General features: G+C 53.5%; 92 protein-coding genes, 1 pseudogene and 2 riboswitches (2 of these 95 cut by a window edge). Of the genes and pseudogenes, 78 read left to right on the top strand and 15 right to left on the bottom strand.

The window, feature by feature from the left end:
* A protein-coding gene (locus tag B212_RS0118095) for an AraC family transcriptional regulator (protein WP_019912384.1) crosses the window boundary here: on the bottom strand, positions 1–567 show its 5' portion. 291 nt of this gene lie to the left of the window's left edge; the window shows 567 of its 858 coding nt (coding positions 1–567); its start codon is at positions 565–567; the stop codon falls past the left edge of the window.
* 236 nt (positions 568–803) lie between these two features.
* Here B212_RS0118095 and B212_RS0118090 point away from each other — a divergent pair, with 236 nt between their 5' ends.
* The 3 genes from B212_RS0118090 to B212_RS0118080 all read left to right on the top strand — a co-directional run bounded on the left by B212_RS0118090 (position 804) and on the right by B212_RS0118080 (position 4,617).
* A complete protein-coding gene (locus B212_RS0118090; RefSeq protein WP_019912383.1) occupies positions 804–1,982 on the top strand; it encodes a galactokinase in 1,179 nt (392 codons plus the stop codon).
* A 1-nt stretch (position 1,983) separates the two neighbouring features.
* Complete coding sequence (gene galE / locus B212_RS0118085; RefSeq protein WP_019912382.1) at positions 1,984–2,970, top strand: UDP-glucose 4-epimerase GalE; 987 nt, start codon at positions 1,984–1,986, stop codon at positions 2,968–2,970.
* 66 nt (positions 2,971–3,036) lie between these two features.
* Entirely contained in the window at positions 3,037–4,617 is a 1,581-nt protein-coding gene (locus tag B212_RS0118080; RefSeq protein ID WP_019912381.1) for a UDP-glucose--hexose-1-phosphate uridylyltransferase, read from the top strand.
* A gap of 193 nt (positions 4,618–4,810) precedes the next feature.
* On the opposite strand, the gene B212_RS33910 is transcribed toward B212_RS0118080, so the two are convergent.
* Positions 4,811–5,095, bottom strand: a complete 285-nt coding sequence (locus B212_RS33910) for a hypothetical protein (RefSeq protein WP_084673418.1) — start codon at positions 5,093–5,095, stop codon at positions 4,811–4,813.
* Between the two features lie 167 nt (positions 5,096–5,262).
* Between B212_RS33910 and B212_RS0118075 the strand changes: the two genes are divergently transcribed.
* From B212_RS0118075 to B212_RS0118065, 3 genes are all read left to right on the top strand, one after another.
* Positions 5,263–6,426 carry an iron-containing alcohol dehydrogenase gene (locus B212_RS0118075; protein ID WP_019912380.1) on the top strand — a complete coding sequence of 388 codons (1,164 nt, stop codon included), beginning with the start codon at positions 5,263–5,265 and terminating at the stop codon, positions 6,424–6,426.
* 198 nt (positions 6,427–6,624) lie between these two features.
* Positions 6,625–7,161, top strand: coding sequence for a hypothetical protein (locus tag B212_RS0118070; protein WP_019912378.1), 537 nt, complete (start codon positions 6,625–6,627; stop codon positions 7,159–7,161).
* Positions 7,161–8,690, top strand: coding sequence for a flotillin family protein (locus B212_RS0118065; RefSeq protein WP_019912376.1), 1,530 nt, complete (start codon positions 7,161–7,163; stop codon positions 8,688–8,690). Before B212_RS0118070 ends, B212_RS0118065 begins: the two co-directional genes overlap by 1 nt.
* Before the next feature lie 89 nt (positions 8,691–8,779).
* Here the strand turns inward: B212_RS0118065 and B212_RS0118060 are convergent, their stop codons facing one another.
* Complete coding sequence (locus tag B212_RS0118060) at positions 8,780–9,628, bottom strand: AraC family transcriptional regulator (RefSeq protein WP_019912375.1); 849 nt, start codon at positions 9,626–9,628, stop codon at positions 8,780–8,782.
* A gap of 206 nt (positions 9,629–9,834) precedes the next feature.
* On the opposite strand from B212_RS0118060, the gene B212_RS0118055 reads away from it, so the two are divergent.
* The 16 genes from B212_RS0118055 (at position 9,835) to pulA (ending at position 29,149) form a co-directional block, all read left to right on the top strand.
* Entirely contained in the window at positions 9,835–10,257 is a 423-nt protein-coding gene (locus tag B212_RS0118055; protein ID WP_019912374.1) for a GNAT family N-acetyltransferase, read from the top strand.
* A 45-nt stretch (positions 10,258–10,302) separates the two neighbouring features.
* Positions 10,303–11,466, top strand: a complete 1,164-nt coding sequence (locus B212_RS0118050) for a 5-methyltetrahydropteroyltriglutamate--homocysteine S-methyltransferase (protein ID WP_019912373.1) — start codon at positions 10,303–10,305, stop codon at positions 11,464–11,466.
* Positions 11,463–12,437: a glutathione S-transferase family protein gene (locus tag B212_RS0118045; protein ID WP_019912372.1), complete on the top strand. Its 975-nt coding sequence runs from the start codon at positions 11,463–11,465 to the stop codon at positions 12,435–12,437. Before B212_RS0118050 ends, B212_RS0118045 begins: the two co-directional genes overlap by 4 nt.
* Before the next feature lie 5 nt (positions 12,438–12,442).
* Complete coding sequence (locus tag B212_RS31800) at positions 12,443–13,378, top strand: glutathione S-transferase family protein (RefSeq protein WP_019912371.1); 936 nt, start codon at positions 12,443–12,445, stop codon at positions 13,376–13,378.
* Positions 13,379–13,420: 42 nt separating this feature from the next.
* Entirely contained in the window at positions 13,421–14,509 is a 1,089-nt protein-coding gene (locus tag B212_RS0118035) for an iron-containing alcohol dehydrogenase family protein (RefSeq protein ID WP_019912370.1), read from the top strand.
* 11 nt (positions 14,510–14,520) lie between these two features.
* Complete coding sequence (locus B212_RS0118030; protein ID WP_019912369.1) at positions 14,521–15,642, top strand: ABC transporter substrate-binding protein; 1,122 nt, start codon at positions 14,521–14,523, stop codon at positions 15,640–15,642.
* Between the two features lie 23 nt (positions 15,643–15,665).
* Positions 15,666–16,448, top strand: a complete 783-nt coding sequence (locus B212_RS0118025; protein ID WP_019912368.1) for an ABC transporter permease subunit — start codon at positions 15,666–15,668, stop codon at positions 16,446–16,448.
* Positions 16,449–16,464: 16 nt separating this feature from the next.
* A complete protein-coding gene (locus B212_RS0118020; RefSeq protein ID WP_019912367.1) occupies positions 16,465–17,226 on the top strand; it encodes an ATP-binding cassette domain-containing protein in 762 nt (253 codons plus the stop codon).
* 14 nt (positions 17,227–17,240) lie between these two features.
* On the top strand, positions 17,241–18,452 hold the full coding sequence (locus B212_RS31795; RefSeq protein ID WP_019912366.1) for an aminotransferase-like domain-containing protein: 1,212 nt from the start codon (positions 17,241–17,243) through the stop codon (positions 18,450–18,452).
* A gap of 174 nt (positions 18,453–18,626) precedes the next feature.
* A complete protein-coding gene (locus tag B212_RS0118010; protein WP_232231489.1) occupies positions 18,627–19,340 on the top strand; it encodes an ABC transporter ATP-binding protein in 714 nt (237 codons plus the stop codon).
* The gene (locus tag B212_RS0118005) at positions 19,333–20,949 is read left to right on the top strand and encodes a hypothetical protein (protein ID WP_019912363.1); all 1,617 of its coding nucleotides are present in this window, start codon (positions 19,333–19,335) and stop codon (positions 20,947–20,949) included. Before B212_RS0118010 ends, B212_RS0118005 begins: the two co-directional genes overlap by 8 nt.
* A gap of 150 nt (positions 20,950–21,099) precedes the next feature.
* Positions 21,100–21,969: a glucose PTS transporter transcription antiterminator GlcT gene (gene glcT / locus B212_RS0118000; protein ID WP_019912362.1), complete on the top strand. Its 870-nt coding sequence runs from the start codon at positions 21,100–21,102 to the stop codon at positions 21,967–21,969.
* A gap of 257 nt (positions 21,970–22,226) precedes the next feature.
* Positions 22,227–24,284 (top strand): glucose-specific PTS transporter subunit IIBC, encoded by a 2,058-nt coding sequence (gene ptsG, locus B212_RS0117995; RefSeq protein ID WP_019912361.1) that lies wholly within the window; start codon positions 22,227–22,229, stop codon positions 24,282–24,284.
* Positions 24,285–24,381: 97 nt separating this feature from the next.
* Positions 24,382–24,657, top strand: coding sequence for an HPr family phosphocarrier protein (locus B212_RS0117990; RefSeq protein ID WP_028530907.1), 276 nt, complete (start codon positions 24,382–24,384; stop codon positions 24,655–24,657).
* Positions 24,650–26,362 (top strand): phosphoenolpyruvate--protein phosphotransferase, encoded by a 1,713-nt coding sequence (gene ptsP, locus B212_RS0117985; protein WP_019912359.1) that lies wholly within the window; start codon positions 24,650–24,652, stop codon positions 26,360–26,362. Before B212_RS0117990 ends, ptsP begins: the two co-directional genes overlap by 8 nt.
* A 390-nt stretch (positions 26,363–26,752) precedes the next feature.
* Entirely contained in the window at positions 26,753–29,149 is a 2,397-nt protein-coding gene (gene pulA, locus B212_RS0117980) for a type I pullulanase (protein WP_019912357.1), read from the top strand.
* An 86-nt stretch (positions 29,150–29,235) separates the two neighbouring features.
* On the opposite strand, the gene B212_RS33260 is transcribed toward pulA, so the two are convergent.
* From B212_RS33260 to B212_RS31780, 5 genes are all read right to left on the bottom strand, one after another.
* Positions 29,236–30,840, bottom strand: a complete 1,605-nt coding sequence (locus B212_RS33260; RefSeq protein WP_019912356.1) for a diguanylate cyclase domain-containing protein — start codon at positions 30,838–30,840, stop codon at positions 29,236–29,238.
* 373 nt (positions 30,841–31,213) lie between these two features.
* Complete coding sequence (locus tag B212_RS0117970; protein WP_019912355.1) at positions 31,214–32,386, bottom strand: ABC transporter permease; 1,173 nt, start codon at positions 32,384–32,386, stop codon at positions 31,214–31,216.
* Positions 32,387–33,082, bottom strand: a complete 696-nt coding sequence (locus B212_RS0117965; RefSeq protein WP_019912354.1) for an ABC transporter ATP-binding protein — start codon at positions 33,080–33,082, stop codon at positions 32,387–32,389.
* The gene (locus tag B212_RS33255; RefSeq protein WP_019912353.1) at positions 33,079–34,671 is read right to left on the bottom strand and encodes an efflux RND transporter periplasmic adaptor subunit; all 1,593 of its coding nucleotides are present in this window, start codon (positions 34,669–34,671) and stop codon (positions 33,079–33,081) included. Before B212_RS33255 ends, B212_RS0117965 begins: the two co-directional genes overlap by 4 nt.
* 82 nt (positions 34,672–34,753) lie before the next feature.
* Positions 34,754–37,414, bottom strand: a complete 2,661-nt coding sequence (locus tag B212_RS31780; RefSeq protein ID WP_019912352.1) for a hypothetical protein — start codon at positions 37,412–37,414, stop codon at positions 34,754–34,756.
* A gap of 619 nt (positions 37,415–38,033) precedes the next feature.
* Here B212_RS31780 and pheS point away from each other — a divergent pair.
* The 4 genes from pheS to B212_RS33250 all read left to right on the top strand — a co-directional run bounded on the left by pheS (position 38,034) and on the right by B212_RS33250 (position 45,954).
* Entirely contained in the window at positions 38,034–39,068 is a 1,035-nt protein-coding gene (pheS, locus tag B212_RS0117950; protein ID WP_019912351.1) for a phenylalanine--tRNA ligase subunit alpha, read from the top strand.
* Between the two features lie 337 nt (positions 39,069–39,405).
* Positions 39,406–41,850, top strand: a complete 2,445-nt coding sequence (pheT, locus tag B212_RS0117945) for a phenylalanine--tRNA ligase subunit beta (protein WP_019912350.1) — start codon at positions 39,406–39,408, stop codon at positions 41,848–41,850.
* Between the two features lie 204 nt (positions 41,851–42,054).
* A complete protein-coding gene (locus B212_RS0117940; protein ID WP_442950118.1) occupies positions 42,055–44,220 on the top strand; it encodes a hypothetical protein in 2,166 nt (721 codons plus the stop codon).
* Between the two features lie 648 nt (positions 44,221–44,868).
* Positions 44,869–45,954, top strand: a complete 1,086-nt coding sequence (locus B212_RS33250; RefSeq protein ID WP_156830162.1) for a GGDEF domain-containing protein — start codon at positions 44,869–44,871, stop codon at positions 45,952–45,954.
* A gap of 72 nt (positions 45,955–46,026) precedes the next feature.
* Here B212_RS33250 and B212_RS0117925 read toward each other — a convergent pair whose 3' ends face one another.
* Entirely contained in the window at positions 46,027–46,374 is a 348-nt protein-coding gene (locus B212_RS0117925; protein WP_019912345.1) for a phage holin family protein, read from the bottom strand.
* Positions 46,375–46,528: 154 nt separating this feature from the next.
* On the opposite strand from B212_RS0117925, the gene B212_RS0117920 reads away from it, so the two are divergent.
* The 6 genes from B212_RS0117920 to B212_RS0117895 all read left to right on the top strand — a co-directional run bounded on the left by B212_RS0117920 (position 46,529) and on the right by B212_RS0117895 (position 53,587).
* Entirely contained in the window at positions 46,529–48,895 is a 2,367-nt protein-coding gene (locus B212_RS0117920) for an endonuclease MutS2 (RefSeq protein ID WP_019912344.1), read from the top strand.
* Between the two features lie 30 nt (positions 48,896–48,925).
* Positions 48,926–49,345, top strand: coding sequence for a DUF350 domain-containing protein (locus tag B212_RS0117915; RefSeq protein WP_019912342.1), 420 nt, complete (start codon positions 48,926–48,928; stop codon positions 49,343–49,345).
* Positions 49,346–49,401: 56 nt separating this feature from the next.
* Positions 49,402–49,950 (top strand): hypothetical protein, encoded by a 549-nt coding sequence (locus tag B212_RS0117910; RefSeq protein WP_019912340.1) that lies wholly within the window; start codon positions 49,402–49,404, stop codon positions 49,948–49,950.
* A gap of 74 nt (positions 49,951–50,024) precedes the next feature.
* Complete coding sequence (locus tag B212_RS0117905; RefSeq protein WP_019912339.1) at positions 50,025–51,236, top strand: MFS transporter; 1,212 nt, start codon at positions 50,025–50,027, stop codon at positions 51,234–51,236.
* Between the two features lie 34 nt (positions 51,237–51,270).
* Positions 51,271–52,881, top strand: a complete 1,611-nt coding sequence (gene dcuS, locus B212_RS0117900) for a DcuS/MalK family sensor histidine kinase (protein ID WP_019912338.1) — start codon at positions 51,271–51,273, stop codon at positions 52,879–52,881.
* Positions 52,871–53,587 carry a response regulator gene (locus B212_RS0117895; protein WP_019912337.1) on the top strand — a complete coding sequence of 239 codons (717 nt, stop codon included), beginning with the start codon at positions 52,871–52,873 and terminating at the stop codon, positions 53,585–53,587. The genes dcuS and B212_RS0117895 overlap by 11 nt, the downstream gene beginning before the upstream one ends.
* Before the next feature lie 64 nt (positions 53,588–53,651).
* Here the strand turns inward: B212_RS0117895 and B212_RS0117890 are convergent, their stop codons facing one another.
* Positions 53,652–54,113, bottom strand: a complete 462-nt coding sequence (locus tag B212_RS0117890) for a hypothetical protein (protein WP_019912336.1) — start codon at positions 54,111–54,113, stop codon at positions 53,652–53,654.
* A 196-nt stretch (positions 54,114–54,309) separates the two neighbouring features.
* Between B212_RS0117890 and B212_RS0117885 the strand changes: the two genes are divergently transcribed.
* Positions 54,310–55,845 (top strand): flavocytochrome c, encoded by a 1,536-nt coding sequence (locus B212_RS0117885; RefSeq protein WP_019912335.1) that lies wholly within the window; start codon positions 54,310–54,312, stop codon positions 55,843–55,845.
* A gap of 106 nt (positions 55,846–55,951) precedes the next feature.
* On the opposite strand, the gene B212_RS0117880 is transcribed toward B212_RS0117885, so the two are convergent.
* Positions 55,952–57,181: an NAD(P)/FAD-dependent oxidoreductase gene (locus B212_RS0117880; protein WP_019912334.1), complete on the bottom strand. Its 1,230-nt coding sequence runs from the start codon at positions 57,179–57,181 to the stop codon at positions 55,952–55,954.
* Between the two features lie 165 nt (positions 57,182–57,346).
* Between B212_RS0117880 and B212_RS0117875 the strand changes: the two genes are divergently transcribed.
* From B212_RS0117875 to B212_RS0117850, 6 genes are all read left to right on the top strand, one after another.
* The gene (locus B212_RS0117875; RefSeq protein WP_019912333.1) at positions 57,347–57,580 is read left to right on the top strand and encodes a hypothetical protein; all 234 of its coding nucleotides are present in this window, start codon (positions 57,347–57,349) and stop codon (positions 57,578–57,580) included.
* Between the two features lie 86 nt (positions 57,581–57,666).
* The gene (locus tag B212_RS0117870; RefSeq protein ID WP_019912332.1) at positions 57,667–58,053 is read left to right on the top strand and encodes a spore coat protein; all 387 of its coding nucleotides are present in this window, start codon (positions 57,667–57,669) and stop codon (positions 58,051–58,053) included.
* Between the two features lie 154 nt (positions 58,054–58,207).
* Positions 58,208–58,708: an Lrp/AsnC family transcriptional regulator gene (locus B212_RS0117865; RefSeq protein WP_019912331.1), complete on the top strand. Its 501-nt coding sequence runs from the start codon at positions 58,208–58,210 to the stop codon at positions 58,706–58,708.
* A 13-nt stretch (positions 58,709–58,721) separates the two neighbouring features.
* Positions 58,722–59,942 (top strand): aminotransferase class I/II-fold pyridoxal phosphate-dependent enzyme, encoded by a 1,221-nt coding sequence (locus tag B212_RS0117860; protein WP_019912330.1) that lies wholly within the window; start codon positions 58,722–58,724, stop codon positions 59,940–59,942.
* 134 nt (positions 59,943–60,076) lie between these two features.
* Complete coding sequence (locus B212_RS31770) at positions 60,077–60,334, top strand: aspartyl-phosphate phosphatase Spo0E family protein (RefSeq protein ID WP_019912329.1); 258 nt, start codon at positions 60,077–60,079, stop codon at positions 60,332–60,334.
* Between the two features lie 216 nt (positions 60,335–60,550).
* Positions 60,551–62,611 (top strand): methyl-accepting chemotaxis protein, encoded by a 2,061-nt coding sequence (locus B212_RS0117850; RefSeq protein WP_019912326.1) that lies wholly within the window; start codon positions 60,551–60,553, stop codon positions 62,609–62,611.
* A gap of 107 nt (positions 62,612–62,718) precedes the next feature.
* Here B212_RS0117850 and B212_RS0117845 read toward each other — a convergent pair whose 3' ends face one another.
* A complete protein-coding gene (locus B212_RS0117845; RefSeq protein WP_019912325.1) occupies positions 62,719–63,132 on the bottom strand; it encodes a GNAT family N-acetyltransferase in 414 nt (137 codons plus the stop codon).
* Between the two features lie 182 nt (positions 63,133–63,314).
* Between B212_RS0117845 and B212_RS0117840 the strand changes: the two genes are divergently transcribed.
* From B212_RS0117840 to B212_RS0117800, 8 genes are all read left to right on the top strand, one after another.
* Positions 63,315–63,878, top strand: coding sequence for a cob(I)yrinic acid a,c-diamide adenosyltransferase (locus B212_RS0117840; protein ID WP_019912324.1), 564 nt, complete (start codon positions 63,315–63,317; stop codon positions 63,876–63,878).
* Between the two features lies 1 nt (position 63,879).
* The gene (locus tag B212_RS0117835) at positions 63,880–65,019 is read left to right on the top strand and encodes an RluA family pseudouridine synthase (RefSeq protein ID WP_019912323.1); all 1,140 of its coding nucleotides are present in this window, start codon (positions 63,880–63,882) and stop codon (positions 65,017–65,019) included.
* Positions 65,020–65,304: 285 nt separating this feature from the next.
* Positions 65,305–65,670 carry an arsenate reductase family protein gene (locus B212_RS0117830; RefSeq protein WP_019912322.1) on the top strand — a complete coding sequence of 122 codons (366 nt, stop codon included), beginning with the start codon at positions 65,305–65,307 and terminating at the stop codon, positions 65,668–65,670.
* A gap of 128 nt (positions 65,671–65,798) precedes the next feature.
* Entirely contained in the window at positions 65,799–66,689 is an 891-nt protein-coding gene (locus tag B212_RS0117825) for a 5'-3' exonuclease (RefSeq protein WP_019912321.1), read from the top strand.
* Between the two features lie 371 nt (positions 66,690–67,060).
* On the top strand, positions 67,061–73,690 hold the full coding sequence (locus tag B212_RS33245; protein WP_019912320.1) for a chitobiase/beta-hexosaminidase C-terminal domain-containing protein: 6,630 nt from the start codon (positions 67,061–67,063) through the stop codon (positions 73,688–73,690).
* 17 nt (positions 73,691–73,707) lie between these two features.
* Complete coding sequence (locus B212_RS0117815; protein WP_019912319.1) at positions 73,708–75,414, top strand: S-layer homology domain-containing protein; 1,707 nt, start codon at positions 73,708–73,710, stop codon at positions 75,412–75,414.
* Positions 75,415–75,647: 233 nt separating this feature from the next.
* On the top strand, positions 75,648–77,144 hold the full coding sequence (locus B212_RS0117805) for an alpha-N-arabinofuranosidase (protein WP_019912317.1): 1,497 nt from the start codon (positions 75,648–75,650) through the stop codon (positions 77,142–77,144).
* A gap of 13 nt (positions 77,145–77,157) precedes the next feature.
* Complete coding sequence (locus B212_RS0117800; RefSeq protein ID WP_019912316.1) at positions 77,158–77,433, top strand: DUF6171 family protein; 276 nt, start codon at positions 77,158–77,160, stop codon at positions 77,431–77,433.
* A gap of 132 nt (positions 77,434–77,565) precedes the next feature.
* Here the strand turns inward: B212_RS0117800 and B212_RS0117795 are convergent, their stop codons facing one another.
* Positions 77,566–78,501: an ArsR/SmtB family transcription factor gene (locus B212_RS0117795; protein ID WP_019912315.1), complete on the bottom strand. Its 936-nt coding sequence runs from the start codon at positions 78,499–78,501 to the stop codon at positions 77,566–77,568.
* 204 nt (positions 78,502–78,705) lie between these two features.
* A riboswitch (cobalamin riboswitch) is annotated at positions 78,706–78,905 on the top strand.
* A 185-nt stretch (positions 78,906–79,090) separates the two neighbouring features.
* Here B212_RS0117795 and B212_RS0117790 point away from each other — a divergent pair.
* From B212_RS0117790 to B212_RS0117715, 19 genes and pseudogenes are all read left to right on the top strand, one after another.
* Positions 79,091–79,858 (top strand): energy-coupling factor ABC transporter permease, encoded by a 768-nt coding sequence (locus B212_RS0117790; protein WP_019912314.1) that lies wholly within the window; start codon positions 79,091–79,093, stop codon positions 79,856–79,858.
* Positions 79,855–80,139 carry an energy-coupling factor ABC transporter substrate-binding protein gene (locus B212_RS0117785; protein ID WP_019912313.1) on the top strand — a complete coding sequence of 95 codons (285 nt, stop codon included), beginning with the start codon at positions 79,855–79,857 and terminating at the stop codon, positions 80,137–80,139. Before B212_RS0117790 ends, B212_RS0117785 begins: the two co-directional genes overlap by 4 nt.
* Positions 80,136–80,801 carry a CbiQ family ECF transporter T component gene (locus tag B212_RS31760; RefSeq protein WP_051128180.1) on the top strand — a complete coding sequence of 222 codons (666 nt, stop codon included), beginning with the start codon at positions 80,136–80,138 and terminating at the stop codon, positions 80,799–80,801. Before B212_RS0117785 ends, B212_RS31760 begins: the two co-directional genes overlap by 4 nt.
* Positions 80,692–80,913 carry a hypothetical protein gene (locus tag B212_RS34595; protein ID WP_198015952.1) on the top strand — a complete coding sequence of 74 codons (222 nt, stop codon included), beginning with the start codon at positions 80,692–80,694 and terminating at the stop codon, positions 80,911–80,913. Before B212_RS31760 ends, B212_RS34595 begins: the two co-directional genes overlap by 110 nt.
* Positions 80,914–80,973: 60 nt before the next feature.
* Positions 80,974–81,840: an energy-coupling factor ABC transporter ATP-binding protein gene (locus B212_RS0117775; RefSeq protein ID WP_019912311.1), complete on the top strand. Its 867-nt coding sequence runs from the start codon at positions 80,974–80,976 to the stop codon at positions 81,838–81,840.
* A 76-nt stretch (positions 81,841–81,916) separates the two neighbouring features.
* Complete coding sequence (locus B212_RS34590) at positions 81,917–82,075, top strand: hypothetical protein (protein WP_156830160.1); 159 nt, start codon at positions 81,917–81,919, stop codon at positions 82,073–82,075.
* Between the two features lie 291 nt (positions 82,076–82,366).
* Positions 82,367–84,085: pseudogene (gene cobJ / locus B212_RS35945) on the top strand (precorrin-3B C(17)-methyltransferase); the annotation flags it as partial.
* A gap of 6 nt (positions 84,086–84,091) precedes the next feature.
* Positions 84,092–85,399: a sirohydrochlorin chelatase gene (locus B212_RS35940; RefSeq protein ID WP_198015932.1), complete on the top strand. Its 1,308-nt coding sequence runs from the start codon at positions 84,092–84,094 to the stop codon at positions 85,397–85,399.
* Between the two features lie 5 nt (positions 85,400–85,404).
* The gene (gene cobK, locus B212_RS0117765) at positions 85,405–86,181 is read left to right on the top strand and encodes a precorrin-6A reductase (RefSeq protein WP_019912309.1); all 777 of its coding nucleotides are present in this window, start codon (positions 85,405–85,407) and stop codon (positions 86,179–86,181) included.
* A 144-nt stretch (positions 86,182–86,325) separates the two neighbouring features.
* The gene (locus B212_RS0117760; protein WP_019912308.1) at positions 86,326–86,997 is read left to right on the top strand and encodes a precorrin-8X methylmutase; all 672 of its coding nucleotides are present in this window, start codon (positions 86,326–86,328) and stop codon (positions 86,995–86,997) included.
* Positions 86,998–87,044: 47 nt separating this feature from the next.
* The gene (locus tag B212_RS0117755) at positions 87,045–88,418 is read left to right on the top strand and encodes a cobalt-precorrin-5B (C(1))-methyltransferase (protein WP_019912307.1); all 1,374 of its coding nucleotides are present in this window, start codon (positions 87,045–87,047) and stop codon (positions 88,416–88,418) included.
* Positions 88,411–89,637: a precorrin-6y C5,15-methyltransferase (decarboxylating) subunit CbiE gene (gene cbiE / locus B212_RS0117750; RefSeq protein ID WP_019912306.1), complete on the top strand. Its 1,227-nt coding sequence runs from the start codon at positions 88,411–88,413 to the stop codon at positions 89,635–89,637. The genes B212_RS0117755 and cbiE overlap by 8 nt, the downstream gene beginning before the upstream one ends.
* A 281-nt stretch (positions 89,638–89,918) precedes the next feature.
* On the top strand, positions 89,919–90,794 hold the full coding sequence (gene cobI, locus B212_RS0117745) for a precorrin-2 C(20)-methyltransferase (protein WP_019912305.1): 876 nt from the start codon (positions 89,919–89,921) through the stop codon (positions 90,792–90,794).
* Positions 90,791–91,597, top strand: a complete 807-nt coding sequence (gene cobM / locus B212_RS0117740) for a precorrin-4 C(11)-methyltransferase (protein ID WP_019912304.1) — start codon at positions 90,791–90,793, stop codon at positions 91,595–91,597. Before cobI ends, cobM begins: the two co-directional genes overlap by 4 nt.
* Positions 91,590–92,705, top strand: coding sequence for a cobalt-precorrin 5A hydrolase (locus B212_RS0117735; RefSeq protein ID WP_019912303.1), 1,116 nt, complete (start codon positions 91,590–91,592; stop codon positions 92,703–92,705). The genes cobM and B212_RS0117735 overlap by 8 nt, the downstream gene beginning before the upstream one ends.
* Entirely contained in the window at positions 92,698–94,341 is a 1,644-nt protein-coding gene (locus B212_RS0117730; RefSeq protein WP_019912302.1) for a cobyrinate a,c-diamide synthase, read from the top strand. Before B212_RS0117735 ends, B212_RS0117730 begins: the two co-directional genes overlap by 8 nt.
* 170 nt (positions 94,342–94,511) lie before the next feature.
* On the top strand, positions 94,512–95,390 hold the full coding sequence (locus B212_RS0117725) for an ROK family protein (RefSeq protein WP_019912301.1): 879 nt from the start codon (positions 94,512–94,514) through the stop codon (positions 95,388–95,390).
* A gap of 245 nt (positions 95,391–95,635) precedes the next feature.
* On the top strand, positions 95,636–96,655 hold the full coding sequence (locus B212_RS0117720) for an HRDC domain-containing protein (RefSeq protein ID WP_019912300.1): 1,020 nt from the start codon (positions 95,636–95,638) through the stop codon (positions 96,653–96,655).
* Positions 96,656–96,762: 107 nt separating this feature from the next.
* The gene (locus B212_RS0117715) at positions 96,763–97,683 is read left to right on the top strand and encodes a 1-phosphofructokinase family hexose kinase (RefSeq protein ID WP_019912296.1); all 921 of its coding nucleotides are present in this window, start codon (positions 96,763–96,765) and stop codon (positions 97,681–97,683) included.
* A gap of 81 nt (positions 97,684–97,764) precedes the next feature.
* On the opposite strand, the gene corA is transcribed toward B212_RS0117715, so the two are convergent.
* Complete coding sequence (gene corA / locus B212_RS0117710; RefSeq protein WP_019912295.1) at positions 97,765–98,700, bottom strand: magnesium/cobalt transporter CorA; 936 nt, start codon at positions 98,698–98,700, stop codon at positions 97,765–97,767.
* A 425-nt stretch (positions 98,701–99,125) separates the two neighbouring features.
* Positions 99,126–99,262: riboswitch (SAM riboswitch) on the top strand.
* Between the two features lie 87 nt (positions 99,263–99,349).
* On the opposite strand from corA, the gene metA reads away from it, so the two are divergent.
* The 5 genes from metA to B212_RS35435 all read left to right on the top strand — a co-directional run bounded on the left by metA (position 99,350) and on the right by B212_RS35435 (position 108,459).
* Positions 99,350–100,279 (top strand): homoserine O-acetyltransferase MetA, encoded by a 930-nt coding sequence (gene metA / locus B212_RS0117700; protein WP_019912293.1) that lies wholly within the window; start codon positions 99,350–99,352, stop codon positions 100,277–100,279.
* Positions 100,280–100,323: 44 nt separating this feature from the next.
* Positions 100,324–101,493 carry a PLP-dependent transferase gene (locus tag B212_RS0117695; protein ID WP_019912292.1) on the top strand — a complete coding sequence of 390 codons (1,170 nt, stop codon included), beginning with the start codon at positions 100,324–100,326 and terminating at the stop codon, positions 101,491–101,493.
* A gap of 216 nt (positions 101,494–101,709) precedes the next feature.
* Positions 101,710–102,846, top strand: coding sequence for a cyclic dehypoxanthinyl futalosine synthase (mqnC, locus tag B212_RS0117690; protein WP_019912290.1), 1,137 nt, complete (start codon positions 101,710–101,712; stop codon positions 102,844–102,846).
* Between the two features lie 325 nt (positions 102,847–103,171).
* A complete protein-coding gene (locus B212_RS0117685) occupies positions 103,172–103,645 on the top strand; it encodes a hypothetical protein (RefSeq protein WP_019912288.1) in 474 nt (157 codons plus the stop codon).
* A gap of 491 nt (positions 103,646–104,136) precedes the next feature.
* A complete protein-coding gene (locus B212_RS35435) occupies positions 104,137–108,459 on the top strand; it encodes a bifunctional 2',3'-cyclic-nucleotide 2'-phosphodiesterase/3'-nucleotidase (protein ID WP_019912287.1) in 4,323 nt (1,440 codons plus the stop codon).
* A 157-nt stretch (positions 108,460–108,616) separates the two neighbouring features.
* On the opposite strand, the gene B212_RS0117675 is transcribed toward B212_RS35435, so the two are convergent.
* Positions 108,617–108,805, bottom strand: coding sequence for a hypothetical protein (locus B212_RS0117675; RefSeq protein WP_019912286.1), 189 nt, complete (start codon positions 108,803–108,805; stop codon positions 108,617–108,619).
* A 161-nt stretch (positions 108,806–108,966) separates the two neighbouring features.
* Between B212_RS0117675 and B212_RS0117670 the strand changes: the two genes are divergently transcribed.
* The 7 genes from B212_RS0117670 to B212_RS0117640 all read left to right on the top strand — a co-directional run.
* Positions 108,967–109,809, top strand: coding sequence for an SPFH domain-containing protein (locus B212_RS0117670; RefSeq protein WP_019912285.1), 843 nt, complete (start codon positions 108,967–108,969; stop codon positions 109,807–109,809).
* Positions 109,810–109,821: 12 nt separating this feature from the next.
* Positions 109,822–109,992, top strand: a complete 171-nt coding sequence (locus B212_RS33905; protein ID WP_019912284.1) for a toxin-antitoxin system HicB family antitoxin — start codon at positions 109,822–109,824, stop codon at positions 109,990–109,992.
* Between the two features lie 575 nt (positions 109,993–110,567).
* Entirely contained in the window at positions 110,568–112,505 is a 1,938-nt protein-coding gene (gene thrS / locus B212_RS0117660; protein WP_019912283.1) for a threonine--tRNA ligase, read from the top strand.
* A 347-nt stretch (positions 112,506–112,852) separates the two neighbouring features.
* The gene (locus B212_RS35740; protein ID WP_442950117.1) at positions 112,853–113,446 is read left to right on the top strand and encodes a 3D domain-containing protein; all 594 of its coding nucleotides are present in this window, start codon (positions 112,853–112,855) and stop codon (positions 113,444–113,446) included.
* Between the two features lie 135 nt (positions 113,447–113,581).
* Positions 113,582–113,722 (top strand): hypothetical protein, encoded by a 141-nt coding sequence (locus B212_RS34585; protein WP_019912280.1) that lies wholly within the window; start codon positions 113,582–113,584, stop codon positions 113,720–113,722.
* 226 nt (positions 113,723–113,948) lie between these two features.
* Positions 113,949–115,049, top strand: coding sequence for a cell wall-active antibiotics response protein LiaF (gene liaF, locus B212_RS0117645; protein ID WP_019912279.1), 1,101 nt, complete (start codon positions 113,949–113,951; stop codon positions 115,047–115,049).
* A 2-nt stretch (positions 115,050–115,051) separates the two neighbouring features.
* Positions 115,052–115,343, top strand: the 5' end (the start) of a protein-coding gene (locus B212_RS0117640; RefSeq protein WP_051128179.1) for a HAMP domain-containing sensor histidine kinase. 764 nt of this gene lie beyond the right edge of the window; the window shows 292 of its 1,056 coding nt (coding positions 1–292); its start codon is at positions 115,052–115,054; its stop codon lies beyond the right edge, outside the window.

The raw sequence follows: 115,343 nt of genomic DNA, 5'->3' as shown, positions 1-115,343 counted from the left end.
ATACTGCGCCGCCATGTAGTGGATCATTTGCTTCACGGTACGCTTGACCTGCGATTCTGCGCCGGGCAGTCTCGAGGAGGAGAGGAGCAGTTCTGCCGCTTCGCCGACGAGCAGATAGAGATAGCCCAGCGAGGTTAGATGGGCGCTTTCTTTGTTCGCGTAGAAGGCGCGCATCATCCCGGCCAGCGCGCCGGGGAAGACACTGCCTTCGGCGGTGGACAGCACCGGCTTCTGCGGAGTGAAGCCGGCCTGCAGCACGAGACCGTCCGCGTCCGTGCCGGTAAAGGCAGCCCAGCGGTAGCGCCAGGGCTGCTCCCGGTCCGAGACGTAGCTGACGAGCTGGCCGGGATGAATGAGGAAGCAGTCTCCCGGTCCAAGCTCGTACTTGTGCTGCTCGGTCCGAAAGGTTCCGCAGCCGGATTCGATGAAGTGCAGCAGGTAGTAATCGTAGATTTTGGGACCGGCCTGATGCAGCGGGAGGGTCTGGCTCTCACCGGCAAAAAGCACATGCAGATGCTGGCTATCGTAAACTACGGGATTTGATCCTACAGAATAAGTATGTTCCATACTGGGACCGCCTTTCTTTGGAGAGCGCTGCCACTCCTCTAAGGGTGGATCAATGCAGCGGACAGAGTTCTCCCTGATTATATCGCCTCCCTTTTGAAAAGTCACATTTGTCCATACATTACACACATGATTGCATTATCAGGGCAAGTCTGATTTTATTATAATGTAAGCATAACCACAGCAATACGATTTGCCAAAGTTGAAGCGACAAGCAGCGAAAGGATGGAGTGGCAATAATGAGCATACAGGATCTGAAGGTCAAATTTATCGAGAAATACGGAGAAAGCACAGAGGAGGCGCGGGTATTCTATGCTCCAGGACGGGTAAATCTCATCGGAGAGCATTTGGACTACAACGGCGGGTACGTGTTTCCGGCAGCGCTGGACTTCGGAACCACACTGATCGTGCGTCCGCGCAGCGACGGCAAGGTTCAGTTTGCATCGACGAATTTTCCATATGAAGCCTCTATTGACTACAGTGAAATCGGCAAAGCCAAAACCGGGGAATGGGTAGACTATCCGGTCGGCGTAATGGTGGAGCTGGCGAAGAAGGAACTTCCGGTATCCGCCGGTTATGACCTCCTGTTCCACGGCGAGATTCCGAACGGCTCGGGCCTGTCCTCTTCGGCTTCCATTGAAGTCGTAACCGGGTTCGCCTTCCTGACGCTGCTTGGCGGAGATACGGATACGGTGGAAATCGCCTTGCTGTCCCAGCGTGCGGAGAACCAATATGTCGGCGTGAACTCCGGGATTATGGACCAGTTCGCGGTAGCCAACGGCAAGCGCGACCAAGCAATCCTGCTGATGTGCGATACCCTGGAGTACAGCCTGATTCCGTTTGTGACCGGCTCCTATAAGCTGGTGATCGGCAACACGAACAAGAAGAGAGGCCTGGTGGATTCCAAGTACAACGAGCGCCGCAGCCAATGCGAAGAGGCTCTGGCTATTTTGAAGCGGGAGGTTCCGACCTTGTCTTACCTGGCGGAGCTGAAGCCTGAACAGTTCGAAGCGCATAAGGACAAAATCACAGACGAGACCGTTAGACGCCGTGCCCGCCACGTAGTGGAAGAGAACCAGCGCGTACTCGACTCTGTTGAAGTGCTCAAGAAGAACGACCTGAAGCAATTCGGGCAATATATGAACGACTCCCATGTGTCGCTGCGCGATCTCTATGAAGTGAGCTGCCTGGAGCTGGATGTGATGGTGGAGGAAGCGCAGAAGATTCCCGGCACACTCGGCTCACGCATGACCGGCGCGGGCTTCGGCGGCTGCACGGTATCGCTGGTGCATGAGGATGATGTAGAGCGGTTTATCCGTGAAGTAGGAGAGGCCTACACAGCCAAGACTGGCCTGGCCGGCGAGTTCTATGTATGCGGAATCGGCAATGGCGTAGAAGAACTGAAAGGGGAGAAGTAAGATGGCGATTCTGGTAACGGGTGGAGCAGGGTACATCGGTTCCCACACAGTGGCGGAGCTGCTGGAGCGGGGCGAAGAGGTTGTAGTCATCGACAATCTGCTGACAGGACACCGCGAGGCGCTGCTGGGCGGCAAGCTGTATGAAGGCGATCTGCGTGACAAGGTAACGCTGGCTAAGCTCTTCTCCGAAAATAAGATCGACGCGGTCATCCACTTTGCTGCAAGCTCCCTGGTTGGCGAGAGCATGAAGGACCCGGTTAAGTACTATGACAACAACGTGTACGGTACACAGTGTCTTCTGGAAGCGATGCAGCAGGCCGGTGTGGACAAAATTGTCTTCTCCTCCACAGCCGCAACCTACGGCGAACCGGAGAAGGTGCCGATTGAAGAAACCGACCGCACGGAGCCGGCCAATGTGTACGGTGAAACCAAGCTGACGATGGAGCGCATGATGGCCTGGTTCGACAAGGTGCTGGGCATCAAATATGTGGCATTGCGCTACTTCAATGCCGCAGGTGCACATAGCAGCGGCAAGATCGGCGAGGACCACCGTCCGGAGAGCCATCTGATTCCGCTGGTGCTCCAGACTGCGCTGAAGCAGCGCGAGAGCATTGCAGTGTTCGGTGACGATTACCCGACAGAAGACGGAACCTGTGTGCGCGACTATATCCACGTAAGCGATCTGGCCGATGCCCATGTCCGGGCAGTTAACTACCTGCGGGACGGCAATGCCAGCAACGTGTTCAACCTCGGCAACGGGCTGGGCTTTTCCGTCAAGCAGGTCATTGAAACCGCCAAGAAGGTGACCGGCCTTGACATTCCGGTGGTTATTCAAGAGCGCCGCGCGGGAGATCCGGCTGTGCTGGTGGCTTCCTCGGCCAAAGCCCGCTCGGTGCTCGGCTGGAATCCGCAGCATGCCGAAGTGGAAGGCATTATCCAGAGCGCCTGGAACTGGCATTCGGCTAACCCGCAAGGCTACGGGGAGTAAGCAGTTCCCCGGCTGACGGATACGCTGCATTAGGATTTACGCTACAGCACATGAAGGAGAATTGAAATGACTAACGACAAGAGTGCGGCCCCTGCCGCACAGAAGGCGCTGCATGCCATTGAACAGTTGGTGCTGTTCGCACAGCACCAGGGGCTGATACAACCGGCGGATATCGACTACAGCCGCAATGAGCTGCTGGACCAGTTCGGCTTCAGCGAGCCGTATGCAGAGCAATTTGCAGAAGCGGCGCTTGCGAGTCCGCAGGCTCCGCTGGATGTTCTGATCGACTACGGCTTTGAAATCGGACTGATCTCGGAGAATACGGATACGTACCGCGATCTGCTGGACGCCAAAATCATGGGTCTCCTGATGGCCCGTCCTTCCGAGGTCAATGCCGAATTCTACAGTCTTAAGACTGAGAAGGGCATTCAGGCAGCGACAGACCGCTTTTACAAGCTGAGTATAGATTCCAATTACATTCGTATGGACCGTATTTCCAAAAATGTGTTCTGGCTGCAGGAATCTCCATACGGGGACATTGAGATGACGATCAATTTGTCCAAGCCGGAGAAAAATCCGAAGGAAATTGCAATGGCCCGCCTGCTTCCGCCGCCGGTGTATCCGAAATGCCTGCTCTGCCGCGAGAATGTCGGGTATGCCGGCAGATTGAATCACCCGCCGCGCCAGAACCTGCGCATTATTCCGCTGGAGCTGAATAACGAGAAGTGGTTCTTCCAATACTCGCCTTACGTGTATTATAACGAGCACTGCATCGTGTTCCATCATGATCATGTGCCCATGAAGCTGACCAAGGATACGCTGAAGCGCCTGCTTGCCTTCGTGGAAGCCTTCCCGCATTACTTCATCGGCTCCAATGCCGATCTGCCGATTGTCGGCGGTTCGATTCTGACGCATGATCATTTCCAGGGCGGACGCCATACGTTCCCGATCCAGAAAGCGCCGAAGGAAGCTACCTTCACTCACGATTCCTATCCGGGCGTGAGCCTCAGCATCGTGAAGTGGCCGATGTCGGTACTCCGTCTGCATGGCGGAGATCCGGCGGTGCTCCTGGAATGCGGCAACACGATCTACGAAGCCTGGAAAGCCTACAGCGATCCGGAAGCCGAAGTCTATGCCTTTAGCGATGTGGATGGAGAGAAGACGCCTCATAATACGGTTACCCCGATCGTCCGCCGGGCCGAAGACGGCGGCTTCGAAATGGATCTGGTGCTGCGCAACAACCGGACCAGCGGGGAATATCCCGAAGGGATTTTCCACCCGCACCGGGAGATGCATCATATCAAGAAGGAGAACATCGGCCTGATCGAAGTGATGGGACTGGCGATTCTGCCGGGACGGCTGAAGGAAGAGCTGGATGCCATTTCCGGTATTCTGGCCGGTGATACAGCTCTGCTGGAAGCTGTACAAGCTCAGGAGGACCATGCCCTGGCTCAGCACGCTTCTTGGATTCAGGAGCTGGCAGCACGTTTTGGCACCGCCATGAACCGTGAAGAAGCGGTTAAGACGGTGCAGAATGAGGTCGGCATCAAGTTCACCCATATTTTGGAGCATGCCGGCGTTTATAAGCGGACACCGGAAGGCCAAGCGGCTTTCCGCCGCTTTGCGCACAGTCTAGGCTTCCAATAAGCCACCTTCCATGAAGCTACAGGTACAGAAATGCCCTCAGCCGTTTTCCGGTCTGGGGGCATTCTTTTGCGTGAAGGCCTTTACCCCAGGGCAATCGCCTACGGGTTTTTTTAACCCACTCAAAGTTTCAGGAATAAATGGCCCCGGACGTGTTCACCCTACTTGCCGGGTAACTGAGGTGGAATTCCCTTACTTAACTTAACAATTCACGCTCCGACAACATTTCTGCGGTTATTTCAGATCGAACTGTCCAATCACGCTCCAACAACAGCATTTCTGCTGTTATTTCAGATCGAACCGTCCAATCACGCTCCAACAACAGCATTTCTGCTGTTATTTCAGATCGAACCGTCCAATCACGCTCCAACAACGGCATTTCTGCCGTTATTTCAGATCGAACTGTCCAATCACGCTCCAACAACGGCATTTCTGCCGTTATTTCAGATCGAACCGTCCAATCACGCTCCAACAACGGCATTTCTGCCGTTATTTCAGATTGCACCAGCCTACTTACGGTTTTCCCTGTTTTTAGTTCATTTCGTAAGCGATAGCCCTGGCCTTTACCCCCTACGATTTGAATGAGGGTTACCGGAGGTTTATAATATAATATTGCACCACACTCTTGAACTAATGGAGGCCAACAATATGCGCAAGTTTGAATTTTATAATCCTACCAAGTTGATTTTTGGACAAGGTACCCTGAGCGCACTCCAGACCGAAGTGCCGAAATACGGTAAGAATGTACTGCTGATGTACGGCGGCGGCAGCATCAAACGCAGCGGCCTGTACGATAATGTAATCGCTGAGCTGAACACTGCCGGTGCTGTTGTTACTGAGCTATCCGGCGTAGAACCGAATCCGCGTCTGTCTACCGTACATAAAGGTGTGGCGCTGTGCCGTGAGAAGCATATCGACCTGATTCTCGCCGTAGGCGGAGGAAGTGTGCTGGACTGTGCCAAGGCAGTTGCGGTTGGCGCAAAGTATGATGGAGACATGTGGGATTTCGTAGAGCGCAAGGCGGCTCCGCAGGGGGCTGTACCGCTGGGTACAGTGCTCACAATGGCTGCTACAGGCTCGGAAATGAACAACGGCTCTGTAATTACGAATGAAGTCACCAAGGAAAAAATGGGCTGGGGCAGTGTTCACGCATATCCTGCCTTCTCCATTCTTGATCCTGTAAATACGTTCTCGCTGCCGCGCGACCAGACTGTCTATGGCATGGTGGACATCATGTCCCACGTGCTGGAGCATTATTTCCATACCGATGGCAATACACTTGTGCAGGATGGATTCTGTGAGACACTGCTGCGCACGGTCATTGCGACCGCGCCGAAGCTGATAGAGGATCTGAACAACTATGAGCTGCGTGAGACAATTATGTACTGCGGCACGATGGCCTTGAACGGAATGGTCAGCATGGGCTTTGCCGGAGATTGGGCTACCCACAATATCGAGCATGCCGTTTCAGCGGTCTACGATATTCCGCATGGCGGCGGACTGGCAATTCTGTTCCCGCAGTGGATGAAGTATAACCTCGCTACGAACCCTGCCCGCTTCCGCCAGCTTGCAATGAATGTGTTCGGTATTGATCCTGCCGGCAGAACCGATGAAGAGGTCGGCCTTGAAGGCATTGAAGCGCTGCGCAGCTTCTGGGATTCCATCGGCGCGCCGAAGACGCTGGGCGATTATGATATCGACGACAGCGAGATCGGCAGCATGGCGGACAAAGCTGTGCGTTTCGGACCGTTCGGCAATTTCCGCAAGCTGGACCGGGAAGATGTTGTGGAGATTTACAACATGGCATTGTAAGACAGCACACAGCTATTCCGCTGCGTACCTGGCAACAGGCAACAGGCAACAGCAATGAGCCGCTCCCATCCGGGGGCGGTTTTTTAATACCCTTTTCCATAATATTGAGATAAAAACCCAACTTTGTGAAACCAAGGACATGGTTCATGCGTTTATACTATTATGACAGTCCGGAAGTAAAGACGGGAGGAGAACAATATGCAAACGCTGTATTTGGGCTGTTTGGCGCTCGGTGTCATTTTTGCCGTAGTCAGCGTGCTGGTGGGAGATTTGATCGGCAGTGCCCTGCATGGGGTTTTTGATGTGGTTACCTTTCATTGGATTAGTCCCGCCGTGCTGGCCGGAGGCATTACCGTATTCGGCGGAGCAGGCCTTCTGCTGACCCGCTACAGCAGTCTGGAGAACGGCCCGATTCTGGCTCTGGCCCTGCTGACTGCGGCGTTTATGGCCGTCGTCATGTATTTGGGAGTGGTGAAGCCGATGAACAGGAGTGAGATGTCCAGCGGATTCTCCATGAGTGAGCTGCCCGGCAAGATAGGGGAGGTTACGGTTCCCGTTCCGGCAGAGGGCTACGGAGAGATTATGGTGAAGTTCGGTGCGGCCAACAGTCTGCATACGGCGGCGGGCTTTGATCATCATCCCCTGCCTGCGGGGTGTAAGGTTGTAGTCGTAGAGGTAAAAGAAGGTGTTGCACTTGTATCTGAATTCGAACAGCGAAGAGGAGAGGATGCGTAATGTACGGTTTGCCAGAATATTTGTTTATTCCTGCAGTGGTGGTTGCGGTGCTTTTTGTACTCGGAATAGCGTTCTGGGCAAGATATAAGACGGTTGGGCCCGATGAAGGGATGATTGTCACAGGCTCGTTCCTGGGCAGCAATCATATTTCGGATGACGGCTCCGGCCGCAAAATCAAAATTGTCCGCGGGGGCGGGGCCTTTATTCTGCCGATCTTTCAGAAGGCTGAGTTCATGTCCCTGCTCTCCCATAAGCTGGATGTGACGACCCCGGAGGTCTATACCGAGCAGGGGGTGCCGGTGATTGCCGACGGCGTGGCGATTATCAAGGTGGGCAGCTCCACTGAGGATGTCGCTACAGCAGCCGAGCAGTTCATGGGCAAGCCGATTGAAGCGCTGAAGAGCGAGGCGCAGGAGGTGCTGGAAGGCCATCTGCGGGCGATTCTCGGCTCGATGACAGTAGAAGAGGTGTACCGCAACCGGGACCGTTTCGCCCAGGAGGTCCAGGGGGTAGCGGCGCGTGATCTGAAGAAAATGGGACTCCAGATCGTCTCGTTTACGATCAAGGATGTGCGCGATAAGCACGGGTATCTGGAAGCGCTCGGGAAACCGCGGATTGCCACGGTGAAGCGGGATGCGGAAATTGCCGAAGCCGAAGCGCTGCGGGATGCCCGGATCAAAAAGGCGATTGCCGAAGAGGAAGGGCAGAAGGCAGAGCTTGTGCGCGATACGAATATTGCCGCGGCGTCCAAGGATAATCAGCTTCAGGTTGCGGCGTTCAAACGCGATCAGGATATGGCGAAGGCGGAAGCCGACCAGGCATATCACATTCAGGAGGCCCGCGCGAAGCAGACGGTGGTTGAAGAGCAGATGAAGGTCGAACTGGTCCGCAAGGAACGCGAAATCGACCTGCAGGCCAAAGAGATTCAGGTACGCGAGAAGCAGTATGACGCTGAGGTGAAAAAGAAGGCCGAAGCCGACCGCTATGCGGTAGAGCAGGCGGCAGAGGCTGACAAGGCCAAGAGAATGCGTGAAGCCGACGCCCTGCAGTACAGCATCGAAACGCAGGCGAGAGCCACATCCGAGCAGAAACGGCTGGAAGGTCAGGCTGTGGCAGATGCCGAGCTGGCCAAAGGTAAGGCGGAGTCCGAGGTTATCCGGCTGCGCGGTCTCGCGGAAGCGGAGGCCAAGGAGAAGCTGGCGGAAGCCTTCCAGAAATTCGGGGAAGCCGCTGTGCTCGACATCATCGTCAAGATGCTGCCTGATCTCGCCGGACGCATCGCCGAGCCGCTGGCCTCCATCGACAAGCTTACGGTTGTCGATACCGGCAACGGTGAAGGCGCGGCCCGGGTCAGCAATTATGTGACCCAGCTCATGTCCACCGCTCCCGAAATGCTGAAGAGCGTCTCCGGGATTGATGTGGAGGCGCTGATCAAGGGGCTGACGAAGGGCTCTGCGGGAATACCGGCGGCCAATCCGGTTCAAGCTGTGCCGCAGCCTTCAGCGGTGACACACGAGCTTAAGGAATAGATTGCTTAAGTAAAAAGCTAAAAGCCAGCACGTCCCCGTAACCTGGAGATGTGCTGGTTTGTGTTGTCAGCCGCTGGCCGCAGGCAGGCTCAGTGAGAGGGAAGCCGCGGATTGCCGGGAATCGTGCCGGCCTGTTGAATATATTTTTTAGGCGTAGTGAAGCTGAATTCCTTGAACTCCTTGATAAAATGGTTCTGGTCGAAGTAGCCCAGATCAAAGATCCGGTCCAGCGTCCGCTCATAATGCTCGGTCTCCAGTGTGCTCAGAACATGCTGGAACCGCACGATGCGGCTGAACAGCTTGGGAGATGTGCCTACATATCTTTCAAAAACCTTCAAAATATAGCGGCTGGAATAACCTGTGTCCTGTGACAAATCAGATACACCGGAAGCACCGCGGCCGTCAATGATTTTTTCGGTTAAATATTTGACCAGCTTGTGAATTTCCAGCGTTCCACTGATATAATCCCGGTAAAAGCTCTCAAAGGCGCGGACTCGCTCTGCGAAGCTGTCTTTCTCCGCCACTCTCTCCAATAACACAGCAGCATGGGGCACAATCTCCTGCACCGGAATTTCCTGCTCACTGAATTCACCGATAGGATATTTGAAGAAATGTTCAGCATAGCCCGGAAGGAACCGGATGACGAAATATTCACATTCCGGGCGTACGAAGATCCCCTGTCTTCCTCTGAAGAGACTTCCGCATATATTAGCCGACGGATGACTCCGGCAGCAGCAAATTACGAGGTTCATGCAGCCGTCAGGCAATACGAACATTTTATCTACATTCAGATTGTCCATATAAAATCCATAGAACTGCAGACCTCCGTTGAACGCGCCGGAGACAGCCGCCTGGCATTCCGTGTAGGTATCCAGCCCCTTCTCAAACGTTGGCTGAAACGGACGGTACATCAATCCCCGTTTATCGGTTATACCCACAGAAGTCCCTCCTTGCCGTCTTTAATCATACTTTGTATATAGGAATTGTATTTATTAGATTAAAGCGACTTTCTTTGTCTTTGTCAAGGAGATAGTTCTCGTTAGTGAAGTTCTGTTTTTTACTATATTTTCGAGATAATATTCCTTACAATCTGTTAAAAGTATATAAGACTACTCGGAATTATGAGGAGGCATTGGTTACCCCCATGAATCTGAAGATTCATAATGACTGCCAGGAACGGGATTGGGCACGCGTGGCCCAGCTTATGCGCCATTTCGGATTATCGGAAGCTTCGGGCGAACGCCATAGACAGGCTTTTGAGAACAGCTATGCTGTAACCTTCGTGTATGATAACCAGACGTTAATCGGGTTCGGACGGGTAATTTCAGACGGGGTCTCGCAGGCGGCGATCTACAATATTGCTGCTGATCCCGCATATCACGGACAGGGTATCGGCAGATTGATTATCGAGAACCTGCTCAGCTTTGTCCGCCACTGCAACGTTATCCTCTTTACCCATCCGGACAAAATAGACTTCTACAAGCACTTGGGATTCCGGACAATGAAGACCGGGCTGGCGCTGTATCTGGAAGAGGACAAGTTGGCGGAGATGGGATTTATTGAGTAAACCCCCGGGCTGGATGGCGGGAGGGAGAGAAAGGAAGATTGGCAAATGGGGATCAAGGAAGCGAACACCGCTCTTGAGCAAGCGGCACCGTTTCGGGCTGACCATGTAGGCAGCCTGCTGCGGCCGGAACGGCTGCGTGCCGCCCGAAGCAGATATAGTAACGGCATTATAGACAGAACACAATTGCGCCAGATTGAGAATGAAGAAATAAGGATTATCGTTCACAAGCAGGTTGAGGCAGGTCTCCGGGGTGTTACAGACGGTGAGTTCCGCCGCGCATACTGGCATTATGATTTCCTGGAGCATCTCGGCGGCTTTGAGGGCTTCTCGCCAGGAAAAGATGCGCGTTACACCTTCAAGAATGAGAAAAACAGCGTTCCCGCCTACGATATCCGCAATACCGGCCGCATATCCTTTGATCCGGCTCATCCATTCATTGAGGATTTCAGGTTTTTGAAATCGGTGGCAGATGAATATGACGGCATTGTGGCGAAGCAGACGATTCCCAGTCCTAACCAGTTGCTGCACGAACTGCTGCATGAGGAGATACGCAATAAGGAGATTTATCCCGACTTCAGGGAGTTCGCCTATGATATTGGCCTTGCCTACCAGCAGGTGATTCAGGCGTTCTATGATGCCGGCTGCCGATACTTGCAGTTGGATGATGTTCACTGGGCCTCACTGGCGGCCGTTGAGCTATGGCCGGATGGCCGCAATGCGCTGAGCGAGTTCACAAGAGATGAGATGATCCAGTTTGCCATCAATACCGTGAACAAGGCACTGGAGAAGAAGCCGTCTGACCTGATCGTGACCACTCATATCTGCCGGGGGAATTTCAAGTCCTCCTGGGCGTATTCCGGCGGATATGAGCCGGTGGCCGAGACCCTGCTCGGCAAAGAAAACATCGACGGATTCTTTCTGGAATATGACACGGAGCGGGCCGGGGATTTCAGGCCGCTTCGCCACCTGCAGCGCAAGGATGCGCGGGTGGTGCTGGGCCTGTTCACCTCCAAAACGGGCGAGCTGGAGGACCGGGGGCAAATTCTCCAAAGAATCGAAGAGGCATCAGCGTTTGTGCCGCTGGAGCAACTGGCAATCAGTCCCCAATGTGGATTCTCGTCTACAGAAGAAGGGAATCTGCTTACAGAGGAAGAGCAGTGGCGGAAACTTAAATATATCGTTGAACTTTCCAAGGAGGTGTGGAGATGAGCATAGCAGGGAGCAAGCATCCGTTATTTGCGAATGAGCTGCGGGCTGACGGTTCCTTTGTTCCGCAAGCCAATCTGTTCACCGTGCCTTTTGGTTATGGCCCGGGTGAACACAAGCCGGAAGCGGGGCGCTACCGCCTGCTGTGGATGGCGGCATGCCCATACGCCCACCGGGCTGTTATCGTGCGCAAGCTGCTGGGCCTGGACAACGTGATCAGTCTGGGAACCGCGAGCCATTTCCGTACGGAATACGGCTGGGAATTCTCGCTGGATGAAGGCGGTGTTGATCCGGTGCTCGGCATCCGGTACATCAAGGAGATTTACGACCGGGCCGATCCGGCTTACAAGGGCCGTCCGACCGTCCCAATCATTGTGGATGTGATCAGCGGGCAAGGCGTGAACAGCGACTATTTCCGGCTGACAAATTACCTGGAGACGGTATGGTCGCCGTTTCATAAGGAGGGAGCCCCGGACCTGTACCCAGAGCCGCTGCGGGCTGAGATTGATGACCTGAATGATGTTATTTTCCGGGATATTAACAGCGGTGTGTATAAAGCGGGGTTCGCGCATTCACAACAGGCCTATGAAGCAGCTTATGATGCGCTCTTCGCCCGTCTGGACGAATTGGAGCGCCATTTGGAGAACAACCGCTACCTGTTCGGCGATGTCCTTACGGATTCGGATGTGCGTCTGTACACCACTCTAGCCAGGTTCGATGCCGCATATTACTCCGTCTTTAACACGAACCGCAACCGGCTGACGGATTTCCCGAATCTATGGGGCTATGCGCGGGATCTGTACCAGACTCCAGGCTTTGGCGAAACTACGGATTTCGAAGCTATTCGCAGCAGCTACCATGCATCGCCGCATTTAAGAGGGTTCGCCAATAACTTTTATGGCATCTATCCCAAGGGCCCGGATGAACAAGTATGGCATACGGCACACGGCCGGGAAAAATTAGGAAAAGGGTGAGCAGCATGACAGAACAGTTACAGCAGGCTACGAAGGAAATTAGCGGAGACGGCGCATTTGTGCGGCAGACCAACCGGTTCAGCACGTCCTTTGGTAAGGGGCAGGGGGAGCTGCCGGTGGAAGCGGGGCGCTACCGGTTATTATGGGCGCGTGTATGCCCTTGGGCGCACCGCGCGGTGATTGTCCGCAGGGTGCTGGGCCTTGAGGATGCCATCAGTCTGGGGACGGCCGATCCCATCCGCCCGGATCTTCCCCATGTCGACTGGGCTTTTACTCTGGATGAAGGCGGAGTTGATCCGGTGCTGGGCATTCATTATATCAGCGAAGCGTACCTTGCGGCAGACCCGGCCTATAGCGGACGGCCTACAGTTCCGGCTGTGGTGGATCTGACGACAGGGGCTGTGGTGAATAACGATTATTTCCTGCTGACGAACCAATTGGAAACGGCTTGGGCTCCGCTGCACAAGGCGGGCGCGCCGGATTTGTACCCTCTGCATTTGCGGGCTGAGATTGATGCGCTCAATGATGTGATTTTCCATGATATCAACAACGGGGTGTACAAAGCTGGCTTTGCCCGGTCCCAGGCTGCCTATGAGGCGGCGTACGATGCTCTGTTTGCAAGACTGGATGAGCTTGAGGAACGGCTGTCTTCGCAGCGGTATCTGTTCGGAGACCAAATTACAGATACGGATGTGCGGCTGTATGTTACCCTTGTCCGATTTGATGCTGCTTATTATACGGCATTCAGAGCCAACCGGAACCGTATCTCCGATTACAATCATCTGTGGGGTTATGCCCGTGACTTGTACCAGACCTACGGGTTTGGGGATACGACTGATTTTGACGCCATCAAAAAGCACTACCATTTATCGGGCCATCTTTCGGCGCTCGGCGGCAATCCATATGGCATTCTGCCCAAGGGGCCGGATCTTTCCCTATAGGATACACCTCACGGCCGGGGTTAATACAGGAGGGGGTTCGTTATGCTGACGATTAAATCGCCGGAAGTATACATTCATGAGACAAATGCTCTGCAGCGGGCGGGAGAATTAGCGGTTAGGTTGGGCCGCAAGGCTTATCTCATCGGCGGAGTCACTGCGCTGAGCAAGGTGGAAAAGATCCTGCTGGAGAGTCTTGCCGCAGCCGGAATCACTGTGATTACGGAGCCGTTCCGTGGGGAAGCCTCGCGTACGAACATTGAGCTGTTCACGCAGCGGGCACGTCTTCACCGGCCGGATTTCCTGATTGGCGCAGGCGGGGGAAGGGTTCTAGACCTGGTTAAGGCCGTTGGAGAAAGGGCGAATCTTCCCGTCGTGGCTGTTCCTACGGTTGCTGCAACCTGCGCAGCCTGGTCCGCCTTGAGCATTCTGTATGACGAGGAGGGCAGATCGGACGGGGCCATAACGCTTAAAGCTTCACCGGTTATCGTGCTGGCCGATGCGGCGGTCCTTGCAGATTCTCCCAAGCGATATCTGGCTTCCGGTATTGGGGACACGCTTGTGAAATGGTACGAGGTAGCCATTAATTTGCGGGAAGGAGACGGAGCGCTGGATCTCCGTCTTGGGCTGCAGCCGGCCAAGCTGGCTCTGGAGGTTCTTGAACAATATGGGCCGGAGGTTTACCGAGGTACCTTGGATAGCGGTCCGGACAAAGCATTTCACGAAGTGGTGGACGCCATTATTGCTCTGACCGGACTTGCGGGTTCGGTAGGCGGTCCACAGGGCAGAACGATAGTTGCCCATGCGGTCCATGACAGCCTGACGTTTTTGCCGGAGACCCACGATACCCTGCATGGGGAGAAGATCGCCTTCTGCCTGCTCGTTCAATCTATTCTGGAAGGGCGCCGGGATACGGAAGATATAGCGGCGGTCCTGCATCAATACGACCTGCCGCTGACGCTGCACGGGCTGGGCATCCGGGAGAATATTGACGCGAAGATCAGCCTTATTGCTGAAGGAACCCGCATTGTTCCCCCAGCCGCAGGCTTGGCCTTCCCGGTTGATCCGCTGGCGCTGGCCAAGGCGATTGCGGCGGCTGATGTGCTCGGACAGACTTTTCTAACAACATACTAAGGGTGATGAAGGTGAGAAAGATTAACAATCGGTCTGTGTTCCATTTTGGATTAGCTGCATTATTCAGTATGGTTCTGGTGCTTGGAGCCGCAGGCTGCTCTTCTGAAACTGCCAACAACAGCGGATCTGCTAAAGCCGCCGGCACTGCTGCAAGCAGCGGGGCAGAAGCAAGCGCACCTGCGGCAACAGAGCCCTCCTCTACCAGTGCCGCGTCAGTTGATCTAAGCGGTGTGACCCTGAGAGTAGGGCAGGTTGGCTGGTCCGAATGGGAGGAGGGATTCAAGGCTGCCGGGCTGCTGGATACTCCGTATAAGCTGGAGTTCAGTGTGTTTCAAGGCGGAAACCTGGAGCTTGAAGCTATAGCTGCCGATCAGCTCGATGTGGCGGCTACCAGTGAAATTCCCCCGATCTTCGCCTCTCAGGCCGCGAATCAAGGCAATTTCAAAATTATTGCCGTGCAGCGGTGGAACACGCTTCTTCAGGAGCTGCTCATTCCCAAGGGAAGTAAGATTAAATCAGTGGCCGACCTGAAGGGCAAAAAGGTAGCTTATGTGAAGAACACCACCTCGCAGTATTTCCTGGTCAAAATGCTGGAGGCCGCCGGTCTGACCTGGAAGGAGATTGAGCCGGTACCGCTGACCACAGCCGATGGCCTGACGGCGCTTATTGGCGGCAATGTCGATGCGCTGGCAAGCTACGGAAATTCCGTTACCGCAGCCCGTCAGAATGGTGCAACAACACTGAAGGATGCGACAGACATTCTGTCGGGTAACTTCCCGGTGGTCGTCAACACAGGCGCGGTGGATGATCCCGCCAGACATGCGGCGGTAGCGGATTTCCTGGAAAGGCTGACCCGTTATTATGACTGGACCCGGGCGGATCAGGACAAGTGGGCGGGAATTACCGCCGAGAAGACCAATCAGGATAAAGCCGATGTGCTGACCACCCTGCAGAATGGTGAAGCGCAACGACCCATTTCGCTGACAACCATCTCCGATGAAGCGATTGCCTCCCAGCAGGATATTGCCGATACATTCACCTCGCTTGGGGTGCTGGAGGGCAAGGTTGACATATCCGGGGTTTGGAGCCATGCATTCGACGATGAAATCTCGCAGATCATTGCAGGAAAATAAACAGCCAAGCGAGGTGGGCTTTTTTGAATAAGCTGCAAAAGGGTGTGCGCTGGCAGGCGGGCTTGCCCTGGATTGTCCCTATTCTGGTGCTGGTCTTCTGGCAGGTGTCTACCACCACGGGCATCGTAGGCGGCAATATTCTGCCGGAACCGCTGCAGGTTGTAAGAACCTTCGTTAAGCTGCTGCGAAACGGCGAGCTGGGAAATAACATCGGAATTAGCGCGAAGAGAGCGTTCCTCGGCTTCATAATCGGCGGCGGGCTGGGATTCCTGCTCGGACTGTTCAACGGAGTATGGAGTCTGGCGGAGCGGCTGCTGGATACATCCATTCAGATGATCCGCAATATTCCCCACCTGGCGCTTATTCCGATCGTGATCCTGTGGTTCGGCATCGGTGAAGAGACGAAGCTGCTGCTGGTTTCGCTGGGCGTGTTCTTCCCTGTCTACCTGAACACTTTTCACGGCATACGCTCGGTTGATCCGAAGCTGATTGAGATGGGGCGGGTATACGGCTACAAAGGAGTTCCGCTCTATCTTAATGTTATTCTGCCAGGCGCACTCCCTTCCATCTTTGTGGGTATCCGTTTTTCACTCGGGATTATGTGGTTGACGCTGATTGTTGCCGAAACGGTGGCTGCTAATTCAGGAATCGGATATATGGCAATGAACGCCCGTGAATACATGAGGATGGATGTAATTGTGCTCAGCATCTTAATTTATGCCTTCCTTGGAAAAATGTCGGATCTCCTGGCGAAGCTGCTGGAAAAAAGATGGCTGCGCTGGCATCCGAATTTTACAAGAAACTAGCAGGAGGCTTCAAGGTATGAGCCAAAAAGGCCAAGGCGTTCCATTGAATATTCGGCGCTTGAGAAAATCGTTCGGTGAGCTTGCTGTTTTGAAGGAATTGGATCTGGTAGTGGACGCAGGAGAGTTTATAGCGGTAGTTGGCAAAAGCGGCTGCGGCAAAAGCACACTGCTCCGGCTAATTGCCGGGCTGGACGAGCCGAGTGCGGGAACAATTGATCTGGACCGGAAGACGGATTCCGATATTAGAGTGTTGTTTCAGGAGTCGCGTCTGCTCCCCTGGAAAAGGGTCGTTGATAACGTGCGTTTCGGTGCATTCAAAAGGGATAAAGCCAAGGCGCTGGAAGCGCTGCGGTTTGTCGGGCTTGAGGAGCGGGCCAATGACTGGCCCGGTATCTTGTCAGGCGGGCAGCAGCAACGGGTTGCACTTGCGCGGGCGCTTGCGGGCAGTCCCAGGCTGTTGCTGCTGGATGAGCCTCTTGGTGCACTTGATGCGCTGACCAGATTGGAGATGCAGAAGCTGATTGAACGGCTGTGGCTGGAAAAGCAGTTCACTGCCGTCCTGGTAACGCATGATGTCAGTGAAGCAGTAGCGCTTGCGGACCGAGTACTGTTGATTGAGGACGGGGAGGTTGCGCTGGATATCCATATTGCCCTTGACCGTCCGCGCATTAGAGATGCAGGCTTTGCCCATTATGAGAATATTATCCTTAACCGGGTGATGGGCACACACGAAGAGGAGGGTTATCCGCCCAAGCGCGGAGCACAATATTCAATTTAATTAGGAGGATGAAGATGAGCGGGAACCCCCGGCAATATTCATTTAATCGTGGACTGAACGTCTCCTCTATCGGAGGAACGAAGAACAACGCTCCCGGTAGCATCCATCTCTCTTTCGGATTTCCCGCTTCCGATCTGCTCCCTGTTGAAGCCGTAAACCGTGCTGCGGCCGAGGCGATCAGCAGGGAGCATGAGGACGCTTTGCACTATTCAGGCGCAGAAGGTCCGCAGCGGGTCCGGAATTGGGTATTGAAGCGGATGAAGCGCTTAGGAATACATGCAGAGCCGCAGCATTACTTGGCGACCTATGGAGCTACACAGGGAATCGACCTTGCCGCCCGCGTCCTGATCAATCCGGGGGAAGAGGTGTGGGTGGAAGCGCCGACTTTTTTCAATGCGCTGCAATCCTTCCGCTTTGCGGGCGCGGGGATTCGGGCTTTTCCTGTAGATGAGGATGGTCTAAGAGTTGATGAAGTTCAGCGCGCTTTGGAAAAGAATGTTAGCGAAGGCGGAGTGCTGCCGAAATTTATTTATGTGATGCCTAACTTTCAGAATCCTACGGGTGTGTCGCTTTCGCTTGAACGGAGAGAGAAACTTGCCCGGCTGGCGCAGGCTTACAATGTGTTCATCCTTGAGGACGATGCCTATGCGGAATTGCTTTTTGACGGCCAGGCGCTGCCCTCGATCTACTCTTTTGCCCCGGAGCATGTGGTGTATCTCAGCACTTTCTCCAAAACACTAGGCCCGGGACTCCGGCTGGGGTGGGTCATTGCACCTTCGGAAGTGATCGGATATATGAATGCTTTATCGCTCGGCAGCCAGCCGGGTCCGCTGACCCAGGAAATTCTGGGCAGTCTGCTGGAGGATTATGAGTTTGAACAGCAGGTCCGACGCTTGAACGAACGCTACAGATTCCAGCGGGATAAGATGGTAGCCTCGCTTGTGGCGGGGTTTGGGGAGAACGTTCATTTCCAGATTCCCAAGGGGGGCTTCTTCCTGTGGGTCAGCTTTCCTGAAGGGACGGATATTCAGCGTTTACAAATCCTTTCCGCAGAAGAAGGAGTCAGCTTTGTCCCAGGCAGTGCCTTTTATCCGGAAGCCGGCAGCTATCCCAGCCTGCGTTTATGCTTCAGCTATTGCAGCCATGAGCAAATTGAACAGGGAATTGATATCTTATCCAGGGCTTACGCTGTTCTGCAAAAGGAAGCTGGGGCACAACTAATCTAAATAGATTTCAGCATAATCAGGCCGCTCCGGGTGAGCGGTCTTTTGCATGCTGGAAGGAGCCTGGTTTACAGAAAACCCAAACTTTGTGAAACCAAGTTACAATCTTTGCGTTAAAAGTAATAGGACTCGAAGGAATTCGAGGGAAAAGCTGGAGGAACTGAACTGGGGGGAACCATGATGGAGCTGATCTTGGATAATATCAGAAAAAGCTACGGCGATAAACAGGTTCTAAGCGGTATTGATTTTACTTTTGAAAAGGGCAAAATCTACGGTCTGCTGGGACGCAATGGCGCCGGGAAAACATCGCTCTTCAACTGCCTGAGCGGAGAAACCGGGATGGACAGTGGCGGGGCTTTTCTGCGGAGAGGGGACGTGAGCCTGCCGCTCCGCGAGGAGGAGATCGGGTATGTTTTTTCATTGCCGATTTTGCCGGAATTTCTGACAGGCTATGAGTTTGTTAAGTTTTTTATGGACATCAACCGGGATAAAATCGACCCCGGCAGGACCATCGACCACTATTTTGACATCATCCGTTTTGAGCAGGAGGACCGCCACCGGCTGATCAAGGGGTATTCCCACGGGATGAAGAATAAAATCCAAATGCTTCTCTTCATCATCACCCGTCCGCCCCTGATCCTGCTGGATGAACCGCTGACCTCCTTTGACGTAGTGGTGGCGCTGGAAATCAAGAAGCTGCTGCGCGAGATGAAGGAGAATCATATTATTATTTTTTCCACCCATATCTTGCAGCTTGCCGCCGACCTTTGCGATGAGCTTGTGGTTCTGAACAACGGTGTGCTTCAGGAGATCCCGGCGGAGACCCTCCACAGTCCGGAATTCGAGGAGCGGATTATATCGCTGCTGAAGGATGGCAACGGCCATGATTAGCACATTGAAGACGATTATGGAGATCCGGGGAGCGTCAGGCGCGAACCGGCTGCTGTTCTACTTTGGAAGAATACCCCTGCTCGGAAAATTGATCAATGACACCATCTATTCGCGGGCAACGCTAAAAAAAACATTCACCGCGGTGGCTGTTATCCTGAGAATCATCTGGGGGTTCCTGTCTAAGTTTGCTTACTTGGGAATCATAGTGTACACGCCTATCCTGCTGACGAACAAGGAGCTGCCGGTTTCAGAGCAATATGATCTCTACCTGTATGTGCTGGTGCTGCTGAGCTTTGTTGTGGGAGCAGTCTCGAACGCCTCCATTCTGGAGCCTAAGCGGGATAAATATATCTGCGTGAAGCTGATGAGACTGCCTGCGGACAAGTATATGCATGCTACCCTGTCGCTCAGGGGCGTGACTTTTTTTATCTATTTTACGCCTGCCATGATGTTATTTGCCGGTTTATTCAAGGCACCGCTCTGGCAAGGGATGCTGCTGTCCCTGCTGCTGACGCTCTGGCGTACAGTCTGTGAAGCGCTGCATTTGCTGCTGTTCGACAAACAGGAAATTGTGCTGGTCAAAAAAACGGGCTGGGTCTGGTCCGTCATTGGAGCCGGTTATCTGCTCGCATTCGCGCCTCTGAACCTCGGAAAGGCTTGGCTGGATATGGATCACGTATTGTTCAGTCTGCCCTTGAGTCTGGCTATTGCGGCCCTGGGAGTTATTGCGGCAGTGTATATCGCCAGGTATCCGGGCTACCGGAATGCGGTGGATGCCGTAACCAAAATTGATGATCCGCTGCTCGATATGGGACGGATGATGAAGGAGTCGCGGGTGAGGGAGGTCCAGACCAAAGAGGAGGATTTCTCGGCGGAACAACTAAGCGCAGATCAATTTTCGGGGAAAAGCGGCTATGCCTATCTGAACGCGATCTTTTTCTCCCGGCACAAACGTTTCCTGACCCAGCCTATTAAACGGCGTCTTGTTATTATTGGCGTGCTGTTTGCCGCAGGTCTGCTGATGCTGCTCACCGCACCGGAGAAATTTTCGGAGCTTGCCGGATATTTGATTAATGGTCTGCCCCTGTTCGTGATCCTCATGAACTTTACCTCCATCGGAGAAAAGGTCTGCAAGGCAATGTTCTATAACTGTGACCTTAGTCTGCTGCGTTACGGGTTCTACCGCGAGCAATCGGCCATTCTGAGCAATTTCCGTACCCGTCTGCTGCGGATCACCGGCCTCAATCTGATACCGGGAGCGGCAATCTGCCTGGCGGCTAATCTTCTCATTTTGTTCTCGGGGGAAGACTGGAGGATCGCTGATGCTTTAAGTTTTTGTGGAACGGTTCTCGGGCTGTCCCTGTTTTTCTCGGTGCATCATTTATTTATGTATTATATCTTCCAGCCCTATAGCACAGAGCTTAATGTGAAGAATCCGTTCTTCACCATTGTGAACAGCATCGTTATCGCAGTAGGTGGCGCATGCACGCAGATTAAGAGCACGCCGGCCGACTTTGCCTTAATGGTGGTGCTTGCGGCGGCGGTCTACATGCTGATTGCCCTGTTCCTGGTCTACAGATATTCCGTCAGAACCTTCAGGGTGAAATGATTGCTGCATGCGGCCTCTGAGGTCTGGTACCCTTCTAAAATCACTTTCTTGATGTTATGATGGTAGCTCAAGTATAATCTTCACATGCTGCTTCGTTATGCGGGCTGCTTCAAATGAAACGGGTATTCAGAATTCAAAGAGGTGTCGGAAGTGAGCAGTATAACTGTGGCTAAGGTACTCAATAACAATGTTATTATTGCCCAGCATCCCCAGCATGCCGAAGTGGTCGTTATTGGCAAGGGAATCGGGTTTAACCGTAAAATGCACGACCAGATCAGTCTGTCTTCCGTGGAGAAGATGTTTATTCTCCGTAATCAGGAGGAGCAGGAGCAATATAAGCAGCTCGTTCCCCAGGTGGACGAGAAGCTGATTGAGGTTGTGCAGGAAATTGTCCTTCATATCATGCAGAGCAGCAGCCAGTCGGTGAATGAGCATATTCATATTGCACTTACAGATCATATTTCTTTTGCAATCCGCCGCCATGAACAGAATATACCGATACATAATCCTTTTCTCTACGAGACCAAAGAAATCTACCCGGAAGAATACCGTCTGGCAGAATATGCGGTGGAGCGGATTAACGGGGCGATGGGGGTAACCCTGCCCTCCGATGAAATCGGTTTTGTGGCCCTGCATATTGTCAGCGCACTCAGCAACCGGCATATTTCTGAGGTGAGGCAGCATTCCGTGCTGATTGGCGATATGGTGAATCTTGTAGAGGATAATCTGGATTACCGTATCCCGCGCAATTCGCTGGACTACTCCCGGCTGGTTACTCACCTGCGGTTCGTTCTGGAGAGGCTGCGGCGCGGTGAAACCGTCAGAGAGACCTCTTCACTGGACGGCCTTATGAAACGTGAATACCCGGAGATGTATATGCTGGCCTGGAAGCTGACCAAGGTGATCGAGCAAAGAGTGCACATCCCGGTGTACCCGGCAGAGGTAAGCTACCTGACAATTCACCTGCAGCGCCTCGCCCAGAAAAAAGAGGATGAAGCGGATATGCAGACTGGCAAGTGAAGCCCTCTGTTTGTGCGGATATTTTTTTCTTGCATGTTCAAATGAACGGTGCTACAATGATCCCTGTTAATAAGCACAACAGAATACAAAGCGTGTAACTGATACGATCAGGCATGAGTGATTTACAGTATTTTGGTTGTTCAGCCCCAAGTCGGGGTATTCTAACCTTATGTTAGAGGAACATCCTTTATATTGTGTTGCTCATGCCTTTTTTGGCTTCTGTTTGAGTGGAGAATAATGTTAAAGGAGTGGCTCTAATGTTCAAAAAGCTGTTTGGCGTGCTGCAGCGGGTCGGTAAAGCGCTGATGCTGCCAGTGGCCATTCTTCCCGCCGCAGGGTTGCTGCTTGGGATCGGCAACATGCTGGTTAACCCCGATTTCCTGCAATATGTCCCGGCACTGGAAAATAATGTGGTTCAAGCTATTGCCAATGTGTTAATGAATTCGGGACAAATTGTTTTTAGCAACTTATCACTGCTCTTCGCGGTAGGGGTAGCCATCGGGCTTGCCGGTGGTGAGGGGGTTGCGGGACTTGCGGCAATCATCGGGTTCCTCGTAATGAACGTAACTATGGGAACCGTGCTCGGCATCAATGAATGGGTGCTGAGCAAGCAGGATTTTGCCTATGCCAGCGTCTTGGGGATTCCCACCCTGCAGACCGGCGTATTCGGCGGTATTCTGGTCGGGATTTTGGCTGCGTCCATGTACAAAAGGTTCTTCCGCATAGAGCTGCCATCCTATCTTGGCTTCTTTGCAGGTAAACGTTTTGTTCCGATTATGACAGCAGTGACTTCCCTGATCCTTGGCCTTGTGCTGACACTTGTCTGGCCGCCGATTCAGCACGGTCTGAACTATGTATCGCAGAGTATGATTGATACGAATCTGACGCTGTCAGCCTTTATCTTCGGGGTTATAGAGCGTTCCCTGATTCCGTTCGGTCTGCATCACATCTTCTATTCCCCGTTCTGGTATGAATTCGGAAGTTATGTTGACAAAGCCGGAGACCTGGTCCGCGGGGACCAGCGGATCTTCATGCAGCAGCTTCGCGACGGTGTTACATTTACAGCGGGTACCTTCACAACCGGTAAATATCCGTTCATGATGTTCGGTCTGCCGGCAGCGGCACTGGCCATCTATCACGAAGCCAGACCTGAGAACAAACGGGTTGTCGGCAGCTTGATGATATCCGCAGCGCTTACTTCCTTCCTTACAGGGATTACTGAGCCGCTGGAATTCTCATTCCTGTTCGTGGCCCCGCTGCTGTTCGCAGTGCATGCTGTATTTGCGGGTCTGTCCTTCATGACCATGCATATCCTTAATGTCAAAATCGGGATGACCTTCTCCGGCGGGTTCATCGACTATGTGCTCTTCGGTGTAATTCCGAACCGGACAGCCTGGTGGCTGGTCATTCCGGTAGGGCTGGTGCTTGCGGTCATCTACTACTTCGGATTCCGCTTCGTTATCCGCAAGTTCAACCTTAGAACTCCGGGACGTGAAGATCCGGAGGCCGATGTGGAAGAGAGCAGCACAGAGAGTGTCTCAACAAGCGGCGACGACCTGCCGCGCAACATTCTCTCCGCGCTAGGCGGCAAAGAGAACATTGCGCATCTCGATGCTTGTATTACACGCCTTCGCGTCGAGGTTAAAGATAAAGCAGGCGTGGATAAGGGCCGCCTGAAGAAGCTGGGCGCTTCCGGCGTACTCGAAGTCGGCAACAACGTTCAAGCGATTTTCGGAACACGTTCCGATACGATTAAGTCGCAGATTCAAGATGTGATGAACGGCAGAACGCCAGCCGCCGCGCCAGTTGCCCCGCAGCCGGAGCTTGAGAAGCAATCAGGTGAACAGGGCGCGGCCATTATCGCTGAAGATATCGTCTCCCCGGTTAACGGCGAGCTGCTTGAGATCACGGAAGTACCGGATGCGGTCTTCTCGCAGAAGATGACCGGCGACGGCTTTGCCTTCCTGTCTGACGACGGCAAGATTGCTTCACCGGTATACGGTAAAGTGTTCAACGTGTTCCCAAGCAAGCATGCTGCCGGCATCATGTCGGACGGCGGCAAGGAAGTGCTGGTGCATATCGGTGTGAACACCGTTAAGCTCAAGGGGCAAGGGTTCACGGTTCTGGTCGAAGAAGGCGATCTGGTAGCCGCCGGGCAGCCGATTATGGAGGTTGATCTGGAATATGTCAAGGCCCATGCGCCTTCCGTGATTTCTCCGGTGATCTTCTCCAATCTGCCTGAAGGGTCTTCCGTTACCTTGAATAAGCCGGGGAAAGTGTCTATCGGCGACAAGGATATCATCACCATCCGCTAAATGTGCAATGGTGCAGCGCTTCCCTTATAATGAAGGGAACGCTGCCCTTTACCATAAATTACAATCCTAAATAATAGAAAGCGAGTTGGATTATATTATGCAAAAAACATTCAGAATTATTGACGAAGACGGAATTCACGCACGCCCTGCAACAGCGCTGGTAAATACAGCTACCAAATTCAAGAGCACCGAATCTTTCGCAGAAGCCAAAGGCAAAAAGGTAACTCTGAAATCCATCCTTGGCGTCTTGTCTCTGGGCCTTGAAGCTGGAGACACGCTGACTCTGATTACTGAAGGCAGTGAAGAAACTGAAGCACTGTCCGCACTGCAGGATGTGATGGTCAAAGAAGGGCTGGGAGAGCTCCATGAGTAAAATTTCAGGAATCGCGGCTTCGGCAGGTATTGCAGTAGCCCGTGCCTTTATCCTGGAACATCCGGATTATACCATTACAAAATCTGCGGTCACTGATGTGGAAGCTGAGCTTGCCAAGCTGAATGCCGCTTTGCATAAGTCCAAGGCGGAGCTGCAAAGCATCAAGGAACGCACACTGGCTGAGCTGGGCGAGAAGAAAGCGGAGATTTTTGAATCCCATCTGCTTATTCTCGAAGATCCTGAGCTGATCAGTCCCGTGATGGACAAAATCCGTGAGGAATCGGTAAATGCGGACTACGCCTTAAATGAAGTAGCGTCTCAGTTTATTGAAATGTTCGAAAATATGAAAAGCGCGTACCTGCAGGAGCGCGCAGCCGATATGCGCGATGTGACCAAACGTGTGATGAACCATCTGCTGGGCATTCATTATGTCAGTCCTGCCGAGATCAGCGAGGAAGTCATTGTCATCGCGCAGGATTTGACGCCTTCGGATACAGCACAGTTGAACCGCAACTTCGTCAAGGGCTTCACGACGAATATCGGCGGACGCACCTCACACTCGGCAATCATGGCCCGTTCGCTGGAAATTCCTGCGGTAGTCGGTACCAAGAATGTACTGTCCGAGGTCAAAGCTGGCGATCTGGTCATTGTCGACGGTCTGAGCGGCGATGTGCTGATCAGCCCCAGCGATGCGGAAGTTGCAGAGTACAAAGCCAAGCAGGAAGCGTACAATCTGCAAATCGCCGAGTGGAAAAAGCTCCGCGATGAGCCGACGGTATCCGCTGACGGCAAGCATGTAGAGCTGGCCGCCAACATCGGCACACCAAACGATGTGAACGGCGTAATTGAGAACGGCGGCGAAGCCGTAGGCCTCTACCGCACCGAGTTCCTCTATATGGGCCGCGACAAGCTGCCTTCCGAAGAAATTCAGTACAATGCGTACCGCACTGTACTGGAGAACATGAAGGGCAAGCCGGTTGTAGTGCGCACGCTGGACATCGGCGGCGACAAGGAGCTGCCATACCTGGAGCTGCCGAAGGAAATGAACCCGTTCCTGGGCTTCCGCGCGATCCGGCTGTGTCTGGATCGTCAGGATATTTTCCGTACGCAGTTGCGCGCTTTGCTGAGAGCAAGTGCGCACGGCGATCTGCGCATTATGTTCCCGATGATCGCTACGCTTGGCGAATTCCGTGCGGCGCGTGATCTGCTGCTGGAAGAGAAGGCCAAGCTCCGCGAAGAAGGCCAGGAAGTGTCGGAGAGCATTCAGCTCGGCATCATGGTGGAAATTCCATCCACGGCTGTGCTGGCAGACCAGTTCGCTAAGGAAGTCGATTTCTTCAGTATTGGAACCAATGACCTTATCCAATATACAATGGCTGCCGACCGTATGAATGAACAGGTGTCCTACCTGTATCAGCCATACAATCCGGCCATTCTGCGTCTGGTCAAAATCGTGATCGACGCTGCCCATTCGCAAGGCAAATGGACCGGCATGTGCGGCGAAATGGCTGGGGACAGCACTGCAATTCCGCTGCTGCTGGGCCTTGGCCTGGATGAATTCAGCATGAGCGCCACTTCCATTCTGCCGGCCCGCAGCCAGATTGCCAAGCTGTCTGCAGCCGAAATGAAGGAAATGGCCGCGAAGGCGCTCCAGCTCGGGACCGCCGAAGAAGTAGCTGCACTGGTGAAGAGCAGCGTGAATTAATTTTTGTACCGCCAGTTTTACTCCGCTTAAGCAAGTTTACTTTTCCAACTACTATGTTGCGGCCTCCTCCGGGGGGCTGTTTTTTTGTGCGTAAAGGTTTACAGTGGCTATCCGGTTCATAGAAGGGTATACTATACTTTCGATAGACTAGCTGCTTTCCCTTTGCAAGCTTAACTGGTGGAACCTTCCTGCCGATAAAAGAGGAGAGGACAGCAGAATCTGTTTTTGGACCCAGACATGTGAACATACGGTTACATATAATAGGGTACGTCCTTATTTATCGCTTACAAAGCTATGCAAGTATTATTTGTCTATTAAGTGGAAATAGTTGGGTATTAATAAGTGATCGTCTTCCGGCAGTCTGACGGGAGCACTAGGATGGTGAATTGAATGAGCAGCAATTATATAAATGCAGAGACAGTGATAGAGACCTATGACGGAAAAGACCTGGGCTTAACTTACACAACGGCATACAGCCTTTTTAAAGTCTGGGCGCCCACCGCATTTACCGTGTCGCTGGTATTATATGAAACCGGAGGGAACGGTGAAGCGGGAGCAGGCTCCCATTTCAGGGACAGCGGACGGATTGTAAATATGCTGCGGCAGGAAGGCGGCGTGTGGCTGGCGCGGCTCTCCGGCGATATGAAGGGCAAATACTACATGTACCGGAGTGTTTTTGCCGACGGTACGCTGGAAGAAGCTGCTGACCCTTATGCCAAAGCGGTATCGGCAAATGGCATGCGGTCCGCGATTATTGATCTGCGCGATACCGATCCTGCGGGCTGGGGCGAGGATGTTTCCCCTGTTCTGGCGCATCCCGCCGATGCTGTCATTTATGAGCTGCATGTGCGTGACTTCTCGGCAGATGAGCGCTCGGGAATGCAGCACAGAGGGAAATTCAAGGCTTTTACCGAAGACGGTCTGCGGGATTCCGCGGGGCATCTGCTAGGCATTGATCATTTGGCGGAGCTGGGAATTACCCATGTGCACCTGCTGCCGGTTTTCGATTTTCAGACTGTAGATGAATTGAGAGCGGGCGGTAAGAGCGGTGCCGGGTCCATTTTCACGGAATATAACTGGGGGTATGATCCGCAGCATTATAATGTGCCCGAAGGCTCTTACAGCACCAATCCCTCTGATCCCGGAACCCGTATCCGTGAAATGAAGGAAATGGTGCAAGCGCTGCACAGCCGGGGGATTTCGGTGATTATGGATGTGGTGTACAACCATACGTATTCCGTGGAGAAGGGGCCGTTTCAGCCTCTGGTGCCGGATTATTTCTACCGTCACGACTATCATGGAAAACTGTCCAACGGCTCGGGTGTCGGCAATGAGCTTGCCACTGAACGGCCGATGGTGCGCAAATATATTAAGGATTCCTTGGCCTACTGGGCTGCTGAATATCATATTGACGGTTTCCGGTTTGACCTTATGGGGCTTATCGACAGCGTAACGATGCGTGAAATTACCGAAGAGCTGCGTCTGGAGATTAACGGGGGCATGTTAATCTACGGTGAACCCTGGACGGGAGGAGACTCGCCGCTGGCAACCCAAACGCTCAAGGGTGTGCAGCGGGGCAAAGGATATGCGGTCTTCAACGATAACTTCCGGTCAGCAATCAAGGGCGACAGCGATGGCTGGGGCAAGGGCTTCGCAACCGGAGAATATGGCAAAGAAGGTGCGGTTGCCTCGGGAATCAAGGGTGCGATCCATGAGTTTACCGATTCACCTGTGGAGACGGTGAACTACATTACCGCCCACGATAATTTGAACCTGTGGGATAAGGTGCTTGCTACGCAAGGCCTGCTGCGGGAGGCCGGGCTGCCGGAGCTGGAGAATGGAAGGCTGAAGAACGGCGGCGATTTGGAGGCCGCGGTTGCCGCAGCCAATCCTTATGCCGCGCTTGATCCGCAGGACATTCTCAGTGATGAGACGGTGCGCCGTTCATTGCTGGCAAGCGGGATTATTTTGACCTCGCAGGGCATTCCGTTTATGCAGGCGGGGGATGAATTCCTGCGCAGCAAATATGGCGACCATAACAGCTACCGCAGCCCGGATGTGATCAACGCGATCCGCTGGGAGAATAAAAGAATGTTCAGTCCTGTTTTTCAATATTACAAGGGGCTTATTGAGCTGCGTAAGTCGCATCCGGCCTTCCGGCTGCATGGGCGCCTGGAAATTGAGCGTTCGCTGGAATTTCTCCGCTGTGACGGCGGGGTGGTCTCTTACCTGCTGAAGGATCATGCAGGCGGTGATCCGTGGAACAATATCGTGGTGATTTTTAATGCCAACCCGGGACCCGTTACACACACTCTCCCTGCAACGGGCGGCTGCTGGAACATCGTAGTTGATCACACCCGTGCCGGGACAGATGCCTTCCGTCAGGCTGAGAGTCATGAGGTGCAGGTTGAAGGCTTGTCAATGATGGTGCTGTATGATAAATACGGCGAGCCTTTGCCCAGAGCCAAGATTATTGAGATTCACTATGACCGTCCGGACGGTGATTACCGGGGCTGGAATCTTTGGGTGTGGGGTACAGGCATTCAGGACGGACAATGCGACTTCAGGCACATGGAGGATGGACATGCGGTGGCGCGGGTTGAAGTGCTTCCTGAGACAGACAAGGTCGGTTACATTTTACGGCTGGGCGACTGGGAGGAGAAGGACGGCAGCGGCGACCGTTTCATTGATTGCTCCGGCAGTGCGGAGCTTATCAGAGTGCTGGTACGCGACCGCGGGCAGGAGAACGGCGGCAATGCAGATGATCCCCTGCAGATGACTAGTTAAATAGACAAGAGGCTGTTCTGAGGGTCGCCGCTGTTGGCGTCGACCTCAATAGAACAGCCTTTTCTTGTAGCCATCCCAATGAGCGGCTATGGTCTAGGAGGCTCGGAGTATTCTTCATGTATAAGCTCACTGTACAGATTGACTTCATTGCCGCCATGTTTTTTGGAGCGGTACATCGCGAGATCGGCGGCCCGGAGCAGCTCATTGATATTGCTGCCGTGCTGCGGATACAGCGCTACACCAATGCTGGCTGTGCTGTGGAAGCTGGCTCCTTGATGAATGGACCATGATTGATTGAACAATTGCAGCAGGCGGTCCAATATTTCACTTAGCATCTGTGGAGTGGTGAAGCGGTGCAGTACCACGGCGAATTCATCCCCGCCAATGCGGAAAGCCTGGCCGAAGCCCTTCACAGTCTGCAGCAGCTCGCGGGAGAGCAATTGGAGGAATTCATCTCCTGCCAGATGACCCAGTGTGTCGTTGAGTTGCTTGAACCGGTCGCAATCGAGCAGGGCGAGCGCAATAGCTTGTCTGTGCTCCTCCGGCTGGCCGATCAGGTTCTCCATGTACATTTTGAAATGGGCCCTGTTGGGAATGGCGGTCAAGTGGTCATAAAAGGCCATCTTGTGGAGGCGCTCCTCATTCTGCTTGCGCTGTGTAATCTCGCGGGATACCAGCATAAATTGCGCCGGAACTGCCTGGCTGCCACCAATGAGGGTTATCTTCGTTTCCAGCCATACCCAGTGTCCTTCGGCCGAACGCATGCGCAGCTCGGAAATCCGCGTAGCGGCCTGTACTACATTTGTAAGCTTCATCCAAGCGATTTCCGCCTCACGGATATAGTTGGAGAGCGGAGAACCTTTGCCTGGAATATAGCCCAGCACGCTGGCATGCGAAGGTGAAGCATACATAATTACTCCGTCAGGGTCGGTCAAAATAATAAAGTCTGACATGGTCTCCCCGATCAATTGGTGCAGGGATTTCTCCTCCAGCATTTTATTTTGCAGTGAAATCAGCTTGCGGCTGAGATAAATAATGACCAAAACGAGCAGGACCAGGAATAGGGAATACAGGGCGAACATTGAGCTTTTTTGATTCCTGAACTCCAGGGTAATCTGCCGGGCATAGCTGTCAATCAACTGCTCGGCTTTGTCCAGATGCTCCCGTACCCCGTTCAGCAGGGCATTGGTTTGCAGTGCCGGGAAGGGAACCGGTCTTGAGCCGCTCTGCACCTGCTGCGAGATGAGGCTCCGGCCTGTGTCCGACCAGGTCTTGAAGGAGCCGTCAAAGCTGTCCAGCGTATTCTTCAGCTCTTCGAGCAGACGCCCGCTCTGCTTCATTCCATTAAGTGTGCTCTTTACAGAGGTAACATTGTGGCTGACCATGCCAAGCCGCTGCCTCGCCTGTGCATTGTTCTCCTCGAATTCCCGGGATAGCTGGCTGCGCTGCTCACTGGTGATCTCCCCGTCCATTGCCGTATGAAGCGCAAGTGCAGCCTGGTACAGGTCCCGGTCAGCGTTCAGGATCAGCTCGGAGTTCTGGTAGACATCGTTATATAGGGAAGCCGACAATTTGTTCATCGTATAATTTAGATAGAGCAGCGAACCGATGCTGATGCCGACGAGAAGCACGGAGCTGGCAGCGAATAAAAGAATTAATCGTGTGCTTTTGACCTCGGTAAAACCTGCCACTGTCATCCACCCCCGCATAGAACTTATAAGTGATCTCATTGCTGTATACGTAAACCTGCGGAGTCAGATCCGGGACCTACTACCTTATGAATTCCTACCCTTGAGTCCTATTACCCAACTTTTCTGTAAACGAATACCCGCCTGCAGCAATAATCCGTACATGCTAGGTCCCGGGATGCAGTTCTGCAGGAAGCAGTCATTTATGGAAGAAAATAACCCTCGGGCAGGGGTGAGCTTTGCCCGTCTATGCGGTTAGTTTGCAGGGCTATGCGAACGCTTGCCTTTGCATGTCCAAAAAGCCGCAAGCCTCCAAGTGTCAGGAGGCTTGCGGCTTAACGCTTTTAATAGTTCAAAAAGTTAGGAACTGCAGGTGTTATTCGCTTCGGAGTGCATAAATCGGCCGCATTCTTGCTGCTTTATTCGCCGGCATCATTCCAAATACAACACCGATAAACAAGGAGAACAGGAAGGAGATAATTACCATGTTCCAGGAGGTTGCCACATTCATTGAAGTATAGTTCCCAACGGCCCAACTGATTCCCAGGCCCAAGCCGACGCCAAGGAGTCCCCCGAATCCGCTTAGGACAATAGACTCGATCATGAACTGCATCAGGATATTGATTTTTTTGGCGCCGATAGCTTTGCGAATCCCGATCTCCCGCGTCCGTTCATTGACGGAGACAATCATGATGTTCATGATGCCGATGCCGCCTACAAGGAGGGAAATCCCGGCAATTCCGCCCAGTGCCATTGACAGTGTATCGCTGGTTGAGGACACGGTCTCCAGCATTTCCTGGGCATCGAAGACGGAGTAGGAGTTGTCGGCGGAGTTGAATTTTGCATCCAGCGCAGCTTCCAGCTTTGTTTTTACCACGGTCACATTATCCGCAGAGGTGGTGGTTATGGTGATGGAGCGAACGCCTTTGCTTTGCAGGAACCGTTCAGCCGTAGAGATGGGAATCAGAATTTTCTCGTCATTGGACCCTCCCAGACTGGAGCCTTTCGATTCCAGCAGCCCGACAATTTTGAAGCTTCTTCCGTTTAGCTGTACCTTTTGACCTACAGGATCATCGGTGCCGAACAACGTTTCCGCTGTGTCCGAGCCGATAAGAGCGACCTTTTGCCGGTACTCTGTGTCGATATCAAGCAGGAAGCGGCCGGACTGTACATGAAAGTCCTGCACATCCTCATAAGCGGGTGTAATTCCCTCAATGGATACAGTCGTATTCTCCGTTCCGTTCTTGGCGGTCACGTTGCCGCTGATTACAGGTGATACGCCGTCCACACCCTCAATGTCGCCCAGTGCCAAGGCTTCCTCATAGGTCAGCGAGGTGGTGGCGCCCCGGCCCATAATGTTAACCGTCAATTGATTGGTTCCGAGGGAATTCAGGGATTCGGTAATCTGTGAGGTGGTTCCTTGACCAATGGATACCAGCGCAATGACGGAGGATACGCCGATAATGATTCCAAGCATCGTAAGGAAGGCCCTTATTTTACTGCTGAGAATACTTTTGATAGCCATGTTCATGCTTTGAAAAAGCATCATTCAGACATTCCTCCGGTCCTCTACGAGATTGCCGTCCTGAATGCGGATGATCCGCTTGGCTTGCTGGGCGATCTCCAGATCATGTGTGATCAGAATAATGGTGTGGCCCTGTTCGTTAAGCTCGCGGATCATTTGGAGGACCTCCTGTCCGGTCTTGGTGTCCAGCGCTCCGGTTGGCTCGTCGGCAAGCAGAATCGGAGGGGCCCCCGCCAGCGCCCTGGCAATGGCGACCCGCTGCTGCTGCCCGCCTGACAATTCAGAGGGGCGGTGGTGCATCCGCTCTTCCAGTCCTACCCGGACCAGTGAATTCCGGGCCACCTCCCGCCGCTCCCGGTGCGGCATTTTGCGGTAGATTAGCGGAAGCTCTACATTTTCTATAGCGGACAGCTTGGGAAGCAGATTGAAGTTCTGAAAGATAAAGCCGATCTTCTCATTGCGGATCTGCGCCAGCTTATTATCCGACAGCTTGCGGATTTCCTGGCCGTCCAGGAAGTAATCCCCTTCACCCGCAACGTCCAGACAGCCCAGCATATTCATCAAGGTGGACTTGCCGGAGCCGGATGGTCCGATAATCGCTACAAATTCGCCGTAATCAATGGTAAAGGACAGCCCTTTAAGGATGGTCATTGTTTCTCCGGCCATAGTATAGCGGTGAACCATGTTCTCAACCCGGATGAGCGGATCTGCGGAACTCATCGGCCGCCACCTCCGCCTGCGGGAGCACCACCGCCGCCACCGGAAAATCCGCCGCCCCCGCCGGACATGCCGCCGCCCATACCTCCGCCGCCGAACCCGCTGCCCATGCCGCCGGCCGGAGTCTGCGTTTCAGAGGACGTTTTTGTCGAAATCACGGTAGGAATAATCACTTCATCGCCTTCGTTTAGCCCGCTGACAATTTCAATGCTGCTCTCGTCGTGGATGCCGACTTCAACCGCAACCCGCTTCTGGCCGGAGGCTGTGCCTGTAGCGCTTCTGCCGCCCGCTTGACCGAAGCCTGCACCGCTTCTGCCGCCGCCTTGGCCGTAGCCTGAAGCCATGCCACCCCGGCCGCCCGCTTCACCACCCGGGAACCCGCCGCCGGGCATCTGTCCGCCGCCAGCCGCTTGCCCGTCGGGGCCCTGGCCTGCTGCGGGCTGTCTGCCGGATGCTTGCCCATCTGCCGCCTGGCTTTGGGCAGGCGGTTCCCCGGCTTGCTGGCCTTCCGCCGACTGGCCTTCAGCACCTTGCCCCCCGGCCGCTTGGCCTTTCGCGGACTGGTCATCAGCGCTTTGTCCGCTAGGCGCTTGGCTCTCAGCCGACTTTCCGCCAGCCGCTTGCCCACTGCCCGCATTTCCTGCGGCACTGTTGTCTGCCGATGCTGCCGGCACGGCTACGAAATACTTGCCGTTCACTTCCGTGACCGCTTCGAGAGGCACGGTCAGCACATCGTTTTTCTGCTCAATGGTAATAGCAACTTCCGCTGACATGCCGACAAGCACGCCATCCGACTTACCGAGGCCCACTGTAACGTTGAACAGGGAGACCCCGTTTGAGGAGGTGCCTTCTTTGGCGATATCAATGACTTTGCCGGAGAACTCCTTATCCTCAAGGGCATCCAATGTAATGGTAGCCGCCTGATTCAGCTTGACCTTCGGAATATCCAGCTCATCGACCTGAACGGTTACACTCAGATTGACATAATCCGTCATGGTGATCAGCTCGGAGCCGTTCTGCGCCTGTTCCCCGTCGGTAATGTTCACTGCGGTAATGGTGCCGTCCATTGGAGCGGTTAACGGGTCGGGAGGAACCATATCGTCCTGGATATCCGCGATGGAATCCTGCTGGTCCTGGATATCGCTGTTTGCTTTGGCGATAGCCGTTTTTGCCGACTCCAACTCATCGTCCGTAGCATTGTTCATCGCCAGCGTTTTGTAATTTTCCTGTTTGTTTTCCAGCTCTGTCTTCAGATTTGCCAGTGCTTTATTCGCTTCTTTGAGCTTGTCGCTTAGATCTGCGGCTACAAAGGTGATGAGGACGGCCCCTTTTTTAACGACATCGCCCTTCTTAACCCTAACCTTATCGACTTCTCCGGCTTCCTTGGTACGGATGCTCTCACTGTTAATCGCTGAAACGGACCCGGAACCCGATACCCCGACCAGAATATTTCCTTTAGTCACGGTGGCCGTATTCAGCGGAGCTGCATTAACCTCTTTGCTCTGGTCAGGCCATAGGACATAGGCAAGAATACCCGCGATAGCAACGACAACGACGCTTGAGGCGATAATTATTTTGTTCTTCTTGTTCATTCTGATCCTCCATCTTGCTTCAATATAAAAGGCAGAGTGGTTCATTTATTGAGAGTTAAACTCCGCTTGCTTGAGCAACCTTTTAGCTGCCGTCAGCCCCGGCTGCCGGGGAAGCGGATGATGAAGGTGCTGGTGCTGCTGTTGCCTCTGGCGTTGCCGTTGGAGTTGGCGTAACTGTTGGAGCTGCTGGAGCTGCTGGAGTTGCCGTCGCCGTAGCTGTTGGGGTGGCCGTTGCTTTTGCCGTCACATCAATGTTATAGACCTGGCTGCCCAAGGCGATCCGCTGCCCCTGGAACTCGTCGTATAGTGTGAGGGTGTAATTGCCGCCTCCCAGGGTCTGGTACAGATTGCTGCTGAAGGTCGTGGTATACGTTGTGTAAGTTCCGGCAGTCAGGTCGGTCCCGAGGGTCAGCGATTTCTCAAAGTACTGTCCAAACGGATCGCTGATATGCAGGATGAGCTTATGCCCGTAGGTACCCATCTGATAGGACGTATCCTGGGATAAAATATAGTTGACCGCCAGCGTAAAATTGCTGCTTCCCGCAGTAATACTGCCTGTTGAATTGGAAATCGCCAGCGTGTACGGGAACATAGTGATGTTGCTGAGACTTGTCTGTGCTGCCACATCCGTGACAGCCAACGGAATAGCAGCGGTGTTCACGTACGCGGTGGCCGCCGTTCCCGCACTGGTAAGCTTGCCCTCGGCAATGCCCTGGCCTACATAGAGCTGCAGGCTGGAGGTATCGACGGTGGCCGGCACTTTGGCCCAAAAGGTGATCAGCGTCTTGCCTTTAGGACTGGTCGACAGCTCCGACTGGTTGGCTGTAGCTTCGAAATACTGTCCGTCGGCTGTTTTAAATTGGGCATACAATCGTGACAGATCCGCTTGACGCGTTTCTTCGCTGTTCATTTCAATTTCACTATAGATGAGCTTGGAGCTGCTGCCTTTATAGACGGTAGTCAGGCGCTCCTGTACACTTGCTTTTTTACCGGTCGTGGCAATACTGAAGGCTTTGCCTTCTGCAAGCGGAGCAATGCTGGTTACAGCTCCGTCAGTTGTGCCGAGTGTTAGGAATGGGGATACATTCTCACCGCTTGTCTCCTGAAGAATAATCTTGGTCTGACTGAAATCCAGAGTGTACGGAACATGGGCCAGTACAGTAACCTGAACACTCGCACCAGGCGCAAGTGTGGTCGTATCATTGTCGATGACAAGCTGTGAAGAAGAGGTCAGGTCATTCTGGTCCACCTTGAGAATTCCGCTCAGCTTGGGCAGCGTTATTGTTTTGGAGGTGGAGTTGCGGATGTTCAGCTTCGCCTGCACCAGATCCTCATTGCCCCAAGGCAGACGCAGGAGAGACTGGAGCGTGACGCCAAAGGTGCCGTAATTGTTCGTCACACTATTTTCTGAGAGCACATGAGTGTCGCTTTCCAGCGTGTAGGGGATTTTGAAATAGGCGACCGGAAGGATGAGCTTATTCGTATCGCCGCTACTGGCAGGTGCAATCATTTGCAGCTCCAGTTTATCCTGTGCGAGTGTGAGCGGAATGCTTGCGCTGAGCGTGATCAGCTTTTCCTCCAGCGGCTTCAGCGTCAGGCTGGCAAAAGCCGTTGTTGTAACAGGGAAGGCATAGCCTTCCTTCGACTTGACCGTAAGCTCATAGGCTGGCAAGGTGACCGCTTTGCTGCCGGTATTTTTAACCCGGAACTGATAGGTCCATATCCCGTTCTCATTCTCCGCGTACACATTCGCCTTGAGAAGCTGCATATCCACAATATTGCTGCTGACCGACACCTTCTTGGTGTAGCCTGCGGCTACAGTGAAATCGGCGGTTTTCGCGGCAGGAAGGGCATAGGAAGCCACCGGAAGAGTCAGCTTGAGCGTCTCATCCAGCTTGGCGATCTGCAGTGTCATGTTGGTCAAATTCATATAGGCCGGAATTTCGGTCATATAGTATAACGTTTTCTTTTCCTGCGGCTGGATCTTGTACTCCGAACTGCTCTCATCCAGTGCCAGGGTGAAGATAGACCCTCCCGAGGATTTCAGGTATAAGCTGTAGCCCGGATCAGTCAGCACCTTTGTCGCCAGATTGGTCAGGCTGATTCCCACCTTGGCGTAGACCTTGCCGTTATATTTGTATATTTGCAGGGATTCGGCTTTGGTTGTGACAGGCATGCTGCTGAGTTCCACTTTTTTGCTCTCCCCCGGAAGGGCGGAGACTGAGTAATTGCTAGGAACGGTAAACGTACCAATCCGCTGCTCGAAATTGGCTGCGCTGAAATTCCAGCCGTACATGTTGATTTTGAGCCCTTTTACCGATGTGGCGGTTCCGATATTTGCATAATATGTAATGCTGGTGCTCTCGCCTGCGGCGATTTTTTTCTTCGGGGCATCGGCGCTTACGGCAACTCCTTTGATGAGGTTTCCCCCGGGAGCCGCCACTTTGGAGAAGTAATTGACCATGTTGACGCTGCTATTCGCCGTGTTGGCATAGGTCAGCGTATAAGTAAGGATATTTCCGCCCGATTGGCTGAAAATCCCCACATTGCTCAGCTTCACGCTAAGTGTGGTTCCGAGTTTGATAGCGCTGAGCTTGGCGAGTGTTGAGGTCTCCGTTACAGCAGCAGTTGTTGTGGCCGTGGATGCAGCAGCCGTTGCGGTATAAACCGCAGGCCCGGCAATCGGACTGACGGCAAATGTGCTGAGCAATAGCAGAACATAGGCCTTGCTTCGTTTGTGCATGAATTTCCCTCCCTGTATAAAAGCCTTTGCCATCAGGAGAGCTGCCGCAGGAACTGGGGACAGCCAGGCTTTACTAATAAGGAAAAATATCAAATTCCGCTGAGCGTTAGCTGAAAAAACCTCCTGAAAAGCGCTGTGAAGCTTAAAGGAAGCTTAAAGGAAGATAAAAATTGGCCTAAATTTAGCCCGGCTTGTCAAAACGGATGATTTTGCATATAATAAATTGACATATCTTCTTAAGCAGAAGATACAGGTTATCCAGCAGCATCCAGTGAAATGCAGTGATGGAGAAAAGTACGCAGTGCCTGGCCTACAGGGAGGAGACGCCGCAGATTGAGAGCGTTTCTGGGAGAGCAGAGCTGCCGAAGTTCACTCCGGAGCAGTTCCCTGAAGTTCGTTCAAGATTTCCTTGAAGGGGCGCGTAGGGGAAACCGGCCGCAGACCGTTATTTCTGTTAAAGTGAGACGGGTCTTCGTCATGCCATAAGGGGAATAATGCGCTTAAGGGATGCGGCACAGGGCTTGTCTAACAAGGGTGGTACCACGGTCTTTTCGTCCCTTACCGGGAGGAAAGGCCTTTTTTTGTTGCACATGACATGATAAGGGGGCAGTACACGACCATGAAAGAAAAGCTTGAAGCACTGAAGGTCGAAGCGTTGGCGAAGCTGCAGGAGGTTAGTGATCCGCAGGTTCTGAATGATTTGCGTGTAAAGTACTTAGGTAAAAAAGGCGAGCTTACAGAGGTTCTGCGCGGAATGGGCGGACTCAGTGCAGAGGAGCGCCCGGTGATCGGCCAGGTGGCGAATCTGGTGCGGAGCGCTATTGAGGAGATTATCGGCGCGAAGCAGGAGGTGTTCCAGCAGCAGGAGACACTAAACCGCCTGAACGCGGAAAAAGTAGACGTAACCCTGCCGGGCCGCGGTCTGGCGCAAGGGGGAATTCACCCTCTGAGCCGGGTCGTGCAGGAGATTGAGGATATTTTCATCGGCATGGGCTACCGGGTGGCGGAAGGCCCTGAAGTCGAAACGGATTATTATAACTTCGAAGCGCTCAATCTGCCGAAGAACCATCCGGCCCGCGATATGCAGGATTCCTTCTATATAACGGAGGATATCCTGATGCGCACACAGACCTCTCCGGTGCAGATCCGCACCATGCAGGCGATGGAGGGCGAAACGCCGGTTAAAATCATCTGCCCGGGCAAGGTGTTCCGCCGCGATGATGACGATGCAACCCACTCGTTCCAATTCCATCAGATTGAAGGTCTGGTGATTGGACGTAATATCCGTATGAGCGACCTGAAGGGTACACTGCAGCAGTTCGTCAAAGAAATGTTCGGACCAAAGACAGGCATCCGCCTGCGTCCAAGCTTCTTCCCGTTCACTGAGCCGAGCGTGGAGGTGGACGTGAGCTGCTTCAAATGCGGCGGGGACGGCTGCCGTCTGTGCAAGCAGAGCGGCTGGCTGGAAATCCTCGGCGCCGGCATGGTTCACCCGAACGTGCTGAAGATGGGCGGCTACGATCCTGCTGAATACAGCGGCTTCGCATTCGGTATGGGTGTCGAGCGGATAGCGATGCTGAAATACGGCATCGACGACATCCGCCATTTCTACACGAATGATATGGCTTTTGTGAAGCAGTTCAAGGGGATATAGATTTTTGGCGGGTTGCGGGCTGGGCGGGCAGACGCGGCTACCCGAGGAACTTTGATTATGTTTTAACAATCTGTTAATAAATGGACCGGAGGGGAAGTTTGGAACTGGAGGAGCGAACGCGTCCGCCTTTGTCTCCGGATTTCCACCGCTTCAAGCGGTATAAATCAAGAAATCTGGAGACAACAGCGGCCGGAAGTCCAAACATTCCCCGCAGGGACCCTATTAACAGAGACTTTTTAAAATAGAATTAAAAATTACTCGCTGCGTTCTCTCTCCGTACAGCAAGCAAACCCGGCACGTAGATAAATACATCTGAAACAAAAGGAAGTGTGCGAACATGAAAGTATCAACCTCCTGGCTCTCTGACTATATATCGCTTGAGGGTGTAGCCGCAGAAGAGCTGGCAGACAAAATCACCAGCGCCGGCATCGAGATCGACAGTGTGGAGCGCCGCAATAAAGGCCTTTCCGGGATTGTCGTCGGCTACGTGAAATCGAAAGAAAAACATCCTGACGCAGATAAGCTGAATGTCTGCATCGTTGACGCCGGTCAAGGAGAGGAACTGCAGATTGTCTGCGGAGCCAAAAATGTGGCGGCAGGACAGAAGGTTCCAGTAGCCTTGGTGGGCGCAAAGCTGCCGGGTCTGGAGATCAAGAAAGCCAAGCTGCGCGGCGTATTGTCGCAGGGCATGATCTGCTCGGCCAAAGAGCTGGGACTGAACGACAAGCTGTTGCCGAAGGAACTGCAAGAAGGCATCCTCGTCCTGCCCGAGAACACGGAAATCGGCCAGAGCATTCTGGAGGTGCTGGGCCTGAATGATGCGGTTCTTGATTTCGATCTGACGCCGAACCGTTCCGACTGTCTCAGCATGATCGGGGCCGCTTATGAAGTCAGTGCGATTCTTGGCCGTGAGCTGGAGCTGCCGAATCCGGCGGCAGATATTGTGGAGACGGGCGGTTCAGCCAAAGGCTCCATCTCCGTCAAGATTGAGAACGAAGAATACTGCAAGCATTATGCGGTGCGTTACATTGCCGGAGTGAAGCCTGCCCCATCCCCGCTCTGGATTCAGAACCGTCTGATGGCGGCGGGCATCCGCCCGATCAGCAACATCGTTGACATTACCAACTACGTAATGCTGGAATACGGACAGCCGCTGCACGCCTTCGACGGCAACAAAGTGGAAGGAAGTACGCTGGGTGTGCGTTTTGCACGGGAAGGCGAGCTGCTGACCACGCTTGACGGTCAGGAGCGGAAGCTTGAGCCGCAAATGCTGGTCATTGCCGACGGAGCAAAGGCCGTTGCGCTCGCAGGCGTGATGGGCGGACTGGACACCGAAGTAACCGGGGAAACCGTGAATATTGTCTTGGAATCCGCCAAATTCGACGGAGGAACGGTCCGCAAAACCTCGCGGCAACTGGGCCTGCGCTCCGAAGCGTCCCTGCGCTTCGAGAAGGAAGTTGATCCGAATTCCGTAATTCCGGCGTTGAACCGTGCGGCAGCCCTGATTGCCAAGTATGCCGGAGGCACGGTGTACGAAGGGGTTGTGGAAGCGGGCAGCGGAGCTGCTAAGGAGAAAGTACTGACCTTGTCCCTGGAGAAGCTGAACCGTTACCTGGGCACGGATCTCTCCCTGCTGGAAGTGAAAACCCTGTTCAGCCGTCTGCACTTCAAGTGCGGAGACGCCGCACAGGGACTTATCGAGGTGCAGGTGCCGACCAGACGGGGCGATATCAGCTATGATGTGGATCTGATTGAGGAAGTTGCCCGTTTGTACGGATACGACAACATCCCGACCACCCTGATCGAGGGTGTCACCACCCCGGGAGCGCTAACAAGACAGCAAGCCCTCCGCCGCGAGCTGCGGCGTCTGCTGGCGCATGGAGGTTACCAGGAGGTTATGGGGTATTCCTTCATCCAGCCGGAGCAAAGCAAGCTGTTCCCGGCACTTGCCGATGGCAAGCTTGCCGTGAAGCTGGCGATGCCGATGAGCGAGGAGCGCAGCGTGCTCCGCACCACCCTTATTCCTCAACTGCTGGATATTGCCCGTTATAACACGAACCGCCGCCAAAGCGATCTGGCGCTGTTCGAAGTGGGCAATGTGTTCTTCACGGAAGAAGAGCAGCTTACCCGCCAGCCGCGCGAATTGCCGGTGCTTGGTCTGCTGCTTAGCGGAAGCCGCGCGTCCAAGCAGTGGAATGTAGCGGAACAGCCGGTGGATTTCTTCGACCTGAAGGGTGCACTTGAGACTGTATTTGCCTACCTTGGACTTACGGACAGCATAGTCTATGAAGGAGACGCGCCGGAGAACTACCATCCGGGCCGTTCCGCTTCCGTATATTTGCTGGCCGAAGAAGGCCGCGTGAAGCTTGGAACTATGGGCCAGTTGCATCCTGAATTGCAGCGGGACCTGGATCTTGAGGACACTTATGTAGCCGAGCTGCTGCTGGAGCCGCTCTATAATGCTGCCCGCAGCAGTCTGCAGTACACCGAGCTCCAGCGCTTCCCGGGAATGGAACGGGATATCGCGGTTGTCGTGGATTCCGCCGTGCCTGCCGGTCATCTGCTGGCCTCCATTCGTGAGAACGGCGGCACTTTGCTGCAGAATGTACAGGTGTTCGACGTGTATACGGGCGGCAAGATGGAGAGCGGCAAAAAGAGCGTAGCTATCTCGCTGTTATACCGCCATACGGACCATACGCTGACCGATGAGGAAGTTGTAGAGGTGCATGACAAGGTCGTTTCCGCACTTCAGCAAACTTTTGGCGCGGAATTGAGAAAATAGCAGGAATTGTACAAAGCCGCAGCGAATCCATTTAGAAACGGATTCTGCTGCGGCTTTTTTCACATCTTCCTGTGGTGCGGCGGATATCGGCAGAATGGATTCAAATGAAGACGCTTTTTGGCAAAACACAAGAAATAACGCTACAATAGGAGCAGGAAACCAACTAGAATCCGCACACATACAAAGGAGGGCACAACTGTGGCTATGGACCGGACCCGTGTCGCCGTGGAGATATACGGCACTTCCTATAAACTTGTTGGAAGCAGCACTGAATATATGAAGCAGGTCGCCCGTTATGTTGACGAGCACATGCGTGCAATATCCAAATCCCATTCCAGACTGGACACCCCCCGGATCGCGGTGCTTGCAGCCGTACATATGGCGGAGCAGGCCATTCAGGTCCAGGATTTTAAGAATGAGCTGAATATGCTCACCGGAGAGCGCACGGAGCTGCGTGTGGAGGTGTCGCGCCTCCTGGAGGTGCAGCGGGAGCGGCAGGAAGAATATGAACGGCTGGATGCAGCAGCCAAGGAAGAAGCGGCGCGGCTGCTTGCCGCCGCCGAAGAGGAGCGCAGGCTCCATCTGGAGATGCAGGAGCAGGAACGCAAGCTCCGCACCGAGGCGCTGCTGGAGGCAGAGCAGGCAGCGGCGGCTGCCCGTGAGCAGCTTGGCGGAGAGCTGAAGGCGCGTGAAGAGGAGCTGCTATTGCTGCGGGAGACCAGCGAGCAGGAGCAGACCGCCGCACGTGACAGCCATCAGCAGGAGCTGGCGAACGCTGAGGCAGCTCGGGTGAAGGAGCTTGAAGAGCTGAAGGCGGCCCATCAGCAGGAGCTGGCAGCCCTCCGTGACACACTTGCAACGGAGAAGGCGGAAGCGTTGTCCCGGCTGGAGCAGGAGCTGTCGGAAACCCGGGAATCGCTGGGAGGCGAGCTGGCCGAGGTCCGCTCTGTGCTCGGCAAGGAGCTGACGGATACGAAGTCCCGGCTGGAGCAGGAGCTGACTGAGGAGCGTGAGACGCTGCAAAAGGAGCAGACGAAGAACAAGGAGCTGCGGCAATCGCTGGGTACGCAGGAGCATCGGCATAAGCAGCAGGTGCAGGAGATGGAGAAGCAGCTTGGCGAGCTGCGCGGCGGAACCGGGCAGCTTCAGTCCAGGCTGCGTGCGGCGGAAGCCGGGCTTAAGGGCGAACGGGATGCCCGTCTGACGCTGCTCGCGCAGTACGAAGCGGTACTGAAGCGTGAGGAGCAGCTCACGGAAGAGCTTCGTTCCGCTGCGGAGCAGGGAACGAAGCTGACGGAGGAGCTGGAGGGGGTGCGCCAGCGTTATGAGCTGGCGCAGAAAGAATCGTCTGCGCTGAGTGATTCGCTTCAGGCAGCGAAGGGCAGCCTGACCCGCGTCCAGGAAGAGCTTCAATCTGCCAGCGAGCTGGGAGCGCTGCTCAGCGACGAGCTGGAAGGGCTGCGTCAGCGCTATGAGCTGACGCAGGAGGAAGCTGACGCGCTCCGCAAGTCGCTGCAGGAAACCAAGGGCAGCCTGGCTGCTGCGCAGAGTGAGCTTGCCCAGTCGGCGGAAGAAGCGGCGAACTGGCAGGAGCTCGCGGGCAGGCACATGGAAGATATCGGCGAGCTGGAGACGAAGCTGCTGGAAGCCGAAGAGCAATCCTATGCGACGCAGCGTGAGATCGAGGCGCTGCGCGGCCAGGCGGACGGAATGGTGCAGCAGCTTGACCGCGAGGCCGGATTGCGGGCTGAAGCGGAGCTTGAGTGCCAGCGGCAGCGCGAAGAGGCTGAGGCCTCCCGCCGGGAGCTTGCGGCACTGCGCGGGCGTTACGAGGAGCTTATCGCGCAGTATGACGAGGTGCTGCAGGAAGGCGAGCAGTTGAAGGAAAGATACGAGCTGCTGGAGGCCGAAGGCGAGGAAGCCGCACGGCGTCTGGAGGAGCTGTACGAGGCTGGCCGTGAAGCGGCTGCTGCTGCGGCGGAGCAGCAGGAAGTGCTGCGCGAGACACGCGAGGTTGAAGCGTCCTGGAAGATCAAGGCTGAGGAGCTGCAGCAGCTCCAGCAGCAATGGAGCGGCACGGAAGCGCAGTTGCGCGAGGAAATTGAGGTCTGGCAGCAGGAAGCCGGCAAGGCCGAAGCCGAGGCCGACGCAATGACCCGCGAGCATAGCGAGGTAAGGGAGCAGCTTGCGGAAATCGGCGAGAGCTACGAGCTGGCGCGGGGCCAACTGCGGCTGGTGCAGGCGCAGTTTGAAATGCAGCAGGGAGAGCTGGACAAGCTGTCCCAGGAGCATCGCAGCCTTCAGGCGGAATATGCCAAGCTGCAGAGTGAATATAATGAATGGATTCAACTGATCGAACAGGACAGTTGAATGACGGACGCAATACAAGGCTGGCCCCAGGCAGCGATAACTGTCTGGGGCCAGCCTTATATTTTGGAAGAAATGGGGCCAAAGGGATTAATCCTATCCATCCTCCAGATCCTTACGGACCTTATAACCTTTATTAACCCGAAAGGGATACACCCAGCCGGGCTAACGGACCGTAACGCGCTTATCGCCACTTCGGCAGGTACATTTGGGGGGGATGTCCGCCCATAAAGGCGCCGGAGTCCGTTCGCTCGCGGAAAAATGACTTCCAGTTGAAATAAGAGCGGCCCGGTCCGCTGCAAGCGGGGGAGATTCGAGACTCTTCCGATCAGGAGATGATTATATACGTGGGGGCTGACACGTCTGCGGCGTGATCTCCACTAGGTTTTTCAATAGTAGATTCCTTTCGCCTAGTAGTGGTAAAATCATAACTCAGCAGGCAACCGGTGGATCATTTCCGTCTAGTGAGATGGGGAACGAGAGGTGATTGTAAAATCCACTCCAAACTTTGTCGAAAATTGCAAAAATATGATGCAAAAAACATTAAAATTCATTATAATTAGAACTATTATATTATCGGTTAAGAAGTAGGGGATCTACATTATTATAGCAAATGACTCGCTGAATTCGGATAAATGGCACCGTAAAATATTGACTGGTTACTGGGTCATCGTTTTTTTTATGCTGGCGGTCCAGCTTCTTTTTGTGCTGTCGGATCATTCTCCTGAAGCCAAGGCCAGCCTTATTCCCAGTAAAGGACACTTATTTATAGGCTGCAATATCATGATTATGGTTGCCATGGTGACGGCTGAAATGTGGCTGCGTTCCGCCAGTCAGTATCATAAGCAGGCCGTAGTAGTCAGCGGGTTTGTTGTCTCATACCTGTTGTATTTTGTACTAGAGCCGTTCGTTGACGGTGCCCAGATGACGCTTATGATGCCGATTATGACTGCGCTGATTTATTATGACCAGAAGCTGCTGGGTTACCTGGGCGTCTTCAGTCTGGTGTTCTATGGCGGTGTTTATTTCGGCCTGGAACGGATACTGCTGAACAAGCCGCTGCTGGAGTTTTTGATGGTTGAGTGCGTGTTTATTGTCTTTGTTGTAATGGCAATGGCAGTGATTACACGGGGCCGTGAAGTGCGCGAGCAAATGGAGCAGTTGACCAAGTCGGAGCAGGGGCTAATGGTCGAGCGGGCCATTTCCGACAAGCTGCTGAAGATAGATGCGCTGACCGGGCTGTACAATCACAAGACCTTTCATGAATACTTAGATTCGCTGCTGGAGCAATGTGAGAGCAATGGCCTGCGGCTGCAGTTGGCGCTGTTCGATATTGATAATTTCAAGCGTGTAAACGATATATACGGACATTGGGTAGGCGACCTGGTGCTGAAGGAGGTTGCAGCAAAGGTGGGAGGCATGATTGGTCTGAATGATTTTGCGGCCAGATATGGCGGCGAAGAATTCGCGGTTATTTTTACGGATAAAAGCTTTCATGAAGCCTACTCGGCTGCCGAACAGCTTCGGCTGTCTATTTCAGCCATGGAGCATCCCTATGCCGGCGGCAAGCCCATTACGGTAAGCATCGGATTATGCGATTATCAGCATGGCTACGGGAAGGAAATGCTGTTCCGCAAAACGGACCATGCGCTGTACACCGCCAAGCGGAGCGGAAAAAACACCGTAGTGACTGCTTCCACCACGTTCGGCGATGATAATGTCCGTTCATTTGCTTAAGTAAATACAATAAACCCCCTGTTTCCGCTATAATTCGGAGTAGGGGGTTTTGTTTCTGCCTCCGCAGTAATTTTATTTTGCTGCTTCAAACGGAGTGGATACCGGCAGGAACAGGTCGATAATCCCTATGACCAGAGCTGCCAGCAGGGCTCCCAGGATGGAGACGCTGACACCGCTCACAATGAACTGGGCGATCCAGATGACCAGCGCGCTGACCAGAAAACCGACGATGCCGCGGCCGAAGGGTGTTACTTTTTTGCCAAAGATACCTTCAACGACCCAGCCGATCAGCGCGATAACTAGAGCCAGAATCAGAGCGCTCCAGAAGCCGCCAATCGAGAACTGCGGAACGATCCAGCCGACAATGAGCAGAACAATCGCTGAAACCACAAAACGGACCACATGACCTAAAAATCTCACTTTAGTTCTAACCTCCTTTGGCGTGTGCGTAAGGATATGTGCAGTTCTTATTGTGACCCGAATCTTTATTTCTATGCCTCAGACATCCCCAAATAGCGAAAATGGGCTGAATTAGGTATAATGGAACCATCTATGAAGGGAGCTGTGACTGTAATTGGACGACAAAATTTTGCATACGCTTGAATATCGCAAGATTTTAAATAAATTGCTGCAATATACGCAGACCCCGATGGGACGAGTGCTTGCGGAGGCCCTCAGACCCTCCGGCGATTTTGAAGGCGTAAAGCTGCTGCTGCAGGCAACTGACGAGGCAGCCAATGTGGACCGGCTGAAGGGGATTCCTTCCTTCGGCGGCGTGACGGATATCAAGATGGCGCTGAAGCGCGCTTCCATTGGAGGAATGCTGAACACAGGCGAGCTGCTCTCCGTGGGCAACACGATTGGCGGTGCGCGCAGAGTCAAGCGTTTCCTGGCGGCAATGCATGAGGATACGCCGATCCGTTTCCTGTTCGCACAGAGCGATCTGCTGTCGGAGCAAAAGCATGTGGAGGACGCCATCCGTGCCTGCATCGACGAGAATGCCGAGGTGCTGGACACTGCAAGCTCCGAGCTTGCCACAATCCGCCGCGAGCTGCGCGGGGGCGAAGCGAGAATCCGCGAGAAGCTGGATTCCATGATCCGTTCCTCCTCTGTAGCTAAGATGCTGCAGGACCAGCTTGTGACGATTCGCGGCGACCGGTTTGTGATTCCGGTTAAGGCGGAATACCGCGCCCATTTCGGCGGAATTGTGCATGACCAGTCCGGCTCCGGGGCGACGTTGTTCATTGAGCCGGAATCCATTGTGGCGATGAACAACAAGCTGCGTGAGACACGGCTGCGCGAGGAACGCGAAATCGAAATCATCCTGCACCGTCTGACGGCGCTTGTCGGCGATATTGCCGAGGAAATGGCCTACGATGTGGATATTCTGGGCGAGCTTGATTTCATCTTCGCCAAAGCGCGGCTGGCCCGCGATATGAAGGCGATTCAGCCGCGGATGAATGACCGCGGTTATCTCAAGCTGCGCAAGGGACGGCATCCGCTAATCCCTGCGGAGCAGGTCGTCCCGCTTGATGTGGAGCTTGGCAACCAGTACAGTTCCATCATCGTGACCGGACCCAATACCGGCGGTAAGACGGTCACGCTGAAGACGATCGGTCTCCTCAGTCTGATGTCAATGTCGGGATTATTTATCCCCGCTGAGGAAGGCAGCCAGATGTGTGTATTCGATGCGATTTATGCCGATATTGGCGACGAGCAGAGCATTGAGCAGAGTCTCAGTACCTTCTCCAGCCATATGACCAATATTATTTCCATCCTGCGGAAAATGACTCCGAAGAGCCTGATTCTTCTGGATGAGGTAGGCGCGGGAACCGACCCGGCCGAAGGCTCCGCTCTGGCGATTGCCATCCTTGAGCATATTCACCGGACCGAGTGCCGGATGGTGGCGACCACGCACTACAGTGAGCTGAAAGCCTATGCTTACGAACGCAAGGGCGTTATCAATGCCAGTATGGAATTTGATGTGCAGAGTCTTAGCCCCACCTACCGGCTGCTTATTGGTGTGCCCGGACGAAGCAACGCATTCGCAATTGCCGAACGTCTCGGTCTGCCGAATGCTATTCTGGAGCATGCCCGCGGCGAGGTCAAAGAAGAGGACCTGCGCGTGGAGCACATGATTGCATCACTGGAAGAGAACCGTCTTGGAGCGGAGAACGAACGTGAACGCGCCGAGGTGATCCGCCGTGAAGCGGAGGACTTCCGCAAGCGGCAGCAGCAGGAGCTGGAGAAGCTGGAGAGCCAGCGCGACAAGCGGCTGGAGAAGGCGGAGAAGGATGCCAGCGCCATCCTCGACAAAGCGCGTAAGGAAGCCGAGGAGATTATCAGCGATTTGCGCCGTCTGGCGATGGAGGAAGGGGCCTCGGTCAAGGAGCATAAGCTGATTGAAGCCCGCCGCCGCCTCGATGAAGCGGAACCGGCGCCGCGCAAGAAGACGGCCTCCCGCAGCAGCGTTAAGGCGCCGCGCAAGATTCAGCCCGGTGATGAGGTAAAAGTGCAAAATGTGAATCAAAAGGGTTTTGTTGTGGAACTGAGCGGTCCTAAAGAAGCCATTGTCCAGTTCGGCATCATGAAGATGAAGGTTAATCTTGAGGACTTGGAATTTCTGGCCTCGGCCCCTGATTCTCCGCCTCCGGCCCTTCGCCGTGCAACGACGGTTAAGCGTACCCGCGATGAGAACATCCGCAGTGAGCTGGACCTGCGGGGCGCGAATCTGGAAGAGGCGATTATGGAGACAGACCGCTTTATTGACGAGGCCTTTTTGGGCAATCTGGGACAAATCTCGATTATTCACGGCAAGGGAACCGGCGTGCTGCGCACAGGCATTCAGGAATACCTGCGCAAGCATAAGCATGTAAAGAGCTACCGGCTCGGGAACTATAATGAAGGCGGCGCGGGCGTAACCGTGGCTGAACTGCAATAGCGGCTGGAGTCCGGCAGAAAGAGGGGGAGCATGCAAGAAAATATTGATCTTTTGCTGGATCATCCGCTGGGTGCGCTGCTTGGCTACTTCGCTGTGGCGATACTTGGCCTGGTGGTGTTTCTGTCCTTCTTTGAGATGGTGACCAAATATAATTGCTGGGAAGAAATCCGTAAAGGGAATGTGGCGGTAGCCATGGCGACCGGCGGCAAAATCTTCGGCATCTGCAACATCCTGCGCTTCAGCATTGATTCGGGAGCATCAATCTACGATACGATGAAATGGGCGGTAGTCGGATTTCTGCTGCTGATTTTGGCCTACTTTCTATTCGAGTTTCTGACCCCGGTATTTTCCATTGATGATGAAATTGCTGCGGACAACAGGGCTGTTGGCTTGACTGCCATGCTGATCTCCATATCCCTGTCCTATGTGATTGGTGCTGCTATTTTCTAAATATTCTTTATCTGAGGATCAACTAATTCAATTGTGAGGTAAGAAGGAGATATTTTATGGTGGAAACAACAGTTTGCCCTTGGTGTCATACGGAGATTGTATGGGACGAGGAATTCGGCCCGGAGGATACCTGTCCCCATTGCAACAATGAGCTTAGCGGCTACCGCACGGTTACGCTGGGCGTTGATGACCTGGAGGATGAGGACGAGCCGGAAGTGGCTGATGAGAGTGATGACGAGGCTGTAAGCGACGATAACCTGTGGGATGACGAAGATAAGGACAGTGTGGTCCCGATCTTCAATACACTGGTCCAGTTCGGCGATGACTATGATCTGAAGCGCTACGAGGCTAGTGTAGCAGCAATCCTGGCAGCGCAGTTAGAGGCGCCGGAATGCCCGCAGTGCCATGAGCTTATGCTGTTGTCCGGTAAGCAGCAGGTAGCCGGCTTTGAGCCATCCTCGCCGGAAGCGTTGGGCGGACCTGTGCTGAAGCCGCCGTTTGCGCTCAATGTCTTCGTCTGCCCTTCGTGCTTCCACGTGCAGCACAGCCTGGCACAGGAGGACCGCATTCAGCTTGTGCGTAATTTGAGTACTGGCGCCAAGTAAAGGCCCACTCATGGTTTCCCTTTGTTCTGGACATGTTAAAGCAAGAATTGTTCAGTAGGCAGGAGGGTTGCCCCATGAAAAGTTTATTGCGGAATCAGGCGGTGCTGCTGCTTGCTGTAGGCGGAATGTATCTGCTGGCAAGCATGCTGGCTGGCACTTTCCTGAACGTGTATTTGTGGAAGAGCCGCCAGGATTTTGCCATGATCGGCTGGTTTGCGGTTGCCCAGCAAGTATCGCTCGGCCTAAGCTTCTGGCTGGGCGGTAAATGGGTGAAGGAACAGAATAAGATGAATGCCCTGCGGCTGGGAATTGCCGTTTCGGGCTTTTTTTATTTACTGGTGCTGCGTTTAGGCGGGGAATCTGTCTATTATATCTGGCCGCTGGGTTTGATACTGGGGCTGGCAATCGGCTTCTACTGGCTGGCCTTCAATATTGTGTTTTTTGAAATTACAGAGGCGGAGAACCGCGATTTTTTTAATGGCTGGATGGGGCTGCTCGGCTCCTGTACCGGCATCATCGGACCGTGGGTTTCCGGCTGGCTTATTTCGCTTTGGCCGGGAGAGCGGGGCTACCGGGTGGTATTTATCCTCTCCCTTTGCACTTACAGTGTGGCGGCGCTGCTTAGCTTTCTGTTGAAGAAACGCAAGAGCGAGGGAACGTATTTGTGGCTGGAGCCGTGGAAAGAGCTGTCCCGTGCGGAAAGTCCGTGGAGATTTGCCTCAGGAGCATTGCTGTTTCAAGGTTTGCGGGAGGGCGTGTTTTCGTTTCTGATCGGACTTCTGGTGTACATCGCAGCCAAAGAGGAGAGCAAGCTCGGACAATTTGCCTTTATTACCTCGGCTGTCTCACTGGTCAGCTATTATGCTGCGGGAAAATGGTTCAAGCCCAAATACCGGCTCACGGGAATGCTGGCCGGAGGTCTGCTGCTGGTGGCGGTCATCGTACCGCTGCTATGGAAGATCAGCTATGGCACATTGCTGATTATGGGCATTGGGACCTCGCTTTGCCTTCCGCTCTACATGCTGCCTATGACCTCGACCAGCTTTGATCTGATGGGGCTGTCGGCAGAAAGCGCAGGCAAGCGGGTGGAGCTTGTGGTTCTGCGCGAGCTTAGCTTGATGAGCGGGCGGCTGCTGGGAATGTTCGTGTTCATCGCTGTGCTGTCCGTGACCAGCTCGCCGCAGGTCATTACCGTGCTGATGCTGCTGCTGGGCTCGGCTCCGCTGGGGAGCTGGCTGGTGCTGCACCGTTTGCTGAAGCGAAGCCGTAAATGGAATCCATCTTGAAGTCAGGGATTACTGAAGAGGGGGATACTTTGTATTGGCAAAGAAAGAAAAATACGGGCTGAGGACAAGGGTTACAATGATGGTATCCACCGTGGTGCTGGTGGTGCTGCTGGTTTTGTACTTTATTTTCCGAAATCAGATCATTCCGCAGACCAGGCATGCCCTGGAGGATAAGGCAATTACAATCGCGCGCACGATTGCATTAATGCCGCTTGTGTCGGAGGGGCTCCGGGAAGGGAACAGTAAGGAGATTCAGGCCTATACCTCCAAAATCACCCGCCGCAATGATATTATGTTTGTAGTTGTCATTGATATGAAAAGCATCCGCTATTCACATCCCGATGCTTCCAAGATCGGCAAGCCCTTTGTCGGCGGGGGCCAGAAGGAGGCGCTGCGTGGTGAAGAGAGCATCTCTGAAGGCGAGGGGCTGCTCGGCAAGTCGCTCCGCGCCTTTGTGCCTGTATACAGCGGTCAGGGATACCAGCTTGGGGTAGTTGTAGTGGGTCTTTCGCTGGACCGGGTTCACCGACTGGTGAGACAAAACGAATGGACGATTATTGCCATTCTGCTGTCCGGCGCTCTGCTCGGAGCCGGGGGAGCTGTCGTTCTGGCGAGGAAAATCAAAAAAATGATGTTCGGCATGGAGCCTGCGGATATTTCCAAGCTGCTGGAGGAGCGCAGTGCCATGCTGCAGTCTACGCGCGAGGGTATTATTGCAATAGATCATGAGGCACGGATTACAATGATCAATGTGGAAGCTGAACGGCTTCTGAGAGGGACGGGCATCACCGGGGAAGCAATGAACCGGCATATCGCCGACTACTGTCCGGCGCTCCGGCTTGAGCTTGTTTTGACAACGGGGGAAGTGAAGCAGGATCAGGATGTTGAGCTTGGCGGTATTGCGCTTCTGGTGAACACTCTTCCGATTCGGGTGAACGGCCAGATTGCCGGTGCTATTGCCACGTTCCGGGACAAAACCGAGCTTGCCGTGCTGGCGGAACGGCTGTCCGGTATTTCCGTATACGCCGATGCCCTGCGGGCAGGGGCGCATGAATTCATGAATAAGCTTCATGTCATTATGGGCATGACGCATATGGGCTTGTACGATGAGCTGCAGCAGTACATTTCGGGAACGGTCAGCAACTACCAGAAGGAAATCGGTTCGATTACGAGGCAGATCAAGGACCCGGTGATGGCGGGATTCCTTCTGGGGAAGCTCAGCCGGGCCCGTGAAGCAGGCATTGAGCTGCAACTGACGGAGGACAGCTACCTGCCGGAGTCGGCGGACGCGCACAGCATTCATGAGCTGATCACGATTGCCGGCAACCTGCTTGATAATGCGATGGAAGTGCTTGAAGGGCAGAGCGTCAAGGAAATTGAGCTTGCGTTTCATTATGACCGGGGCCGTTTGCACTGCATCGTGGGAGACAGCGGCCCGGGAATTCCGGAAGCGCTGCGGGAGCAGGTATTTGTTCAAGGCTTCTCCACCAAGGGAGAACAGAGGGGGATCGGCCTGTACCTGGTACGCAAAAGTGTTGATAAGCTGCAGGGCGACCTGCGGATTATAGACGGCGCTAAGCCGGGAACAACGTTCCTGGCCGATGTGCCGTATGCTGTAAAGGGTGATGTGATGAATGAACATTAAGGTGCTGATTGTTGAAGATGATCCCATGGTGGCGAAGCTCAACCGCCATTATCTGGAGCAGGTGCAGGGCTTCGTGTTCGCGGGCTGGGCTGCTTCGGGAGACGAGGCAGCGCGGATGCTGGCGGAGCTTGAAGTGGACCTGATTCTGCTTGATATCTACATGCCGCATACCAGCGGGCTGCAACTGCTGTCAACCTTGCGGGAGCAGGGAAGTATGGCTGACATTATCGTGATTTCTGCGGCCAGCGACAATGGAAGTATTCGTAAAGCGCTGCAGTACGGGGCTGTCGATTATTTAATCAAGCCCTTCGAGTTCGCGCGCTTTCAGGCGGCATTATCGGCCTACCGTGAGGATTATTCGCTGATGAAGCATAGAGAGCATCTGAGCCAGGAGCAGCTCGACAAGCTGCTGCGGCATTCTCTGGGGCCGGAGGAGGACAAGACCGGAACGTTGCCCAAGGGACTTACGGAAGGAACGCTGGAGAGTATATGGAATACGATAAGGGGGCTGCAGAAGCAGGTGTTTTCCACCGAGGAGATCACTTCAAATGCCCCGATTTCGCGGATATCCGTACGCAAATATTTGGCTTTTCTCACGGAGGCCGGCGTGCTGGAGATGGAGATCAGCTATGGGGCGGTGGGCAGACCGGTGTACATGTACACGGTTACTCCTGACGGGCATGAGCTGATCACCAAATACATTTAAATGGAAGCTGGCGAGGGACCTGCGGGTTCCTTTTCTTGTTAGATGGATTTAAGCAGAGGCTCCATCAGCAATCAAAGGCCTGTTTCAATGCTTGCGGATAGAATGGGCTCATAATCTTGTAAGTATGTAAATGCGGATGGTTCATATTGTTATCATAAATAATCATATGCTGTTTGTCCTTCAAAATAATATCGAAACGTTGCGTCCGGTCAGCTTGTACGATAGTAATATAATAGCTGTATTTGTCGCCTGCGCTTACATTCCTTGCACATTTCTTTAACCGGATATCAGAGAAATCATCACAGATTTGTTTGATGGCCTCAGGCTCAGTAACCACAATATTCTTTTGTTCACCGGGAACAGAAGACAAGCGGGTAATTTCAAGTGAGGCGATATCTTCCAAACGGATCATTCTGGAAACCACTCTCTTAAAGGAGGTATAGCGGCTTGCAGTATAGGTTATTAGAGAAATACCTGCTGCCGTCAGAACTGCACTGACAAGCATATATTTGTCGCTTTTCTTCATAGTTTCTAGCCTCCTTGCAATATGTTTCTGTAAGTCCCAATTATAAAACTATAAGCATATCCACGCAAATCACCGGCTGCTTTATCCCTTCAGTTACTTTAGTTACTAAACGATTTCTTTAATTACGTAAGCTTCCAAGGGTGGCCCCTTTACCGCTATGATAGTTGTGAAAATATGCACAAGGGGGCAACATCACATGAAAAAGAAATCAGCCGCGGCTCTTATTCTCATTCTCTCTGTCATGCTGGTTATCGCAGGATGCGGCAACAATAACAGCAACAGCGCCAGCAGCGAGAACAAGGGTAAGACCAATGAGACCAAAGAAAAAGCTGAAGCCGTATCGGGAGCATCTGAAGCAAGCTATACACCTTACGATCAATTAAAGGATAAATATGATATCATCATTGTCGGTGCAGGCGGTGCAGGGATGTCCGCTGCGCTTGAGGCCAAGGCCAAAGGCTTGAACCCGGTTATTTTGGAGAAAATGCCGGTTGCCGGCGGGAATACCACCAAATCCTCTTCGGGGATGAATGCTTCCCAGACGAAATTCCAGAAAGAGCAGGGCATTGAAGACAGCAATGATTTATTTTATGAAGAGACCTTAAAGGGCGGCCATGAGACCAACGACAAAGAGATGCTTCGTTTCTTCGTTGACAATTCCGCAAGCGCGATTGATTGGCTCGATTCGATCGGCATTCGTTTGAACAATATTACGATTACCGGCGGAATGAAGGAAAAGCGCACACACCGTCCTGAAGACGGCTCTGCGGTGGGCCAATACCTCGTCAAGGGTTTGGTGAAAAACGTTCAAGAGAAAGGCATCCCATTGTTTGTAAACGCCGACGTGAAGGAAATTACGCAAGAGGGCGGTAAAGTAAACGGCGTCAAGGTCCTCTTCAACCAGGCTGATGAAAAGATGATAGCAGCGTCTGCTGTCGTTGTAACAACCGGCGGTTTCGGTGCCAACAAGGAAATGATCGAACAGGTTAGACCTGATCTGAAGGGGTATGTAACCACCAACCAGGTCGGCAGCACAGGCGACGGTATCAAAATGATCGAGCAGCTCGGCGGCTACACCGTCGATATGGATCAAATCCAGGTTCACCCGACGGTTCAACAGGAGAAATCCTATCTGATCGGGGAAGCGGTTCGCGGAGAAGGCGCTCTGCTTGTTTCGAGTGAAGGCAAACGGTTCACGAACGAAATGGATACCCGGGATAATGTGACGGCTGCAATCAATAAGCTTCCTGAAAAATCAGCATACCTTGTCTTTGACTCCGGGGTTAAAACCCGTGTCAAAGCGATTGAGCAATATGAAAAAATGGGTTTTGTAAAATCAGCGGATACGATCGAGGCTTTGGCCAAAGAAATGGGTGTTCCGGCAGATCAGCTCCAAAAGACACTGGAAACATGGAACAGCGCTGTGAAGAATAAAAACGATGCCGAATTCGGCAGAACAACAGGAATGGACAATGACTTGTCCGCTGCGCCATACTCTGCAATAAAAATCGGCCCCGGGATTCACTACACTATGGGCGGCGTAAAAATTAACACCAACACTGAAGTTCTGAAGAAAGACGGCAGCGCGGTTCCGGGATTGTTTGCGGCAGGTGAAGTTACAGGCGGCTTGCACGGTCAAAACCGGATCGGCGGCAACTCTGTTGCAGAAATCATTATTTTCGGCCGTCAAGCAGGGATTAAATCGGCTGAATTCGTACAAGCAGCCAAGTAAGCAGTCTGAAATTTAGGCACGTGATATGCAAAAATAAAGGGGATGCCCGGAAGCCATCAGGCTTGGCGGGCATCCCCTTTTGTGCACTGGATATAGAATACGCGTCTTAGACCGGCGAAGGGGAGGGCTTAGAGGTACGTGTAAGAGAGAAGAGTTCAAGCTCCGGCCGGTATTTACCGGCAAGGGTATCGGCCAAAAGCTCGGCGGCAATCATGCTATAGACTGTGCCGTTTCCGCCGTAGCCTTCGATGAAGAAGCAGTGGGGAAACTCGGGATGCGGTCCCATATAAGGCAGTCCGTCCCGGGTAGATCCGAAGACCGCACCCCAGGTGTATTCGGCCTCTATTCCACGGATTTCCGGGAAAAGCGCTTCAAGCTCCTCAAGCAGCCGCCGGCTCTGCGAGAGCACCCGGACATCCCGGCGCTGCGGATCGGTCAACTGCTCGTCCTTGCCCCCCGCAATGATGCGGCCGTCAGGAGTGGTGCGGAAATATAAGTAAGGACGGGCCGTTTCCCAGATCAGGCTCTGCTCATGCCATTTGGGGAGATTGCTCAGGGGTTTGGTCATTATCGCATAAGTGTTAACCAGCTCTGCACCCCGGTCTTTTTTCATCTCCTGCGTCTCATAGCCCATTGCAAAAATAATATTGTCCGCATAGATTCGTCCGTTGTCCGTTATGCAGACTACACCATCCTTACTGTACTCGTAATGCCGTGCCCTGGTGTGTTCGAATACTCGAACGCCATTTGTGTGCGCCTTATCGACCAGGCTGTGAACGGTCCGGTAAGGATTCGTTTCGGCATCGCCTTTAGAATAGAGTGCAGCCGGCTTGGTGAAGGAGTAGTGTGCGCTTACCTTGTCCTGCTCCCAGAATTCTGAATCAAAGCCATGGGCAACAAGCTGATCATGCTCCAGCCGCAGCACGGGAACATCCTCAGGTGTGCTGGCATACAGCAGGCTGCTGCGGGGAATAATCTGCGGATCAATATTCAGCTCCCCCGGCAGCTCCAGAATTCTTCGGATACCCTGCTGGCACAGCTTGTAGAACAATACTCCATTCTTATCCCCGAACGTATTTATACAGGAGGTTAATGATTTGTCATTGGCTACCTGCAGCAGTCCGGTATTGGCGTGGGAGCTGCCGCTGCCTATGGCTCTTTTATCAATGAGTACTGTATCTGCTCCGCTCAAGGACATCCGGTAAGCAGCCATTGCCCCGCCCATACCTCCACCTACGATCAGACAATCGCAGCGGATATCCTCCTCTAGTGCCGGATAGACCGGAGGATTGATAAGAGAATTTTTCCAGGGCGGATGCCCGCTGTTCAGTTTCATCTGCTGCTCTCTCCTTTGGCGAGATTCCGATAATGTATTATTGGCAGCCCGGCGGACTCTCATGCGTAAATAACGATTTTTTAACGTGCACGGCGGCACATAAAGAACTGCAGTCACAGGCATACTAAGGACTGCTTGAACATTTTGAAGGAGGGAATTCAGAACATGCAATCAACGCAAATGCAGGCACTTAGCGGAAAAGAACTGGAATATATCGCGGACTCTATTTCCAACGAGGATTTGTTGATTAAGCAGTTGGCCGCTACCGCCGGAACCACCCAAAACTCTGCGGTACAACAGATTTGCATCCAGCAGATTCAAAGCCATACCCATCATATGGATACCCTGGTGCACCTGCTTCATCAGCATCAGCAATACGCCCCGACACAGCCGCAATAAAATCAGCTATAGAGCATTGCTAACAAGGCCTGAGGCAGATGCTTCTGGAGCGGGTTAATACTACAAAACTTTTAGGAGGTTATATCGTGTACGCACAAAACGGATCGGCATTTATGGAAGATGAGGATTTACTGAATACAATTTTGGCTGATTTGAAACGGACCGTCGGTGAATATACTACGGCTACAACAGAGTCCAATTGTCCGGCGGTGCGGCGGGTATTCACGGACCTGACGATGGATACACTGCGCCTTCAAGGAGAGCTCTATACGAAGATGTCCCAAATGAATATGTACACCGTTCCAGGCAAGGCGCTGCGCCAGGATCTGGACAAGGAAATTCAGTGTGGCGAGCAGACCCGGCAGAAATGCCAGCAGTTCGTGCAGCAAAAGACAGGCAACGCCGGAGCCTATGCACAGGCTGGACAAGCTCCAACGCATCAAGCGAACACGCATAACCCCTATTACATGTAATCCTGCACTCCCGTACACTGAGGCAAGGCTAATGGGGGCAGAATAATCGAGGTTAAGGGAACAGAGGGGCTTCAATAGTCTCTCTGTTTTTTGTTTGCAGAACTCCCGCTTTCATGTCATATTAGTATTAAACTCTTTACTGCGGAGGGAAGGCATGAAGGAAATGAATGAACTGAAGAGGAAAGTGCTGGAACTGCTCAAGGAGGACGCGCGAAGCTCTACTGAGCTAATGGCGACTTTGCTTGGAGCGGAAGAAGAGGATGTCAAACAGGCCATTGCCGAAATGGAAAAAGATCATGTGATTGTAAAATATGCGACAGTCGTAAACTGGGATAAGGTTGATGATGAACGGGTAACCGCTCTGATCGAGGTGCAGATTACACCGGAGCGCGGCCGCGGCTTCGAAGGTATTGCTGAACGGATATACCTGTATCCGCAGGTGAAATCGGTCTATCTGATGTCAGGCGCCTATGACCTGCTAGTAGAAGTAGAGGGCCGCAATCTGCGGGAGGTCGCCAATTTTGTCTCCGAGAAGCTGTCACCGATTGATTCGGTGCTCTCTACCAAAACCAACTTTACACTCAAAAAATATAAACAGGACGGTATCATCTTTGAAGAGCATGAGGAAGACAACCGTCTTATGATATCTCCGTAAAGGAAGTAATTACATGATCACTAATAACAGTCAGCACACCGGAGATACAGGCAGATCCATGAGCTCATATTTGTCCCCGCTGGTCCAGCAAATCCAGCCATCGGGCATCCGTAAATTTTTTGATCTGGCGGCAGGCAGCAAGGATATCATTTCCCTGGGGGTCGGGGAGCCGGACTTCAAGACACCTTGGCATGTGAGGGAAGCCTGTGTATATTCGCTGGAAAGGGGATTCACCGGCTATACCTCTAATGCGGGCATGCCGGAGCTGCGGGAAGGCATTGCCGAATATTTGCACACCCGCTTCGCGGTGGAATACAATCCGGCCAATGAGATTATCGCTACGGTGGGCGGCAGTGAAGCGATTGATTTGGCGCTGCGCGCCCTAATCTCACCGGGAGATGAAATTCTTATCCCAGAGCCGTGCTATATTTCCTACTCGCCGATTACCGCAATCGGCGGCGGGGTTCCTGTAGGGATCGAGACCTTTGGGGAGAACAACTTCAAGCTTACCGCAGAGGGGCTGGAGGCCAAGATTACCCCGCGTTCCAAGATTCTTATTCTTTGTTATCCCAGCAATCCGACAGGCGCGATCATGAGCCGTGAGGATTGGGAGCCGATTGCGAAGGTTGTGGAGAAACATGATCTTATCGTCATCTCAGATGAAATCTACGCCGAGCTGACCTATGGAAGCACCCATGTCAGCTTCGCTTCCCTGCCTGGCATGAAGGACCGGACGATTCTGGTCAGCGGCTTCTCCAAGGCTTTTGCCATGACCGGCTGGCGGATGGGGTATGCCTGCGGACACCCGGAATTAATCGCCGCGATGCTGAAGATTCACCAGTACACCGTCATGTGTGCTCCGTCGATGGGCCAGGTGGCTGCGCTAGAGGCATTGACGAATGGTATGGAGGAGAAGGACCGGATGGTGGACTCCTACAATCAGCGCCGCCGTCTCATTGTCAAGGGATTGCGCGAGGCCGGCCTGGAGTGCCATGAGCCTCAAGGCGCATTTTACGCTTTTCCGAGCATCCGCCACACCGGACTAACCTCCGACCAGTTCGCCCAGCGGTTGCTGCTCGAATTCAAGGTGGCTGCGGTTCCCGGCAGTGTGTTCGGTCTAGGCGGCGAAGGTTATCTGCGCTGCTCCTATGCCACCTCAGTGTCCCAACTGAACGAGGCGATTGAGCGGATCGGGGCATTTGTCTCACAGCTCGAACGTGAACGAACGGAATAGTGCGTGAGAATGAAGCAAATAGGACTATAGCGGATCGCCCCTTTTGTATGGTATTATTTTACTCTAAGGACAAGAAACACCTGTAATACTACTTACAAGGACCTTTTCTTCTCTGAATAATACATTTAGGAGGGATGATTGTGCTCAGCGCCGATTATTACTTGCCTTCCTATGGTGGGGAATGCTTGACCGGAAGCGGGAAACGGCCCCCCAAGGGTGATGTCAACGCACGCAGACTCTCTTTAGAAGATGAAATCCGGGTACTCCGCGGGAAGATGGAGCAGCTTTTTATACAAGAGAAATCCTTCACCTCGGCTAACGTTATTGAAATCAGCAGCCTGCTGGACTTGAAGATTAATGAATACATGAAGAGACGTTCCCGCAGGGGTTAGCAGTCCAGTGAAGAGAATGTCATAGTGGGGACCTTCGGGTCCCTTTTTTGTGCTGCTGCAGATCCGCTCCTTTCGGGGAAGCAATGACTGGCGCTGCTTTTCGCTGAATTGCGGCAAGTTGTTTGGTTATTCGACAAATTATTAACAGAGAAATGGTAGCTCTCCTACTGGAAATTCACTATGCTTATATCAACTACATCACTTGGGGGGACTATCATGGCAAAAAAGGTTCAATTCAGAAGCATTCGTATGAAAACATTCGCAACGATTCTGCCCGCTTTTCTCGTAACTCTGCTGCTTGTCGCACTTTTTTCCTATGATTATTCCAAAACGATTATCCAGAATCAAATTCAAGAGAAGATGAAGGTGCAGTTGTCAGACATTTCAAACGGAATATCGGCAAATTTAAGCACCCACCGCAAGGTTCCAGAGGTTCTGGCCCGGGTTGTAGAGAATCAGGCCTCCGCGTATACGCTGGAGCAGTACAGGGCGATGCTCAGTAATGCATTGAACTCGAATAAGGATACCTATGGCGTTGGGATTTATTTTGAGCCTGAAAGGTACAGCGCCAACCAAAAATTCTTCTCCACCTACGCCTACCGTGAGGGTGGCAATATCGTTACGACTGAGCAGTACAGTGATCCCTCCTACAATTATCCCGCTCAGGCCTGGTACAAAATTGGCAAAGAGCAGATAGGAATTACCGATCCTTATTATGACACCGGGACAGACACGACGATGGCGACCTTCTCGGTTCCGTTTTTTGACAGTCAACGCACGCTGCTCGGAGTGATGACCGGGGATATCAATTTGCAGACCCTGCAGGATGAGATTGCCAAGACCAAGGTCGGAGATGCAGGCTGGGCAATGCTGATTGATAAGCAAGGAAACTACATAGCAGGACCCGACAAAGAAAAAATCATGAAGCTGAAGATTTCCGGCGAGAAAAATGCGAGTCTGGCTTCAGCAGGTAAAGAGCTGCTGCAAAAAAGCAGCGGCATGGTGAAGTATTCCGATGCCAAGACTCCCTATCAGCTATATTATCAGAAGCTCCCGGAGACCGGCTGGGTGCTTGGGCTTACGATCTCCGAGAAGGAGCTGTACGCGCCTTTGAAATCGCTGCTGAACACAATTGTACTGACCGGCCTGGCAGGACTTGTGGTGATTGTGCTCGCAGTATACTTTTACAGCCGGTTCATTACCCGCAAAATCGGGATGGTGAACGAGCTTTCACACCTGATGGCGGATGGGGACTTCACACGCAGGCTGGACATTCAAAGTTCAGATGAATTTGGTACGATGGCTCAATATATGAACCGGATGATCGAGAATCTGAGCAAGCTGCTGGGCCAGGCCGCCGACCATTCCTTCCAGGTGGCTTCCACCTCGGAGCAACTGATGTCCAGTGCGAATCAGACCAATCAGACTACTGAAGCGGTTGTACAGGCCATTCAGGACATGGCGGCGGGAGCGGATACCCAGCTTCAGGCGACCCGCGAATCGGCGAGAGCGATGGAGGAAATGGCAGCCGGTGTGCAGCGCATTGCTGAATCCTCGACGGATGCGGCGGAAGCGGCCGGGAAGGTGGCGAACCAGGCGCAAAGCGGCAATGACATCATCACACAGGCGGTTGGCGGGATGAAGGTGATGGAAATGTCCGTAGCAGAAACGATGGGGCTGATTGAATCACTGGATGCCAGATCTGGGCAGATCGGTGAGATTATCGGGTTAATTACCGAGATCAGCAATCAGACGAATATGCTTGCGTTGAATGCGGCGATTGAAGCTGCGCGGGCCGGTGAATACGGACGCGGCTTCTCAGTGGTTGCGGGAGAGGTCAAAAAATTATCGGAGCAAACGGCACAGGCCGCCAGCCACATCAGCAGTCTGATTTCAGAAATACAGCAGGAAAATCTAAAAGCCGTCGACTCTATGACAGCAAATGCCGGACAGGTGCAGGAAGGCTCGCGTATGGTCAGTGAGGCCGGACAGTTGTTCACGGAAATAATGCATGGAATCGGTGAGATTCATACGCAGATTCATGAAGTGTCTTCCTCCTCAGAGCAGCTTCTCGCCGGAACCGAGGAGCTGACCTCAACGGTTGAACAGATGGCGGAAATTGCTAATCATGCCGTAGGCCATTCACAGAGCGTTGCCGCTTCCTCGGAAGAGCAGCTTGCCTCTATGGAGGAGGTTGCAGCGGCATCCATGCAGCTCGCCAAAATGGCTGACGACATGCAGAGCTCGGTCACGCAGTTTAAAGTGAGCCAGGTCTAGCAGAGTGTATAAGTATGCTGTGAGTACAAGCTTGCAGACAAAGGGGCGGTCATCTGCTGAAGATGCCGCCCCTTTTATCGGGAGTTTGAATGGCTGGAATATTGCTGCTATTGTTCCAGTTTCTTAGTTAGAAGGATTTCCAATGGCTCGTCTTCGAGCAATAAGCACCCCGAATCGCGATAACCCAATTTTCTGTAAAAATGCTGGGCGCCTTCATTGGCTTGTGTGGATGTCATCACCAAATGAAATCCCTTCCGCTTCATTTCAGCCTCCCAGAAAAGAAGGGCTCTTTTCCCTAATCCATTGCTTCGGTAAGGTTCATCTATCCAAATCATGTTCAAAAACGGGATGTTGTCCCAAAAATAACCGTAGCGCATCCACCCTGCAATAACTTCACATTCATTTTGAAAAATGTAAATCTCATGCCTGCTGATTTTGGGCAAAATCAATTGTTCTGAAATATGACGGTCATGCTGTCTAATATATTCATAGTCCGAATCCGTTGCAGTAATAATCCTCAATTTGACTGCTCCTTTGCGATGTTCAATTAGATTTATGATACAGTGTTCCGTTGCTCTAAAGGAAGGGGAATTCTTTTTAATAGTTATTTTTTACATGGCGGAAATGACGATCTTTGTTTGCCTTATTTATAGTGGAGCGTTTAAACTAATACTATGTGACTGAAAGTCAGGAGGGGCAACAAATGGCGATTTACACACGTACGGGTGACAAGGGAGAAACGTCGGTGATCGGCGGCAGAGTAGGCAAGGACGATGTGCGCGTTGAAGCTTACGGAACCATTGACGAGCTGAACTGCTTTGTCGGGCAGGCGCGCAGTCTGATGGAGGACGAGAGGTTCGCGGATGTCCGGGAGCAGCTTCTGGAGATTCAGCATGAGCTGTTCGATTGCGGCTCGGATCTGGCTTTTGTGAAGATCAGCGAGAGTAAATATAAGGTGAAAAGCGAGATGGCAGTACGTCTTGAGGGGTGGATTGATCTGCTGCAGGCGGAGAATCCGGTGCTGGAGCGCTTCATTCTGCCGGGGGGAAGCCAGTTGTCTTCGGTGCTGCATGTGTGCCGCACCGTCTGCCGCCGGGCGGAACGGCGCGCGGTTACGCTGGGGCGCAGTGCGGATATCAACCCGGAGGCCGTAATCTATCTGAACCGGCTGTCGGATTATTTCTTTGCGCTGGCCCGCGCGGCCAATACGCGCCTCGGGGTTGCTGACGTGGAATATGTGCGCAGCAAAAAGGTGTTCCGCAACTAATATGACCAGCTATTATTCACCTATATCCTATCAAGTGCCGCCGTCCGAGGACGGCTGGCTGCTTAAGACGATTCTGCAGAAGCGGATGGATGTATCGCGCAAGCTGCTGTCCCGGCTCAAAATGACAGAGCAGGGCATCATGCTGAATGGCGGGCGGGTCTACATCAGCGTCCAGGTCAATGCCGGAGATCTTGTGGAAATCCGCATGGAGCAGGAGACCTCGGAGGACATTCTGCCGCAGCCGCTTCCGTTCGAGATTCTCTATGAGGACGAGCATCTTCTCGTTGTCAACAAGGCGGCGGGCATCATTGTACATCCGACGCATGGTCATTATACCGACACTCTTGCCAATGGAGTTGTCTATTACTGGGCGCACAAAGGAGAGCAGTACCGCTTCCGCCCTGTCCACCGTCTGGACCAGGAAACATCAGGCGTGCTGGTTATTGCGAAGAATCCGTACAGCCACCAGCATATTTCCGAGCAGATGCTTGCCGGAACGGTGGGCAAACGTTATGCCGCTTTTGTGCATGGGGTCCCTGCTGCACCGAGCGGGGATATCGACGGTCCCATTGACCGCGACCCGCTGGAGCCGCACCGGCGGATTGTGACGCCGGACGGTTATCCCTCCTTGACCCGCTATGAGGTCAAGGAGGTCTACCCCGGCGCAGCGCTGGTCGAGCTGAAGCTGGAGAGCGGCCGCACCCACCAGATCCGGGTGCACATGAGCTCCATCGGCTGCCCGCTGATCGGCGACGGGATGTACCGCCACAGGCTCTACGACCAGGCGGAGCTGGCCGGGGGGCGTGGGCTGGAGCGGATTGCGGAGCTGGACGCGGAAGAGGGGGCGGAGCTGGAGCGGGTTGCGGAGCTGGACGCGGAAGAACGGGCGGAGTTGGAGCGGGTTGCGGAGCTGGATGCGGAAGAGCGGGCGGAGCTGGAGGGGATTGCGGAGCTGGACGCGTCCATTCCGCGTCAGGCGCTGCATGCCGTGCGGCTGGCCTTCCGGCATCCGGTGCTGCGCACGGAGCTGGTCTTTGACGCTCCGCTGCCGCCGGATATGGCGCGGCTGCAGGAGAAGCTGCGGCGGCTGGCCGCAGAAGGGTTGGACGAAAACAACGGCAAAAATGCCGTTGTTGAGTAGCGGGCGACGGCTTTCGGTGCGAACAACGGCAAAAATGCCGTTGCTGCCCGAACCGCCGCCACTTTTGGCGCGGACAACGGCAAAAATGCCGTTGCTGAGCGAACCGCGCCACTTTTGGCGCGAACAACGGTAAAAATGCCGTTGTTGAGTAGCGGGCGACGGCTTTGAGCGCGAACAACGGTAAAAATACCGCTGCTGCCCGAACCGCCGCCACTTTTGGCGCGAACAACGGCAAAAATGCCGTTATTTTCACCCAGCATATTACTTTTACTGAAGGAGTAGCCAATGAGTCATCTGAAGGTTTATCAATATCCGAAATGCGGCACCTGCCGCAGCGCTGTGAAATGGCTTAAGGAAGCGGGGCATGATCTGGAGCTGCAGCATATTGCCGAGGAGCCGCCGACTGTAGAGGAGCTGCGCGTGCTGTTGGCGAACAGCGGGCTTGAGCTTAAGAAGTTTTTTAATACGAGCGGTGAAGTCTATAAGAATCTCGGACTGAAGGACAAGCTGCCGGGTCTGAGCGAAGATGAGCAGTTGGCCTTGCTGTCGGGCAGCGGCATGCTGATCAAACGCCCGATTGTCACTGACGGCAAGAAGGTTACCGTAGGCTTCAAGGAAGAGCAGTATGCTGAAGCTTGGAGTCAGGCCTGATTGCTGCAGCTTATCGGACCAGTGCGGTATACATCAAGGAGGAAGAGATCGGCGGCTGACGGAGGTCCGGCCAGACTTCGCAGCTTCGGCCCATCTCTAAACGAAGAACAAACAAGGAGAGGTTACACATGAGCACAGAAACTAAGGGCCGGGTAATGATCGTCGATGGAATGGCTCTTCTTTTTAGAGCATTTTATGCGACTTCGTCCTCAGGATATATTCGAAAAACAAAGGCAGGTATACCCACCAATGCTGTCTATGGGTTTCTACAATACTTTTTTGATGCAATTAACCAATTTAGCCCGACACATGTGATTTGCTGCTGGGATATGGGGAGCAGTACTTTTCGTACCGAAACCTATAGCCAGTACAAACAAAATCGTTCAGAGGCTCCACTTGAACTTTTGCCGCAATTCAACTTGGTCAAAGAAGTCGTGGCTGAAATGGGTGTGCCTAATATTGGTCTGACCGGGTACGAAGCTGACGATTGTATCGGCACGCTGGCCAAAAAATTTCAAGGCGACACTGAGGTGTTTATTTTAACCGGAGATCATGACATGCTTCAGTTAATTACTGAACAGATAAAGGTTGTCATCATGAATAAGGGACGTTCTAATTACACTGTGTATGATTTAGAGACTCTGTTTACTGCCAAGCAGCTAACACCACTGCAGGTGATAGATTTAAAGGCATTTATGGGGGACACCAGTGATAATTATCCGGGGGTTAAAGGCATCGGTGAAAAGACTGCCCTTAAGTTGTTAAGCGAGTATGGATCAGTTGAAGGCTGTCTCGAATGTCTTGAAATGCTCCCTAAAAGTGTTAAGAAGAAGATTGAAGAAAACCTGGATATGCTGCACCTTTCAAGAGATTTGGCCAGAATCCGGCTGGATGTGCCCATTGAATGTGATCTCAATGAATGTCTATGGAATCTGCGTCATGAGGCTGCCTCCAGGAAATTTGACGAATTGGAGTTCGGTGGTCTTGTAAAAATACTCGGTGAGGTAGTGAATGGTTAAACAGTATATTCAGACTTAGCGGCGCAATATCAATTCAAAAAACAAGCAAACGGTCCTCCATCTTGCCGATAGAGGGCCGTTTTGCTGTTCACAATCCGACGACTGTTTGCAATTGTTCAATTTTGAAGATAAGTATACATGTAAAAGGATAGCTTTGTTCACTCGCAGCAGAATGTTTCACTTAACGGTCCCGCACACTTCCACTATAATCCAATAAAAAAGAGAGAACCATGCACAAGGCAATATTGTTTTGTAAGCGCTTTTTATTATAGAGAGGGGATGGAAAGGGCAATTCCCCGGAGCAATCCGGTGCAGAGGCAGAAGGACGATATTCTATGATTTATACTTTAATAGAGAAAAGGAGAATGGCAATGGGATTAAGGTCAACGCTGAGACAAGTCTGGACAAGGACAGTGCGAGCATCATTGATTGTAAGCGTATTCATTGGTGGTCTTTCGCCAATTCCTGATGCTCACGCAGCGAATTTCGATGTTAGCACGCTGGACAGTGCGACGGTGGCGTATTATCCGCTCAACAACACGTATCAATATCAGAACAAGCTGAACACTTCACAGGAATTAAGCGGCAGCTCCCCGGTCTGGAACGCGCAGTATGTGTCGCTGGTCAATCCGGGCAATGCCAATAACGGCCATATTGCCGGCACCAACCCGGGTGCAGCCGTTACGGGAGACAAAATCTCTTTCTCGCTCGATGTTAAGCTGAACGGGAACCAGACGCGGACGACGAGCGCGGCTAACACCCTTCTGTCCTACGGGGCAGACAACAATAACAACATCACCTTGCGGCCTTATTACAGCACGGGAAAAGCGGCAGTTGTGCTGAAGCAGGGGGGGACGGACGCCGTGGCGGCCTCCTTCGACGCTCCGGCAGCCGATATGTGGCATAACTATACGATTGCGCTGGATGGCACAGCCGGTACAGGCAAGCTGACCGTGTGGGTGGACGGGGTCAAGGCGGCGGAGGCCGCGTCGAATGGAATCGGAGCCGATAAAATCGGCAACGGGCAGTTCCGGCTCAACCGTACGATTGCTACCTTCTCCAACCTCGATTCACACTACCGCGATGTCCGTGTGTTTAAAGACGCGCTGAATGCGGAGGCAGCGGCTTATTTGGCCGGGGAGATCCGGCTTTTTACGTGGAATGATCTGCTGGCATCGCAGACGCTGGCGGACGGGCTGGAGGTCCGCAGCAATGTGTCGCTGCTCAGCGATCCGAATATTGTCTGGACCTCAAGCGATCCGGTTGCGATTCATCCGGGCACTGGCGCGGTGACGCGCCCGCAGCAGGGAGAAAGCGCCAAAACCGTCACGCTGACCATGACCTGGTTCGGCTACAGCCAGTCTTACACCGTGAAGGTGCCGCCGGTTGATGCCGGGGATAATCTGATTGCGAGCTTCAATTTCGACAATACAACAAGCGGGCTTACCGGAGGCGTAGCGAAGGCCGCGGTTCAAGGCACAGCCAGCTATGCCGATTCGTTCGAGGGCAACGGCAAGGCGGCCAATATCAGCAGCAGCTTCTGGCTGAATGTTACGAAGACCGACGGAAAACCGCTGCTGGCCGGACTGAACGAGCTGACGGTCTCCTATGACAGCAAGCCGAACGGAGGCAGCGGCTGGGCGCTGTTCGCGGCTCCGAATACGAATGCGCAGTCATACCTGAACGAGCATTACTTGGGAGTCATCGACACCGCCTCTGGCGTTACCGTGGAGCGGTACAACAACAGCGGCACACGTCCTGCAAGCCTGCAGGCAGCCAGCGGCTCTAACTGGAAGCATGTCGATATCGTCATTTCGGCGGCGGACACCAAGCTGTACATTGACGGAGAGCTGCAGTCGACTGTGGCAAGCAGCCATGCGCTGACCAGCATCCTGACCTCATCAGGCGGCATTCTCCAGCTTGGTAAAGGGAACTGGGGCTCGGGCGAATATTATGCCGGACTGATTGACAATTACCAGATTTTCAACAAAGCGCTGTCGCTGGAGGAATTGACCGAATTCCGTGTCACGAACATTTCGCCGGTTATCTCTCCTGCAGCGGGACAAATTTATGGACCGGTTACGATTTCGCATCCGTCAGGCAGCAAGTATATTTACTACACGACCGACGGTACGGACCCGGGCCTTGACAGTACGCCTTACACAGGCCCTTTCCATGTAGCCAAAGGCACAACCGTCAAAGCAGCGGCCATTACTGCGGGCGGCAGCAGCAGCGCTATCGCAGCCGTGGCATATTACGGCAGCGAATGGGCAGCCACAGCAACTGAATTCCGGCTGGACGGACAGGACACAGTCAACAATGTGAAAATATCCTGGCCCGTCATTCCGGGAGTAGATTATTACGAGGTATACCGCGGCGAGGTGCTCGTCAACCGGACCTATGGGGATACGATGGATGAATACGGCCTTGCCGCAGGCAAGGATTACAGCTACACCGTCAAGGCGGTCAGCAAAGGCGCAGCCGTTGCCACCGCGCAGACGAATACAGTAAGCACCTTTTCCTATGATCCTTCAGCCATTGTGAAGAGCAAGGACAACTATACCGGTGCAGACAGTCTCAAGCAGGGCGATACGACCGGGGTCAAGGTCGGAGGCACCTGGTACAGCTACACCTACCGGGCGGTCAAGGATGCAGATACCGGGGTTGTCACGACCGGTATTTACGAGCTTACGGGCACCGATGGACATTCGTACGGCAATGAACGCCTGCTCGGCTCCTTCAGCGATATGCGGGTGGAGAGCGAAGGCTACCGGCTGAATCCGGCCAGTGGGAAAATCGTCTTTACCGCACACGAGGAAGCGAGCAGCGGCTACGGGCGTGCCGCCCTGTTCCTCGGCTCGGTGACTCCGGGCGGGAATGATTTTGCGGCTACCTTCAGAGGCCGGCCGTTCAATCAGGAATCGCGCGATATGTCGCTGTTCGTCGATGATGACGGCACAGGCTACATTCTATACGCGACCCGCAACAACAGTGATGTCGGCATTGCCAAGCTGGATGCGGGCTGGGAGCAGCCTGTAACCCTGGTGAACACCGTGTTCGTGAACAAGCATAAGGAATCGCCGACTCTTCTGAAATACGACGGGCGTTATTATTTCTTCGGCTCTACCGCCAACGGCTGGTATCCAAGCCAGGCGGAATATGCCTCCGCGGATTCGCTGGCCGGGGAGTGGACACCGCTGAGACCGATCGGCAACGGCTCCTCCTTTGCGACCCAAGCGAACGGCACCGCTTCCTGGACCGGAACGAACGGGCGGACCGCCTTCGCCTTGAACGGATACCACTGGGGCGCGCAATACGCCGCCAATTACCCCGATCCGATGGGCACTTACGCAAGGCTGTTCCCGATGGTGTTCCATAACGGCGTCGCAACGGCCGACTGGTTCCACCGGCTTGATCTGGACCCTGCCTATGGCATGATCCCTGTGCAGTCAGGCCAGAACCTCTCGCTGGGCAAGAAGGCTGCCGACTCCCAGGGGCTGGATGCAGCCGCCGTTACCGACGGAGCGGACCTGTCCTCCTCTTCCTGGGTGAGCCACAGCTCGCTCGGCTACAACATCATCATTGATCTGGAGCAGTATGCGAAGCTGTCCGAGATCAACCTGACGACCAGAGAGGTGAACGGCTCGGATACGGCCTACCGGTTTACGCTGGAAGGCAGTAAGGACAAGCAGAACTGGACCGTGCTTGTGGACGGCTCAGCCAACAATGTCGTTGGCTTTGTGACGAATCCAATCACGGATGCCGGACAGTACCGGTATGTGCGATTAACCGTAAACGATGTAATCAACGTAATGAACGGGCAAAATGCGACCTGGGCCGACGGTATCATCGAGCTGGCGGTGTTCGGAACGCCGTATGTGGACAAATCGGCGCTGCAGACGAAATACAGCGAGAAGAAGGATACGGAGCGGGGCGCGTATACGAACGGAACCTGGGCGACAATTACCGCGGCGCTAAGCCATGCGGATAAAGTATTAGCCGATGCTTCCGCAACGCAGTGGGCTGTGGACCGGGCTGCACTGCAGATTGACGAAGCCTTCAAATGGGCGCAGATCATCCACCCGGACAAGGTCGTGGACTATTCTTCGGCCGGCGTTCCTGTCGGTGAAACCTGGTATGACACTGAGGGCAATCCCATCCAGGCGCACGGCGGCGGATTCCTGCAGCAGACGGCTGCAGACGGCAAGCCGGTCTATTACTGGGTAGGGGAGAACAAGCTCCACAACGGCGCATCCTTCTATGCGGTGTCGCTCTACTCCTCGCGCGATCTGGTGAACTGGAATAGCGAAGGCAATATTCTCGACCAGTTCGCCAAGACGGCGGAGGGTGCGGAATACGGGCTGCTGGATGCCAAATGGGAACGTCCGAAGCTAATTTATAATGAAGCGACCGGAAAATACGTCCTCTACGGACATTGGGAAACGTCGAACAGCTATGCGAGCAGCCAGATTGCGGTTGCAGTCGCGGATCGTCCGGAAGGGCCATACACGTTCCTCGGACACTGGCGTCCCGGCGGTACCCTGAAAAACTGGCGCAGCGACGGCGGCATCTATCTCGACTCCGAATATTACAAGACCAGCGGCGTCAAGGTGGCTGTTCCGGCCGACGTGCAAAACGATACGGAGCAAATGGGCTATATTTCGCGCGATTTTACGGCTTTTACCGATGATGACGGCAAAGCGTATCTTGTATCGGCAGAAGGCCATTCGATGCGTGTTCACCGGCTGAGCGCGGACTATACGGATGTGGATCTGACGACCTATGAGTTCAGTGATCCTGCAACCAAAGCGGCTGATTTCGAATCATACCACTTCTACGAGGATGTCGGACGCGAAGCGCCGGCGGTAGTCCGTGCGGATGACGGCTATTATATGGTATCGTCCGGCCAATCGGGCTGGCTGCCGAATCAGGGAACGGTCAGCTTCAACGCCGATCTCAAGGACCCTGAGGGCTGGACGCCGGTGAAGGCGAACGGTCAGATTATCGAACAATATGCCTTCGGCAACAACAGCACCTACTACAGCCAGCCGACCAACATTATGAAGCTGACAGGCGAGGACGGCACCAAAACGTATGTCTACATGGGTGACAGATGGCGGTCAAGCCAGCTATCCGATTCACGGTATGTGTGGCTGCCGATGATGTTCAATAATGCCGATCATACCGCTTCCGTATCATTCACGACGGGCTGGAAGCTGAATGCGGCAACCGGCGCTGTGGAGCTTCCGCAGGCGTATCTGGTATCCCAGGGCAAAAATGCAACCGTCACGGGCAATGATGCCACAGGTATCGAAAAAGCCAACGACGGCTACGCCTTCAACCTGAACACGTGGGGCGATACGAGCGCCTTCTTCGGCAACCTGGCCGCACCATATGAGTACACGGTAGACCTTGGCGGTATTTACGACCTGTCGCGGATTGATGTGGCTTACCGGCTGTACAACGGTTCGGAAATGTATCACCGGTATCAAATTTTCGGTTCGAAGGATAATGTTAACTGGACCGAGCTGGTCAATAACAGCACGAATATGTGGGCCGGTTTCAACTCCGACAAGCTGGTCGGACAGTACCGGTATGTGAAGCTGAAGGTTAATGAGGTGCGGCGTGTCAACAACGATGCGCTCAGCAATGGCTGGGGCAGCGGTCTGGTAGAGGTGCAGGTCTATTCCAGCTCACCGGAGCCGTTCGTACTGACGCCGCCGAAGGCCAGTCTGGAATCGGGAGCGTACCTGTATCCGCAAAAGGTGGCGCTGATCCCTCCGGCTGCCAATGCCAAAGTTTATTACACGCTCGATGGCAGTACGCCTGCTGTAACCACTGCGACATACGCCACTTATCAGTATACGCAGCCGATTGCTCTGCCAATCGGTGAAACGACGCTGAAGGCCGTTGCAGTCATCGACGGGGAAACAAGCGGGGTCCTGGAAAAGCATTATGTCCTTCAGGCCGACCGCGCCTCTCTGAACGCAGCGGTTGCTGCGGCCGGGGCGCTCATTGAGGCCCATTATACGCCGGAAAGCTGGGCGCCGCTGCGGCTGGCGCTGGAGGCGGCGATCGCTGTCCGCGATAACGGGCTGGCAACCGAGGCTGAGATTACAGAAGCCATCGGCGCGCTGCAGGCCGCAGTGGCAGAGCTTGCGCTGAAACCGCCTGCATCTGCCGCACTCACCCTAACGGGACCGCCGAGCGTGCTTGGCAATCAGACGTTTGACGTCATCTTCGGACTGAATACAGTAACGCAAAATGTGTATGCGCGCGAGTTCGCCTTCCACTATGATCCGGCGCAGCTCGTCTATATCGCGGCAGAACCGCTGAAGCCAGGATATACGGTTGTTGAGTCGCCTGCCGAGCCGGGCGTAATCCGCTATATTGCGGTTGACCCACAACCGGAGGGAGGTCCGGCGGCGCTGCTGAAGATACAGCTTCAGGCCAAGGTACCGGAGCAGACCGTGACCGGCAGTGTGTATTTGTCTGATGTCATATTGACCGACAGCTCCGGCTTTGACACAACGGTAACGGAGCGCGTCAGCTACAGCTTCGAGATTACGGCGATTTCCAAGACAGCGCTGAGTGAAGCGGTTGCGGATGCGCGGGCATTGTATGATGCCGCTGTAGAAGGTACTCTTGCCGGTCAATATCCGGCAGGCTCCAAGGCTGTTTTATGGACTTCGATTGAAGCGGCGGTGAAGGTGCTCAGCAGCACTACGGCTACTCAAGCGGAGATCGAGCAGGCGATTCTGCAATTACAGGCTGCAGTTCAAGCCTTCAAGGCATCCGTAATTGCCGGGGTGACCGGAGATTTGAACGGAGACGGTACAGTGGGGCTGGATGATATGCTCCAACTGGCAAAGGTCTACTACGGCAAGAAGGCAGCGGACCCGGGCTGGACGGCGTATGAGAAGGCGGATTTGAACAGGGACGGCATCATTGATATTGAGGACCTGTATGCGGTGGCGAGCCTGATTGTAGTCAGTCCATAAGAGAGGAGGCAATTTCATTGAACAAAAAAATATTGGCTGTTGGTGTAGTCATTCTCATGCTCTGTTCCTTATGGCCCTCCGCTGGTTTTGCGGCGGATGAGCCGGAATTTTCCGTTGCCGTCTCGAGGACAATGGTAACCGCAGGTGAGCAGGTAGATGTTCAGGTCAGTGTGAGCAAGGCCCGGGATTGGACGGCATATGAGCTGAATCTGGATTTTGATCCTGCAAAATGGTCTGTGAACAGCGATTCCTTTACCACGAATCTAAGCGGCGGCTTCAGCTCTATCGTCAATCCGGAGCTGCTGGACGGAGGCCAATTGCGTGCCGTTTACACGAAGCTGGGCAATGCGGCAGGCGACAGCGGGGCGGCTGTTCTCGGGAAGGTTACCTTTACCGCCAAAGTGAACGGCACAAGCTCTTTTACATTGAAAACAATTAAAGTCAGACACAGCGGCGCCTGGTCCCTCTACACGCCTGATGCCAAGGCCTCCGTTACCGTTGCGGACAGCACGAATGGAACGGGCGGAACCGGCACACTGCCGGATACAGGAAGCACGCCGGGCGCTGCCGGAGGGGGGCTCAGCTTCAAAGCTGAACCGGACAAGAACGGGGTAGCATCGGTAAAGCTTGATTCTGTCGGTATACAGCAGGCAATCGGCCAGCTCAGCGGCACCGACCTGACCATTGTTCTGCAGCCGGGAGCGGGGGCCAAGCAGGTTGTAATTGAATTCCCGCTCGAAGTGATCCGGAGTGCATTAGGACAGAAGCTAAAGACGGTCACCATTAACAGCGGGTTGGCCAGCATCACGCTGAATGAGAAGTTTTTCGGCAAGGAAGCAGCCAAAACCGCGGGCAGTCTGCAGTTCTCTGTCGCGCAAGCCGGCTCTTCTTCCTTACCGGTGGCCGTACAAGATAAGGTTAGACCAGACGCGGTTATCTATGATTTCCAGTTGAAGCTGGATGGCAGCGCTGCGGGTGTTTTTAACAATCAAGAAGTAGCGGTGAAGGTGCCGTATACACTACAGCCGGGCGAAACCGCAAATAAGGTAGTCGTTTATTATGTGGCGGATAACGGCGTGCTGGAGCCAGTGAAGAGCACCAAATATGATCCGGCTTCGGGAAGTGTAACGTTCCGGCCGCAGCATTTCAGCAGGTATATACCGGCATATGCCGATGTGACCTTTAAGGATCTGTCCAAAGCCGAGTGGGCCAGAGAGTCCGTTGAGGCCCTGGCGGCAAGAGAGGCGATCAACGGGGTAGGCAGTGGACAATTTGATCCGAATGGACGTGTGAGCCGGGCGCAGTTCATTACGATGCTGATCCATTCATTTGATCTGCATGATGCCGCTGCCGTCTCCTCATTCACGGATACTCAGCCGGGCGCATGGTATTATACTGCTGTAGCTTCAGCCCAGAAGCTGGGCATTATCGAGGGCAAGCCGGACGGCAGCTTTGGAGTGAATGACAGCATTAGCCGTCAGGATCTGGCGGTCATGTTATACCGGGCTTCCCGGGTTCTCGGGCTGGAGCTGGGCGGATCACAGGCGGCAGAAGCTGTATTCAGCGATAAGGCTGAGATTGCGCTGTATGCCTCCGAAGCCGTCGCGGCTATGCAGCAGCATGGGATTGTTAACGGCTTAAGCGGCAACACCTTTGCACCTAAAGGGTTATCGACCCGGGCGCAGGCAGCGGTTATTTTGTACAGAACGCTTTTGCTGTATTAGGGGTTCAGTCCTATATAAGATTGATGCTGCTCAAAAGCTGCTTCCGGGCCAACCCGGGGCAGCTTTTTTTAGTCCGTTCAGGACAGGTGAAGTTCACGGATGGGGGCTCGCGGGCCCTTTTGATAGACAAGGCGCTTTTGTTGTTGACGAATGGAAAAGAAGAGTTTTATAATATTAATATAATCATTAAATAGTTAATAATTATATTAACTTAAAGAGAGGCGGAATTTTTCATGGCTCAACGTATTGTGCTTAACACGGACATCCGCAAGGGAACGATTAACCGGAACATTTACGGGCATTTCTCCGAGCATCTGGGACGCTGCATTTATGAAGGCATCTGGGTAGGAGAGGATTCCCCGATTCCAAATACAAAGGGTATCCGCAATGATGTAGTGGAAGCGCTTAAGGAAATCAAGGTGCCGGTGCTGCGCTGGCCGGGCGGCTGTTTTGCCGATGAATACCACTGGAAGGATGGCATCGGGCCGCGCGAAGGCCGCAAACGGATGATCAACACTCACTGGGGCGGGACGGTTGAGAACAACCATTTTGGCACCCATGAATTTATGGAGCTGTGCGCCATGCTGGAATGCGAGCCGTACATCAACGGCAATGTGGGCAGCGGCACGGTTCAGGAAATGTCGGAATGGGTTGAGTATCTCACCTTTAACGGCGTTTCTCCGATGGCTGAGCTGAGAGAGAAGAATGGACGTCAGGAGCCTTGGGCTGTACAATATTTTGGCGTGGGCAACGAGAACTGGGGCTGCGGAGGAAATATGCGTCCTGAATATTATGCGGATCTGTACCGCCAATATCAGACGTATGTGCGCAACTACGGGGATAACCGCATCCACCGGATCGCCTGCGGCCCGAACTCGGATGATTACAACTGGACGGAAGTGCTGATGCGCGAAGCCGCCCGGTTTATGGATTCCCTTACGCTGCATTACTATACTGTCCCTGGCCCGGCTTGGGAGCAGAAGGGTGCGGCTACCGGCTTTGAAGCTTCGGAATATTTCACCACACTGGAAAAGGCGCTGCATATGGAAGAGCTGATTACCCGCCACAGCGTAATCATGGACAAATACGATCCCGAGAAAAGAGTCGGCCTGATCGTCGATGAGTGGGGAACCTGGTATGATGTGGAGCCGGGCACGAATCCAGGATTCCTGTACCAGCAGAACTCGATCCGCGACGCGCTGGTAGCCGGGCTGACGCTGAACATCTTCCACAAGCACAGCGACCGTGTGCGGATGGCGAACATTGCCCAGACAATCAACGTGCTGCAGGCGGTTATTCTGACCGAAGGGGAGAAAATGCTGCTGACTCCAACTTATCATGTGTTCAACATGTACAAGGTGCATCAGGATGCCGAGCTGCTGGATTTGACGGTGGAGAGCGGCTCTTACAGCTTCGACGGACGGGAAATCCCGGAAGTATCGGCTTCGGCTTCAGTCAACGCGGATGGTGTGATTCACGTCAGCCTGTGCAACCTGAACCATGCGTCTACAGCTACGCTTCCGCTGGAACTGCGCGGTCTTGCAGGCCAAGCGGCAGAGATCACCGCTGCTACGCTTGCCGGGGCAACGATTGATGCCCACAATACCTTCAGCGAGCCGGAAGCGGTTATTCCTCAGCCATTCACTGCGTTTACACTGGAAGGGGATACGCTTACTGTGGAGCTGCCGGCGATGTCGGTAACGGTGCTGGAAATTACACCGAAGGCGTAAAAGGAGTAAAGATATGGCGACTACCACTGGCTGCAAAGGCTGCCGGGACGATTATAAGGTTACGGAGGCGCAGATTGCCCGTATTCTGGCGTCTTCCATGTTCAATGAGGACAACACCGCTTCGGATCAGGTGTATGCGGAGCGCATTGCTCTCTGCGGTGCCTGCTCCAAGCTGCAGGACGGTGTGACCTGCACCGCCTGCGGCTGCATCATCCCGGTTGTTGCGCGGCTCAAGGCGCGCGGCTGTCCGCTTCCCGGCGGCGGACTCTGGCAGCCGGTCACGGAATAAGCAGGCGCAGAAGGCTTGCAGCCAGCGCCGCCGAACTAGAAAGCCCCTATGCTCCGCATGCACATGTGCAGCGGTGATAGGGGCTTTTTAGAGTGCCTATGTCTCCAGCTTGAGCGGGACATCTTCCACAACTTAAGGAGCAGCCGCTTCTTTGGCACCGGTGCTGTCCGCATAAAACAGCTCAACCAGCATGTCTTCATTATAGTTGCCGAAGCCCTTGCCGAAGAGTGTAAGTCCGCCGACATGCTCCGCATTCTCTTCCACCGACAGCCTGAAGGTCCACTGCTTGCTGCGGATGCCCGCCTCATCCAGCGTCACCCCGGAGAGCTTGTGCCCGTCCATGTATGTGCCCTTGGGGGTAATCCGCAGTTGCTTCAGCAGACCATACTGATTGGTAAGCGGATGCCACCAGGCAGGCGTATATTTGCCTCTGCTGTCTCCGTAGTCGCCGGGACTGGTCCAGTAGCCCAGCTTGACGCCGTTCAGGGTAAAGGTGATGTCCGAGGGCCAATTATTATTGATGGACGGCGCTTCGGAGGCGATTTCCATCGTAATAACCAGCTCCTCCGGCTGCTCGCTGGACAGCAGAAAGTTGGGGATTTTGTATTCGACGTATCCTTTGCCGAACCAGAGTATCGCCGCATTCATCCGCTCCAGGTCCCAGAAATAACGCGGGTCGTCGAAACTGCCGATGATTTGCTCCGTGGTGGCCAGTCCGCAGGTCGGTTCGATCTGAAAGTCGGAATAATGGCCCACGGGCAGCTCGATGCGGTAGCTTTTGCGTTCGGTTCTCCCTTGGCCGGGAAAAATAATCTCCGCACCCTCCGCGGCCAGCGTGCAGATCTTTTGCAGACCGCTCCGTCCGGGGGCCATATGTGTCCGGATCAGCCCGGCAGTCTCCAGCTTGCGGACATGCATGGTCATAATGGCGCTGCTGAGCTTGGCTGCGGATGCCAGCTCCTTAACGTTCATTGGCTGAACGGCAAGCAGGCGGAGCATGCGGAGGCGCACAGCGCTGGATAAGGCTTCATATACAGGCAGCGATTCTTCGGTAAGATCGAGTTTCATAGGCAGCCTCCAGGTTCAGGGTGGAAATGTGACTTCCCGCTGAAACGGCACCGTCCATTAACAGGACGCCAAAGCCGTTTCTGCTTATATAGTTAATAATTATATTATTCAAATGAGCTTCTTACAAGCTATGCAGCTCTTTACAGGCGTTTCCACTTTTATCACAGACACCGGCCAGCCATGTCCGCTATGATGTACAGGATGAATCAGCGATCACAACAAGGTGCCTTTGAGTGTGCACTGTACCTCAAGGGATAACAGGGAATCGGGTGCAACTCCCGAGCGGTCCCGCCACTGTAAGGAAGAGCCAGCCTTCACGATGTCACTCGGCAGAACGCCGGGGAAGACGGGGGTATGACGCTAATATTCCAAGCCAGGAGACCTACCTTGTTTGCGCACACACGACTCTACGCGGATAGGAGCGGTGTACGAAGAGGTTCAGAGAAGAGGGTATGCCTGCAGAATCTTACCGGCGGGACAGCAGCCTTCTCTTTGTGATCTTTCGACGTACATAATACTCCCACCCTCTCAGGGCGGGAGTTTTTGGTCTACAGCAGACAGTCAATGGATGAAAGGATGGAGAAGAGGAATGAAGAAGGGCGGTTTTGGCAGCTTCGCAGTGCTGGTTGGCGGATTTACACTTTATTTTCTGCTGAATGAGCCGGGTACAGCCGAAGCGATGCATATTATGGAAGGATTTTTGCCGATAGGGTGGGCTGTGTTCTGGTGGGTGGCCTTTGTGCCGTTCTTTGTGTTTGGAATCATGAAGCTGAAAAAGATGACCCAAGACAATCCCGAGCTGAAGCTGCTGCTTGGGCTGTCGGGTGCTTTTACCTTTGTATTGTCCGCACTCAAAATGCCTTCGGTAACCGGAAGCAGCTCCCACCCCACAGGGACGGGACTTGGCGCCGTGATGCTGGGGCCGCTGCCGATGAGCGTGATCGGCTCCATTGTGCTGTTGTTTCAGGCGCTCTTGCTGGCGCACGGCGGAATAACCACCCTTGGGGCGAATGCGTTCTCGATGGCTGTCGCCGGTCCCTTTGCCGGCTATGCAGTCTATAAGCTGACGATGAAGCTGACGGAACGTGAAAAGCTGGCGGTATTCTGCGCAGCGGCGGCGGCTGATCTAATGACCTATGTTGTTACGTCTTTTCAGCTTGCGGTGGCTTTTCCGTCCGCAGACGGCGGTATGCTGGCTTCTTTTGTTAAATTCGGCGGCATATTTGCCGTGACCCAAATTCCGCTGGCGATCAGCGAGGGGCTGCTTACCGTACTGCTGTGGAACTGGCTGAAGGCCTATAGCCCGCAGGAGCTGTCGCTGCTGAAACGCGGAGTCAAAGGAGGAAGCGCAGAGTGAAAAACAAATGGAGAAACGCGCTGATGCTGCTGGCGGTGGTGCTGCTGGTGGTGCTGCCGCTGCTGCTGGTGAACGGGGAATTCGGCGGAGCCGACGATGCGGCGGAGGGAGCGATTTCGGAGATTGATCCTGCGTATAAGCCCTGGTTCAAGCCTCTGGCCGAGCTGCCGGGAGAAACGGAGAGTATGCTGTTTGCGCTGCAGGCAGCCATCGGAGCCGGAATTATCGGTTATACGGTTGGTCTTATGAAAGGGAAACGGGAGCGTCAGCAGCAGAAATGATCAGAAGAATTGATGCGTTGTCTTACAGCAATGCGCTGCGGCAGCTCTCCCCGATGTGGAAAAGCCTGTTCGCCGCAGTGATGTTCATGCTCTCTTATGCGCTGCACCCTGCGCTGCAGGCTGTCATTACGCTGTGGATGATCCTGTGGTGCCTTCTGTATGCCAAAATCCCGCTCAGCGCCTACGGGCTGCTGTTCGGTACGGCGCTGCTGTTCTACCTTCTGAGCGTTCCGGCGCTTCTGGTGGAGCTGGGCCATCCCGCTGCTGGAGAGGCTGCGCTGTCAGTGCCGCTGCCGGGGACGGCGCGGTTCATCTACATTACAGCGGAGGGCGGATTGCGGGCGGGCGTGCTGCTGGCACGGGTAGCGGCCTGTCTGTCCTGCTTTTTTTTCATTATGTTCACCACGCCGTTCGGCGAATTGCTGCTGGTGCTGCGCAGGCTGCGTATGCCGCAGATCGTCCTGGAGCTGATGCTGATTATGTACCGCTTCCTGTTCCTGCTTGACGATGCGGCACACGGCATGCTGCTGGCCCGGCGGCAAGAGAGGTTTCATGTCCAAGCTGCGGGAGGCTGCAGGAATGGCGGCAGCACTGTTCGCAAGCACGATGCACCGTTATTACGGGCTGTCGCAGGGGCTTGTGGCCCGGGGATTCACCGGTGAAATTCCTTTGCCGCCTTATGTATCCCGTCCAGTGCCGCGCAGGTTTGCTGTGGAGGCTTATGCTGGAATCCTGCTTCTGCTGCTGGCACAGCTATGGATTACATGGAGATAACGGGCGTTCAGCATTACCTATCAATAGATGAAGTGAAATGAGCGGAAGAAGGAGAGCATCATGGACAACAAGAATTCCTGTCTGGCCTTTGAAGGGGTGGTGTTCCGTTACCCGGACACGGCGGAGCCTGCGCTGCGGGAGCTGACCGTCTCTATTCCCAAGGGTGGGAAAACAGCGGTGCTCGGCCATAACGGCTCCGGCAAATCCACCCTGTTCCTGCATGCCGTAGGCATTTTACGGCCACAGGCCGGGACGGTGCAGCAAGCGGGCAGCCCGGTATCCTACGCCAAAAAAGAACTGGCCGTCCTGCGGCGCAGAGTCGGCCTGGTTTTTCAGGACCCCGAGCAGCAGCTTATTTTAAGCACACCGCTGGAGGATGTGTCGTTTGGGCTGCGGGGGATGGGGATGGATGAGCCGTCGATTCAGGCGCGCTCTGCTGAGGTGCTTGAGCAGCTTAATCTGACGGCGCTGAAGGATAAGCCGGTGCATCAGCTCAGCCTGGGCCAGAAAAAGCGTACCGCGCTCGCCGGTGTGCTGGCGATGGGACCGGAGCTGATTTTGCTGGATGAGCCAACGTCCTACTTGGACCCGGTGTCCGAAGCGCAGCTTCTGGAGGGGCTGGATACCATTCACCGCAAGGGCACTACGGTCGTTATGGCTACGCATGATATGAACCTGGCCTACCGCTGGGCGGACTGGGTCATCGTTCTTGATCAGGGAAGCTGCGTTGCCGCCGGAACGCCGGAGGATATTTTTGCCCGGAGGGAAACGCTGCTGGCCGTGGGCCTTGAGCTTCCGCTGCTGGCCGATCTGTGGCACAGTCTGCCCCGCCGCTTGACCGCAGGGCATAACGTTCCCCGGAATGCGGAGGATTTCAAGGCGCTGCTGGGCGGGATGCTGGGCGAGCGTGCGGGAGTGGATTTTTAATGGATTTTCGATAATAAAAGGAGAGTATCTGTTTCACTGAAACAGATATCTGGAAGCCATACGGCGGATCGCTGTTTTGGATGCATGGGTTTCTTTTAAGGGCGGGGCAGGACGGTTCGGGACGCGACGGCTCGGTCATGTCTATTCGGAGCGCGATGTGAGAGGATTGCGGCAGCTAATGGAAAACGGGCGGCTTGTTGTCCGCAGGATTGCCGGAATGAGAGGGTTTGCGTAGCTGGTTGGAGGCGGGTTGCATATTTTGTCCGTACTCCCTCCCGGTAACACAGCCGTTGTAATTGTAATTGTAAATAGTGCAATAGAAACTCGGCATAACAGGCTAATAGAGTAATCGGCTGTATTTTGTGCAACAGAAATTTGAATAATGCACGTATTTCCGGAGTTTTGTTCGATTCTAATGTACGAAGTGCAATAGAATTGTAAATTTCCTTCCTTGGAGAAGGTTCTGTTGTAGAAAGTACAATTGCTATAGTTAATTGGAGTTTGGGGAGACGAAGGGGGAACAAGGGTGGATAAACAAGGAAAGCTGCTGATCATCGGCTTTGGTCCAGGCAGGCTGGAGCATATTACGGGCCGCGCTCTGGCTGCGCTGGAAGAGAGTGAAGCCGTGATCGGCTACACGACATATGTGGATCTGATCAAGCCGCTGCTGCGGCATCAGGAAATTGTCGGCACAGGCATGACCGAGGAGGTCAGCCGGGCCCAGGAAGCGGTGCGGCGGGCAGAGGCGGGTCAGACCATTGCCGTAATTTCCAGCGGGGATGCAGGCGTATACGGAATGGCCGGGCTGGTCTACGAGGTGCTGATTGAGCGGGGCTGGAGCCGCAAGGAGGGTGTGGAGGTTGAAGTCATTCCCGGCATATCGGCGATTCAATCCTGCTCCTCGCTGCTGGGCGCGCCGATTATGCATGATTCCTGCACAATCAGCCTAAGCGACCATCTTACGCCTTGGGAGAGCATTGCGGCACGGGTTACGGCAGCGGCAGAAGCGGATTTCGTGATTGCTTTTTACAACCCGCGCAGCGGAAAACGGACCCGCCAGATTGAAGAGGCGCGTCATATTCTGCTCCGTTACCGTGATCCTGCCACGCCGGTCGGCATTGTCAAAAGCGCCTACCGCGACCGCCAGATAACGGTTGTCACGACGCTTCAGGACATGCTGGAGCATGAGATTGGCATGCTGTCCACAGTCATTGTCGGCAACTCTGCCACGATGGTCTATGAGGGCGTGATGGTCACGCCGCGCGGGTATGAACGCAAGTATAGCCTTGGGGCGGATAAGCAGGAACTGAAGCCGCATGAGCGGCTGCGGACCGCAGCCGAGCCGTGGTCTTTGGCGGCGATGACCGGCGGCGAAGCCAGCCGGGATGCCGTGCTCAGAGCCGGAGCAGCGCCGGAGGGGAGCGCAGGCGCTGGAGCGGCTGAGAGGACAGCGCTGAATGTCGGTGAAAGAGCGGCTGAGAATGCAGCGATGGGCCCTGGATTTGGAGCGGACGGGCAGGCAGTAGAGATTACGGGTAATGAAGCGGACGGGCTGGCTGCGTTAAATGCAGGATTATCTGTTGCTCCGGGGGAGCAGGTGAAAAGTATGGGTTCCGGCGATCCGCAGGCACATTCGTCCGCAGTTTGCGACCTGGAGATTGCTCCGCAAACCGGCAGCCGGGCGTTCAGCGGTGGGCAAATGAAGCTGCTGGCAGAGCTGGCAGGCGCTGACGGACGGCTTGTGTACACCAAAGACGGACACTTTGTTCTGCGGGACATCCAGGCGGAGCAAGCAGGAATAGCCGATGCTTTGACGGCGGCTGGGCTGAATGCTGCTGTCCCGGGGGATTCTGTGAAGGTCATAACCTGCGGGTTTTGTGAGCTGAGAAAACAGAATGCGCTGGGAGCGGCGCAGCGGCTCTATGAACAGTTGAACGGTCAATCCGTGCCGCGTGAGCTGCACATTAGTGTTGCCGGATGCGGGATGGCCTGCAACTCGGCGGTTCTGGAGGATATCGGGCTGATCTGGTCCAGAGGCAGCTATGAGCTGTACCTTGGAGGCAAAAAATCCGGGCGGGCCGCCCATCCGGGCAGCCTGGTCCGCGAAGGAATGAACGAGGATGAAGCGGTAGCCGCAGTAATGGAGGTTGTTTGGCAATATCGTGCGGAAGGCCGCGAGAATGAACGATTCCATGCTTTTTATGAGCGGATGGGTATGGGAAGTGAGGATAAGGCAGAGGAGGCCAGCGTTATGGACGGTACAGCAAGCCAAGAATGCTCAGGCAGCATCGCCGGGGAGGACAACGGGAAGAGAACCGTTCTGCTCGTAGGTCACGGCAGCCGGGTAGAGGAAGGCAATGAGGAGCTGCGGGCGTTCACCCGCTTGCTCGCTGCCCGCAGACCGGAGCTGGCTTTTGAAACCTGCTTTATTGAGCTGTCCGCACCTTCCATTTCCGCAGGCATTGACCGGTGTGTGCAAGGAGGAGCAGCGACCATCTACGTTGTGCCGATTATTTTGTTCGCGGCAGGCCACTCCAAGCTGGATATTCCGATGGCGCTGGACGAGGCCAAGCTGAAATATCCCGGTGTGGAGTTTGTGTACGGGCGTCCCATTGGTGTGCAGATGAGGGCCGTGGATATTTTGCTGGACCGCATCGGGGAGGCTGTACCGCTGAATGCGCCGGAATTTATGGGCAGCCTGACCGAAGATATGAATGCTGCTGGGCTGGAGACTGCGGCTGCAATGACGGAAGCTTTGGATGCCGGAACAGTCTGTGCGGAGGCGCGTCCTTCTGCAGTTGAAGATAAAGATACAATAGTGCTCTTAATGGGACGCGGCGGCAGCGACCCCGATGCGAACAGCGATTTCTGCAAGCTGACCCGGCTGCTCTGGGAACGGACCTCCTATAGAAGCGTCGAAGCTTGCTTTATTGCCATAACCAAGCCTTTGCTGCCCGAGGGTCTGGAGCGCTGTCTGGTTTTGGGTGCGCGCAAAATTGTGGTGCTGCCGTATCTGCTGTTCAACGGGCTGCTGATGCAGCAGTTTAACGAAACGGTCCGGCTGTTCGCCGCCGCCCATCCAGAGATTGAAGTGGAAATCGGCAGCTATCTGGGCGCTCATCCGCTGCTGGCTGACATGCTCCTGGGACGCATTGATGATACCCTGGAAGGACAGGCCTATTCCAACTGTGACAACTGCAAATACCGTGATGAAGCCGCTGCGCACCACCACCACCATCATGGGCACAGCCATGAACACAGCCATGATCACGGTGCCGGGCATCATCACCATGAGGGGGAGTGCCAACATGGGCACGGTCATGACCATAGTGCCGGGCAACATCATCATGAGGGGGAGTGCCATCATGGGCACAGCCATGATCATGGTGATGGACAACATCACCATGAGGGAGAGTGCCATCATGGGCACGGCCATGAACACGGTGCCGGGCATCATCACCATGAGGGAGAGTGCCACCATGGACACGGCCATGATCATAGTGCCGGGCATCATCACCATGCGGAAATAGCCCGGGCCAATGCCCGGAAGGAGCACTGACCGCGATGATATTTATGCTGTGCGGGACGGGAGATGCCCGTGATCTGGCGCTGCATTTGGCGGAGCGGGACTTGCCGCTGCTGGCTTCCGTTGTAACGCCCAGCGCAGCAGAGCGCCTGACGGACGTAGGCATCAGGAGCCGCGTCGGCCGGCTGGATCAGCAGGGGCTGCGCTCTTTTTTGCAGGAGCGGGGCTGCCGTGCTGTAGTAGACGCAAGCCACCCGTTTGCGCTGGAGGCTCATGTGAACGCAATGGGTGCAGCGGCTGCACTGGGCCTGCCGTATTTTCGCTACGAGCGGCGCAGTATCCAATATGACAGCCAGCCTAAGCTGATTGTTGTACACTCTTATGAAGAGGCTGCGCGCAAAGCCAAGGAACTGAAAGGCTCGGTCATGCTGACCACGGGTGGAAAAACGCTGGAGATCTTCACCAAGGAGCTGCTGGGCGATCCCGGTATTCGTCTGACGGTCCGGCTGCTGCCTTGTCTGGAGAATATACGTAAATGCCTCTCACTTCGGATTGAGCAGCGCAATATCATTGCTTTGCAGGGGCCTTTTTCCCGTGAATTGAATGAGGCACTGTACCGGCAGTACGGCACACAGGTCATGATTACCAAAGAGAGCGGTGCAGAAGGCTCCGTGGATGAGAAGGTGCATGCGGCGCTTGATATGGGGCTGTATGTGATTTTGATTGCACGTCCGGGGACTGCTTTTGGAGCATATGGCGAGGTCTATGATTCTTTTACCGGAATTTCGGATGCAGTAGCGAGGGCGCTGGAATAGGCGGGGGAAAAATGCTGCCGGTCAGACCGTAAGCTTATTTTAAGGAGATCGGCCTCAGAAACGCCGCTTGAATAGAGTGGAAAGCCGGATGGCCGTGCGCTTTGCTGTCCGTAGATGTTATCGTTGCAGAAAAGAGGGATAGACATGGAGTTTGGCACGGAATTTAAGCCGCTTACAGTGCAGCCGCAGGAGATCGAGAGCTTGAGTTTTCAGATGATTACCGAGGAACTGGGAGCGCATGATTTTTCTGCAATGCAGTATCCGGTGGTGCAGCGGATCATTCACGCCTCTGCCGACTTTGAGCTGGGACGGAGTCTGGTGTTTCATCCCAAGGCGATTGAAGCGGGCATTGCCGCTATTTTGCGGGGGGAACCGGTTATTGCCGATGTGCGGATGGTGGAGGCCGGGATCGCCAAGGAACGGATTCACAGATATGGCGGCGAGGTTAGAGTGCATATCTCTGATCCGGATGTTGTTGAGCAGGCGAAGGAGCTGGGGGCAACCCGCGCGATTCTCGCAATCCGCAAAGCCTGCGCCGAAGCGCCGGGCGGCATCTATGTGATCGGCAATGCGCCTACGGCGCTGCTGGAATTGATTCGTCTGGTAAAAGACGGGGCAGCGCGGCCGGGGCTTGTAATCGGCATGCCGGTTGGATTCGTATCTGCAGCGGAGTCCAAGGATGAGCTGCGCAAGCTGGACATCCCGTATATCACGAATATTGGACGCAAAGGCGGCAGCACGGTTGTTGTCGCGGCAGTCAACGCCTTGAGTCTGCTGGCTGTCCGCCAAGCGGCGGAATTGCAGAATCAGGGCTGATGCAGCTAATGAAAAAGAATTACATCTAATAGCAGCAAGGAGAGCTGATGGCCTTGGAATGTCAGAAGTCACTGGATTTGCCCGGGCTGAAAAGGTCTCAGGATTCGAAGCCAAGCCGCAGGGGCCAGAGTGCAGCGGAGCAGCAGAACAAGCAAGCGTTGCTGCCCTCCTCCGCGCTAACCAGCGGCGGGAGTGCCGGCAGTGCGTCAGCATCATGCAGCGGTACAGCTTCCGGCGGCCTTGGGGCTGCTGACGGTGTGCCGACACCGCCCAGCCCCAAGGCCACTGGCGTCGCCGGGGACCCCGGCATCGGCCAAGAATCCGCTGCCGCCAGTGCCCCGGCACCGCTGCGCAGGGGCTACACCACCGGCGCCTGTGCTGCCGCAGCCGCCAAAGGTGCAGCGCTTCTGCTCATCACAGGCGAGGCTCCGCAGACTGTGGAAATAAATCTGCCGGCAGGCTTCCGGCACACCTTCGAGCTGACCGGCTGGCAGCGATACGGCGAAACATGGGCGGTCTGTGCAACGGTGAAGGATGCCGGGGATGACCCGGATGCCACCCATCAGGCCAGGATTGAGGCGGCTGTAAGCTGGCGCGATTCTCCCGGCGTGGAGATTGACGGAGGCAAAGGTGTCGGGAGAGTCACCAAGCCGGGATTGCCGGTGGCGGTCGGGGAAGCGGCGATTAATCCTGTGCCCCGGCGCATGATTCAGGAGGCTGTGTCCGAGGTGCTGGAGGATCATGGTGCGGCCTTGGGGCTGCGGGTGGTGATCAGTGTGCCGGAAGGAGAAGCCATCGCGCGGAAGACACTGAATCCGCGGCTCGGCATTCTTGGCGGGATCTCTATTCTTGGCACGCGCGGCGTAGTGACGCCGTTCTCCACAGAGGCTTACAAGGCAAGCGTGGTGCAGGCGGTTTCAGTGGCGGCGGCGATGGGGAACAAGCATATTGTTTTGACCACTGGCGGCAGCAGTGAGAAATATGCGCAAGGCATGTTCGCCGCGCTGCCGGAGGAAGCTTTTATCCAAATGGGCGAATATGTAGGCTTCTCGCTGGAGCATGCCAAAGCCTATGGAATCACGAAAGTCACGCTCGTAGGCATGGCAGGCAAGTACTCGAAGGTGGCGCAAGGGGCCATGCTGATCCACTCCAAAAATGCGCCGGTAGATTTCGGCTTTCTTGCCCGGATAGCGGCGGAATCGGGAGCAGATGAGGGGCTGGTGCAGGAGATTGCCGCTGCCAATACAGCGTCCCAGGTCGTGGATCTGATGACGGAGGCCGGGAATGACGGTTTTTTTGAACAATTGTGCTTGCATGCCTGCCGGCATTGCCTGAAGCATATGAATGGGGATATGACCGTGGAGATGGTATTGATCACGATGAAGGGCCGAGTGCTGGGAAGGGCGGAAATTTGTGGCTGACATCATTTATATTATTGGCATCGGCGAGGACGGGGCCGGGGGGCTGACGCCGGACAGTCTGAGCAAGGTGCAGAGGAGCGAGGTGCTGCTCGGCGGGGAGAGGCAACTGTCTTTTTTCAGCGGCTATCAAGGCGAAAAAATCGTTCTGAAGAACGGTCTGAGGGCGTTTGCCGACAAGCTGGAGGAAGTGTGGAGAGAGCGGCGGACGGTGGTGCTGGCGTCGGGGGACCCGCTGTTCTTTGGCATTGCCGGGTATCTGGTCCGCCGGTTCGGGCCGGAGAATGTTGAGGTCATTCCGCATTACAGCAGCGTTCAGCTTGCTTTTGCGAGGCTGGGGGATAGCTGGCAGGATGCGGAACTGATCAGTCTGCACGGACGTCCGATCCGTGGTCTGGCGCAGCGGATGGACGGCAGGCACAAGATCGCACTGCTGACCGACGAGATCAATACACCGGCGGCAATCGGCGCTTATTTGCGCGAGTTCAAAATGACGGAATATGAAGCATTCGTCTGCGAGCGGCTGGGCGGGAGCGGGGAAATTTGCCGGTTCTGGGAGCTGGATGAACTGGAACAAGGGACCTTTGCCCCGCTGAATGTGGTCATTCTGCGGCGGAAGCCGGGAAGCGCACCCGCCGGGCGGCGCGGTTTCGCTTATCCGGACGAAGCTTTCCACCAGCGGCGACCGGAGAAGGGGCTGATCACGAAGCGCGAGGTGCGCGCGCTTGTCCTGTCGGAGCTGAATCTGGCCGAGGATGCGGTAGTCTGGGACATCGGCTCCGGCTCCGGCGCGGTAGCGGCGGAATGTGCGCGCATCGCCCGTCTCGGGAAGATATACGCCTTGGAAAAAGAAGCGGACAATCTGCCCAACATGGAAGCGAACCGCCGGAAGTTCCGCGCCGATTTCGAAATCATCCACGCCAAAGCCCCGCAGGGGCTGGAGCTGCTGCCGGACCCGGATGCAGTGTTTATCGGGGGCAGCGGAGGCGAACTGCGGAGCATTATTGCGCTCTGCGCCCGGCGACTGCGGCCGGAAGGGCGGATTGTCATCGGGGCGATTACGATTGAGACGCTGCATGCCGGTATGGAGGCGCTGAAGCTCGCGGGAATGGCAACAGAAGTAACACAGCTTCAGGCTTCACGCGGCAAGGCAATCCTTGGCATGACCCGGTTTGAGGGGATGAACCCGGTATACGTGATCAGCGGCCGCCCGGGGGAATAGGTTTATTTTGCGGAAGTACCCAAACCGTTAATTGCACTTCCTGCAACTAAAAAGGTGCTTTTTGGACACTATCACCAGATAATTGTATTTCGTACATTTATAAAGCTATTATCTGTGGAAAAGAGCAGCTTCCGCCATTTATAAATGTACAGAATGCAACAATCGCCGCCGATCTGTTCATTCGTATCCTTTTAGCTGCAGCAAATACATTTATTTTTACTATAACCGCCAGGGGTTCCTGGATCATATTTACATAACTTCAACATAAGGAGGGGAACGGGATGATGATGACAATGACTGAAACCGGAGGCGCGCCAGGACTGCGGCAGCAGCCTGTGAATGACCAGCCCAATACTGAAAAATTGTCCGCTGAAGCGGCAATGCAGGCCGCAAGCATTCTGTATGATGCTGTTGATGAGCACACGCCCGCACACAAAAAGCTGACTCCCCATGCCCTTGGTACCCTGTACGGTGTGGGTGTGGGGCCGGGTGATCCTGAGCTGATTACACTCAAAGCGTGCCGTTTGTTGCAGGAATGTCCGGTGATCGCCTATCCGGCAACCCGAAAAGGCGGGAAATCCTACGCCCAGGAAATTGTGGACATGCACGTCAATGCTGAAGAAAAAATCATGCTTGGGCTCGTATTCCCGATGACCAAAGATCCCGGGCAGCTTGCAAGCGGCTGGAACCGTACGGCGGAGCTGTGCTGGAAGGAGCTGGAGATGGGCAGGGACGTTGCTTTTGTGACGGAGGGCGACCCGAATCTGTATAGCACCTTTATTCACCTGGCCCGGCTGATGCAGGAGCTGCATCCCGGTGTGCCGATTGTTTCGATTCCGGGAATTTCGTCGGTGCTGGGCGCGGCGGCTGCGCTTGAACAGCCTTTGGCGGATGGTGACCAGCGGGTGGGGATTATCCCGGCTACGGAGGACCGTGAGGCCCTGAAGGAGGCGCTGCTCCAGCATGATACAGTGGTGTTTCTGAAGGTGGCCAAGGTGCTGGAGCTGGTGCTGGATGTGCTGGACGAGCTTGGGCTTGGCGGAAAAGCATCCGTCGTCACCAAGGTGACCTCTCCATATGAGACCGTGTGGCGGGATGCGCGTGAGCTGCGCGGCAAAGAGCTGGAATATTTGAGCCTTATGGTGGTGAGCAAATGACACAGACTGCGATGCTGGAAGCGAAGGTTTACATTGTAGGCGCAGGCCCGGGCGATCCCGAGCTGATTACGGTAAAAGGCAGCCGCATCCTGCGTTCGGCAGATGTTGTGCTGTATGCCGATTCGCTGGTCAGCGGGGAACTGGTCGCCAGTGCGAAACCGGGAGCCCAGGTGCTGCAAAGCTCGGGCATGGACCTGGAGCAGCAGGTGGAGCTAATGGCAGCGGCGGTACAATCCGGTAAAAGCGTGGCCCGTGTCCACACGGGCGATCCGTCCATGTACGGCGCCATTCTGGAGCAGATGTCGCTGCTGAAGCTTTGCGGTGTCAGCTATGAGATCATCCCGGGCGTCAGCTCCGTGTTTGCTTCAGCGGCGGCGCTGGGCGCGGAGCTGACGGTGCCGGAGCTGACGCAGACGGTGATCCTGACCCGCGCCGAAGGGCGTACGCCGGTGCCGGAGCGTGAGCAGCTCCGCCGCCTGGCGGAGCATCACTGCACCGTTGCGCTGTTCCTTAGCGCTTCCCTGGCGGGACAGGTGGCGGAGGAATTCCTTGCCGCCGGATGGAGCCCGGATACGCCGATAGCTGTCGTGAAGCGGGCCACCTGGCCGGACCAGCAAATACTGCGGACCACGGTGGCGAAGCTTGCAGATGATCTGCGCGAAGCAGGCATTACAATGCATGCGATGATCCTTGCGGGCTGGGCGCTGGACCCTGCTCTGATAGATCGTGACCAGCACCGCTCGAAGCTGTACGATAAGACATTCACCCACGGCTGCCGGGAAGGAATTAACCAGAATGGCTAACAGGTACGCGGCTGTCGCTATTACTAAGAACGGTATCCGGCTGGCGCTTAAGCTGGGCGGGCTGCTGCCGGATACAGAGGTCTATTGCAGCGCCAAGTACAGCGGAGAATTACAGCAGATTGGCGGTACGCGGCATGTGTTTGAGGGGCCGGTCAAAGAGCTGCTGCCGGAGCTGTTCCGGCGCTATGAAGGAATCATTCTGTTCTTCTCGCTGGGTGCGGCGGTAAGGCTGACAGCGCCGCTGCTCCGGGATAAAAGAACCGACCCCGCCGTCATCGTCATTGACGAGCAGGGAGAGCATGTTATCAGCATGCTCTCCGGCCACCTGGGCGGTGCCAACCGCCTTACGCGGGAGATCGCTGAGCTGCTGGACAGCCATCCCGTGATCACTACCGCCTCGGATGTGCAGGGAACCTTTGCGGTGGACCTGCTGGGCCGGGAATTCGGCTGGCGTGCGGACAGCTTCGCGCCGATGAAGACGGTCAGCGCCGCTGTGGTTAACGGGGAGGCGGTGGCCTTCCTGCAGGAGCGCGGCGAGCGCGGCTGGCTGCCGCCGGGAGCTGAACTGCCGGAGCATGTGCGGCTTTGCGGCAGCATGGCAGAGCTGCAGGAAACTCCCTTCAGCGCGGCGATTGTAGTCACTGACCGGCTGCTGACAGAACGGGAGACGGCAGCTTTGGGGGAACGGGCGGTAGTGTACCGTCCGCGCAGCCTGGTTCTTGGCATGGGCTGCAATCGCGGCACCTCGATGGAGGAGCTGGAAGCTGTAGTGCTGGAAACTCTTGCGGAGCTGAGGCTTTCGCTATTAAGCGTCCGCAATCTCGCCACCGCCGCGATCAAGGGGGACGAGGCCGGTCTGCTAGCCCTGTGCGGGAAGTATGGCTGGGAGCTGGTCTTATATTCACCGGAGCAGTTGAATACAGTTGCGCTGGAGCAGCCCTCGGCTACAGTATTCAAAGCGACCGGAGCCTACGGCGTCTGCGAGCCTGCGGCTCTGTTGTCCTCCGGTGCGAAGGAGCTTGTGCTGAAGAAGAAAAAAAGCGGCAATGCAACAATCGCTATAGCGAAGGTCCACTATGACGGAGCGGAGGGAGCAACAAATGAATGAACTGAGCGGACGACAGCAGCTACCAGCGTTTCGCCCCCGCTTCGTCGTCGCCGGTACAGGCAGCGGATCGGGCAAAACCACGGTGACGCTTGGCCTGCTGCGGGCTTTAGCCCGGCGCGGACTTACAGTGCAGGCCTTCAAATGCGGACCCGATTATATTGATCCGGCTTATCATGCTGCCGCAACGGGCCGTCCCGCACGCAACCTGGATTCCTGGATGACTTCGAGCAGCTATATGCTGGAGTATTTTTTGCGTTCCTCCGAGGAAGCCGATGTGTCGGTGATCGAGGGCGTTATGGGGTTATATGACGGCAAAGAAGCGACTTCGCTTACGGGATCAACGGCGGAGATTGCCATCCTTACCGGCAGTCCGGTGCTGCTGGTGGTGGACGTGCGCAGCATGGGCCGCAGCGCCGCGGCGATTGTGCTCGGCTTTCAGCAGCTTGAGCGGGATATCTCCATCGCTGCGGTAATCGTGAACCGCTGCGGGAGTGCCAGCCATTACCGGACGGTCAAAGCCGCGATTGAAGCCGCCTGCGGCGTTCCGGTCATCGGCTGGCTGGAGCGGGATCGCGGGCTGGATATCCCGGAGCGGCATTTAGGGCTGCTGCCCGCCGTTGAACGCGGCGAGCTGGAGCCCTTATTTGACCGTGCCGCCGATCTGCTGGCAGAGGGCACGGATCTGGATGCGCTGCTGGAGCTTGCTGCGGCAGCGCCCGCCTTGCACTATCCAGCGCCGGCTATGCCAATGCTGGGGGAGAATCAGCCCGGTGCCGCCGCCCCTGCTGACTGCCTGCCGGAAGCCGCAGGGCAAGCGCCGCTGGCGGTATTGCCAGCGGACACCGAAGCAGCCCGGCCAGCGAAAGCCGCGGCCTCAGCGCCGCTCCCGGCAACAGCCTTCCCGGGTGGCGGCTGCTCAGAAATGCGGCCTAATCCGCCTATGGATCGGATAGGTCGCAAATCTGCTGCAAATGACAGAGCGCCCGTCATTGCTGTTGCGCGCGATGCGGCGTTTAATTTCTATTACGCCGATAATCTGGAGCTGCTGGTCCGCGCCGGAGCGCAACTTGTCCCGTTCAGCCCGCTTAGCGGCGAAGACATTCCGCCGAATGCGGACGGCATCTACCTTGGAGGCGGCTTCCCGGAGGAATTCGCCGCCGGGATCGCTGCGAATTCGGCATTCCTGCGCGGCCTCAGGGCAGCGGCGGCGGCGGAAATGCCGCTGTATGCGGAATGCGGCGGCTATATGGTGCTGGCCCGCAGCCTCAAGGACCGCGCCGGGGCTGTGCATGCCATGGCCGGAATTATTCCCGCCCATACCGTCATGCAGGAGCGGCGCGCGGCCCTGGGCTACCGCGAAGTTACAGCGCGGGAGGATTGCCTGCTGCTGAAGCAGGGGGAAAGCCTGCGCGGCCATGAATTCCACTATTCCTTGATGAGACCTGTTGCCGGAGAGGGCTGGACCTATGCATATGATAGCAAAGGCAGGGGCGGCAGCCAGCCGGAGGGCTACTCCTGCGGGAATGTCATGGCTGCCTATGCACACATTCATCTGGCTTCGCATTTTCCGGCGGCAGTCCGGCTGGTAGAAGCGTGCCGAAGCTACAGTGAGAGCAAGAAAGGCATTCACTTATGAAATGAACAATAATAGGGCACTGTCAGCAAAACGAAGCGGAAAAAGGAAAACGGTATGTCAACCGCTTGTCACACAGCCTTCAGATACGTATAATAAGAGCAGGAGAACGCTTTATTACACGATGAGCCAACCTAAGGCTCGACGTTTTTGGGGAAGGGAGACTGCTTGCAATGAAAGTGTTGGGAGCGATTGAAGCAGGGGGAACAAAATTTGTATGCGGAATTGGAACTGAGGACGGCGCGGTAATCGACCGGGTCAGCTTTCCAACGACAACGCCTGAGGAAACGATGGGGCTTGTGCTGAATTATTTTAGCAGCAAAAAAGTGGAAGCTATCGGCATCGGCTCGTTCGGACCGATAGATCCGGTGATCGGCAGCCCGACCTACGGGTATATTACAACGACACCGAAACCATATTGGGGACAATATAATCTGGTGGGAACCGTAGCTGAGCACTTGAATGTACCCATCGGGTTTGATACGGATGTCAACGGTGCGGCACTCGGTGAATATACATGGGGCGCGGCTCAAGGGCTGGACAGTTGCCTTTATATTACAGTCGGTACAGGAATCGGAGCCGGTGCGGTAGTCGGAGGCAAGCTGGTGCATGGTCTGTCCCATCCCGAAATGGGGCATGTTTTTGTGCGCCGCCACCCGGAGGATACCTATGAGGGCTTCTGCCCCTATCATAAGGATTGTCTGGAAGGTCTCGCCGCAGGTCCGGCTATCGGCAGCCGCTGGGGCAAGCCAGCCGGTGAGCTGGCTCCGGATCATCCGGCCTGGGCGATGGAAGCCCATTATTTGGCCCATGCGCTGATGAATTACGTGCTCATTCTCTCGCCGCAGAAGATTGTAATGGGAGGCGGCGTAATGAAGCAGAGCCAGCTTTTCCCGCTGATTCACGCCGAGCTTCAAGAGCTGCTGGGCGGCTATGTGCAGCATCCTGCGCTCAATGAAGCCATAGGGAGCTACATCGTTCCGCCGCAGCTTGGCGACAACGCCGGACTATCCGGTGCAATTGGACTGGCGAAGCTGGCGCTGGCCCGGTAGTAATCTGTGTCTGTATAAAAAGAGATTGACTGTTTCTCCATAAATCGGTATTGTAAGCATTAACAGTATAGCATTTAAGAGGGAGCACCTCTTTCACGAATTCGTGGGAGAGGTGCTTTTTTTGTGCAAATATACGGATGTTTCACGCTGTACAGCACCTGGGCAGTCGGCCCGCCCGGGAAGCGGGAAACTCCGGTCAGCGCAAGAATCATGCATGCTGTAAGTCGAGGAAGGTAGGGATTGGAATGCAGATTGTGTTTATGAACCGGTTGTCCAGAATTTCCGGGGCGGACCACGAGGTATTTGCCCAGCTATGGATTGGGGAGGATGAGGGCATTTGGCATCTGGGCTGGCGCGATTTCGCCGGTACGGAGGAAAGGGGAGACAGCTTGTGGTATGAAGGCGGCTCCTGGAATGAATTATTATGTGTATACCGTCATGAGCTGGCTGTGAAGATGGGAGACGGCTACAGGCCGCTCATTGATGGCATGTTCCCTGAAGAGGACAGCTTGTCCGGCAGCCGGAGCCAGGAGCAGCTCAAGCTGCAATACTACAGCGAGCACTTTGGCAATGAAGCTGTCTATGACGAGCTGTGCGCCTGGCGGAGGGGCAAGGCTTCCAGTGAACGGAAGGCGCCTTATATTCTGGCCAGCAACCGTCTCCTGCGCATGCTCAGCACTTTTCTGCCCCGCACACCGGAGGAGCTGCTGCAAATTCCCGGTGTGGGTGAGGGCAAGGCCTCGCAGTATGGCGGAGATTGGCTGAATATTACCTCCGCAGCTCACCGGGAGATCAGCTATCCGCTGAACTGGGTGCATGCAGCCGTTGATGAGGACAGCTTTGTATCCTGGCAATATAAACAGAAAGAAATTAAGTACAAGAAGCAGCTTGAGCGTATGCGTCTGCGGAGAATGCTGCTGCAGGGAATTGAGGAGGGCCTGGGCATTGAGCAGCTTAAGGCGCTGAGCGGTGTAAGCCGCCGTGAAGTGCTGGAGGGTGTGGAGGAACTGGAAAAGGACGGCTATTCCGTGGAGAAGCTTATTGCCCATGAGCTGGGTAATGTTTCCCTTAGCGAGCAAGATAACATCTGGACCGCCTATGAACTTATGGGCGATGCCTTTCTGAAGCCTGTGCTTTACAAAGCGTATGGAGAAGCGTTCTCGCCCGCAGAAGGTCTGGATATGTACTATGAGCGTTTGCGGTTAATCCGCATCCGTTACCGTCGGGAGCAGGCGGTACAGTTAGGGCTTGCGACGAATCTATAGATAGCACTGACCCTTAAGGACGAATTCATGGTATTGTCCACCACTTTAGGAAAAAATAAAACAATGCAGTATCATACGTGTATACACTCAAAAAAGGAGATGTACCTATGATCGTAACGTTGACGGTTAACCCCAGCGTAGATGCCAGCACAAGTACCCAGCGGGTTGTCCCTGACAATAAGCTGCGCTGCCGGGAAGCTTCATATAAACCGGGAGGCGGGGGAGTGAATGTGTCGCGGGCGGTCCACAGATTAGGCGGCGAGTCCTTGGCTTTGTATGCATCGGGAGGACTGCATGGACAATTGCTGCATCACATGCTCGAACAGGAGGGCGTGAGCCATCAGGAGATACCGATTTCGGGGCAGACCCGGGAAAATCTGATTGTCGTGGAGGAATCCACCGGACAGCAGTTCCGGTTCGACATGCCGGGGCCGCATTTCGCGCAGGGCGATTGGATGCAGTGTCTGGAGCAGTTGAAATCGGTGGTGGTGACCCCAACTTATATTGTTGCCAGCGGCAGTCTGCCTCCGGGCTGTCCTGCGGATTTTTACGGCAGGGTGGTGGAAGCTGCCAAGCAGTGGAATGCCCGGGTCATCGTTGACACCTCGGGGGAAGCTCTGCAACTGGCTGCTGATGCGGGAGTTTATCTGCTTAAGCCGAACGTGCGCGAGCTTGAAGAGCTGACCGGGCGTGAAATCTCTGGTGATGAGGAGGTACAGGCGGCTGCGCTGGAGCTGATTGAGCAAGGCCGTACTGAAGTGGTCGTTGTTTCCTTGGGCGGCAGAGGAGCGCTGCTTATTACCAAAGACACCTGTGAACATATCCAGGCCCCTGAGGTTCCTGTGCTGAGTGTGGTGGGAGCAGGTGACAGTCTGGTGGGCGGATTGGTCTACAGCCTGGAACGGGGGTGGCCGCTCCGCAGGGCGGTTCAGTTCGGCGTTGCCTCTGGAGCGGCAGCAGTGATGAATCCGGAGCGGGAGCTGTGCAAACGCGAGGATGCGGAACGATTGTTCGAGCGTATGAAGTAACAGCAGCATACCAAAAAGACGAAGGCTTCCTTACCTTGCGGTAACCCGGAGCCTTCGTCCTGCATATTCGTACGTTTATGTTCATAGCCAATCCTTCTTGCGGAAAATAACCAGCATTCCGCAGCCGAGCGTCACCATGACGCCGATTACTCCATAATAGCCGTATTTTGAATGTGTCTCAGGAATATTTTCAAAGTTCATACCGTAGATACCGGTGATGACGGTCAGCGGCATGAATATCGTGGTAATGGCCGTAAATACTCTCATGATTTCATTGGCGCGGTTGGCGATACTGGATTGATAGGCTTCGCGCAAGTTGCCCATGAGATCGCGGTACGTTTCGAAGGTTTCAGAGATCTTGACCGCATTTTCATAAATATCGCTGAAATACTTCTGCAACTGGTCGTCGATGAGGCGGAGGTCTTTTTTGTTCAGCGTATTGATAACTTCCTTTTGCGGTCCGAGCATTTTCTTGAGCCAGAGAATTTCACTTCGCAGACCGATGATCTCGCTAAGATGCGATTTCTTGGTGTGCATCAGGATATCCTCTTCCAGCTTCTCAATCCGCGCTTCAATCCGGTCGCCGACGGAGAAATAATTGTCTACGACAAGGTCGATCAGCAGATACAGGAAACGGTCCGGCTCGCTGACCTCCTGCTCCCACAGTATGGGCTTCAGGACGCGCAGCTCATTGATCTTTTGCTTGGTGACCGTAATAATGAAATGTCTGCCCAGAAATATGTTGAGCGCACGGAGGAAAATTTCCTCATCATCAAAACGGATGCTGTTCACCACAATAAAATAATGACTTTCATAAATTTCAATCTTTGGACGCTGATCCTCTTCACTGAGGCAGTCCTCCACGGCCAGATCATGCAGATTGTACAAAGGCTGAAGCAGCTCCAGGTCCTCCACATCCGCATCAATCCAATAAAATCCTTCCGCAGGGGCGGTCAACGTTTCTTCAATGTCATCAACAGGCGTAAAAACCCCTGCGTTTACCAGCCGGATTTTCATCTGATTCCACTCCTTCTGTCCCTGATCTTCTCCAGGGATGTGCTAATTTAGCCACAGGGAAAAATCAGCTTGGCCGGTGGTACGATCAATGAAAAAGGCCAAATGATGGTTCGAGGGCATGAAGAAGAGACGCTCCCGCCGCCGGCAAGCTGATGTTAATCCTGTGTGGTTGTTCCTTCTGGACATTCAACTGCGAACTCGGGTCGCCTTCCATTCCTCTCTCACCTCTTCTTTTCGTCACATAGGGTGTGAAACACTTGTCTAGTATAACGCCCGGGTTTGGGTCTTTCAAGCTAAATTCTCGGGGGTTTCAGAGGCCCTTAAGCATTGTATGGACTTGACGAAAGGGAGGTTCATGATTTAAAGTGAATTTTAAGAAAAGCATTCAACGTTTGTGTGTCTTTTTCTCAATTGAATACAGCTAAATCTTATCAAGAGCAGGTGGAGGGACTAGCCCGATGAAACCCGGCAACCGGCGTGTTAACGCACGGTGCTAATTCTTGCGGAAGCTTTGCACGGATGGCCTTAGACCGCCCGGCATAAGTTCTCTGGCAGATGAGAGAGGCGCATATGACTGCAGATATATGACCTTTCTCCCCGGAGAAGGGTCTTTTTGATATTCTCATGAACAGAAGGAGCGGACATTACAATGCCAATTAAAATTCCTGACAGCTTGCCGGCCAAAGAGGTTTTGTCCGGAGAAAATATTTTTGTAATGGATGAAAGCCAGGCTTTCCACCAGGATATCCGTCCACTGCGGATTGCGATCCTGAATTTGATGCCTACCAAGGAAACGACGGAGACACAGCTCTTGCGACTGGTCGGAAATTCACCGCTTCAGGTGGATGTTGTGCTGCTGCATCCCAGCTCCCACACCTCCAAGAACACTTCGGCAGAGCACCTGAAGAGCTTTTATAAAACCTTTGACGAAATCAGCGACCGCCGCTTTGACGGACTGATCGTTACCGGCGCTCCCGTAGAGCAGCTCGAATTCGAGGATGTGAACTACTGGGAAGAACTGAAAGAAATTTTTGAATGGAGCAAGCAAAATGTGACCTCGACCATGCATATCTGTTGGGCGGCCCAAGCCGGACTGTATCATCATTATGGTGTGCGCAAGGTGGATCTGGACGAGAAATGCTTCGGTGTTTTTTCGCACACAGTACACCAAGCTAACGTTAAGCTGCTGCGCGGCTTTGACGAGGTATTCCATGTTCCGCATTCCCGCCACACGGATGTCTCGCGCGAAGATATTCTTGCCAATCCAGGGCTGCAGATTCTTGCCGAATCAGAGGAAGCTGGAGTGTATCTGGTTTCGACGCTTGACGGCAAGCAGATTTTTGTAACCGGACATTCCGAATATGATCCCTTCTCGTTAAAATGGGAGTATGACCGGGATATCGCCAAAGGAATGGATATTGCGATTCCGAAGCATTACTATCCTCAGGATGATCCGCAGCGCACACCGCCGGCGGTCTGGCGTGCCCATGCCAACTTATTATTCTCTAACTGGCTCAATTACTATGTATACCAGGAGACTCCTTACGATATAGACCAGGCCGATTATTTAGTATTCTAAATATAGAAGAGATTTACGTACACCACACTTAGGAGGCAACAGCAATGGACGAGAAACTGAGGATTGAGAGCAGACTTGCGCAGATGGGTTCAATGGAAGACCCGGCGACGGGGGCGATTAACTATCCGATATACAATGCGACGGCATTCCGTCACCCGAGGCTCGGACAGAGCACAGGATTTGATTACATCCGCACGAAGAACCCTACCCGCTGGGTGCTGGAAGAGGCCGCTGCGGAACTGGAGTCCGGGGATGCCGCCTTTGCCTGTAGCTCCGGGATGGCTGCGCTGACTACGGTATTTGCTCTGTTTGGACAAGGCGACCATCTGGTGGTGTCGCTGGATCTGTATGGCGGAACCTACCGTCTGCTGGAGCGGATTCTCTCCAAATACGGCATCAGCGCGTCCTATGTGGACACGAATGATCTGGACGGGCTGGAGGCTTCGCGGCGTCCGAACACCAAGGCGGTATTTATTGAAACGCCGACCAATCCGCTTATGATGATTACGGACATCGCCGCCGTATCTACGTGGGCCAGCCGGCACGATTTGCTCACGATTGTCGATAATACACTGCTCACACCGTTCTTCCAGCGGCCGCTGGAGCTGGGTGCGGACATTATCGTCCACAGCGCGACCAAATACTTGGGAGGCCACAACGATGTTCTCGCTGGTCTGATCGTAACCAAAGGCGCTGAGCTGTCGGCGGAAATGGCTATACTGCATAACTCGCTGGGTGCTGTGCTTGCGCCGAATGACAGCTACCAGTTGATGAAGGGCATGAAGACACTGGCGCTGCGCATGGAGCGGCATGAGAGCAATGCGCTGACGCTGGCCCATTATCTGCAGGGGCATCCGGCTATTGCGGAGGTTTTCCATCCCGGACTGCCGGACCACCCGGGTTATGAGATTCAGAACCGCCAATCCTCAGGCAACACCGGCATCTTCTCCTTTAAGGTAAAAGATGCCCGTTACGTCGAGCCGCTGCTCCGTCATATCCGGCTGATCGCTTTCGCCGAAAGCCTGGGCGGCGTGGAGTCGCTTATGACCTACCCCGCAGTACAGACCCATGCGGATATTCCGGTAGAGATCCGCGATGCGGTTGGCGTGGACGACCGCCTGCTGCGCTTCTCCGTCGGCATTGAGCATGCGGATGATCTGATCGCAGATCTCGCCCAGGCGCTGGAAGCTGCACGGCTTGAGCTGGAAGCATAGTATTCGGCCAGGCATGACCTGAAGAATAAGAAGATTCGGCAGCAGCGACATCCCGTGCGCTGCTGTTTTATTTTAAAATTAGGATTTTTCAAGCCGCCCTGATTGTGATACGATGAAGCAACGGGCTTATATATTTGTTTTAGATTTCACGCTGAAATAGTACAAATTTAATTTCATCTACCCTATTTTTCTGGGCTTAAAAGGAGACTGCGAACGATGAGTGCTATAGATCTTATTCTGGATAAGACGCTTAAAGGCGAACGTCTCGGGTTGGAGGACACAATCCGGCTGTTCGAAAGCAATGAAATTGAGAAAATGGGCGCTGCCGCTGATATTATTATGAAACGCTGGCACCCGGACCCGCTGGCTACCTTCGTCATTGGACGCAATATCAACTATACGAATGTATGCGATGTGTACTGCCGGTTCTGTGCTTTCTACCGCAGACCTGGTTCTGACGAGGGTTATGTTCTTCCCGATGAAGCCATTTATCAGAAAATCGCCGAGACGATTGCCGTGAACGGTACAGAGATTCTGATGCAGGGGGGAACCAATCCGAACCTGCCATTCAGCTATTATACGGATTTGCTGCGCGGCATTAAGCAGAGATTCCCGGAGATTACCATGCATTCCTTCTCGCCTGCGGAGATTATGAAGATGGTCGAAGTATCCGGCCTGCCGCTGGAACAGGTTGTCCGCGAGATTCACGCCGCTGGCCTCGATTCCCTTCCGGGCGGCGGCGCCGAGATTCTGGATGACCGGACCCGTCGCAAGATCAGCCGGCTCAAAGGCTCCTGGCGGCAATGGATGGACGTCATGCAGACCGCACACAAAATCGGCATGAATACAACAGCTACGATGGTAATCGGCCTTGGCGAGAGCATGGAGGAGCGGGCGCTTCATCTGCTGCGGGTACGTGAAGCCCAGGATGAATGCATTGCGAACAAGTATGACTCCGAAGGCTTCCTGGCATTTATTTCCTGGACCTTCCAGCCGGATAATACGAACCTGAAGCTGGACAGACAGACGCCCGAAGAGTACCTGAAGACCGTAGCAATCAGCCGGCTGGTGCTGGACAATATCAAGCACTTCCAATCCTCCTGGGTAACGATGGGACCTGAGGTCGGCAAGCTGTCCCTGCAATACGGGTGCAACGACTTCGGCAGCACAATGATTGAAGAGAATGTAGTATCGTCGGCGGGTGCGACCTACAAGGTTAACATCGAGTCAATTACCCAGCTCATCCGTGAAGCGGGCAAGATTCCGGCACAGCGCAACACGCGCTACGACATCCTGCGGGTGTTCGACGATGCGAACGCGAAGATTGACAATGATTTTGTGATGCAGAACTAATTTATATTTTAGTGGCGGTTTACGCATAATAGGGTAAATACTTCGTAGGAGAAATAGCGGGTATGTGCTACACAAGATGGAGTATTTACCCCGTTATTTTGATAAAAACAACTACAACGCTTGTTCAATATTAATCCGAATGGAGAGGATTAGTTATGGATAAGCGTTCTTTGTCGTATGGAAGACAAGGAGAAAATTAAGTGTTGTGGGATCCGAAAAAGTAATAACGAAGATTGAACTGTTATTGTAAACTGTTCCTTCCACCATATATAATTTGTTTAGACTACATATTTTACAAAATACAGGCTTTCCATTTGGAGGTTTAATGAAACTCAATTTGAGATACTTAATACTTTTTTGTTTTTTGTTATTTTTATCAGGATGTCAAAATTCGGGTCCTGTTACCGAAAAAGAATTAGATAATTTTATCAATAGCAAGAATTTAGAACATGTCTCAATACAAAAGTTAAATAGTAAGGAGTATTACATTTTTAGTTCTCCTGATATCTATGTTTACCGTAGTTCCTCTGAATACAGTAAATCTAGTGGGATGATACGAGATAAAATAGTTATTGGTGGCTTAGAAAAAGGTTCGATTGGGCTTATAATCAATAACGCACAAGTCTTAAGATATGCTAAAACGTATACAGTAATGATTGATGGAAAAATACGAGAGTATGAATACACGGGCGAGAAGTATTTGATTATAAAAGATTATAGAATATGGAATCCTACTGCTCAATTAAAAATAACATTTCTTAACGATAGAAATGAGGAAATATTTGCAACAGAATATTGAAAACTCTTCTTAATTCAAACTTAAATAATTTGTTTTAGGTTAGTGATTAAATAAAACCTATACAATTATTTTAATCAAAATGTCCAGCTTAGGGAGGTATCACTCATATAATCTGTTTGGGTAGCTCCACTAAATGACATTCAGCACTTGATAAATTGATACTGTATTTAACGATGCGAACGCGAAAATTGACAATGATTTTGTGATGCAGAACTAATTTTAGAGTGATACCCATGTATTCATAACGTTATGTGTAACATTTTTTTGCGGCGTCCATCCTTGAGTGATTTCTCTATAGAACTCGTCAGGGGCGGACGTTTTTTGTTTTTTGTAAAACCATATAGGGCGATTTAACCAAATTTGCGGGAGAAAATATGATATTTTACACAACTATTTATTAGATTTAATGGTTTCTGCTAGATTACTATTTTTGGGTATGATACAATTTTGCGGTCAGTATTAAGAAATATATGGGGAGGAATATCTAACTTATGGCACAAAGAAGTTGGAACAAGCCGATAGCCTCTGTATTGGCGACCACAGTCCTGGCAGCACAAGTGTTAGGCGGAGTTTTTGCAGGACCAATTTTGGGGGCGGGCAAAGCAGCCGCGGCTGGTGCTGAAACAGCAGCTTCTGGAGCGATTAACCTTCGCTTGATGAGCACCACGGATGTTCACACCAATGTGATGGGCTGGGATTACTTTAAAGGTGCTCCATCTTTGACAGTGGGACTGGACCGGACCGCAACTTTGGTCAAAGCAGCCCGTGGCGAAGAAAAAGGTGTCAACAATCTCCTGCTCGACAACGGAGATTTGATTCAAGGAACACCGCTGGGCACTTACTCGGCGAAGCAAGCTGATTCAGAAGGCAAGCTGAACAAAATCCATCCGATGATTGCTGCCCTGAATGCCATGCACTATGATGCGGCGACCTTCGGAAACCATGAATTTAACTATGGTCTGAACTATCTGGCAAGTGTAACATCTGCTACGTATACAAATATTTCTTTTCTGAATGCGAATGTGTATGATGCTACAAGTCATGATAATTATTTTACTCCATACAAAATTATAAAAAAGACAGTTAAAGACAGTACCGGGGGCGAACACGAAATTAAGGTTGGTCTTCTTGGTTTGGTAACGCCGCAAATAATGGACTGGGACAAAGCCAATCTAACAGGTAAAGTGACCACCGAGGACATTGCTGAAACAGCCGAAAAATTTGTTCCAAAGATGAAGGCCGAAGGTGCCGACATTATTATTGCTATGGCGCATACTGGATATGACGCGTCCGCAGTGAAGGGTGACGGCTCAGAAAATGACATCAATGCACTCAGTAAGATTCCTGACATTGATGCCATTACATTCTCCCATACCCATAAGGTATTCCCTGCTGCGGATGAAAATTCTCTGGACGCATTGTTCAAAGATACATCTGGCAAAGTACTTCCGGGCATTGACAATGTCAAAGGCCAGATCAACGGTGTTCCGGCTGTCCAAGCCGGCTACGGCGGGGGGTATCTGGGTCTGATTGACCTTGCAATTGTTCCAGACCCGAATAAGAGCGGACACTGGATGGTAGACAAATCTGCTTCCCTTTCATCGACACGTTCAATTTACAAAACAGTAGATAAGGTGAACTACTCTACAGTTGAACCAGATGCTGAAGTGGACGCTGCTGTTGCTGCTGATCATCAAGCAACGATTGCCTATGTCAATCAACCGCTGGGTACAACAGATGTTCCTATGAACAGCTACTTTGCTATGGTGCAGGATGATCCGACTGTTCAGATCGTGACCTATGCTCAGCAGCAGTATGTTTCGAACTTGATCAACACTGACTCGGCTTATACCGATTATAGAAAATTGCCAATTCTTAGTGTAGGCGCACCATTCAAGGCTGGACGCAACGGTCCTGATGAATACACTGAAATAGCGGCAGGACCACTGACTATTCGCAGCGCGAGTGATCTGTACCTTTATGACAATACGCTGAAAGCAGTTCTGGTCAAGGGTTCTACGGTAAAAGAATGGGTAGAGATGAGTGCGGGCGCATACAATAAAATTGATCCAAATGTCACTACGCCGCAGGCACTGCTCAATTCCAAATTTGCTGTGTACAATTTCGACGTTATTGATGGGATTCAATACAAGATTGATGTAACCAAAAATGCTAAGTACAATCCGGACGGCTCAATTAATGATAATAATTCCAGCCGGGTAACTTCGATTACGTATGGCGGCCAGCCGCTTGATATGAATCAGGATTTTATCGTCGTTACCAATAACTACCGTGCAAGCGGCGGAGGTAACTTCCCGGGTCTCAAGGGCATTACGCCGATTATTGATACACTGGAAGAGAACCGTCAGGTTCTGATGGATTATATCAAGGAAGCGGGTAAGGTAAGCCAGCCGGCAGACAACAACTGGTCCATCCTGCCTATCGAAGGAAATGTCAATTTAACTTTCCCTTCTTCTCCAAAAGCCAAGGCGGTACTTCCTAAGGATGAGAGAATTACTGATACAGGCACGCAGGATAACAAAGGTTTCGAGATTTATAACCTGGATCTAAGCAATGATATCAAGGTTCATATTTTTGGAATCAATGACTTCCACGGACAATTGGATACAACTTCTTATGTTGGTGATAAGCCAGTAGGTACGGCTGCTATTCTAGCGACTTATCTGAAAACAGCACGCGAGAAATATTCAAACACATTGCTTGTTCACAACGGAGACTCAGTTGGTGCTTCTGCTCCGGTATCCTCAATGGAGCGTGATAAGCCGACACTTGAATGGATGAACATGATGAAATTTGATGTCGGGTCTTTGGGCAATCATGAGTTTGACCAGGGGGTGGCAGCGCTGAAGGCACAAATCTTTGGCGGTGTGGACCCTGTTAATAACAAGATTACGCACTTACCTGTGAATTTCGACTATGTCAATGCCAATGCGGTTGACAAGGAAACCGGAAAACCAATTATCAACCCTTATGTAATCAAAGAGGTTGGCGGAGTAAAAATTGGATTTATCGGTGTCGTTACCAAAGCTACTCCAAGTAAAGTATCTCCAGCCGGCACAGCCGGTGTGAAATTCCTTAGTCCCGAAGAAGAAGTTGCTGCGATCAACAAATATGCGGCTGAACTTCAGGCCAAAGGAGTCCAAACGATTATTGTTCTTGCCCATGATCCTGCTACAACCAAAGGGGATGTGACTACGGGAGAAGCTGCTGATTTGGCCAATGCGCTTCCGAAGGATTCACCAGTTGATGTAATTGTCGCTGGTGACAATCATGCTCTCGCTAACGGTCTAGTGAATGGAAAACTGATTGTTCAGGCATATTCCTACGGCACAGCGTTCGAGGACATTAGACTGGTTATCGACCCTGTTACCAAAGACGTCAAAACTAAATCAGCTACTGTAACTAGCACTTTCCAGGATGGCGTGACTCCAGACGCGGATACTGTGGCCCTGGTGGACAAATATCTGAAGCTTCACCCTGAGCTTGCTCTGCCTGTAGGTACTACAGACGGTACAGTTACCCGTACAGATGCTTACAATAATGAGGCTGCTCTGGGTAACCTGATTGCCGATGCTATGCGTCAGGCTAAATTCGATGATGGCAAAGGGCCTGCTGATTTCGCCTTTATGAATCCGGGCGGTATCCGTGCTGATCTTCCGAAAGGCAATGTGTCCTTCGGTGACTTGGCCAAGATTCAGCCATTTGGCAACACGCTTGTGAAGCTTACTCTTACCGGTGAACAAATTAAGAAACTGCTGCAACAGCAATGGGCAACCAAGGCTGATGGAACTGCAGACATCAAGACACTGCAAATTTCCGGCCTGAAATATACGGCTAACATGTATTTGCCAGTTGCTGATCGTATCGCTACTCTTACCAAGACAGACGGAACACCAATCAGCATGACTCAAAGCTATACTGCGGTAGTTAACAACTTCATGGCTGCAGGCGGCGACAACTATAAAGTACTGACTGAAGCCAGTCAATCCCTGGCTGGTCCGATTGACCTGGATGTCTTCTACGATTACGTTAAGAACACTTTCAAGGGCGGTCAAATCACAGCGAAGATCGAAGGCAGAATCACCAATAATACTAATGCTCCAGCTCCAACTTCCAATCCAGGAGGAGGAGGAGGTACTGTGGCAACACCAACACCAACACCTACTCCTACGGCAACACCGGCTGCATCGGCAACACCTGCACCGAGTGTAAAGCCAACAGCAACACCTGCTCCAACTGCAGCGAACTTTAAGGACCTGGGTAAAGTGGCATGGGCACAAGAGGCTATTAGCTCTTTGGCTGCCAAAGGTATTGTGAAGGGTCTGGATGGCAACAACTTCGCACCTAACAAAACAGTAACCCGTGCGGAATTCATCACAATGCTGGTTCGTTCTCTGAATCTTAGTGCTACAGGAACACCTGCTGCATTCAGTGATGTGAAGCAGGGCGTATGGTACTCCGATGCAATTGCGGCGGGAGTATCAGCCGGTCTGATCAAGGGTTCCGGTAACGGCAAGTTTGAACCGGGCCGTGAAGTGACCCGCGAAGAAATGGCAATCATGATTTATGCTGCAATCAAGAATCAACTGCAGCCAATTGATACTACTGCTGCTCTGGCAGGCTTTGGAGACAAATCCAAAATCGCTTCTTATGCTCAAGAGGCTGTAGGTCAACTGACTAAGCTTGGAATTGTTAACGGTGTGGCTGGCGAGAAGTTTGCGCCGAAGAGCGATGCTACCCGTGCTCAAGCAGCGGTAATCATTTACCGTATGCTTCAGAACAAAGCTTCCTAATGCTTGATCGCTAACAAAAATCAACACAAAAAGGTGTTTCGCTTTCATCTCCGGATGAGAGCGGAACACCTTTTTTTAATAGGATCATGGTATTTTCTTGCAGATCCTTACATTGCAAGAATGCTGTAGTGATCACAGCATTGTAATTTTGGTGTTGTTAAGCGTCCTTAACAGCGGCTTCCCATTTACAGCGGATGGGAGAGACAATCGCATTTTCCTTCTTTAGCTCGGTGAAGGCTTTGTCGATAGCTTTGCGTTCCAGGCCGGAGAGCTTTTCCACTTCACCTGCGCTGAGCGGGGTTGCTGAAGCTTTGATAATATCCAGTACTTGTTCTTTGACACTCATGTGCTTCACTTCCTTTTTAGAATAAATAGTGCAGGCATGACCTTTGGCAGATTTATAGTATTAAAAAAACAGAGAAAATGCTGTGATTTTTTAGTTTACAGGTATATCCAAAAGTGATATCATAATCATATCAAATAAATATCTTTATGGAGGCGTTTTTGATGAAGGAGAAAATATTGCATCCGGTCAGCGGCTTTTGGGTTATCGCTTTGATTGCTATCTGTATCGCGGGTGGAATTTATGGCGCAGCTAATGAATATGTCGCAGTGTCTGTTATCCTTTTCGTTATAGCGGCTACGCTTTGCACAAGTATTTCAGTAGTGCAGCCGAATAAATCGGTAGTGGTGACCTTTTTTGGAAAGTATGTCGGTACAATTGCCAGCAGTGGCCTGTTTGCAGTCATTCCGTTCAGCATCCGTAAGACAGTGTCGCTGCGGGTACGCAATTTCAACAGTGTCAAACTGAAGGTGAATGATGTGGAAGGGAACCCGATTGAGATTGCCGCAGTCATAGTATTCAAGGTCATTAACTCGGCCAAGGCCTTATTTGATGTCGATAAATACATGGCCTTCGTGGAAATTCAGAGCGAGACGGCGCTGCGCCATGTGGCAAGCAAATATCCATACGATAACTTTACCGAATCCGGCATGTCCCTGCGGGCCAATGCGGATGAGATTGCCAAGGAGCTGGCTGTCGAATTGCAGGAGCGCCTCTCGATATCCGGCGTGGAGGTTATTGAAGCGCGGCTGACCCATCTTGCTTATTCAACGGAAATTGCCAGCACCATGCTCCAGCGCCAGCAGGCCTCAGCCATTCTGTCCGCACGGCAGATCATTGTGGAAGGAGCTGTCGGCATGGTCGATATGGCAATCCGTCAGCTTAAAGAGAACGGAGTAGTGGAGCTTGACGAAGAACGCAAAGCAGCGATGATCAACAATCTAATGGTGGCGATTGTGTCTGAGCGCGGAGCGAGTCCGGTGATTAACGCCGGCTCGTTGTACTAAAGGCGGTTCGTCATGGCGGCCAAAAAGAGCTTTCCGCTGCGGATCGACCCCGAGCTGCACGAAGCGCTGGAACGATGGGCGGGAGAAGAATTTCGCAGCGTGAACGGGCATATCGAGTACCTGCTGCGTGAGTCTTTGAAACGCGCAGGCCGCTTGCCTGAACGGAAACGCCGGGAGGAGTAATGCGAAGGGCAGAGGGCGCTTCAGCTCCGGATGCATTATACCGGCGGTGGTTATGCGGGTAGCATGTCGAGGCTTGTCAGTTCTACACCAAGTATTGAGAACTTTAGGCTGTGTCTGACTTGACGGAAGGCCTGAGTCAGATTTATAATTACACAAGATTCACGCTATCAGCTTTGACAAAGACATGGATTGTTACTTCAGGACCGCTTCAGAGAGAGGGAACCTCAGGCTGAAATTTCCTCCGGTACCAGTTATCAATCTACCCCTTTGTAGCTGCGGTTATGAACTCCTGCAGGCTGTTTAATTACAGACCGCTTGCCCGGACAGTAAGAACCGCCGGTTCATGGCCGTTATTCCCATGCTGACGAAGGATTCCGGCAAGAACTTGGAATCGAATTTGGGTGGAACCACGGGTGCAATCACTCGTCCCTTCGCGGGACGGGTGTTTTTTGTGTGCGCAGACATTTCCGTTCCGTAATATAGGTCACAAAACTTAGGCTATGCTTCCGAAGCCAGTTTTGCTCGAAGCAAATTCAGTGGAGCCCAGGCTCACAAAACTTTTAGGAGGAATAACAATGTCAGTAAATATCAAACTGCCGGACGGCTCGGTCCGGGAATATGCCGACGGCAGCAGCATTGACGATGTAGCAGCTTCAATCAGCAGCGGACTGCGCAAAAATGCCGCAGCAGGCAAGCTCAACGGAATCGTTGTTGATTTGTCCACACCGCTTGAGGAGGGTGCGCTGGTTGAGATCGTTACTCTGGATTCACCGGAAGGTCTCGAAGTGATGCGCCATAGTACTGCCCATCTGATGGCCCAGGCGGTAAGACGCTTGTTCGGAACCAAAGAAGTGAAGCTTGGCGTAGGTCCGGTGATTGAGGATGGATTCTACTATGATATGGATCTGGAGCATCCGCTGAATCCCGAGGACCTGCTGAAGATTGAGAAGGAAATGGAGCGTATCATTTCGGAGAATCTGCCGATTGTGCGCAAAGAGGTCAGCCGCAAGGAAGCGCTCGACAGATTCGGTGAGCTTGGCGATCCTTACAAGCTGGAGCTGATCGAGGCGCTGCCTGAAGAGAGCGTTATTACAATTTATGAGCAGGGCGAATTTTTCGACCTTTGCCGCGGCCCGCATGTACCGTCCACAGCGAAAATCAAAGTATTCAAGCTGATGAACGTAGCCGGAGCTTACTGGCGCGGCGACAGCAAGAACAAGATGCTTCAGCGCGTATATGGCACGGCCTGGATCAAAAAGGCACAGCTTGACGAGCATTTGCGCCTGCTGGAGGAAGCGAAAAAACGTGACCACCGGAAGCTGGGCAAAGAGCTGGAGATTTTCACTTTTAATCAACTGGTAGGACAAGGGCTGCCGATCTGGCTGCCAAAAGGTGCTAAGCTGCGCAGCATCCTGGAGCGTTATATTGTAGATCTGGAAGCAAGTCTTGGTTACCAGCATGTGTACACTCCGGTGCTAGGTAATGTAGAACTGTATAAAACCTCCGGTCACTGGGAGCATTACCAGGAAGATATGTTCCCCAAGATGTCGATTGACAATGAGGAATTTGTGCTTCGTCCGATGAACTGCCCGCATCACATGATGATTTATAAAAGCTCGATGCACAGCTACCGCGATCTGCCGATCCGCATCGCGGAGCTGGGGATTCAGCACAGATATGAAATGTCTGGAGCGTTGACTGGTCTGCACCGTGTGCGCTCCATGACGCTGAATGATTCCCATATCTTCTGCCGTCTTGATCAGATCAAGAGCGAATTTACCCGCGTGCTTGAGCTGATCAAGCAGGTATACAGCGATTTCGGGATTGCCGACTACCGTTTCCGCCTCTCATACCGTGATCCTAAGGATACTGAGAAATACTATCCGAACGATGAAATGTGGGAAACTGCACAAGGAATGCTGCGTGAGGTAGTGGAAGAAGCTGGTCTGCCGTTCTATGAAGCGGAAGGCGAAGCGGCATTCTACGGTCCGAAGCTGGACGTGCAGATCAAAACCGTGCTTGGCAAAGAAGAAACATTGTCCACGGTACAAATTGACTTCCTGCTGCCTGAGCGCTTCGAACTGGAGTATGTCGGAGATGATGGTCAGAAGCACCGTCCTGTCGTGCTGCACCGCGGTATCCTTGGGACTATGGAACGTTTTGTCGCCTTCCTGCTGGAGAACTTTGCCGGCTCGCTGCCGCTGTGGCTGTCTCCGCAGCAAGTGAAGATTATTCCTGTCTCCTCAGCCTTTGATGATTACGCGAAGGATGTGGCTGCGAAGCTGCTCGTAAGCGGCATCCGGGCGGAAGTGGATCTGCGCAACGAGAAAATGGGCTACAAAATCCGTGAAGCGCAGCTTGAGAAGCTTCCATATATGTTCGTAGTCGGCGAGAATGAAATGAATGCCGGAAGCGTCTCGATCCGCAAACGCGGAGAAGGCGATATCGGAGCTAAGCCTTTGCAGGAAGTTATTGCTACATTGGTTCAGGAAATTGCCGAACGCGTAATCTAACAGGACTGCTGCTGTAGCTTCCGTAACGTTCATATTCCCTAATCAGCCTCTGTCATATGCCACATGGAGCCAGTTTGTTTTGAGCTTCATGTATAAAATTTTGTGAATCGGGAAACCTTCGCTAATAGGGGGAGGTTTAACTAATGAACAAAATGGGCTTATGCCAGAGGTTTTGGTGTCTTTTCGTCACTGTTGTGCTTTTGCTGACAGCAGTCGGCATCTATCCTGATTTCGGACGCAAGCCGGTGGAAGCGAGCGGGACGGAGGACACTGCAGGTCAGCTAAGCAGCAGCATAACGAGGTCATTGGATTTACAAAATACAAAGGGTTCTGCACCATTAAGCAATATCGCCCTTTCCAGAGAAGTTGTACGCTCAGAGGCGCTGGCAAAGTCTGGTCAGCCGGCAGCAACGAATGCTCCGAAGCCCACAGCGGCATCGGAGGCTGTCAAGCAGCCGGCTAAATCTTCATCCAAGCCGCCTGTGTCCGTACCGGTATCTGCACCTGAACCAGAGCAGATTATCACTTCACTGAAAGTGACGGCAACCGGCTATACTGCCGGATTTGAGTCCACGGGCAAAACTTCAAAGCATCCGGAGTACGGCATAACCTACTCGGGCGTCAAAGTGCGCAGAGACAAAAATGCCGTATCTACGATTGCGGCGGACCCCAAGGTGATTCCGCTTGGCAGTGTCCTGTATATCCCGGGCTACGGCTATGCGGTAGTAGCAGATACCGGTTCCGCAATCAAAGGGCGTAAGATTGATCTCTATTTTGCCACTACCAAGCAGGTCTATAAGGAATGGGGCAAAAAATCAGTGGTGGTTCAGCTCATCAAACGCGGCAACGGAAAATGTACGGAGAGCATGCTGAAGAGTCTCGGCAAAGCAATTCAAACCCACAACGCTATTCCGCAGTATCTGCTGGAAGAAGTGATCTAACAGTCTTGCGGAATAAATCCGCGGCTTGAATCTTTTTTCACTTAGCATGTATAATCCGGCCCTGCACTTCTCATAATACGGACTGGGGCCAAGCACTGGCCTCTTCCTATGAGAGAAAAGGGAGGTGAAGATTCCGTGGCTAAGAAACCAAAGGTACAAGAAAACTATAAAACACCGAATGAGAAATTTAATGCGGAGTTTGCTGCTGAAAATGATACGCTGACCAAACAGAGCAGCAATACGTTCTCCAAACCGGCGCAAAAACCGCAGCAATAATGCTGTAAGTCATCAGGCAACTGCTGACAGACAAGGACTGTTTCCCATCAGCTAATTAGCTGCAGGAGGCAGTTCTTTTTTTATTTGAGCTGTTTTTGTTTCCTCCGTCCCGAGACGGAGGCGTGTTTCATTCTCTCGCCGCTGTTCTCGGCAAGCATCTTCCTGTACACTAAGGCTATAAGAGTGAAGAAGGATGACTTACACTAACTAAAAGGGGAAATGAAGGATGAAAAGACGGTTCACCAGCCAGATCCTTGGGGGACTGATCCTAATCGGACTGGGAGCGCTGTTCCTGCTTAGACAGATGGGCTATACCGACGTAAATATAGGCTCACTGTTCTCGGACTATTGGCCAGTTATTCTTATTATAATGGGTGTGCAGCGCTTTCTATCCACGGATGATCGCGGCGCAAAATTTTCATCTATGCTTGGAGGATTTTTCTTTTTGGCCATCGGGCTATTTTTCTTAGGGCGCAACTTGGACTGGTTCGATGTTTCCGCAAGCGAGTTCTTCAAGTTGCTTATTCCGGTCATGCTGATCGGTGGCGGGCTGTATGTTATTTTTAAGCCCCGGGGCACAACTCCGCCACCACCGCCAGCCCCTCCGGCACCGCCAGCACCGCCAAGCTTCTATCCGCCTGGTCCAGGCAAAAGGACTGAGAATGTCGAGCCGCCTAAGCCGCTGGAATCCACACTGGATGAGCAGTTCGAGCAGAAATTCGGCAAACCGGCCGAAAAGCGGGATTGGAATGAATATCTGCACAAGCAAGATGAGGAGGAAGAGGAAGAAGATCAGGGCAAGAAAGGCCATTTTCATTCTGCTAAGGAAGCACGCTGGCAGGAAAACCGTGAGCGGCATGAACGCAGACGCCAGGAGCGGAATGAACGTCACAGCCGCAGACATGGCGAGTGGCATGAGGAGTTTCATGAATCGGGCGACCCTAAGGAATCGACGCACCGTTCGGCTTTTATCGGGGATGTCCATATGGGCAAGGAGCATTTTCAACTAAAGAATACCAATATTTCACAGTTTATCGGCGATACGGTATTGGACCTTACGAATGCGCAAATTGCTTACGGCGAGACGAAGATTAATATTTCTGCTTTTGTGGGCGACATCAAGGTGTACATTCCGGAAGATATGGATCTTGGTGTGTCGGTACACAGCAGCTCGTTTATCGGGGATATGCAGGTGCTGGATCAGTCGCGCAGCGGGTTCATGGGCAGTGTGCAGTGCAAGACGCCTTATTATAAGGAAGCCGGCAAAAAAATCCGTATTAACGTAAGTGCCTTCATCGGCGACGTTAAAGTCAAAACGGTAGGTTAAGCATGGGGAGATTATTAAGCAACACCAAATGGATGCTGCTGGTATATTTTCTGCTTAGCGGCGCAGTGACCGCCGGAATTATGTATGCCGGGACATGCCTTGGCTACATCGAGGTTCAGGATTACCGCATGTGGCTGTATCTCTGCCTTGGAATTGTGCTGTTCACAGTGGTGATCGGTTATATGGCCGGGCAGCGGATTCAGCGGCGGATTGATCATCTGGACCTGAATATGCTGCAGGTGGCCAAAGGCAATCTTTCCGTGCGGATGCCGGAGAGCGATGACCAGTCTTTTG

The sequence above is a fragment of the Paenibacillus sp. HW567 genome (assembly GCF_000374185.1).
GTDB lineage: Bacteria > Bacillota > Bacilli > Paenibacillales > Paenibacillaceae > Paenibacillus_AQ.
Note: the sequence above shows the minus strand (reverse complement) of the source record. Positions and strands in the feature narration are given on the sequence as shown.

Bases quoted from the DNA above. Each gene is read 5' to 3' on its own strand.
- B212_RS0118090 (WP_019912383.1), top strand. From the start codon at position 804: ATGAGCATACAGGATCTGAAGGTCAAATTTATCGAGAAATACGGAGAA.
- galE (WP_019912382.1), top strand. From the start codon at position 1,984: ATGGCGATTCTGGTAACGGGTGGAGCAGGGTACATCGGTTCCCACACA.
- B212_RS0118080 (WP_019912381.1), top strand. From the start codon at position 3,037: ATGACTAACGACAAGAGTGCGGCCCCTGCCGCACAGAAGGCGCTGCAT.
- B212_RS33910 (WP_084673418.1), bottom strand. From the start codon at position 5,095: ATGCCGTTGTTGGAGCGTGATTGGACGGTTCGATCTGAAATAACGGCA.
- B212_RS0118075 (WP_019912380.1), top strand. From the start codon at position 5,263: ATGCGCAAGTTTGAATTTTATAATCCTACCAAGTTGATTTTTGGACAA.
- B212_RS0118070 (WP_019912378.1), top strand. From the start codon at position 6,625: ATGCAAACGCTGTATTTGGGCTGTTTGGCGCTCGGTGTCATTTTTGCC.
- B212_RS0118065 (WP_019912376.1), top strand. From the start codon at position 7,161: ATGTACGGTTTGCCAGAATATTTGTTTATTCCTGCAGTGGTGGTTGCG.
- B212_RS0118055 (WP_019912374.1), top strand. From the start codon at position 9,835: ATGAATCTGAAGATTCATAATGACTGCCAGGAACGGGATTGGGCACGC.
- B212_RS0118050 (WP_019912373.1), top strand. From the start codon at position 10,303: ATGGGGATCAAGGAAGCGAACACCGCTCTTGAGCAAGCGGCACCGTTT.
- B212_RS0118045 (WP_019912372.1), top strand. From the start codon at position 11,463: ATGAGCATAGCAGGGAGCAAGCATCCGTTATTTGCGAATGAGCTGCGG.
- B212_RS31800 (WP_019912371.1), top strand. From the start codon at position 12,443: ATGACAGAACAGTTACAGCAGGCTACGAAGGAAATTAGCGGAGACGGC.
- B212_RS0118035 (WP_019912370.1), top strand. From the start codon at position 13,421: ATGCTGACGATTAAATCGCCGGAAGTATACATTCATGAGACAAATGCT.
- B212_RS0118020 (WP_019912367.1), top strand. From the start codon at position 16,465: ATGAGCCAAAAAGGCCAAGGCGTTCCATTGAATATTCGGCGCTTGAGA.
- B212_RS31795 (WP_019912366.1), top strand. From the start codon at position 17,241: ATGAGCGGGAACCCCCGGCAATATTCATTTAATCGTGGACTGAACGTC.
- B212_RS0118010 (WP_232231489.1), top strand. From the start codon at position 18,627: ATGATGGAGCTGATCTTGGATAATATCAGAAAAAGCTACGGCGATAAA.
- B212_RS0118005 (WP_019912363.1), top strand. From the start codon at position 19,333: ATGATTAGCACATTGAAGACGATTATGGAGATCCGGGGAGCGTCAGGC.
- ptsG (WP_019912361.1), top strand. From the start codon at position 22,227: ATGTTCAAAAAGCTGTTTGGCGTGCTGCAGCGGGTCGGTAAAGCGCTG.
- B212_RS0117990 (WP_028530907.1), top strand. From the start codon at position 24,382: ATGCAAAAAACATTCAGAATTATTGACGAAGACGGAATTCACGCACGC.
- ptsP (WP_019912359.1), top strand. From the start codon at position 24,650: ATGAGTAAAATTTCAGGAATCGCGGCTTCGGCAGGTATTGCAGTAGCC.
- pulA (WP_019912357.1), top strand. From the start codon at position 26,753: ATGAGCAGCAATTATATAAATGCAGAGACAGTGATAGAGACCTATGAC.
- B212_RS0117970 (WP_019912355.1), bottom strand. From the start codon at position 32,386: ATGATGCTTTTTCAAAGCATGAACATGGCTATCAAAAGTATTCTCAGC.
- B212_RS0117965 (WP_019912354.1), bottom strand. From the start codon at position 33,082: ATGAGTTCCGCAGATCCGCTCATCCGGGTTGAGAACATGGTTCACCGC.
- B212_RS33255 (WP_019912353.1), bottom strand. From the start codon at position 34,671: ATGAACAAGAAGAACAAAATAATTATCGCCTCAAGCGTCGTTGTCGTT.
- B212_RS31780 (WP_019912352.1), bottom strand. From the start codon at position 37,414: ATGCACAAACGAAGCAAGGCCTATGTTCTGCTATTGCTCAGCACATTT.
- pheS (WP_019912351.1), top strand. From the start codon at position 38,034: ATGAAAGAAAAGCTTGAAGCACTGAAGGTCGAAGCGTTGGCGAAGCTG.
- pheT (WP_019912350.1), top strand. From the start codon at position 39,406: ATGAAAGTATCAACCTCCTGGCTCTCTGACTATATATCGCTTGAGGGT.
- B212_RS0117940 (WP_442950118.1), top strand. From the start codon at position 42,055: ATGGACCGGACCCGTGTCGCCGTGGAGATATACGGCACTTCCTATAAA.
- B212_RS0117915 (WP_019912342.1), top strand. From the start codon at position 48,926: ATGCAAGAAAATATTGATCTTTTGCTGGATCATCCGCTGGGTGCGCTG.
- B212_RS0117910 (WP_019912340.1), top strand. From the start codon at position 49,402: ATGGTGGAAACAACAGTTTGCCCTTGGTGTCATACGGAGATTGTATGG.
- B212_RS0117905 (WP_019912339.1), top strand. From the start codon at position 50,025: ATGAAAAGTTTATTGCGGAATCAGGCGGTGCTGCTGCTTGCTGTAGGC.
- B212_RS0117895 (WP_019912337.1), top strand. From the start codon at position 52,871: ATGAACATTAAGGTGCTGATTGTTGAAGATGATCCCATGGTGGCGAAG.
- B212_RS0117890 (WP_019912336.1), bottom strand. From the start codon at position 54,113: ATGAAGAAAAGCGACAAATATATGCTTGTCAGTGCAGTTCTGACGGCA.
- B212_RS0117885 (WP_019912335.1), top strand. From the start codon at position 54,310: ATGAAAAAGAAATCAGCCGCGGCTCTTATTCTCATTCTCTCTGTCATG.
- B212_RS0117880 (WP_019912334.1), bottom strand. From the start codon at position 57,181: ATGAAACTGAACAGCGGGCATCCGCCCTGGAAAAATTCTCTTATCAAT.
- B212_RS0117875 (WP_019912333.1), top strand. From the start codon at position 57,347: ATGCAATCAACGCAAATGCAGGCACTTAGCGGAAAAGAACTGGAATAT.
- B212_RS0117865 (WP_019912331.1), top strand. From the start codon at position 58,208: ATGAAGGAAATGAATGAACTGAAGAGGAAAGTGCTGGAACTGCTCAAG.
- B212_RS0117860 (WP_019912330.1), top strand. From the start codon at position 58,722: ATGATCACTAATAACAGTCAGCACACCGGAGATACAGGCAGATCCATG.
- B212_RS31770 (WP_019912329.1), top strand. From the start codon at position 60,077: ATGATTGTGCTCAGCGCCGATTATTACTTGCCTTCCTATGGTGGGGAA.
- B212_RS0117850 (WP_019912326.1), top strand. From the start codon at position 60,551: ATGGCAAAAAAGGTTCAATTCAGAAGCATTCGTATGAAAACATTCGCA.
- B212_RS0117840 (WP_019912324.1), top strand. From the start codon at position 63,315: ATGGCGATTTACACACGTACGGGTGACAAGGGAGAAACGTCGGTGATC.
- B212_RS0117835 (WP_019912323.1), top strand. From the start codon at position 63,880: ATGACCAGCTATTATTCACCTATATCCTATCAAGTGCCGCCGTCCGAG.
- B212_RS0117830 (WP_019912322.1), top strand. From the start codon at position 65,305: ATGAGTCATCTGAAGGTTTATCAATATCCGAAATGCGGCACCTGCCGC.
- B212_RS0117825 (WP_019912321.1), top strand. From the start codon at position 65,799: ATGAGCACAGAAACTAAGGGCCGGGTAATGATCGTCGATGGAATGGCT.
- B212_RS33245 (WP_019912320.1), top strand. From the start codon at position 67,061: ATGGGATTAAGGTCAACGCTGAGACAAGTCTGGACAAGGACAGTGCGA.
- B212_RS0117805 (WP_019912317.1), top strand. From the start codon at position 75,648: ATGGCTCAACGTATTGTGCTTAACACGGACATCCGCAAGGGAACGATT.
- B212_RS0117800 (WP_019912316.1), top strand. From the start codon at position 77,158: ATGGCGACTACCACTGGCTGCAAAGGCTGCCGGGACGATTATAAGGTT.
- B212_RS0117795 (WP_019912315.1), bottom strand. From the start codon at position 78,501: ATGAAACTCGATCTTACCGAAGAATCGCTGCCTGTATATGAAGCCTTA.
- B212_RS0117790 (WP_019912314.1), top strand. From the start codon at position 79,091: ATGAAGAAGGGCGGTTTTGGCAGCTTCGCAGTGCTGGTTGGCGGATTT.
- B212_RS31760 (WP_051128180.1), top strand. From the start codon at position 80,136: ATGATCAGAAGAATTGATGCGTTGTCTTACAGCAATGCGCTGCGGCAG.
- B212_RS34595 (WP_198015952.1), top strand. From the start codon at position 80,692: ATGTCCAAGCTGCGGGAGGCTGCAGGAATGGCGGCAGCACTGTTCGCA.
- B212_RS0117775 (WP_019912311.1), top strand. From the start codon at position 80,974: ATGGACAACAAGAATTCCTGTCTGGCCTTTGAAGGGGTGGTGTTCCGT.
- B212_RS35940 (WP_198015932.1), top strand. From the start codon at position 84,092: ATGGACGGTACAGCAAGCCAAGAATGCTCAGGCAGCATCGCCGGGGAG.
- cobK (WP_019912309.1), top strand. From the start codon at position 85,405: ATGATATTTATGCTGTGCGGGACGGGAGATGCCCGTGATCTGGCGCTG.
- B212_RS0117760 (WP_019912308.1), top strand. From the start codon at position 86,326: ATGGAGTTTGGCACGGAATTTAAGCCGCTTACAGTGCAGCCGCAGGAG.
- B212_RS0117755 (WP_019912307.1), top strand. From the start codon at position 87,045: ATGGCCTTGGAATGTCAGAAGTCACTGGATTTGCCCGGGCTGAAAAGG.
- cobI (WP_019912305.1), top strand. From the start codon at position 89,919: ATGATGATGACAATGACTGAAACCGGAGGCGCGCCAGGACTGCGGCAG.
- cobM (WP_019912304.1), top strand. From the start codon at position 90,791: ATGACACAGACTGCGATGCTGGAAGCGAAGGTTTACATTGTAGGCGCA.
- B212_RS0117735 (WP_019912303.1), top strand. From the start codon at position 91,590: ATGGCTAACAGGTACGCGGCTGTCGCTATTACTAAGAACGGTATCCGG.
- B212_RS0117730 (WP_019912302.1), top strand. From the start codon at position 92,698: ATGAATGAACTGAGCGGACGACAGCAGCTACCAGCGTTTCGCCCCCGC.
- B212_RS0117725 (WP_019912301.1), top strand. From the start codon at position 94,512: ATGAAAGTGTTGGGAGCGATTGAAGCAGGGGGAACAAAATTTGTATGC.
- B212_RS0117720 (WP_019912300.1), top strand. From the start codon at position 95,636: ATGCAGATTGTGTTTATGAACCGGTTGTCCAGAATTTCCGGGGCGGAC.
- B212_RS0117715 (WP_019912296.1), top strand. From the start codon at position 96,763: ATGATCGTAACGTTGACGGTTAACCCCAGCGTAGATGCCAGCACAAGT.
- corA (WP_019912295.1), bottom strand. From the start codon at position 98,700: ATGAAAATCCGGCTGGTAAACGCAGGGGTTTTTACGCCTGTTGATGAC.
- metA (WP_019912293.1), top strand. From the start codon at position 99,350: ATGCCAATTAAAATTCCTGACAGCTTGCCGGCCAAAGAGGTTTTGTCC.
- B212_RS0117695 (WP_019912292.1), top strand. From the start codon at position 100,324: ATGGACGAGAAACTGAGGATTGAGAGCAGACTTGCGCAGATGGGTTCA.
- mqnC (WP_019912290.1), top strand. From the start codon at position 101,710: ATGAGTGCTATAGATCTTATTCTGGATAAGACGCTTAAAGGCGAACGT.
- B212_RS0117685 (WP_019912288.1), top strand. From the start codon at position 103,172: ATGAAACTCAATTTGAGATACTTAATACTTTTTTGTTTTTTGTTATTT.
- B212_RS35435 (WP_019912287.1), top strand. From the start codon at position 104,137: ATGGCACAAAGAAGTTGGAACAAGCCGATAGCCTCTGTATTGGCGACC.
- B212_RS0117675 (WP_019912286.1), bottom strand. From the start codon at position 108,805: ATGAGTGTCAAAGAACAAGTACTGGATATTATCAAAGCTTCAGCAACC.
- B212_RS0117670 (WP_019912285.1), top strand. From the start codon at position 108,967: ATGAAGGAGAAAATATTGCATCCGGTCAGCGGCTTTTGGGTTATCGCT.
- B212_RS33905 (WP_019912284.1), top strand. From the start codon at position 109,822: ATGGCGGCCAAAAAGAGCTTTCCGCTGCGGATCGACCCCGAGCTGCAC.
- thrS (WP_019912283.1), top strand. From the start codon at position 110,568: ATGTCAGTAAATATCAAACTGCCGGACGGCTCGGTCCGGGAATATGCC.
- liaF (WP_019912279.1), top strand. From the start codon at position 113,949: ATGAAAAGACGGTTCACCAGCCAGATCCTTGGGGGACTGATCCTAATC.